This window comes from Virgibacillus halodenitrificans, from assembly GCF_001878675.1.
Lineage (GTDB): Bacteria > Bacillota > Bacilli > Bacillales > Amphibacillaceae > Virgibacillus_Q > Virgibacillus_Q halodenitrificans.
The window spans coordinates 402,596-517,938 of the sequence record NZ_CP017962.1 but is presented as its reverse complement, the minus strand read 5'-3'; the positions used below and the strand labels follow the sequence as shown (position 1 = coordinate 517,938).

Here is a 115,343-nt window from a genome sequence, read left to right as displayed (position 1 = left end):
TGTATATAAGACAGACCATGAAATCTTCTGTGTAGTGAGTATACCTGGACTAGAGGATCTCCATAAGGTAGATATTTTCGTTGATTATTCTACTTTGGAGCTGAAAGGAACAATAGATATTGAACCCATCTCGGGCATCACAGTCGTTAAAGAGGAGATCCTTCAAGGAGTTTTTGAGAGAAAAGTCACTCTACCCTTTCCAGTGAGGGCAGACAAAATGAGAGCAACATATAGAAATGGACTGATTTACATTCAATTACATCGCTTAATCTCAGATTCCAGTCGCAAAAATAAAGTTAATATCGAACTCTTGGATGAAGACTGAGAACAAAAGCACAACCCACTTTTTCTGAGTAATAGAAAAAGACACCGAACGGACTCCTGTCCGAGATGGTGTCTTTCTTCCTTTACGCTTCTTTATTTGGTCCAAATACCCGTTTAGCAACATTTGCACTTTGTCCTCTTAATCTCTTTTTTAATGTTTTTCTCCAATTTATTGCTAGAAGATCACATGAGGCAAGTTCCTCCGCGGTTCGCAAATCATCTTTATAAATATGCATAACTTCATTACATGCAGCAATGGACCATTGTGGATATGGACGTTCTATCAATTTCAGATCCGTACCGGGAGTAACATAGCCTTCTTTTACTACTCGGAAATACCAACCCGTTCGCCCACTATTCTGAATACGTAAAGCAAGATCAACGATCCCAAACCGTCTTGCTGGCTTCCAGCATGGCTGTCTAGGCTGTGAAACTTGAATAACAGCATCCCCAAGCTCATAAGTGTCTCCAATACAAACGCTAAACTCATCCATTTCTAAAACTGCCATATTTTCACCCATAGCGCTCATGTCAATCGACTCCAAGTCCAACTCTTCTTTCCAGCTCGTATAGTGCTTAATCGGATATGCGAACACAGCTTTTTCCGGGCCACCGTGATTCTTTGTATCTGCAACTTCATCACCGGTAAATCCTGTTTTTGTTAACCACACCTTGTCGTCTACTGCTTGCTTGAACATCCCGCTTTCCCAAGGCCTTTCCATTGGATTACTGGCATTTTCTGTGCCAATCCTCTTCACTTTACCTGTAAAAATTTTATGTACATGCGGTTCCTCCACTGTGTCACCAACTTTCAAATTATGATATAGTTACCTTAATTCTTAATTCTACTATAAAATGAGGGAAAAGAAATGACTATATATAAAAAAGCAACTTTTGCCGGTGGATGTTTCTGGTGTATGGTTAAGCCTTTTGATCAATGGGACGGGGTGGAGCAAGTTGTGTCCGGGTATACGGGCGGGCATATAGAAAACCCAACATATGAGCAAGTAAAAACTGGAGATTCGGGACATTTTGAGGCCGTAGAAATTACATATAATCCTGAAATCATTTCTTATGATAAGATTCTTGAAGTCTATTGGCAACAAATCGATCCAACCGATGATGGCGGACAGTTCCATGATCGCGGCGATTCCTATCGTACAGCCATTTTTTATCATACGGAAGACCAATTAACTGCTGCTGAAAGATCCAAACAGCAGTTACAGAATAGTGGCAAATTCTCCAAGCCGATTGTTACACAAATACTTCCAGCAGAGAGATTTTATCCTGCTGAAGAATATCATCAGGATTATTATAAAAAGAATGAAGATGAATATAAAGAAGATCGAGAAAAATCAGGTAGAGATGAATTCATCAAGCTCACCTGGGCAGATTGATTTGTAAAAAACTCCCTACCATTGTTGGGAGTTTTTTATCATGAAGAGTTGTTTTCAACTGAAAGAGTAGTATAATAACGATTTAGACATATAAAGATAGGGGAGACGACTTTGACAAATAGCAATTCATTAACACCTTTGAAAATGCTTCTTTTTTGCTTTCATGCTACCAATACAATAATACTTAGCTATCTGCCATTATATCTGAAATACAAAGGGCTTAATGGTACGGAAATTGGCTGGGTACTAGCAATTGGTCCATTGGCATCCATATTTGCGCAGCCTTTTTGGGGATATTTAAGTGATAAATATAAAACAGTAAAACGAATCATCCAACTATGTATTTGTGGCCTTTTAGTTTTTAGTGTTATATTTTTCCAAATGGAAACATTAGTTGGAATATTACTGATGGGTGCTGTTTTCTACTTTTTTGTTACACCAATCGGTGCATTGGGTGACAGCCTTGCACAACGTCGTGCAGATGATATGAAGATATCATTCGGCACTATTCGCATGTGGGGATCTGTTGGTTTTGCCGTATCCTCTTTAGTAATTGGCGAAGTGCTGACAAGAGTTGGTATTCAATATATGATCATTCCGTTTCTGTGTTTCGGATTTCTCGCCTTTCTTGTTACCTTCCGTCTTACGGACGTCAAGGTGGAATCAGATCCCATTCGCATTCAAGATGTAATGGTTTTGGTAAAAAATAAACCTTTTATCATCTTTTTATTTTGTATGATCTTCATTACTATTTCACACAGAGCGAATGATAGCTTTATTGGACTTTACATTGCTCAGCTGGGTGGTAGCGAAGGATTGGTTGGTGTTGCCTGGTTTGTTGGTGTACTAACTGAGGCACTGGTATTCGCTACAGCTGGTTTCTGGTTTAGAAAATATCATTCTCTGATATTTGTTATTATCGCGGGTATTCTCTACACCATCCGTTGGTTCTTCTATGCTGCGGCTACTGATCCTGCATATATTATCGCGTTACAATTTCTGCATGGTTTGACATTTGGGATTTTCTACACAGCAGCCTTTGATTATGTGACAAGGCTAATTCCACGTTTGCTTCAGTCAACAGGACATCTTGTTTTCTTTGCTACCTTTTTCGGCGTATCAGGAATCGTCGGTTCGTTAGTTGGCGGTGTTGTAATGGACTCATTTGGCGGAAACACGCTCTATTATGGACTCGGATTTATGGCATTAGCAGGCACGATCTCCTTATCCATCTATCATATTTTTTCTTACAACAAAGTTAACGCCCAACGAGCACAGTAAGGAAAAAGTTCTATTGCAAATGTTTGGCTTACAGAAGTTATCTCGTACATTCACAGGAGGAGGAAAAGAGTGGAGTAAAGGCTGGAACTTCCTAAGAATAATCACTAAAATTTACTTAAATATGCTAAGAAGGTTCTCTATCGCCATTGATTTCCATTACAGATGAACGCTTTCACACCTCCGGGTACAAGTGCGACATCTTCCATTCCAATCAATTGGTATAGGCTTTTATCTAAGTTTAGTGTTTAATTAATTACTTTTTCCTACCAAATATATCAACATCACGATATTACTAACGCATACTAGCGAAGGGAAAATATGGAGACTCCTCGAAAATGAAAATACACATTTTCTTCGTGCGATGTCTTGCTGACGAAGCTTTCCTTGTCCTGCGGGAAAAGCGAGACTAGCGAGACCCCACAGAACGGAACGTTAGTGAAGTTCGAGGAGGCTCGCAGGCCGCCCGCGGAAAGCGTAATATTTTCCAGTAGCGAGATTTGGAGCCGTTAACAGTCCCACCAAGTTAGTTGAGAGTTTATCTATCTATATTACGAATCATTGGGTAACCCAACATAGATATTAGAACTGAAAAAGGGAACTTCTCCATTCAGAGAAAGTTCCCTTTTTTATAAGGTATAGCATCATAAGCACATTTAGCTTAAGAAGATAAAATACAATACGAAGATAACAAACAATACATACATAACTGGATTAATTTCCTTTGCCCTGCCTTTTAATAGCATGGTGATTGGATAGAAAATAAAGCCAATGGCAATACCTGTAGCTATACTATAGGTTAGCGGCATTGTAATGATAGTGAAAAATGCTGGTACCGCAATTTCAAATTCATCCCACTCAATGGATTTTAAAGCAGAAGACATTAACACACCAACAATAATTAATGCCGGAGCAGTAACCTCTGCTGTTACCACACTTAATAATGGTGAGAAAAACAGTGATAAGAGGAAGAATCCTGCAATAACTACTGCCGTAAATCCTGAACGTCCTCCTGCTCCAACTCCAGCTGTAGATTCAACATAAGAAGTGGTAGTAGAAGTTCCCACCGTAGCACCAACGACAGTTGCTGCTGAATCAGCGAATAATGCCTTTCCTGCACGTGGCAGCTTATTATCTTTCATTAATCCAGCTTGGGTAGCAACAGCAACAAGTGTACCAGCCGTATCAAAGAAATCTACAAATAGAAATGTTAAAATAACCACAAGCATTTCAATAGTAAAAATATCTCCAAAATGAAGGAATGCTTGACCAAAAGTAGGTGCAAGGCTTGGTACCTCTCCTACAATACCACCTATTCCTGTTGGCGGATCGATTAATCCAACAACCATCCCCGCAACGGCAGTAAGCACCATCCCATAAAAGATACCACCCTTAATGCCAAGCGTTAGTAATATAACAGAAATAATAATTCCAAAAATAGCTAGTAAAACAGTTGGTGAGGTTAAATCTCCGATCCCAACTAATGTGGCATCATTGCCGATAATAATTCCGGCATTCTGAAAACCAAGGAACGCAATAAATAGTCCAATTCCTGCTCCAACAGCTAACTTTAAGTTACCTGGAATAGCATTTATAATTTTTTCACGAAGCCCTGTTAAAGTTAAAATAATAAAAATAAGTCCAGAAGCTAATACACCTGATAAAGCCGTTTCCCATGGAATCCCGTAACCAAGAACTACGGTATAAGCAAAGAAAGCATTTAAGCCCATTCCCGGTGCTAAACCGATTGGATATTTCGCAATAACTCCCATGAATAATGAACCGACAGCACCTGCAATTGCTGTTGCAGCAAACACGGCACCCTGGTCAATTCGGGTAACTCCTTCAGGTAATTCCTCCACCCCAACTAGTGCTAACGTAGCCGGGTTTACAAATAGAATATATGCCATAGCCAGGAAAGTAGTCATCCCTGCCATAAATTCTGTTCGGTAATTTGTACCTAACTCTTCAAAACGAAAATACTTCTTCACTGTTTTCCCCTCTTTCTGTATCAATTCTGCGTATATGGAAAACAAAAAAGCACTCTTGCCCGTTCTGGACCAAGAGTGCCGTCTAACTACGTGAGGATAGAGTGAAATGAGTTTCCAGAAAAAACTACAATTCCCCAAATCAGCTTACATCCTCAGCGTAGTCAGACTATTTACGGCAGTCCGGTAGAAACTTTGGGCCATATCCCCTAAATTATACGCATATTTAATTGAATGTAAGTTAATATTACTATCCATCTATTAAATTGTCAATAAAACACGAACAAAGCCTCATTTTTTTTAGTAGTTGTTCGTATTTTAATTGTTATTCCCACTCAATCGTTGCTGGTGGCTTAGACGTAATGTCATACACTACGCGGTTGATGTGCTGAACATCATTTACGATTTTTGTTGAGATTGTTTCCAAAACGTCCCATGGGATTCTCGCCCAGTCTGATGTCATCCCATCAATAGAAGTAACAGCACGAATACCGATTGTATAATCGTACGTACGTGCATCACCCATAACACCTACACTTTTGATATTAGGAAGTACAGTGAAATACTGCCAGATGTCACGATCAAGTCCTGCTTTAGCAATTTCTTCACGTAGGATGGCATCTGATTCACGAACGATTGTTAGCTTTTCTTCTGTTACTTCACCCAATACGCGGATAGCAAGGCCTGGTCCTGGGAATGGCTGGCGCCAGACAATGTGATCTGGAATACCAAGCTGTGATCCAAGCTCACGTACTTCATCCTTGAAAAGTGTGTTAAGTGGCTCGATTAATTCAAATTGCATATTTTCCGGAAGTCCACCAACATTGTGATGTGATTTAATTGTTTGCGCAGTTTCCGTACCACTTTCGATAATATCTGTATAAAGGGTTCCCTGTGCAAGGAAGTCAATATCCTTCAGCTTTTCAGCCTCATCATCGAAAACATAGATAAATTCATTTCCAATAATTTTACGTTTCTTCTCTGGATCATCGACACCTTGTAATTTAGATAAAAAGCGATCCTTTGCATCTACTTTAATAATATTCATATGGAAATCATCTGCAAAAACCTTCATAACATCGTCTGCTTCGTTTTTACGTAACAAACCATGATCAACAAAAATACAAGTTAACTGATCTCCAATTGCTTTATGAATCAATGCAGCTACAACGGAAGAATCAACTCCACCGCTAAGCGCACAGAGTACTTTACGCTCTCCGACTTTCTGTTGAATCTTTTCAACTTCCATATCAATAAAGTTCTCAATCGTCCAATCTCCATCACATTTACATACATCATAAACAAAATGCTTCAAAAGATCATTACCATATTCAGAATGACGTACTTCCGGATGGTATTGCACACCATATAGTTGCTTATCCGGATTACTCATTGCTGCAATTGGTGTAGATGGACTTGTAGCATCGATTTGGAAATCATCCGGCTCAGCCATTACTTTATCACCATGACTCATCCATACTGTCTGTTTTTTCGGTGTATCTTTAAATAGAGTCGGTTCACCGTTTAGGTCAATAAGCGCTTTACCATATTCACGGTTTTTGGCTTTTTCAACTTGTCCGCCAAAATGCAATGCCATTAACTGCATACCATAGCAAATCCCCAAAATAGGAATATCTAAATCAAAGATTTCCTTATCGCAACGGAAACTGTTTTCATCATACACACTATGAGGGCCACCTGAAAGGATAATCCCCTTCGGATTCATCCGTTTGATTGCCTCAGCAGTTAACTTATGTGAGTGAAGCTCACTGTATACTCCTTGCTCTCTAATACGTCTTGTGATCAATTGGTTATATTGGCTACCAAAATCCAATACAAGAATCATTTCATTGTTTTCCATCTATTACGCTCCTATCTGTAGCTCGATTATATATCAGCATATACTGTTGTTCCCTCGTTTAAAGACCGTACCTGCCACAGCATCAAAATGAGTATGCAGCATATAATTTGCTGGTAATTAGTATACTTTTATTATGCCCATTTATTAGCAACAGGTCAGATCAATCCGTAAATAAAAAATGGATCTCCAACTTTTTGCAGTAAAAAACTACAAAAAGGCAGAGATCCAGGTCTATGAAACAAATAACAACCTTTATAGAAATCTGCCTTCATAGTCAGAACATTTACGGTGTCCCGGTAGAAACTTTCGATCCATATTATCGAGGATATACGACGGCATATATAACTTCAATATTAGCATGAACATGCTTGCTCAAGTATGTTCTTATTCTACTAACCTTCATCAAACAGGTCAAGCCATTATCCGTTTGATTAAATTTTTCCATAATTGTGTTACTTCTAATGGAACAGATTTATTTTGCTGCTGATGATATAGGATATTTTCAAATTGAGAGGTTAGCCTCCACATTTCATCAGTAGTATATCTTACATCAATCTTTCGCGCATACTCTCTCAACGTTTCGTCTGTCTTCTTTCCTAACCCTTTATGCTCTAAAACCCTCATTAAGTGGTGATATGCCTCTTGATAATTTTTACTGTCCGGATGCTTTCTAAACTTCATGAGAATGAAATGTGTCTTCCAACGAAAACGAGTCTTATAAATAAGATAGCCAAGAAGACTGATGATAAGCAGGAGAATAGTAATACTTTGCCAAGAAAAATCCCATGATGACTGGTCAGAAGCACTTGCTAAGTCTTCATCCACATCCTTCGGCAATTCGTCTGGTTTAGGTGCCTCATCTTCTTCCTTATCCGGTGTTTCCATCATCTCTTCTTCCTGTTGCGCAACATCATTATTTATCTCTGTACGGAAGTCTGCCAAATTCGAAAATCCCTGTGTTGGTTCAAAAGGCACCCATCCGTTTTCCGGAAAATAAACTTCCACCCAGGAATGTGCATTTGCATTTGTTACTTCATATATATCAAATGTCTCTTCATTGGCTCCTCCTACTTCACCTTGGATCATCTCTCCGCTCGTAAAACCTTTCGTCCAGCGTGCTGGTATTCCCAACGAACGCAGCATAACAACCATTGATGTAGAGTAGTTATCACAATAACCCATCTTGGAATCAAATAAAAATTGATCTACATAATCCTGGTTTGCTTTCGGAACAGGTACATCTGTTGTTTGGTATTCAAAACCATTCGTGCTGAAATATCGCTCTATTGCCTTTGCTTTATCATAGCGGTTATCATAAGAAGCTGTAATTTCCTCTGCCAAGTCGTAAACACGCTCAGGTAATGTGTCAGGTAATTGGGTGTATTGCGGATTTTCTATGTCCTCATTAGTTGTTTGATCCGCTTTTCTCAATTCATTGATAGCAAAAGAAGGATTATCATAGGATATAGTATAATTATCCAAAACCACAGCTTCGTTTTCAATTCTTGGTTCAATAGAAGAAGTAAATGGATCTAGAAAATAATCCACACCTGCGGCAAAAACCTGTGATGTTCCATACGGATAAATCAATTTCTTTATAGACGTATTTCCTTGGAACTCAATCATTGCTTCCATTTTCTCCGTCTCTACGTTTTCAAACTCGAACATAGAACGAAAGGACGTCCCTTGGTTAGCAATCTGTTGGTAATCAGGACCATCTGATGCTTCCCACCCTTTTCCTGTATAGGTATCCTTTGTTTCAATCCGCCAATAATGCTCATCTGTAACAGCAGCTTGAAATACAGGGGTGTAATCCTGGACAAAAGACCCTCCCAGCCGGGAGTCATCCTCCCCATACCCTACTTTTTGAATACTACTGCCTCTATCTGACATGCCAGCATTTTCTGCTTTGCTTTTAATAAAAGGAACCGGATCTGCCCACTGAGACTCAAATTTCGGTGCGGCATAACCGATAATAGTCGAAAGAAATACGATAACAATTAACGGAACAAGCCAAACTGTAGTTTTTTTCAGCCATGAGAAATGAATAGCTTCTTTTCTCAATTCTTTCATAAAATTAGCAATTCCCAATGCCAAAAAACCTAAGATAAATGTACGTATAATTGGAAGTGTAGCATCATAAACAGTAAATGTATCTAATACAGCTATATAAATAAATGTCAGTAAAATAAATAAAAATATCCGTTTCATGATTACAAACCAATAATAGAGAAGATAGCTCATTAACCAAATTAACAGCAAAAAGAGAACACTTCTAAATAAAGGAGTAAACTGAAAAAATTGCTGGCTAAATAATGCTTCGACATTAGTAAATAAGTCACCAAACAATACGGAAAACCACTTCACACCTAAAAATTTCGCCTCTATAAATAAGGCATTTACAACAATAAATAAGCCCATGCCTTTTAGTAAAAAAGAAATCCACCACTTTATTTGTATCATGGATATAGCAAAACAAAATAAAGCGTATAAGATAAAAATAGTTAAACTGCCCGTATCCGTAATATCTTCCACGGGATACAACCATTCCAAAAACAAAAGAAAACCCAGGGTATATAGGAGAGAAGAATATATAATTGATCTGTCTCCATTTGCTGTGCTCATTACAAGCTCACCTCCACAGGGTTATTAACTAGTTCTTTTTCCGTGAGAACTTCTACATTTATTCCGAATAACTCCAATTGTTGAATTTGCTTCTTAAGCATTGTTGTTATTTCTACAGTAGATTTAATTAGGATAATGCTAATATTTGGTGTTTGTTGTCTCCACTTTTTAACCTTATCACTAATTAAATGATCTAAATTGACCGTGATAATGATTAAGCTGGATTTATTTTTCAAGTGGAGCAGCATTTCGGAAAAACTGGAAGTGAATTCAGCATCTCCACTTGGCTGAATCTTTGTTAAATGTTGTCTAACTGATTCATTGGCGGTAATTTCACTCTGTAATGAAAAAGATTTACTTTTTCTACCTATCGTTATCAGTTCTGCAGGCGTTGCACGCTGTTGGAAAACCTTAACTAATGAATAGGAAAGCTCTACCGCTGCCTCAAATGCCAGATAATTCATATTTCCATGTTCACATGCATCAAGAACAAGCAGCAATTCTGAACTTTTTTCTTGCTCGAATTCCTTAGTCATTAATGTGTTCGTCCTTGCTGATTGTTTCCAATCAATCCATGAAAATTTATCACCTGGCATATATTCACGTATACCTGCAGCTATATTTGTTTGTTGCAAATGAAGAAACGAGCTAGATGTCGAGCCTTGTTCATAACTCGATACTTGTTCCTTTAATTCAATTGGCCGTTCATTTGGATACACCAATAGCTGGTCTCTTACCGAATACATGTGGTCTTTTTTAACAAAACCAAATACATCCCCTGTACGTATTCGAATTCCATAAAAAACATGTTCTCCTCTTGGTACATCCTTAAGATTATAACTAAATGAGAATGTCCGCTTAAAAGAAGGAAAGATAACTTTTTTCCTCTCCCTGTTCACTTTTAACTTTTCACTGTCATTAAAATGTTGATATTTATTTTGCCGATTGTCTATTAATCCCAAGGTATCAGAGAAGACGTCTTCACAGATACAATAATATAAAGGAAACGGAAATGCCCGTTTTATATTTACTGTAATTGTTACGTCACTTCCCGCTTGAGCCATATATCGAGATACTGTGCGAGTAACCTTCCAACCTTTTATCGGATAAAGAAGTAAACCAACATGATATAAAAAGATTGGTTGAAAACTAAAAAATAAGAACCAGCTTACAAATCCCCCCTGAAACATTGCATACGAAAATAGGACGAGGAAGAGTGCAATAATAAAAACAAAGTTACCGATTGATCGAAGCTTCTTTTTCATCAACCAAATTCCTTTCGGATTGGTATATGCGTGTTTTTAATAATAGAGTGGATAACCTCTTCGTTCGTTACACCGTCATACCTTGCTTCTGAGTGCAGAATAATTCGGTGGGACAGTACATATGGAGCAAGAAATTTAATATCATCAGGCAGCACATAATCTCTATTATTTATATAAGCAAAAGCTTTAGCGGCTTTCATTAACGAAATGGACCCTCTTGGACTAACCCCAAGATAGATTAATGGATTATTTCTTGAAGCAGTTGCCAGATTAATAATATATTGTTGGATTGATTTATCTATATATATTTCTTTTACTTCCTGTTGAAGTTCAATCAGTTCATCTCTGGACATTACTGCATGTATCGTTTCCAGCGGGTGTTGCTTTGACGTACGTTGAAGCATTTCCAATTCTTCCGCCATACTTGGGTATCCCATTTTTAGCTTTAAAATAAAGCGGTCAAGCTGAGCCTCAGGAAGTGGATATGTACCTTCATATTCAATTGGGTTTTGGGTTGCCATGACAAAGAAAGGTTGCTTTAACGGAATAGTTTTGCCATCAACTGTAACACTTTTTTCTTCCATGCCTTCAAGTAAGGATGACTGGGTCTTTGGTGAGGTACGATTAATTTCATCTGCTAGAATGATATTTCCTAGAATAGGCCCTCCACGAAATTCAAATTCTAGTTCTTTGGGATTATAAATAGAAATGCCGGTAACATCTGAAGGTAGGAGATCTGGGGTGAATTGAATTCTTCTGAAGTCACAATCCAAAGATTTAGCAATCGTTTTGACTAACATGGTTTTCCCTACACCAGGAACATCTTCTAAGAGGACATGTCCTTCAGCCAAAAGAGCTACAAGGCTTAGAGTTGCCACCTCTTCTTTTCCACTCATTACTTTGTTTATATTGTCAATTATTTTTCCGACTTTTTCATTATATACGGTTAATTCCTGCATCATATAAAGACCCCTCTCTGGATGAAGACAATTGTTCCTTTTATACTATAACTATACTAAAAATGGTTATGAAACGAAAGAGAACTTTCAAGTTACTTTTCTATGAAATTTCTTCTTTGACCAAACACCTCTTAACGCTTCGTTTATTCTTAAGTATGTTCCTCTAAGTATATATTTATACGTACTTTAAAACTATTAGTTATACGAGAGGAAGGGGGTTGAAAGTAATGGATAAAACTCTCTGCCGTAGTGGGTTTTAATTAATAGAGAACAAAAAAGAGAAGGAGCTATGCATGCTCCTTCTCTTTTTTCATTTATTTAATTAGGAATTTCCATTATTTTTTCTTTGGCGGCTTCTAGCTTCTCCGCCTTTTTGGCCGATGTCTTCATAGAATTCCTGGTCGTGATTCTTTGCTGTTGTCTTTCCGCCTTTTTGGCCAATATCTTCATAAAATTCCTGATCATGATTCTTTGCTGTTGTTTCTCCGCCTTTTTGGCCGATATCTTCATAGAATTCCTGATCGTGATTCTTTGCTGTTGTTTCTCCGCCTTTTTGACCGATGTCTTCATAGAATTCCTGATCATGATTTCTTGCTGTTGTTTTTCCGCCTTTTTTACCTGCTTCTTCTAGAGACATTTTGTTGTTCTTTTTATTATTATTAGCCATGCTTAACATCTCCTTCCAAGTATTTTTAACGGTTTTACTGTAAACATTTTCAGCTACGACATATTTATTTTAAATTAAATTATTTTTAATCATTTTTTCTTTGCTGGGCTCGTTTTTCGCCACCCTTTTGTCCAATATCTTCATAGAATTCTTGGTCATGATTTTTGGCGGTAGTTTCTCCACCCTTTTTACCAATATCCTGGAAAAATTCTTTATCATGTTCTTTAGCTGTAGTTTGTCCGCCTTTTTGACCGATCTCTTCATAGAATTCTTGGTCATGTTTCTTTGCTGTAGTTTTTCCGCCTTTTTTACCTGCTTCTTCTAGAGACATTTTGTTGTTCTTTTCATTATTTTTAGCCATACTTAACATCTCCTTTTGAATAGTTTAATAAGCTTCTACAGTATTTTGGGTTCCACATATAAATACTTTTAAACTACATTTTGACTTGAAATTTCGTAGCAACTATTAACCCGGGTTGTAATTTAATGCGCTACACTACATGGAATTCCACGATATCCCATTTGTTAAACGTTATTTTTTTTAACTTTTTTATTCTTTTCGTCTAACTTTTTATATACCTTATCAATGACTTCAGCTTTTTCATTTTGTGATTGATCCTCTAAATCCAGTTCCAATCGATCCTGCTCGGATAAATTAAACAATGCTTGATTATATGGTTTTTCCTTTTTAACCATATTCAACCGCCTCTCCATATACTTTTATTAAAAAGCATTAATTTCGGAATTCACGTAGTTTTTCCGTTTCATCCAAATAAATCCATCTCCTTTGGTTATCACCGCAACATCAATAGGTGGTCCTACTGATTCTGTAGCTCTTGTTACCCTTCTTTTAAAGGAAGTCAAGTTAACAAGAGCTTCAGCCATCTCAGCCAATTCTTCTTTTGGTAGCGAGCGCACCACACCAAGCAATGGTTCAATATAGTTGGACTGTTGATATTCATTGACAGAAGACTGGATAGACTCATACATTTCATTACCCAATCTCATAGTTTCCTTAACCTGTTCGTCTGTTAAGTCGATATTCAAATGCTTTTTAATTTGTTCATGGTAATTTGTTAGAACCTCTTCTACAATACCGAAAATGGTATCCTCCATCGTTGGTTCAATACCGTACATAAATGAATCTACCATTTCCCTCTGCGCAAATGGCAGGATCGCTGCTGTCCCTGCCTTTTTATCTGAAGTATAACTTATTTCCTTGTCTTTTAATTTTTTATATTTTAATTGTCCATTCACAAATCCTTCTAACCGGTAGTTCAGTAGATGAGGAAAAATTTCTTTCTCTCCATAACCACAAAATACGATACCCGTACTACCGAGACTAAAATAGTCAGATTTGGTTACTTCAAATGCCAACTCACTCAAAAGCGCATTTAATTCTCCCGGCGTTTCATATACAATTAACTCCTCCCTAACTTCTGTAACTACCGTGTTAAACGATTTTTGAAAAGTTGTATAATCCAGCTCTAACCAATCTTCTTTTTGCTTATACTCATTTAGTTGTTTTTTCACTGTTTCCGTTAGAATAGTGGTGATTTCACTGGTATCATCTAATGAAGAGACTTCCTCTTCCACTCCCCTTACTAGCCGTTTAAGAATATCAGAAAAAGTCCGGTATACAATAATATGTTCAATATCTTCCCTGCCAAAACGGTTGTCTTGTCGTAAAAAATCGAGAAAATCTTCAAAGTAATAGGAGAGATTATCAAATTTCTTATCTCCCAGGTATTCTCTGTATGATTTAATAATGATATCCCAAGGCACCTCCATAAAGGAGGCTGCTCCATATACCATTATTCCTACTGGATGTTGTTTGGATAAAGAAAAAAGTTTGTTTGCTGAATTGTATACTTTTTGGACACCATCTCTGCCACTTGTAATTGCACTATCTGCTGCAAGTGCCATACCCAACTTATTCATTATCGCTACTTCTGCTGTCATTTTGATACCGCCCTCCTTACCAAATATGTATCCCTTCCCTATTACTTTGAAACAAAGATGGAAAATTTAGAAGTCGCAGTAGGAGGAAATTGCGACGTAGTGAATACTTATTTCCCAATTAATATAAAATAGCTAAATAACACCGCTACGGAAAAATACTGCGCTACTATTTACTATTATACCTAGGAAGAAAAATTGCGTCTGCACACCCCAGAATATGCTGTGTACGAATTGATTGGAGCGGAAGGGGGCGACTCCTGCCGGAATAGCATGAGCAGAAGACCCTGCACGAAGCGTAGCGGAGGAAGCGGCTGAAGCCATGCCGGTGGAAAGCGTCCCCCTGCAGCGGAAATCAATGGGGTCCATTCATCTCCTTAAAATGAGATAAACTACTACCAAGTTACGTCGTAGTTTATCTAAATTAAGATATACATCTTTACTCACCAGTTAAGTAGAAAAAATGAACGAAAAAAGCACCACTCTGTGATAGAGTGATGCTTTTGATTTAGCTATTATATAGAATAGGTGAACCTGGTCCAAGATCGATGCCGAAAAGCATCCAGACAATCAATACGATGGTCCATCCAATCAAGAAATATAGAGAGTATGGTAGCATAACAGAAATTAATGTTCCAATTCCCATTTTCTTATCATACTTCTGTGCAAATGCAATAATAATCGCAAAGTACGTCATTAATGGTGTGATAATATTTGTTGTTGAATCAGCAACCCGGTAAGCCATTTGGGTTAGTTCTGGTGAGTAACCCAGCTGCATCATGATTGGTACAAAAATCGGAGCCATCATCGCCCATTTTGCTGAAGCACTACCAATGAACAGATTAATAAAGGCAGTAATTACAACGAAGGCGAGAATAAGTGGAATTCCAGACAAATTAATACTATCAAGGAATTCGGCACCGTATACACCAAGCACCAAGCCCATATGTGATTCATTAAAGAAAGCAACAAATTGACCTGCAGTAAACGCTAGTACAATAAACATTCCCATGGAAGCCATTGTATCTGATAATTGAGTTGCTACATCCTTATCATTCCGAATAACTTTTGTTATTTTTCCATATACCAGACCTGGTACGAAAAATAGAATTGCAATGATAGGTACAAGTGAGCTCATAAATGGAGATTGAATAATTTCTCCGTTATCTCCACGCATTGGAGCGTTCTCAGGTACAATTAAGAAAGACATGATAATCAGTGCAACAATAAGCGATAATGTTGCCCAAACTAAACCTTTTTTCTCGATTGGTTGGAGACCTTCTAATTCTTCTTTTTGATCTCCTTTATACTTTCCTAATCTAGGTTCTACTACTCGCTCTGTTACCCATGCACCAATAAAAGTAAGAATGAATACAGACACAATAATAAAGTAATAGTTCATTGCTATATTCATACCCTCAGCATAGGCAGGGTCAATAATAGAGGCAGCAGCTATCGTTAGTTCCCCTAGTAAAGCATCCGTAGCTGATAGAAATAAGTTGGCACTAAATCCGGCAGAAACCCCAGCGAATGCTGCTGCCAAACCTGCTAATGGGTGACGGCCAAGTGCTACGAAGATTAAAGCTCCTAGTGGAGGTAATACAACATATCCCGCATCGGAAGCGACACTGGACATAATACCTGCGAATACCAAGCCAGCCGTAATAAAGCGTTTTGGAACTGATAATACGAATCCTCGTAATAACGCGCTTATAAGCCCAGTTCTTTCAGCTACACCAATTCCAAGCATTGTTACTAGAACTACACCAAGCGGCGCAAATCCAATAAAGTTATCTGTCATACTCGTAAATATGTATTGAATACCTTCCGAACTTAAGAGGTTGTTTATTTCAACCATTTCTCCCTCTTTACCTGGATGTTCTACACTAATTCCAAGTGGAGAAAGCAATGCTGATAATAGAACAACAAGTAATGCCAAAATGGCAAACAACGTAATTGGATGTGGTAGCTTATTACCTAAAGTTTCAATCATATCCAGGAAACGTTGAAAAAGACCCTTCTTTTGTTTCACCATAAAGAAACCCCTTCCTATATTATGGATAATATTCTGATAATTATCTCGATGTATATCCACACTTCATTATATAGGGGTTTCTTATTTATTTAAATGGTTAAACGAGAAGTGTTACTAGTGAAAGTATTCATAAGATTGCCCATAGGAAAAATAGTTAATAGTCTATAAGTTTAATATTCTTTATACAAAATAAGGGTTACCCTTCATTCCTTTCCATAATTTATCCTGCTCCAGCATGTATGCCAATTTTAAGAGCATGTCTTCTTTTCCTTTTGAAGCCATTACTTGAACCCCTATAGGAAGTCCATCAAAGGTTTGATGTAATGGAACCGACATAGCCGGCTGCCCGGTCAAATTAGCTAATTGTGTAAATGGTGTGTAGGTAAGACTTGGGAGGAACATGTCATAAATCAGCTCCTGCTCCCCATTTTTATCCCTCCGTTGGATATCTTCTCTTAATTGTGCCTGGCTTTCTTGTGTATGAGTTAATTCTCCAACCTTTGGTGCAGCATAGGCTGTTGCAGGGGTGATATAAAAATCATATGTGCGATGGAAATCTGCCATCAGAGCAGCAGCTTCATCCCAGGCTGCCAGACTTGCAGCGTATTCTGCTGCCGTAACTGATTTTCCCGCTTCATTTAATAACCATGTTTCAATTTCTACATCTTCTGGCTTCAACGTTCTGCCTGTAGCCTTCTCAAGCTGTGTAGCAAGAGAAGCAATTTCTCCACTATTCATTAAATAATAGTTTCTCATTAATTCAATTCCATCTACATCATTGGCTTTTTCTTCTACAAAGTGCCCTTGCTCCTCCAACCATTTCACCGTCTTCCTAACCGCTTCTTTAGCCTCGTCAGATACAGGCGTACCTACAGGTGATTCTGTAGTAAATGCAATACGCAATGGAGAAGAAAACGATTCTGTGATCGCTTGCTGATATCTTCCTTCAAAAAGTGGTGTATGGAAGGCTGCCTCTGGCTGAACGATCTGAAGCAAATCAAGCATAGCTGCACTGTCTCTAACTGTTTTACTTAAAACAAAATCAATGGAAGCCCCTTGCCACTGTCTGCCAGTTCCTGGCCCAACTGGAGTACGTCCACGAGTTGGCTTTAAACCAAACAAACCAGTAAAAGAGGCTGGAATGCGGATGGACCCACCGCCATCACTAGCACCTGCTAATGGGACAACTCCTGCAGCGATAGCAGCTGCTGAACCGCCACTGGAACCGCCTGGAGAATGTTCTGTATTCCACGGGTTTCTACTTGGTCCATAAAGTTCCGGTTCTGAAATATTCTTTAAGCCAAACTCTGGTGTATTGGTGTGACCTATAAATAGAAATCCGGCTTCTCTCATTTTTCCAACTAAATTGGAATCATGCTTGGAAATGGACTGTTGCAATAATTTTGACCCTGAAGTTAATGGTTCACCCTTTACGTGCTGGGAAATGTTTTTTAACAATAACGGAACACCGGCGAACGGCCCCTGATTCAATTGAATTTTCTCTGCCTCTTTCAGTGCCTTCGCTTTTCGCTCATGTACAACGGCATTCAAGACAGGATTTACTTTTTCTAGCTGTTGAAAGCTTGCATTCACTATTTCTGCTGGTTTTATTTCTTTGCTTTGTATTAATTCAGCTAAGTCTGTTGCATCTAACTGCTTATATGTCTCAACCTTCATTTCTGCACTCCTTTGGCTTGTACTTTATCCATATAGTATCATGGCACACGTACCAAGCCAAAAAAAAGACAGAGTAAGTTAACTACAACTAAGGCCTTTTTTTCTTCCATGGAGGGTCTCCGTACTTATGTAGACGAAGATTCACTTTTTGAATAAGATATGGAACAATGAAAGCCATTACCGTACAAAACCATACAATTGGGGGTGGAAGTCTATTCAATAAGATATCCAGCATGAGCTATTTTTCCCCCTCCTTTTCTGTTCGGTTTGTAACCCCTGCATTTTTAATTTCTGTTTGAACCTTTACTTCAATCTCACTTTTCGAGAAAATATTCTCTCCTCGATCCCAATCCTCTTCTATTTCCTCCCAAAATGGGTAATGCTTCTGATAAAGCTCACTGGAAAGTCGGAATGCATCAACTTTTAAATCGTCCTTAACCTTAACTATAGCTTGATTTACAATTTTGTGGACTTTTTCTTTTAAAGCTTTCTCTATGATTTTAAGTGTTCGTTTTTTAGTAAAGTCCTCTGAGCCAAATGTTTCTGCTATGGAGGCAGCTATTTTTATATCAACTGAAAATACCACCTTTTCTTTACTCTTACTTTTTACTTTTATTTTTCGTGATGCATCCAATATTTCTAACGTCATTAACTTACCTTCTACCTCTGCTTCAATACTTCCTTCTTTAACTTTACCCGTTACAAGATTTAAGCCAACAAGATCATCTCCTACTAAACTCCCAACCATTCTATCCTCTTCCCCTTGAAATACAGCAACCCCCTTGTAAGCAATTTTATTCCCTTCCATCGTTATTAGAGGAATGATATAACTTTTTGTGTCTAATAAATATAGGTGTATATCATTAACGTGAATCTCTTCTATTATCTCAGCATTTTTATAACTATTTTTTAGCATGGATTCAATATAAAGCATTGGAAGTTTTTCTTTCATAGGTTCTATATCCAGGATCTTTCTCGCCTCTCCCTCTGCAATGACAACGTGCACACCCCGACGCATTTCCTGATCGCGAATAAATAGATCCATTACATCCTCAAGTAAATAGGGTTTCATCACCAATTCCTCTGCTAAAACGATTATCTTTAAGTGTTGATAGAATGGCGTTCTGTTGGTGAGTTTTGCCATTTTACGATTAATATCAAAAACACTATTTCCACTTGCAGATAGATTCGTAAATGCTTTTTGCTCTGCTCCTCCACCTTCCGAGGGGGTACCTAACCCAGCAGGTATTACAAATTGGTTCGTTAATGTTACCTGCGTATGGTCCCCTCCCTGCTCTTCTGCCAAATCAATTCCTGATCCAATCACAAAACCTCGTTCCTCTATTTCGACTCTGTCCCAGCAACCTGACAAAAAAATAAGTATAAAAAGTACTATTATTCGTGTGCAAACGTACTTACGTTGAACCACTATTTTTCACACCTCTCACTTTCATCATGATTAACAACAACACCAGCACACTTAATGAGAGCGCAACACTATAGGTACCCATTATTTCTCCCATTACCTCCAGCTCGGTAATATTATTAGGTAGCTCACTGATAAAATAAGTTGCTGGGCAAAGAAATAATAGTAATTTAAATTTATTTATAGAGGGAAAGATGGAAGTAATTGCAAGTACAGCGATATCCAGAGCGATAACAGCCGTATTAAATATGGCCATAATCCAAATCATAAAAAAGATAGATTCAAACCTTTCCAAAATCCCTCCAGGTATTTCAATGGTCTTGGCAAGTTCAACCGTAGGGCTCATTAAGTTGGCAGTAGTCACATTACCAAACACAGCGATACACGTTAGAAAGATAAGAATATATAATACGACAGCTATGGTCATTCCAGCAGCAGCCATTTTAGGTGCCTGCTTAGAATTCCTCACAAAGGCTATATAAAAAAATAATATGCCATATCCTGTATATGCCATCGTACTCTCTCTTAACCCCCAAAAATAACCTTTAAGATCAGTTTGAAACACAGGTAAAATATTCTCAGAACGTATGAAAACAAGCGAAAATAATATTAAAATAATCGTAACGAATATAATGATAGGTAAAAACATGACATTCAGGCGAAATACTCCAGCTCTTGTTCCAGCAACTGCATACACAACGAGCAAGAGAAACGATAAACTAATAATTTCCATTGGGGTTCGATCAAAGAGATACTGCTGTGATGTATAAGAAACCTGTTTTATTTCATAAGCTGTTAAGATAATTCCTTGAATCGCAAATAGAAATGTAAGAATAACGGCTATCGGTCTTTTTACTAAGGTAGTTGCATATGTTATAAAGTTCTGTGAGGGAAATGCGGCAGCGACTTTTGCTGTAACCCAAGTAACAAATATTGCCAAAATCCCTCCTATAAGTAATGCGACCCACCCATCAGAGGAAACTGTCACACTAGCCAAGCTTCGAGGTAAGATCAAGATACCAACCGCAATAACTATAGAAGGGACAGCAATTAGAATTTCAAATGGACTAATTTGTTCATCGGCATATTTAAAATTCTTCATTTCAGCTGTTCTCCTTTTTAATCCTAACTTTATCTCTTGTTTGTGTTGTTACTGGTCTGTTCTTTAATAAGGTAATAGGGGCTCTTATCACTAGGTCTTTCCAGTCATCAATAAATGTTGGAGAGAATGGAGCAGAATATGGGACCCCAATACTCTTTAAATTGGCAATATGAATCATAATTGCTATATACAAGAGAATAATCCCGTACAGTCCTAATAGTGCTGCAGCAATCATAAAAGCAAAACGAAGCATGCGGAAGGCGATTGCTATACTATAAGCCGGGTATGTGAAAGAAGAAATAGCCGTTAAGGCCACCACAATTACCATAATGGGACTTACAATTCCTGCCCTAACAGCAGCATCTCCAATTACCAAGCCTCCTACAATACCAATTGTTTGACCGATTGACTGCGGAAGCCTGGCCCCCGCCTCTCTTAATAATTCCATAGTAATTCCCATTAATACAGCTTCTACGAAAGAGGGAAATGGAACCCCTTCTCTCGTAGCTGCAATAGAAAATGCTAGCTTAGTTGGAATCATTCCTTGGTGATAGGAGACCAAGGCAATATAGAAAGCTGGTAGAAACATAGAAATAAAAACACCTAAATATCGGAGAATACGAATTAATGAACTAACTGACCAACGTTCATAATAATCCTCTGGCGATTGCAACGTATCTCCTAAAGTAGTAGGTGCAGTCAACACAAAGGGAGTTCCATTTAATAAAATAGCTATTTTTCCCTGCATAAGTGCTGCGGATACTTTGTCAGGTCTTTCCGTATTCATAAATTGAGGAAATGGGGATAAAAAACTATCTTCAATCCACTGTTCCACAAAACCACTTTCAGGCGCAAAATCAATATCGATGGTCTCCAACCTACGATTAACTTCCTTCACAAGGTCTTGATCCGTAATACCATCCATAAAAGCAACAACAAGCTTTTGCTTCGACCTTCTCCCTATTTCATGTGATTTAAATCGAAGGTTCGGATCACGAATGTACCTTCGCAGCAAGGAAATATTCGTTTGAATATCTTCCACAAAGCCATCACGAGGCCCACGAATTAACGATTCGGAGACGGGCTCCTGAATTTCTCGGGTTTTACCGCCACTCGTGCCCAAAATTAAAACTTGATCTATGCCATTTAAATAAAGAACAGTATTCCCTGATAGTAGCCCATAAGAAATATCATCAAGGCTCTGGGCATACTTAATAGAAGTTAGGGAGATCATTTTCTGAAAAAAAACATCCAAGGTTTGGGCAGGATCAGATAAATCATCATTCGTTTCCTGTAAGTTTCGAATAACGTGCGTCTGGACGAACTCTTTATCAACCAAACCTTCTAAGCACACAATAGCAAGCTTGTGCGATCCACTAGTGAAATGGCGAATGATGAGATCTTCTGCATCATCCAGCATATTTTTTACATTTGAAAGATTCTTTTCCAAATCATTTCCTATTTTAATAGTAAAATTTTCTTTTTGATTTGAAGAAGGATTTTTTTTATTTCTTCTAAAAAAAGAACGGCGTACCATTTTATCTCCTCGTTCCTTCATTAATTCCCTTCTTCCTTTCTTTTCCATAATGAAGGTATTTTATACGTTGCATGCTGCAGAGTATGCAAATATAAAAGTAATTGGATAAAAAGCTTTATCCCATAACTCTTTTGTCTTTAATGAAAAGTAATAAGATAATTAAATTTTAAAGAAGACCATTCTAAAGTATTGGTGCCCCGATCTAGAAAAGGTTTAATTAATTTTTCACAAAAAACAAATCCGAACCATGATTCATTATTACCTTGAATCAGTTCGGATTTTGTTTTCTGGGTCAACCTCTATTCCCATTCAATCAGTATAATATTTATCTTGATAAAAATAATTTGGTTTCTTTACTGTGTTATTAAACGGACGATGAAATACATGTGTAGTCGCAGGTGACATTGGAGGAATTAACCAGGACCACTTCCCGGTTACCTGCCGTTGACATTTTTCTTCCTTCTGTTCAAATAAACGAAATTGATTTGCGGCAGTATGATGATCCACAATCGTGACACCACGTTTTTTAAACGAGTCCAGAACGGCTGAATTAAGCTCAACTAAGGCACGATCCTTCCATAACGTGCCTAGCCGCTTCATATCTAATTCCATTTGCTTTGCAATGGTTGGTAATAGATTGTATCGTTCGGTGTCCGCCAGATTTCTCGCTCCAATCTCCGTTCCCATATACCATCCGTTAAAAGGAGCCGCTGTGTAATGAACGCCTCCTATCTCTAATCGCATATCGGAGATGATAGGTACCGCATACCATTTTATCTCCTCCCCGCCAAATAAGTCATACTCCGCATGCTGAATAGGAACCTCCATAATAAGCTCTTTAGGTATTTCCATATATTCAGGTTTACCGTTATCTATTTGAATAACAAGCGGAAGAACATCAAACATCGTTCCTTCTCCCTGCCATCCAAGCTCCATGCACTTCTCGGTAAACTGAAGGGAGTCTGGATCACCAATGATTCCATCTTCTGTTTTATATCCTGCATAACGCACTAGTTGGTGGTTCCATATTTTTATAGGAGAATGTCCATTTTTTTGAGGTTGAAAAATAGTAATCAATGGCTGGATTTTTCCTTCGTTGGTTGCTTTATCAATATGATTAAGGAGACACCCAAAGACTTCCTTACTTGTATGCATTCCTCTTGCATCCACTACATTCAAATTCTCCCAAAAAAACCGCCCGATGCAGCGATTAGAATTTCTCCAAGCTACTTTCGCACCATAAGATAATTCTTCCAATGTATGCTCATAAAAATTAGTTAATTCAATAGAATGGCGGACCGACTTCAAACGACTTTCGATCTCTTCCGTAGATTTACCAAGTTCTGTATAGGCTTGTTGTATAAACAATTCAGCTTCTTGAATAAGCGTTTGGTTGTTCATCCTGTTGCTCCTAACTTTGCATATTATATTAATCCAGTTTAACAGATACAACGAAGGCGTATTTGATTCTTTTCAACAAAATACTGACATCTATTTTTTAGCGCCTTCACATACTCCATACAACATAAAAAGAGCTGATTGCCCCTATTAAGGGATAATCAGCTACTTTCCGTTTAGTTATCTTTTTGTATAAGAACATGATGTGGAAATGGAATATCAATATTCGCTTCATCAAAGGCTTCTTTGATTCGTTTACGCATATCTCTTTCACATGCCCACTGTAAACCATTTTCTGTCTGCCCAACAACTCGAAGGACAATATCAGAGGAACCGATACTCTGAACACCTATTGCGTTTGGACCATCCTTAAAACGTTCATCCAGCTGGAATTCAGCACAGACCTTTTCTAATACTGTAATTGCTCCATCAATATTATCATCATAGCTTATTCCAATATCAACCAAGGCACGCATATTTCCCCTCGAATGATTTGCTACACCTTCTATATAACGGTTTGGTACATAATTTAAGGTTCCATCAAAGCTACGAATTTTTGTTGTACGCAATCCAATCTCTTCAACAATTCCATCATAGCCTGCAGTTGTTACATAATCATCAATTTCAAGCTGTTGTTCTAATAGAATGAAAAATCCTGTCACGATATCACTAACAAGTCCTTGTGCACCAAAAGCGACTGCCAGTCCAATTACTCCAGCTCCGGCAATTAGTGGACCAATCTCCACGCCTAAAGTGGCAAAAAACATAACTATAAAGATAAAAATCATTATATAGGAAAACACATTAGCTAGTAATTTTTCCAGTGTTTTCATTCGGCCCGGCGAAGCCTTTCTGCTTTGGGCCGCTCTTTGTAATGTTTTTTCGATAATTTTCTTGCCGATTGGTACTACAATTAAAAATGCAATGATCAGTATGCCAATTTGTATAAGTATGCCTACTATTTTTGCTACATCTATTTCCATCCCTAAAATTTCCATGTTTGTACTCCCTCCTTGTGCTTATTTTTATATAGTATCGTATCCCCTACCTGCATACAAATAAAACAAATATAAGTTCGGGTAAAGTGCTAGAATGGGCTGACTTATAGAAAAACAGTCAATATCCCGCGAAAAACGCATTCAGGATATTAACTGTTTTAACATCAAAGATGGCTACTACATACTAATCAAGTGAAGTTTCTAGGTATTTCTTCTTTCCATGTCTTCTGAAAAATTTCTTCCTCATTTTCCAAAGCAGTCATTGTATTTGTTAAATAAAAGGTTGTTTCATCACTAGTCATTTTGCTATGAGTAAGTAACTTGGTTTGCCACTCCTCTCGTCCCACAGTAAGTTCCCATTCACATTCCACACTTGCAGAAAGCGGATCATTAGATTTAATTGTAAAGGTGTTTCTGTTAATACTTCCATGCCTAATATCATTGTGGAGAAGTAATCTCTCACCTTCATCCGAAAAATCTTCCAGCTTCCACACATTTTGAATCGTATCATGTGATACTGTTCTGGTACGATTTTCTTCTCGAAGAATTTCTTTGTCAATAACCTGTGCGGTTTCGGGATTTTCAAAATGAATGCTATTATCTATTTCTGGCTGTGGCGTCCGCACTGGTAGAGTCATTTTAGTGTTTTCCCTAGATAAAATTTTCAATGTAACCGGTTTTGGGGAAGGCCATGCTTGCGGCCAATACGTTGGAGCAATAGCGACTTCCAAACGATGACCTTCTGGAATTTGCTGTCCCAATACATCCAATTTAATGGAAGCATGGTAGACTTTCCCTGGTATCAGCGCCTCTGGATGTTCATGTGAATGTAGATGGTTCAAATTCAACATGCCCCAGCTGATTAACGTAGATTCCCCACTTGGTGCTTTGTCACAGAGTCTGACAGCTACCAATGCATCTTTTTGGTCAGAAGAAAATTCCATATGAAATACTGGATGACCTAACAAGTCCACTGAGTCTGTCAATGGATCTGAAGTAAAGACAACTGCCTTGCCGTTTTCCAATCGTTGATCAGAAGGCAAATCACCTGGCTGGCCAAACGGGCAAAATACTCCCGCATAATATCCATGCTCCTGTACGCTTGGGATAGTAAATTCCTTTCCGGATGTAACTTGCTCCTCAAGCTTTCCTTCACTAAGCCAAAAATGTTTTTCATTAATATTCTCCGATGGCCATGAGTTATCTGCTACCCATTTACCAGGCCGGACATCATAATTTACTTCTGGTAATTCGCTATTCTGAATCCATGATACTAGTTTTGGGTCATCTTTCACACCAGTATCAATGCCTTTCAACCACTGATCCCACCATCTTAGACATTCCTGTAAAAAACCGATAGCCGGGTCAGGAGTAGCAACCTCTGGAAACTCATGCGCCCATGGTCCGATCAAGCCTTTGGAATGTGGTAAATTCTCTACCATACGGAACACGGCATCTGTATAACCATCTTGCCAACCACTTACGGTAAATACAGGAATCTGGATATCAGAGTAATCCTCGCAAATAGACCCATGTTTCCAATAATCATCCCTTACCTGATGACGTACCCACTCCTGTACATATGGAGGTGTATTTTCCAAGCGATCCAGCCAATTTTCCTTCCAGCTTGCACCAACAACTTCTGGATCCTGTGGTCGTGCACTATATGCAAACATAGTAGATGCCCACCAAAGCATGTCCGAAGCCAGAAGATTACCGCCTCGATAATGTACATCGTCTGCATAGCGATCATCGGTTGAACATAATGTAATAATAGTTTTTAACGCTGGGTGCTTCCTTGCTGCTATTTGTAAACCATTGAAGCCGCCCCATGATTTACCTATCATACCGACAGACCCAGTCGCCCATGGCTGCTCGGCAATCCAGTCAAACACTTCTAAAGCATCATCTTGTTCCTGCTTTAAGTATTCATCAAGCAGGATCCCATCGGAATTACCAGTACCACGAATATCTATTCGAATACTTGCATATCCATGACCTGCAAAATACGGGTGACGCACCGAGTCACGAATGGAAGTGAAATCATCCTTCCGATACGGCAAATACTCTAAAATAGCTGGCACAGGATTTTCTTCAGCGTCCTTTGGTAACCAAATTGTTGCGGCGAGTTTTGCGCCATCAGACATTGGTATCCAGACATGTTCCATTTTTTTTATTTCCTTAGGGTAATCCGTTTTAACTGTTCTGTTACTTGAGTCTTTAATATTAAAAACCAATTCATTCAACCTTTCTTTGAGTTGATAATATTTTTCTATTTACAGTTCTGGATGAAACGTAATTTTTTCTCTTTTATCTATTGGGATCATTTTCAAAGCACTTTCGTAAACAAAATGAAGCGTTATTCTGGCTGCTTCTTCCTTCGTATAATTTCTGCGCCGATTGAGGAACGTGTTCATCATGCCTTTCCATATCATTAATGTCGTATCTGCAATTAAATCAATATCTTCTTCCTTAATGAGTTGCTCCTCAACAGCACTTTTAATATACAATGCACTTCGTTTGGCAAAGTCGTGCTCCATAATGATGGATTTTATCTCATCAGATAAACCGATTAATTCATGGCGATAGATTTGGTAATAACCGGAAAGAAATTCCTCTGGCACAGACCCTAGGTTTTCCATGAAAATAACCGCATATATTTCCGGTTGATTAAATGTGTGTTTACAAAAACATTCCCATGAATAAAGCCATTTTTCGATTCTATTCTCGCCTTTTTCCAAATAAGCTGGAAGTTCCTCAATATATTCTGTTGTAAAACGCATTGCTGCAAAGAATTTCAAATGGGAAAGATCCGTAAAATAATTATAAGCTGTAGAGCTTGTATAACCTGCACGAGCTGCTATCTTTCGTATAGTAACCTTCTCAATACCTTCTTCTTTAATTACTTCCGTTGCTGCATCTAAAAAGTATTGCCACATACGCGCTTTTTGAATTTCTTTCCGATTCATATCCACTACTTTATTCCTCCACTATTTCTTTTTCTTCACATATACATGTAAGTGTTCATTGTGATGTAACCATTTTATCAATGACATGGCCATTAAGATATACATAAGCAATACTGGTACAGCTACTAGCACAGAAGAAGTCTGTACCACGTTTAACCCTCCAGCGATTGTTAAGCTGATTGCCAACGCAGATAATAGAATCCCCCACATGAGGCGGTGCCAACGAGCTGGCTCAGAATTAACTCCCAGTTCTTTCGTCGCAACACTTGCAATAACATAACTTGCTGAGTCTAACGAAGTAGCAAGAAAGATAAATCCAAGAATAACAAAAAAAGCAGATACGATAACAGGAAGCGGTAATGAATTAAGTACTGCAACAATAACCGCCGGTCCTCCTTGTTCGGATAATATTTCCGTCAACGGAACTTGCCCGGTTAATTCTAAATTCATTCCATAGCCGCCAAAAACGCCGAAATAAATCCAGCTTCCCAATGATCCCCATAGCAAAATATTAGAAACCATTTCGCGGATACTTCTACCTTTCGAAATACGCGCTACAAAAATTCCGATAAAAGGTGCAGTTGCAGCGAACCATGCCCAGTAAAACACTGTCCATGCCTGTGGAAATCCACCTTTAGTAATCGGGTCAGTATAAAGACTCATCTTCATAAAGTTATCCAACATGAGTCCTAAACTATTGGTAAAATACGAAAGAATAAATAATGTTGGACCCACAATGATTACGAACAATGCAAGTCCCAGCGCCATATACACATTCCAGTCACTTAGCTTACGAATTCCCTTATATAAACCCAAATAAGCACTGGAGCTAAAAATAAAGGTCCAAATTATGATGATGACAATGTTCAACCATAACGAAGGTTGAATACCAAATAAATCGCCTAACACGGCCGCAACCATCGGTACGCCAAGACCTAAAGAGGTTCCAAGCCCTCCTATCATACTCCAGATTACCAGGATATCAATTGCTTTCCCTAAGAAACCGTCCGCATGCTTACCAAGAACGCCTCTACATGCTGCACTTATTTTAAGAGAGTGATCACGTCTGACGAAAAAACTATAAGCCATCACTACAGCAGGCAATGCATATAACGCCCAGGCTGAAATCCCCCAATGGAATAGCCCATAACTAACAGCGAATTCTGCTGCTTCTGTTGTTTTCCCATCGATTCCAAAAGGCGGACCAGTATAGTAATATAGTGGCTCTACAATGGACCAAAACATAATACTTGTCCCCATGCTGGCACAGAAAAGCATACCTCCCCAACTAAAACGGGAGAATTCCGGCTTATCGTCAGCCCCTCCTAATTTAACTCTTCCATAGCGACCGAACATTAACCATATGAGGATGATAAACAATCCAATCGTCAAAAACTCAAACGCCCAGTCAAGACGAAAGGTGATTGCGGTCATCCAAGATTCTACTACTGGCCCCACTGATTCACGGAAAACAACTAATAATACGGTGGCTGCCACAACTAAAATTAATGATGGCCAAAAAATTGATTTTTCTATTTTTGCATTCTTCATATCTGATTGCATACCCCATCTCTAACATTAAATTTTATCCTGAAATTTTTTTGAAATCATTGAAGTAAATCTTTTTAACTATCCATTTAATAGAACATGCTCATTCTTAAAAGCACATTAATCTTCGTTTATATTTAATATAACCACTTTGTTTACTCTTGAAATATTTCTGTTTGTTAATTTAACTATCCCCCTTTTAAATGAACTTGTTATTTTAATGAACATGTTCATATTAACATAAAAATCTCTCTTGTCAAAAAAGCACCTAAGTAATAAAAGTCTATAATACCTGCTACTTTGGATTCTATAATTGATTTATTGTTTTTATTTATAGTGTTTTTACGTAAAAAAAAGCACTAAATCAAAATGTGATTTAGTGCTTTTAATTTAAAGCGCAGATTTAATTTGCTTTATATAAAGAAAGCGTACAAGGATAAAATACACTATTTGGATGAGCAGAAAACCGCCCAATACCATGCTGGATTCTTTCACCAAATTGTAGTCAAAGAGATGGGAAAGTGCAGTAAGTGCTACAGCTCCGTGAAGCAAGGCAACAATGATCGGTGCAAAGAAAAGCAAACCTGTCTGTCTATTGATAACTTTCCCAAGCTCCTTTTCTGTCAGACCAAGCTTTGCAATGGATTTAAATTTGACCTTATCTTCATCAAGATCAGAGTATAAGCGGAAGTACAGGAAGCTTCCTGCTGACACGAAGAAGACAATTCCAATAAATAATCCAATAAATAATATCGGTCCATAGCTTTTATTAATAGTGTAAATACTTGCATCGATTGCCTGAAACTTATACGGAGGAATCTGCTCACTTAGCGTCAAACCAGCCTGAATTACAGCATCTTCCTGGCCAGGAGCAGCCTTCCAAAAAATTTGTTCTGTTTCATAGAGAGGCTTTGGCAACTGCTTATAATCCTCATTAGAGACAACATAATATGCCTGCATTTCTGGTAATACAATAGAATTCATCTCTCTTGTTGGCTGTACTTCTTCTCCATTCTTTAACTTAAGTGGCTTATCTATTAGGTCCACTTGCATGGAAGGATCAGATATCATAGCAAAGTTTTCTTTGACTACCATGGCTTTTCCTTCTTCTATTTGCACTTGCTTTTTGTCCAGAAGATCAGCAAACGTATTATACATGGACTCACTTGCGATTAGAACCTCTCTATCTCTCCCTATATCATAGTATTTCAGGTGAGCAGTTGCTCGACTCGCATCAATCTTGTTCTCTTCTAAAACACGCTCGATTGCCTCAACATCTTCAGGCTTCTTACTCTTCCCATCATCATCGTTTGGCGTATAAGAAAAAGTATAAGGATTAGCTTCCTTCACGCCGCCTGTTAAATATGTTTGAAAACCAAACAATGTACCAATAGCACTAAAAGCGACGGTCGATATAATTGCCACCATAAAAAAAGTACGAGCATTATCCTTCATACGAAACGACAAATCTGAAAGTAGCAGCATATTTGTTTTTCTCCAAAAAATTTGCTTCCGCTTTTTTAACCGGCCAATGATAAATACACTTAATTGGGTAAAGAGCAAATACGTACCTATCGTTACTACCACAATTACCGGTAACATAGCATAAACGACAAATACACCTTTTACATATAAGGCAGTTACATAGCCAACGAGCAAAAATAATCCTGCAATGAAAGTAAGTAACAAAGACGCTTTTGGCTCTGTCTTAGGCTTTGTGCTTCCTTTAATAAGCTCCGTTAATTTCTTGGAACGGAGGAAAAAGGTTACGAAAAAAGATATAAACAAGAACAATAGTAAAAAGGAGACGAATGTAATTAAAATAGCCAATAGTGGAAAATAAAAATGTAAGGCTTGCTCTATAATCAATATATTCTCAGCAATTAACAGGATAGCTTTGGCAAATAACAGCCCTAAAAGTATTCCGACAACTGTTGCGAGAACTCCTATCAGCATATTTTCCAAAAATACCATCATTCGAATTTGCCGCATCGACATCCCTTGCAGCATAAGAAGTCCAAATTCCTTCTTCCTTGATTGGAGAAAGGAACTCATGGAATAGAGTACAAAAAATAGAGAAAACAGATAGATAATACCACCTGCCACGCCCATACCATAAATAGCTTTTGGATTGATCCCATCTCCATTCAGTGCTGGATGGAAAGCAAACACAGCAAAGGTGAAAAAGATCAATACAGTAAACATACTGCTAAGAAAATAAGCGGCATACAATCGTTTATTCCGGAGGACATTATTAACTACGAATTGACGAAAAGTCATTGTCATTCCCTCCTAACAAGGAAAGCGTGTCAATAATTTTTTGGAAGAAAGTCTGCCTGCTATCTCCCTGATGAATCTCCGAATAAAATTGCCCATCACGTATAAACACCACACGGTCACAATAACTGGCAGCCTGTGGATCATGTGTTACCAGCATCATGGTGGTCTTTTCCTGCTCATTTAATGATACAAGCATTTCCATTACATCCTTCGAAGACTTTGAATCAAGGTTCCCAGTTGGTTCATCCGCCAACAGTAGTTTTGGTGTATGGATCATCGCCCTGGCAATGGCTGCCCGCTGAGCCTGGCCTCCTGAGATTTCATATGTCCGTTTATTCATAATAGATTGGATGCCAAGCTTTTCCGCAATTACTTCTGCTTTTTCTTCCATTTCTTTGACACGTTTCCCATCAAGGGTAAGAGGAAGCACAATATTTTCTTTAATGGTAAGGGTCTGCAGCAAATTAAAATCCTGAAATACAAAACCAAGCTCTCTTCTGCGAAATTGTGCTAATTGATTTCGATTGAGTTTAAGAGGATTATTTCCTTCGATTAATATATTACCAGTTGTCGGTTCATCAATAGTAGCAATCAAATTTAGAAGGGTCGTTTTCCCACTTCCTGATGGTCCCATAATACCAACAAATTCCCCTGTATCTATCTCAAGATTAATATCTCGTAAAGCACGATAGGCGACTTTTCCTTCATAGATCTTGCTCACTTGTTTTACTTCAAGCATTCAATTCATTCTCCTTTGATTAAAGGAAGAATACAGCTCCTTCTTCCTTTTTATTAGAAATGTAGATTGTTTACTCACTTGAACAACCTTATCTATTTACATTGTAAGGAATTTCCCCTCCCGCAACGATCGAACACTCTTTCATTTAGCTTACATTCTTGTAAGGAATAAATGCTAAGTTATCGTTTGTGTAGGGGTGAAAAGAATGCGAAAAGTAGTCCCAGAACCTTCCGTAGATTCCATTTCAATCTGATGTTCCAAATAATCTGCAACCTCTTTTGTTAAGTAAAGTCCCATCCCCGTAGATTCCCGAAATGTCCGTCCGTTATCACCAGTAAAAAACGCTTGAAAAACTCGCTTCTTATCCTGACTCGGGATACCGACCCCATAATCAGTAATTTCCATCACGGCTCGCTTTCCTAGCTTCTTCAGAGAAATATCGATACGATTACTTTTCTTCGCTGAATATTTAACCGCATTTTGTATAATTTGATTAACTATAAAGAAAAGCCATTTTTCATCTGTTTCTACGGTAAGTTTGGGTGTTTCTATATGCAGATGTGGATAAACCTGATTACGTATATAGAAGCGCTTATTCTCATGATTGACCTCATGTAAGAGATCTGCTAGTACCACGGGCTTTATGTGAAAGTCCTCCTGTATAGTACGTAATCTTGCCATATTTAACACGGTGTGCAATCCATTTTTCATTCTTTCTGTTTCTTCGCGAATACTGGATGATTCAGGCTCATCAAGATTTTGGGCAGTTAGCTCGATAACAGATAAAGGGGTCTTCATCTGATGCACCCACCGGTTCATAAAAGTAAGATGTTGCTTTTGTGCGTCTTCTGCTTGCTTTAGCTGTTCCATAAATAATTGATATTGGGTTCTTGTAAGCTGATCTAATGCAACACCTATTGGAGCTTGGTCTGTCGTTTCCAATAACTCCTTAAGATTGGTTGCTTTACTGGATAATCTTTTATAAACATGCCTGCGTGTATAATACTGAAATACCAGATAGGCAGCTAGTAACACTATATTTACAAGGAGCCCGTAAAGAAGGAGTAAATAATTACGAAAATCACTTAAATACAGAAGTAGAAATAAAAAGGAAAACTGCATACATTGGAGAATGATTAACAGAATATGTTCTTTTATAAAAAGCTTCATTCCGCTTCGTCCCTCCAAGTAATTAGCAGTCGATAACCAGCACCTCTTACTGTTTCTACAACCCCTTGCAAATCTAATTCCTGAAATTTCTTCCTTACTCTTGCAATGTTAACATTTAATGTGTTTTCATCCACATATGTCTGATCATCCCAAAGCTTCTCCAGTAAATCCTCTCTCCCGGCAACCCGAGGATAACGATCCATTAATGTTGCAACAATATCACTCTCATTTTTCGTCAAAAGAACTGTCTTGTTCCCAAAATGGAGTTCAAAACGCTCTGGATAGAGTTTCAGATTTTCTATTTCCAATATCCTCTCTTTTTGACTGCCTGCATATTCACCGTACGCCCTGCGCAGCTGGCTACGAATTTTCGCCATTACGATATCTGGATGAAAAGGCTTGGTAATGTAATCATCTCCCCCATTCTCCAAGGCCATTACCTGATCCATTTCTCCTGTTCGTGCTGAGATAAATATAACTGGGCAAATGGATTCCTTTCTTATTTGTCTGCACCAATAATAACCATCGAAATATGGCAGGTTAATATCTAAAAGAACGAGCTGTGGTTGAAATTCGTGAAAGGATTGCATAATATTTTCAAAGTTAACGACGGATTTTACAATAAAACCATATTTATTTATGTAAGATTCCAAATAGGAAGCAATTTTAGGATCATCCTCGATAATCAAGATTTTTTCCATTCATTTCCGCTCCTTTAACTCTATTTTTATGACCTCATTATAACACGCAAGCGTTTTGGTAAGATATTCTCTCCTTACTGCTTATTCTTTCCTGCGACTAATCGCAGCATCCACTGCCGTTACTTCAGCAGTTACAGTTCACAATCGAATAATCTATGACTCTGCTGGTTACAATAAGTTATGGAGGTGTTGAGCGTGAAAGATAAATATAGGCTTAAGCCAAAAAACATCAATATCGAATTCGGTGGTATGGGTATGTATGGTACCGCAGATGATGAAGATTTTGCTAGATTCAATATGAGCGCTGATTATAATGAGGCGGAGAAGCTGGCTAGGCGAAAAGATGACGATAAGGGTTCCCCCTGATTATCCACCTTCTCTAATTAAACTTTCTGTGTTTCATGTATGAATCACAGAAAGTTTTTTTTGCTAAAATTAGCCCATCCTCTCTTATTCACAGTCTGAATTTTAAGTTGAACAGGAAGATGCATGATACAATGACAGTAAAAATCCTGAGACATGTAAGGAAGTGAGCAGATGACCAAAGCAGCTATAGAATTCAAAGATGTAGATTATACAGCAAATGGAATACATATTTTAAAACGAATTACCGGCTTTTTTCCAAAGGGGAAAATCACGACATTAGTTGGACCCTCAGGAGCAGGGAAATCATCATTGTTCAAATTATGCAATGGCTTGCAAACGGCAAATTCCGGGCAAATATATATTAACAATAAATTAATTGAGCAGTATGCACCTACTGTATTACGAAGAACGGTAGGAATTGCCCTGCAAGAGGCGACCATGATTAATGGAAGTGTTGAAAAAAACTTAGCGCTCCCCCTTACCCTGAAAGGTGAAAAGTTACATAAAGAATTGGCAATCGAATTACTAAAAGTGGTGGGCTTGAAGGAGAGCTACATGAGTAGAAATACACAAGAGCTATCTGGAGGACAGCGTCAAAAATTATCCATTGCGAGAACACTCGTGAATAAACCCCAAGTACTACTGCTTGATGAAATCACATCTTCACTTGACCGTGTATCCCAGCAGGACATCGAAAAACTAATCCTAAGAATTAACAAAAAATACAATACGACCATCATTTGGATTACTCATAACCTCCAGCAAGCCTTATCCCTTGGCGATTATACCTGGGTCATGATAGAAGGGGAAGTAGTGGAAACAGGCGAAAGCGATCTACTAACTAATCCAAAAAATGAAAGAGTAAAACAATTTATAAAGGGTGGAATGGAATGAGTTATTTAACCTTAAGCATCACCCTCATATTTGTTATCATCCCTCTTATCTTATCGAAAACGTTTAAGCTCGGCTTGGAAAGAGATACCATTATTGCAGCAGTTCGTTCCATTATTCAATTACTCGCTGTAGGTTATGTTCTTCAATTCGTTTTTAATGCTGAAAATGTTGTATATATAGTTCTGATGCTGTTATTAATGGTTGGGGCAGCTACACAAAATGCCAGAAAAAAGGGGGCTTCCATTAAAGGGATTACTTGGAAGCTGATCGTAACCTTTTTGTTTATCGAAATATTAACCCAAAGTATATTATTAGGTCTGGATATAACTCCACCTACCGCCCAATACGTCATACCAATTAGCGGGATGGTTATCGGAAATTCAATGGTACTAGGAATTCTTTTCCTTAACCGATTTACCTCGGAAATGGAAACGAGACAAAATCAAACGGAGCTAATTTTATCACTTGGTGGTACACCCAAGCAAGCCGTCCATACACAGTTAATTACCTCGATTAAAGCAAGTACCATTCCAACTATTGAGAGTCAGAAAACAATCGGATTGGTACAATTACCAGGAATGATGAGTGGGCAAATCATTGCAGGGGCTGATCCAGTACAAGCAGTATTATTTCAATTGCTCATTCTATTCTTGTTGCTGACTACTGCAGTGACTACAAGTATCATGCTCGGTTATCTTTCTTATCCAACACTGTTTAACCAGCGAATGCAGTTTTTAAGGGAAAGCCTAATAAGAGAGTAAGCTTCCTAACTGTTGAAAGAGGTGTAGGAGAGATGGTACATAAATAGGATGTTATCTTTAGTACGCAACAAAGAGGTTGGGCCAAATGAAATTTTATACAGTGAAAATCCGAACCGATTCATACTAATAATGAATTATGGTTCGGATTTCTTTTTGTAACAAATTAGCGGAGGAAAAACGCGCAGACTCCTGTGGGAGGAAAAGCCTAGCTAAGACCCCGGAGTGCTTAGCACGAGGAGGCTTAGCAGCGCCCACGGAAAGCGAAGCGTTATTCCGGAGCGGTGCTCCCAAACTTTATTTCGTTCGTCTTTAGAATACGTTATTTAGTTATGTCCCAGCCTCTTTGTTTATTTTACATTATTCTTATTTGTCTTTTCATCTGGTTTTTGGAATGTACGTCTGGCGTCTTCCTTTAATGCTTTCAGTAAGGAATAAATCATTACCAGCAAAATAATCGCAAACGGAAATGCTGATAAGATAGATGCTGTTTGCAATGCTTCTAGTCCACCTGAAGCAAGTAAAACGGAAGCAGTTGCCGCCTGAATAATTCCCCAGCTAAGTTTCACAGTGTTAGGTGGGTTTAAACTTCCATTTGTTGTCTGCATACCAAGTACAAATGTTGCGGAGTCAGCTGAGGTAATGAAGAATGTACTAATTAAAACTACAGCTACTACTGTCATAATAACTCCAAACGGCATTGACTCAAACATTCCAAACAATGCTTGCTCTGTTGCTAGATCAGTAAGACCTGTATTTACGCCATCAAGCTCCTGCTTTAAACTTGTTCCTCCAAATACAGCAAACCAGAACATACTAAATAAACTAGGAATAATTAGAACACCAAGAACAAACTCTCTTACTGTTCTTCCTTTAGAAACACGAGCGATAAAGGTCCCTACAAATGGAGACCATGCAATGAACCATGCCCAATAAAAGACTGTCCATCCTTCGATCCACTCATTATGCTTAGCATCAAAAGGAGCCATCTCAAAGCTTTGAGAAGGGATATTTTGTAAATATTCACCTAAAGTAGAAGAGAATAAATTCATAATATAGACACCAGGTCCGATAATAATAGTTAGCAAAATTAATATAACGGCGAGAACGATGTTTGTATTACTTAGATATTTAATCCCTTTACTAATGCCTGTCCATGCAGAGAACATAAATAGTACGGTAACAATTAGAATAATAATAAATTGCGTTAAGAAATCATTATCTATATCGGTTAGGAAAGCGAGTCCTCCACCAATCTGGGAAGCGCCTAAGCCAAGAGATGTAGCCACACCAAATATGGTTGCAAATACGGCAATAACATCAATTGTCTTACCAATTAGCCCATTCACTCTGTTTCCTAGAATCGGCTCGAAGGTTGCACTGATCAAACCAGGTGCTTCTCTGCGGAATTTAAAGTAGGCAATGGCCAATCCAATAACCGTGTAAATCGCCCATGTATGGAAACCCCAATGAAAGAATGTATAGCGCAAAGAATTTCTGGCTGCCTCAATTGTTTCAGGTTCTGCGTTTGGTGGAGCCGCAAAATGGGCAAGCGGTTCAGCTGAGCCCCAGAAAATTAACCCAATTCCCATACCAGCACTAAATAACATAGCAAACCATGTAATTTTGTTATACTCTGGTCGGTCACTTTGCTTACCAAGACGAATTTTTCCATAAGGACTGAAAATCAAATAAATAGAAAATAAAAGAAATATAGTAACAGATAATAAATAAAACCATCCAAAGTTCTTAGTTAGAAATCCTTGTATATCTCCTGTTACGGTGCCTAAATTTTCAGGAGCCAGGGAACCCCATAAAACAAAGGCTATACAAATAACAATAGATACCCAAAATACACTTGTAACTTGCTTCATATAAACTCTACTCCTTAATTAGTTAATATTGCTCGTTAATTTGCGGGCGATAGCTAAAGAATGTTCTGTTGCTTTAGCTGCACCCACTACAGCAGTCAATGACGTCGCTCCCTCTATCAAAAGAGTGAACTGGTATGCCATTTCATCCGCATCTCCATCCACGCTCTGTCTTGCCAATTCTTGAAAGTATTGTAATAACCTTTCTTTATGTGTTCTTACAATAGTTACAATTTCGCTGTTAAAGCCCGCATAATCAACCATAGCACGAAGAAACATATCCCCTTTGTAGGATTGATGCTTCAACCACTCTCCATGTGCTTCCAATGCAAGTAAAATTGGCAAATCTGAATTCTTCTCAATGTGTGAATCTAAGTAACTCCAATATCGCTGCTCTCTTTGTTTAAGAACCTCTTGCACAAGGCTTTCTTTCGAGGAAAAGTGGTTATAAAGCGTCATTGTAGCTACATCAGCTTCACGAATAATCTGTTTTAAACCTACTCCGCGAAAGCCGTGCTCATAAAATAGACGTTCAGCTACTTCAAGTATTTTTTCTTTTTTCATTGATCTCCCCACTGCTTTACCTCCTTCATAAAATTAAACCAGGGGAAGATGCAACCTGGTTGTTATTTTTTCAGCGATTAGAGTTTTTGTGTCCTCTTGGACTGTTTTCCTAAGTAAAATAGATAGAACGCTCTTTCTACCTTGGCCATAGTATCAGTGGATGCGTTTCCACGTCAACCCACTCATTAAAATTTTATCCAGAGGATCTTTTTATATGCTTATTTTTAATCATATAAAAAGACTGCGATTATCTCATCGCAGTCTCTAGCTTCATTATTTTTTCTCCGTTTATATCTCTTTCATCAATAAATTTGAAACCAAATTTTTCATACAAATAAATGGCTTGCAGATTATTTTCATATACACTCAAATAAATGGCTTGGGCTGGATATTCTTTTTTCAAGGTATCCAGCATTGCTTGAAGGAAAATGGTTCCCATTCCCTTTCCTTGGAAGTGTTCATCTATTAAGAACCGATCCAGCCAAAGCCGCTGCTCTCTCGGAAAATATCCATACATACTAAATCCAACAGGCTCTCCATCTGCATAAAGCCCTACTGGTTTGTACTGTGTGCATTCTCTCGCTTCCTCCAAGCACTGTCTGGTTGATTCAACAAAATTTTCCTGCGAAGCAGCAACATGAAGTTGAAGTATTTCCTGTAAATTGTTCTTACTCACGTCATGAATTTCTATTTCCACGACTAATCCTTCCTCTCTCTAATTCCATGCCTTAAGATAATTACTTATGCTATAGTTATAGCTAAATACTAAGGTATCCGGTTACCATATAGTCAAGGAGAGAAATTCATTATGAGCACATCTTCAAAAAAATTATTTACTTCAGGAGAATTCGCTGCATTATGTAATGTAAAGAAGCAAACTCTATTTCATTATGATGAGATTGGTCTTCTTAGCCCAGAAGTAAAGAAGGAGAATGGCTACAGATATTATTCTTACTACCAGTATGGCTTATTTTCAGTAATTGAGATGTTAAAGCAGCTAAAAATGCCTTTACAGGAAATTAAAGATTATTTGCAAACTAAATCGCCACAGCAGTTAATGGAGCTATTAACGGTTAAATCCCTGGAAATTAATCAACAAATTGAAGAATTGCAACGCCTCCAAACGATGATACAAACAAAGCATAAACAAACGAGAGATGCGCTCCAAACAGATTATTCGCAAATTACTATCGAGTATATGCAGCAAGAGCGCTTACTAATAAGTAAAAATATTTTCCATTGCAGAGATCCTGCATTCTTAGAAGCTATTTCAGAATTCCAGTCTTGTTTGAAAGAAATGAAAGTAGATAGCGGTCACCCTATTGGTGGAATGATTAGAAGAAAAGAAGTGCTAGAGGGCGATTTTGATAATTATTATTATTTGTATAATCGATTAGAAACGATTCCGACTCAGACAATTACCTATGTAAAGGCAGCAGGCCTATATGTTATTGGGTATCATATCGGAAGAGAAACTACTATTGATCAAACCTATGCCAAGCTTCTTAACTATATCCAAAAAGAAGATCTGAAATTGGGAAATTGGACATATGAAGAATATATATTAGATGAAATATCTGTTAACGGGATAGACCATTACGTAACAAAAATTATGATAGAAGTGAGAGAGAAATAGCATTATATAGCAAAGCTTATTCCTCTTCTCCTTCTATCACTAAATTGTTAAAACAATATGTGACTGTTTCTTCATCTGACTTGCTATCAAGATAGAAATTTTGCTGGTATTCCTCATTCCCTTTTCCTGTAATGACAATCCAGTCACCCGGGGCAGCATGTTCTATCGCATTCATTATCGCTATAGTTCGATCCGGGATAATAGTTCCATTACTCATGCCATATTCGCTCTGTAATTTATTTAAATCAGAGATCATTTTCTCTTGGGCAACCCCATTCAAATCATCCAAGGTTAACGTATAGTTGTCAGAAATCTCTGCAGAAATGGAGAGCATTTCGCTCCGTTTTGTCTCATCCCTGCCTCCGCGCCAACCAAAGATATGATTAAGCCGCCCAGCACCTGCTTGTCTTACTGCTTGCAAACAATGAAAGACAGCATCTGGCGTATGTGCATAATCAATAACACATGTTACGCCCCCGCTTTTTATCTGCTGAAAACGACCTGGAAGACCAGTAAAACTAGCTAGTGCTGCAGCAATTGTCTCCGGAGGAACTCCCACTATTTTTGCTGTAATATACGCCATCGCCATATTATAAAAGTTGTGCGTTCCTGGCATTTTTGTATCTACCTCAAAGAAATTTCCTCCATCATATAGCTTCATCCTTTGTTGCGACTCATTCAGGGACGTAAATCTAATATCACTACGCTTTGTTTTCCCAACAGTAAAAGAAGCCACTCCTTTTTCAAACAGGATCTCCAGCAACTGTTCTCCATAGCTATCATCGCTGTTCACCACAGCTTTTCCGTCTGTTTTTAGTTTATCAAATAAAAGCTTCTTCACATTAAAATATTCTTCCATGGAAGCATGATAATCCAAATGATCATGACTTAAATTAGTGAATAAGGCGACATCAAAAAGGATACCATCTACCCTACATTGTTTTAATGCGTGAGAACTGACCTCCATAATTACTACTTCATCCCTGCTTTCGTACAGTAGCTGATTCAGTTCCAAAGGGCCGGGAGTAGTATTCATTGAAGGATAGACTTTTCCATTTACACTGTTTTGAATGGAACCTATCATTGTACAAGAGACATCTGCCTGCTCGAGCACATGTTTTAATAAATAGCTTGTCGTTGTTTTACCATTTGTCCCCGTAATCCCAATGATAAATTTATTCATAGATGGGGAATGATAAAAACGATCACTTAAAATAGCAAGAGCTCTTCTTGCATTTTCTACTTTTATATATGGAATATCAGCAAGGGAGATGTCATTTTCACCAATAATTACTGTAGCTCCCTGTCTAATAGCTTCATCTATAAAACGATGTCCATCAGCTTGCACACCTTTAATCGCAATAAACAGATAGCCTTCTCTTACTTTCCGTGAGTCATAGGCAATCCCTTTAATTTGTATATCTCTATATTTTGTTTCTGTGAATGTTTTCATCTCTTTTGCAAGTTCTTTAACGATGGTGTTGAAATCCATTCTTTTCTCCTCTCACTTAGCAGGTTCTTATGTGTTGTTGAAATTTTAAGTGAAATCATCATAACATTTATTTAATATGTGATGAAACATATAATTCAATACTTAGACATGGGGATATGCAGAATTAAATGCTAAAATTGCATGAGGAACCAAACAGATTACTTGCACTGCCAACGTAGATTTGATAAAAATATACTGATCACTCAACAATCAACCAGAACAAAATCGGAGGAATCAACGTGAAAATAGTTGCAATGGTAGGAAGTAACCGTAAAGATTCATATAACATGAAACTCACATCTTTTATGCAGGAAAGATATAAGGATAAGCTGGACATTGAGATCTTACCAATTGGGCAGCTTCCATTTTATAACCAGGATGATGAACTAGATCCATCTGATATCGTAGAGGATATTAGAGAAAAAATCAGAAACAGTGATGGCATCCTATTTGCGACACCTGAATATAATGCGTCCATCTCAGGTGTATTAAAAAATGCTATTGACTGGTTTTCTCGTGTAGATAAAGTAATGGTAAACAAACCCGCAATGATCGTTGGCGCATCAATGGGACGCTTAGGAACAGTAAAAGCGCAAATGCATCTTCGCCAAATTTTAAATGCACCTGGCGTTGGAACTATTACACTACCCGGAAATGAAGTTTATGTAGGTGCCGTCCATGAGAAAATAGATGAAAACGGCAATCTAACCGATGAGCAAACAGCACAGTTTATTGATTCTGTGATGGATAACTTTGTTCACTGGATAGAAAAAATGAGTGTAAAGCAATAGAATGAATCACCTGCGTTCACAAACGAACGCAGGTGATTTTTTTATTACAACTTTAAATAATTTCATAATTTTTATGAGCCACAACCGTTTTATTTCCTTCAAAAACATGTTCTGTATTATTTTTGGTAACTTGCACTATTACAGAATTATCGTTAATTTTCTCAACAATTCCTTGTATACCAGACATAAAGGATATTTTGTCGCCTACTTCTACATTCTTATTTGAACTCATATATTCTCCACCCCATCGTTTATTGTTAACTATTATTTCTTTCTATTATATGTAATACCCGTTTAACAGTAAAATTAAAATGGTTATTTTGTGAAATTTTTATTACAGAATATTACAGTGAGGGTGTTTTGTTGTCTCCACATAAAAAACGAGACCTACCCTTAGGTAGACCTCGTTATATCAATGGGTTAAAAAGGGGGCTTACATCATGCCGCCCATTCCACCCATGCCGCCCATGTCAGGCATTCCGCCGCCAGCTGCGCCATCTTCTTCTGGAAGGTCAGCGACTACTGCTTCGGTAGTTAGGAACATAGCTGCTACAGATGCTGCGTTTTGTAATGCAGAACGAGTTACTTTCGTTGGGTCAACAATACCTGCTTCAATCATGTTTACCCATTCGCCAGTAGCTGCATTGTAACCAACGCCTACTTTTTCACCTTTTAGACGTTCAACAATGATAGATCCTTCTTGACCAGCATTGTGAGCGATTTGACGAACTGGTTCTTCCATTGCACGACGTACAATACTTGCTCCAGTTCCTTCGTCACCTTCAAGGTTTAGCTCGCTTACTTTATTGTAGATATTAACAAATGCAGTACCACCACCAGCAACAATACCTTCTTCTACTGCTGCACGAGTTGAGTTCAATGCATCCTCAATACGTAGTTTACGTTCTTTAAGTTCTGTTTCAGTTGCAGCACCAACTTTAATTACTGCTACACCGCCAGCTAATTTAGCAAGACGCTCTTGTAATTTTTCTTTATCAAAATCAGAAGTAGTTTCTTCTGCTTGTGCGCGGATTTGTGCTACACGTGCAGAGATTGCTTCAGGGTTACCTGAACCTTCTACTACTGTTGTGTTTTCTTTTGTAACAACTACTTTAGAAGCGCGACCTAATTGGTCAATTGTAGCGCTCTTCAGATCTAAACCAAGATCTTCAGTAATTACTTCTGCACCAGTTAATGTAGCGATATCTTCAAGCATTGCTTTACGACGGTCACCAAATCCTGGAGCTTTTACAGCTACAGCATTGAATGTTCCGCGAAGCTTGTTAACAACAAGTGTTGCTAGTGCTTCACCTTCTACATCTTCTGCAATTAATAGAAGTGGTTTACCTTGTTGAACAACTTGCTCAAGTACTGGTAATACTTCTTGGATGTTACCAATTTTCTTATCTGTGATTAGGATATACGGATCTTCAAGAACTGCTTCCATTTTATCCTGGTCAGTAACCATGTATGGAGAAGCATATCCACGATCGAATTGCATACCTTCAACTACTTCAAGCTCTGTATTGAAGCCTTTAGATTCTTCAATTGTAATAACACCGTCATTACCAACGCGCTCCATAGCTTCAGCAATCAGGTTACCTACTTCTTCATCACCAGAAGAGATTGCTGCAACCTGTGCAATAGATTCTTTACTTTCAATTGGGTTTGTAATTGATTTTAGTTCGTTAACAGCTACTTCAACTGCTTTTTCAATTCCACGACGTACGCCAACAGGGTTTGCACCTGATGCTACGTTTTTAAGACCTTCACGGATCATTGCTTGTGCAAGTACAGTTGCAGTTGTTGTACCGTCACCAGCTACATCATTTGTTTTGGAAGCAACTTCAGATACAAGCTGTGCACCCATGTTCTCGAAATGATCTTCAAGTTCAATTTCTTTTGCAATGGTAACACCATCATTTGTAATGAGTGGGGAACCAAATTTTTTATCTAAAACAACGTTACGACCTTTTGGCCCTAAAGTTACTTTAACTGCATTTGCTAATGTATCTACACCACGTAGCATCGCGCGACGAGCGTCTTCACTGAATTTAATTTCTTTAGCCATGTAAATGCCCTCCTTGAAATCTTTGATAAGTATATTTATTCTTTATTCATTGATTTTTAGCTAACTACTGCTAAGATATCATTTTCACGAAGAATTAAGTATTCAGTGCCTTCGTATTTAACTTCTGTGCCAGCAAATTTAGAGAAAATGATGCGGTCACCTTCTGAAACTTCAAGTGCAATTTTCTCACCATTTTCAGTAACACGTCCTGAACCTACTGCAATTACTTTACCTTCTTGTGGTTTTTCCTTTGCAGAGTCTGGAAGTACAATTCCGCTTGCAGTTTTTTCTTCTTGCTCAACAAGCTCAATTACTACACGATCTCCTAGTGGTTTAATCATGTGGAAAGCCTCCTTAATTCTATTCTCATTTTTGATTTGTTAGCACTCTAATATGCCGAGTGCTAATCCCAATTATTATGATAAATAATTCCATAACAAAATGCAAGTAGGAGATATATTAATTTTTTAGTTTTTTTACTCTTTTCTCCTCCGAAACCATTCTATTATAAGCAAAATCTATTTTATGCTAAAATATTTAGATACAGGTTGTTTATTTCTACAACTTGTTTTCTAACATACACTAAACAAAACCTTTTTTACCAACAAAAGGCATTCCAACACATGAAGGGATCGTTGCGATTTGACGAAAAGATATTGGTGGGTAATTATTTCTTATATAATCATGCAGTTTTCAGGGCTCTTATTTGCCCCACTGCTTTACATTTTATTACCACTAACAGAACATCAAGCTGTTGTTTACTGGTCGATCATAAGCTTTATCCTCGGCTTGGTTGTTGTTTTATTTTTAATGAAGCCTGAAATGAAAAAAGGAAGTCAGCGAGATGCTTCTACTGGGGGAGAAATAGTTGCATGGTCCATTATCGGTCTCATCATGGCCTTTTTGGCTCAGGGTATTTCAGCAACAATCGAAATGAAAGTATTCGGTATTACGCAGAGTTCTGAAAACACTAAGTTAATCATGGATGTAACAAGGGCAACTCCCTTATTTATGGTCATCCCTGCACTTATTGCACCAATATTGGAAGAGATTATTTTCCGAAAGATCATTTTTGGTCAGCTGTATCTAAGGACAAATTTTATTATTGCTGCATTACTTTCAGCCCTTATATTCGGGATCATTCATGGAGAGCCACAACATCTTCTTGTGTATGCTTCCATGGGATTTGTATTTGCTTTCCTATATGTAAAAACAAAGCGGATCATTGTTCCGATTATTGTTCACATGGCGATGAATACAACAGTAGTGCTTGCCCAGTTTAATATAGATCCAAAAGAACTGGAGCAGCAATTGGAGCAATTGCAAGCAATTATTTTTGGAGGCTAAATTCATGAAAATTTCACCAAGGACAATGGCAGTTATCTACTTCGCTATGGGAATATTTTTCACCTATATTGCCATTATCAGCGCGGGAGATACGATATGGAATGTTACAACAATGGTGCTTGCTCTATTTGCGACATTAGAAATTGGGGTAGGTATTCGACTAATCAGATTGCATTATCGAATGAAAAATAAAAAGAAGAAGTAGCTTCTCACACGCTACTTCTTCTTTTTATTTTATTTCTGAAGACCTACTTATCCGCCTGGTCGACTTGTAATGGATAATGCTTTAAGAAGTAAACAAGTGCCTGTAGCTCCACGGCCAGGTCAATATGATGGACCCGAATATGATTAGGTACGGTAATACGTGCAGGTGTGAAGTTAAGTATTCCATCAATACCTTGCTCCACCAGTCTGTCGGTAACCCGATCCGTTTCATGTGCTGGTATGGTCAAGATCGCCACTTTGATTCCGTTTAACTTCTCCTCTAACTCATCAATATGGTAAATAGGTACATCACCTATATCTGTACCTACTTTTTCCGGGTCTGCATCAAAGGCCATTTGAATTTGGATGTTATTATTCTTCATAAAATTATAATGCAAAAATGCTGTACCCAAATTCCCTACACCAATCAATGCAACTTCTGTCGTCTCATCCTGATCAAGTGTTTTCCGGAAAAAACCAAGTAAATATTCCACATTGTACCCATATCCTTTTTTTCCTAGAGCTCCGAAATAAGAGAAATCCCTTCTGATCGTCGCAGAGTCCACCTTTACTGCTTCACTTAATTCCTTGGAAGATACTCTTTTCTTCCCTTGTTGATTAAGATTATTCAAAAAACGATAATATAATGGTAAACGCTTTGCTGTTGCCTGAGGTATTTTATTTTGATCCATTGTTATTCCTTCTTTCATCCAAACGATAATCACCAGATTTACCGCCCTTTTTCTCCAGTAAATATGTTTGGCCAATAATCATTCCTTTATCCACGGCTTTACACATATCATATATGGTAAGTGCACTGGCAGATGCTGCAGTTAGTGCCTCCATCTCTACTCCAGTGCTGCCTTTTGTTTTAACAAACACTTCAATCTGCAACTCATAGTAATTTTCTCCAACCTGCCAATTAAAGGAAATATCCACTCCTTTAAGCTGTAATGGATGACACATTGGAATCCAATCCGAGGTTTTCTTAGCTGCCATAATCCCGGCAACCTGGGCCACAGCTAGTACATCACCTTTTTTTATCTCGTTCTGAGTGATTTTTTTATAAACTTCTTCGGACATTTGCACACTTGATCTTGCGACAGCTGTGCGTTCTGTCTCTTTCTTTTCACTAATGTCCACCATTCTTGCTCTGCCTTGTTCATTAAAATGCGTGAATTCAGACATAAGCTCATCTCCAATACATTGAACTTCTTCTCTATTCTAGCAGAAATAAGGCTGGAAGTCGTGACTAAATTCACAATAATATTGCCTCGCCAATTCATTTTGAGATACACTAAAAGGGATGAGGTGAAAATAATGATATTAATGCAGTTAAATGGGATCTCTAAGTCATTTGGCGCAGAAGAGATTTTGTCGAATATAAAAATGGAAGTAAAAGATAATGATAGAATAGCTATTGTTGGAAGAAACGGGGCTGGCAAATCTACCCTGTTAAAAATTATGGCAGGAGAGTTCTCTCATGATGGTGGGGAGCTTTTAAAACCAAAGGATCTAACGATGGGATATCTATCTCAACATATGACACTTGAATCTGGCAAAACGATATGGGCTGAAATGTTAGATGTATTTGAACACCTTCTCAGCCTTGAGAAGCAGATTCGTTCGGTGGAACAGCAGATGGAACAGGCTGCGAAGTTAAGCCATGGAGAATATGAAAGAGTACTACAGCAGTATGATGAGCTACAGCAAGCATTTCAGCGTGATGGCGGCTATACATATGAAGCAGACATTAAAGCTGTTCTAAATGGCTTGCATTTTCACGATAAAGATTATGAAACACCCATAAGTGACTTAAGTGGTGGTCAGAAAACAAGATTGGCATTAGGTAAATTATTATTAAAAAAACCACAGTTGCTAATTCTGGATGAACCGACAAACCATTTGGATATTGATACACTCAGCTGGCTGGAAGGCTATCTCGTTAGTTATCCGGGAGCCATTGTTATTGTTTCCCATGACAGGTACTTTTTAGATAAGACTGTATCGATTGTTTATGAAATATCTCGCCATAAAACTAAGAAATATCATGGTTCATATAGCAAGTTTCTCGAACAAAAAGCAATCGATTACGATAAGGAACTTAAAGAGTTTGAAAAGCAACAAACAGAAATTAAAAAGATGGAAGATTTTATCCAACGCAACATTGTACGTGCTTCTACAACCAAACGAGCACAAAGTAGAAGAAAACAATTGGAGAAAATGGAAAAAATGGATAGACCACTTGGTGATGAGGCTTCCGCTTCTTTTTCATTTCAGGTTACGACAAGAAGTGGGAATGATGTGTTAAAAGCAGATGGGTTATCTTTTCGTTATCCGGAAGAAGAAAAGTATTTATTTACCAATGTAAAGCTCCACGTTAACCGTGGGGAACGCGTAGCATTGGTGGGTCCTAATGGTATAGGAAAGACTACTTTATTAAAAATTATTTTAGGAAAATATAAACAAGAGAATGGCACGATCCAGCTTGGGACGAATGTTCAGATTGGCTATTATGATCAGGAACAAGCGAACTTATCCTCTTCCAAAACCGTACTCATGGAACTATGGGACGACTATCCGACTGTAAACGAGAAAGACATTCGTACCGTTCTTGGTAACTTCCTCTTCTCAGGTGATGATGTATTAAAGCTGGTCTCTTCATTAAGTGGTGGTGAGAAAGCAAGACTTGCTCTAGCAAAATTAATGATGCAAAAGGCAAACCTTCTTATTTTTGATGAGCCTACCAACCATTTGGACATTGATAGTAAAGAGGTACTGGAAGCAGCGTTAAACGACTTCCCTGGTACGATTATTTTTGTATCCCATGATAGATACTTTATAAACAAGATTACAGATCAAGTTGCGGAAATGCATCGTGATGGAATTACTACTTATCTTGGCGACTATGACTATTATATTGAGAAAAAAGAAGAACAAGCAGAATTGGAAAGACTTCAGCAAACAGAGGAAACGGTGAACACAACCGATCAAAGAAAAAGAACGTTTAAAGAAGATAAGCAGCTGCAAAGCGAAAGAAGAAAGATGCAGCGGCGAATTAATGAACTGGAAGAGTTAATTGAAAACCAGGAGCTTGAGATTGAGAAATTAGAAGAAAAAATGACACAACCGGAAGTATATCAAGATCACGAAAAAGCACTTGAATTAACACAGCAAACGAGTGAACTAAAACAACAAGTAGACAATTGGATGGAAGAATGGACAGCATTACAAGAGGAAATTTAATTAACAAAGGTTCTATTGCAAATGTTGGGGTGCAAACGTTAACTCGTATATTCATAGTAGGAGGAAACTCCGAAGTAGAGTGGGAATAATCAGCAGCAGAGCGGAGAGTATCCGCCGGAAAGCAATTTAATCGGCAGCAGAGCTAAACTATCGGCCGGAGAACAAATTAATCGGCAGCAGAGCTAAACTATCAGCCGGAGAGCAAACTAATCGGCAGCAGAGCTAAACTATCAGCCGAAGAACAATTTAATCGGCAGCAGAGCGAAATAATCGGCCGGAGAATGAATTAATCAGCAGCAGAGCAAGATTATCCGCCGCAGAATGAATTAATCAGCTGCAGAGCAAGATAATCTGCCGCAGAATGAATTAATCAGCTGCAGAGCAAAACTATCAGCCGGAGAATGAATTATTGGCTGGAGAGCAAAGAAGTTTGCCTTAAATATTTAGAATTAGCTATATTGGATTTTTTTAAAACGGGAGTTTGTAGCCCTACCAAGTTACTTCGCAATATATCTATTTTGTGAATCATTTGGATAATCCCTATTAAAGTCAATAGAAAATGGCCCCTGCCTTTATAGAAGGCGGGGCCATTTTTATTTAAATAAATAATCATTATGAATGGTGTGCTCTACTGCTACCCTGTATATAATCCCAAAACCGATCATTGTGGATAACACAGAACTACCTCCATAACTTATCAACAAGAGCGGTATTCCTGTAATCGGCATAATACCCAAAGACATACCGATATTCTGAAAAATGTGGATAAGTAGAATGCTTAAAAATCCAAAACATAAATAGGAACCGAATGGGCTATGCTTATAAACACTTAATCCCAATGTCACCAGCTTGTATAATAGTAGAAAATACAAAAAGATGACCAGTGCACTGCCAATAAAACCAAAGCTTTCTCCGACAACCGCAAAAATGAAATCAGTGTGTGCTTCAGGAAAAGACACCTGCAGGTTATCCATTCCCTTCCCAAATAACTGACCGGAACCTAAAGCCATATACGCTCTATCGAAGTGGAAAGTCGCATCACTGGATTGCTGAGATGGATCAAACCATGTCATAATTCGATCAATTTGGTATGCTTCTACACCCATTTGTTGGGCCAGATCCGGAAATTTAATTATAAATCCAAGAGCAGCGGTAACAAATAGAGCACCTGCTAAAATCAAGGTCATAATAATTTTCCAATCAATCCCTGACAGAATAATAATCATCCCTGCAATAAATAGATAAACCATTGCGGTACCAAAGTCAGGTTGCCCCATGATCAACAGTACTGGTAAGGCAATGATGATCAAAAGTTTAACCAATAGGAGCGTGTCAGTTTTTAAAGATTGCATTCCATACTTCGTTTTATGTTTATCAATCGTAGCAGCTAGAAATAAAATAGTAGCCATTTTTGTAAACTCAGCTGGCTGTAGTGACAAGCCAGGAAATGTAAACCAGCTTTTAGCTCCATTTATTTCTCGTGCAATACTCTCCGGACTTACGAGTAAAATAGCTAGTATTAATAGACCGAACCCATAAATATAAATACTAGCTTTGTATAATTGATCTAAATCAAGAAATTGAATTGCAGCAACGATGCATACTCCGATTGTAAACCAGATAATTTGCTTTAATACAAAGTTCTCTCCACCATATTGTTCAAGTTGTTGCGCGTTATAGATAGATAATAAGCTCACGCACACAAACAGGAAAAAGATAAAGATTAAGTCGTTCTGTATATAATAAGATTGTTTTTTTGACACCAAATCACCAAATTTCTTTTGCTTAATCAAACGATTGTTTAATACAAGTTATCCACAGATAAAAGGAGCTACAAAATAAACAAAGATAGGTTGTTAACAAAGTTATACACACTATCCACAGATAATTGTATACTTATCCACTTTTATTGTCCACAACTCTTTTCCTAATTTAATAACTAATAAGTAATATTATCCCCATACCTGTGCATAACTTTTCTTATTTCATTAACAGGGATGCATTTGCGTTCAGATCCATTCCTGACCGTCTACCCTGTTCATAAGCAATCGTTCCTGCTGCGGCAATCATAGCAGCATTATCTGTGCATAGGTGGAGAGGAGGGATTAATAATGGTATATTCAACTGATTAAATTGTTCTTCTAAAGCTGAGCGCAGACCCTGATTTGCAGCAACGCCTCCGGCTACAATTACCTGCTTTACTTGAAATTCTTTGGCTGCATTTACTGTTTTCGTTGTTAAAACATCAATAACGCTCTCCTGAAAGCTTGCAGCAATATCCTCGTTGCTGAGCAGCTCACCTCGTTGCTTGGCATTATGAATGGTATTAATTACAGATGATTTCAGACCACTGAAGCTGAAATCATAACTTCCCTGCTCCAGCCAAGCTCGTGGAAAGTCAATAGTCACCTCGCCTGATTTGGCTAAACGATCAATTTGCGGACCACCAGGATATGGTAGTTCTAACATACGTGCAACCTTATCATACGCTTCTCCCGCAGCATCATCTCTTGTCTCACCTAACAACTCATACTTCCCATGTTCATTCATGAGTACAAGTTCTGTATGACCACCGGAAACAATTAAAGCCAGTAAAGGAAATTCAAATTCATTCTGAAGTCGATTGGCGTATATATGTCCTGCAATATGATGGACACCAATAAGTGGTTTTTGTTTTGCAAAGGCTAAGGCTTTTGCAGCATTAACACCAACTAATAATGCTCCGACAAGTCCTGGTCCTTCTGTAACCGCTATGGCGTCAATGGAATCCCAAGTTAGCTCAGCATCTGTAAATGCTTCTTCCAGAACGACAGTAATTTGCTCCACATGATGCCGGGAAGCAATCTCAGGCACAACTCCCCCAAATCGCTTATGACTCTCTATCTGTGAAGCAACTACGTTAGAAATAATCTCTTTTCCATTCTTGACGATAGCTACAGCAGTTTCATCACAGCTTGTTTCAATACCTAATATAAACGTGTCTTTTTTCATAATAAATTCACCCACATGACAATAGCATCTTCTTGGTTATCTGTATAATAATTTTTTCGAATGCCTCCAGGAACAAGACCAAATTTACGATACATCCTTTGTGCTATTGTATTTGATTTTCGTACTTCCAGGGAGAGACGTGTCCCACCGAGCAAGAGTATCTGTTGAATAGTAAACCCAAATAGTTTCTCTCCAAGTTTATTACCACGATAACCTGGCATAATGGCGATATTTGTAATTTGCGCATCATCTATCACAAGCCACAGACCAACATAACCAATAATTTTCTTATCTGCTTCCATCACAAAATAATGAGCATAATCATTATCGACGAGCTCCTGATAAAATATGTCTGTGGTCCAGGGAGTGGAAAAGGTGGCGTTCTCTACTTCCATAACAGCATCTACATCAATAATATGCATCTTACGAATAACGATTTCAGCCATTTTCTTCTTTTTCCTTCTGCTGATTTAACCATTTTGCCTCCGCTTCTGCCAAACGCAGATAATTTGGAGTCAAAGCATGTGTAGACTGCGGGGTTTCATTTAACCCTGCAAGTGCTATGTGGGAGGCACGTGAAATATGATAAGCCATCTCTGGGATAACTGCACGACCTCCTACTAAAGAAATAATATTTTCCCGATGGATTTCGATATCTGGACTTAAAAACAGAATTTCTTTATTCTCATCAGCAAGCTTAGATAACAAATCAGTTATAGGTATATTTACTTCATCCCACACTTGTTGGATCTCGCCATTTTTCCATTGATATAATCCTGCATAGACCAATCCACGTCGAGCATCGAAAAAAGGACAAATATACCCTTGAAAAAAGCGTCCTTGATGGGCTAGTACTTTAAGACTTGATACCCCTACAACTGGTATATCCAATGCCCAAGCCATTGTTTTTGCTGTAGCTAAACCTATCCGTACACCTGTATAAGAACCCGGCCCTTTAGCCACAATTATCTTTTCCAACGACTGAGGCTCCACATTAACCTCTTTCATCAACTGTTCAATTGCTGGCATTAATCTTAATGAATGGTTTTTAGCAATATTTGTAGTAAACTCACCTATAATTTTTTCTTCATTTAAAATAGCAACACCCAATGCTTGATTGGATGTATCTATAGCCAATATACTCATACATGTAACTCCTCATTGAAGTTCAGTTCATCCTCTAACTTCAAACAATTTCTTTTTACCTTTTTAACTCATTCAACACCCATTCAAAATGCGTACCGACTGCTTGGAATTTTAATTCTCTACTTTGCTCGTCAATATAAGAAATATTAATATTCAAACGTTCATCAGGAAGATAGTCCTCAATAAAAGTCGCCCATTCAACAACGGAAATACCATTACCATTAAAATACTCATCAAACCCTATATCTTCATCAGAATACTCCAATCGGTAGACATCCATGTGATAAAGTGGAAGCTCTCCTTCATATTCTTTAATTATAGTAAAAGTAGGACTGCTGACACTTCTTTTTACTCCAAGACCTTCAGCCAGCCCTTTCGTAAAGGTTGTTTTCCCTGCACCAAGATCACCTTCCAAAGTAATAACGTCTCCTGGCTTAAGTAAAACTGCCAACTTTTCAGCAAGATGCTTTGTTTCTTCCTCTGTACTTGCCTTAATGATATGTGTACTCAATAGCTTCACCTACCTAAAGTGGGTGTATCCACATTTATTTAAACCCTGCTTTATATTATCTTTCATTATAAAGACGTTACTATTTTTATTCTTTTCAGTAACAATTCCTATTTCAGATAAATTTGTATTTGTCTTTTCTGCAGCCAGCTTAACAGAAGGCCAATCCTGTCTCGATACAGTACCCATTAATTCAAAATCTTCTCCACCGAAGTACTTCCACTCATGTTGTTGCTTCATAGAAAATTGGGTGAAAAATGAGCTTGTTGGAATACTTTCATCATACAGCAGCATTCCAACATTAGAGGCTTCTGCAATTTCCGCTGCTTCATTAGCAATTCCGTCGCTGATATCATTTAATGCGATGCGAGATATATTGATTAAGCTTTTAGCAAATTCTACTCTTGGAGTAGGAGTGCGATGGCGCTGAATAAAAAACTCAGTATGTTCATATAAATCATTTTCTGTTAACAGATGAAGACCAGCACGCGAATCGCCTAATGTACCAGTTACAAAAACAATATCATCTTTTTGAGCAACACTACGATAACGAGCCCTTCCACCTGGTACATATCCTATTACAGTAATAGATATAGTCAATTCTTTACCTGATACGGTGTCACCACCTATTAAATCCATTCCGTATGAATTCGCTAGCTCCTTCATACCAATAAATACCTCTTCCACTTCTTGTACATGCCAACTCTCCGGTTTAACGATAGATGTTAAAAAGAAAGCTGGAGTAGCACCCATTGCTGCTAAATCACTAATATTGGCAGCAAGCGCACGATATCCAATGTGAAATGGTTGCATTGTATCTCTGGAAAAGTGGACTCCTTCTACAAATGTATCCACTGCAGTGACAATATCTTCAGAAGTTTGACGAAACACTGCAGCATCATCCCCAATCCCCTTCAAAAGAGAGGATTGTTTATAAGAGCGTTGTTTAATTGAATCGATAAACGCAAATTCATCCATATAACTATCACCATTTTCTCAGTAACTATACTTATGATAGCAAAAAAAACACTAAAATGAAAAAGGTATCATTATTTCTTTATAACTAAGTAGATAGTTTACCCCCTAAAATGTACAAGATGTAACTTGATAGGGATTCCTATACATTAAAAAACACATGATATTCTTTAAAAGAATTCATGTGTGGTTAGTTATATTCTATGTATTTTTTTAAAAAGTGGCGGTCCGGACGGGACTCGAACCCGCGACCTCCTGCGTGACAGGCAGGCATTCTAACCAACTGAACTACCGGACCATTATTAATAATTTACCAACTAGCCTAGTAATCAGTTAACGTAGTTAGTTGAAATAATTTGGTTGCGGGGGCAGGATTTGAACCTGCGACCTTTGGGTTATGAGCCCAACGAGCTACCGAACTGCTCCACCCCGCGATGTAAGGGATATAATAAATTTGTCTTACGGCCTGGCGGCGTCCTACTCTTGCAGGGACAAAGTCCCAACTACCATCGGCGCTGGAGAGCTTAACTTCTGTGTTCGGCATGAGAACAGGTGTGACCTCTCCGCTATTGCTACCAGACCATCCTTAAAAACAAGGACAAGACATATTATATGCATTTTCGTGAAAAAATGCAAGGGTTTTTTTAAATTTATACCCTAAAAACTAAATAAGAGAAAAACAACGACGATCAAAGAAGAAAATTAGTTAAGTCCTCGATCTATTAGTATCCGTCAGCTCCACGTGTCACCACGCTTCCACCTCGGACCTATCAACCTCATCGTCTCTGAGGGATCTTACTCACTCGAAGTGATGGGAAGTCTCATCTTGAGGGGGGCTTCATGCTTAGATGCTTTCAGCACTTATCCTTGCCACACGTAGCTACCCAGCTATGCTCCTGGCGGAACAACTGGTACACCAGCGGTGTGTCCATCCCGGTCCTCTCGTACTAAGGACAGCTCCTCTCAAACTTCCAACGCCCACGACGGATAGGGACCGAACTGTCTCACGACGTTCTGAACCCAGCTCGCGTACCGCTTTAATGGGCGAACAGCCCAACCCTTGGGACCGACTACAGCCCCAGGATGCGATGAGCCGACATCGAGGTGCCAAACCTCCCCGTCGATGTGAACTCTTGGGGGAGATAAGCCTGTTATCCCCGGGGTAGCTTTTATCCGTTGAGCGATGGCCCTTCCATGCGGAACCACCGGATCACTAAGCCCGACTTTCGTCCCTGCTCGACTTGTAGGTCTCGCAGTCAAGCTCCCTTCTGCCTTTACACTCTACGAATGATTTCCAACCATTCTGAGGGAACCTTTGGGCGCCTCCGTTACCTTTTGGGAGGCGACCGCCCCAGTCAAACTGCCCGCCTGACACTGTCTCCGGACCGGATCACGGCCCTGGGTTAGAATGGTCGTACAGCCAGGGTGGTATCCCACGGATGCCTCCACCGAAGCTGGCGCTCCGGTTTCCAAGGCTCCCACCTATCCTGTACAAGCTGTACAAACATTCAATATCAGGCTACAGTAAAGCTCCACGGGGTCTTTCCGTCCTGTCGCGGGTAATGCGCATCTTCACGCATAGTATAATTTCACCGGGTCTCTCGTTGAGACAGTGCCCAAGTCGTTGCACCTTTCGTGCGGGTCGGAACTTACCCGACAAGGAATTTCGCTACCTTAGGACCGTTATAGTTACGGCCGCCGTTTACTGGGGCTTCGGTTCTGCGCTTCGCGTAAGCTAACGCTTCCCCTTAACCTTCCAGCACCGGGCAGGTGTCAGCCCCTATACTTCGCCTTTCGGCTTCGCAGAGACCTGTGTTTTTGCTAAACAGTCGCTTGGGCCTATTCACTGCGGCTCCTCCTTAAAGGAGCACCCCTTCTCCCGAAGTTACGGGGTCATTTTGCCGAGTTCCTTAACGAGAGTTCTCCCGCTCACCTTAGGATTCTCTCCTCGCCTACCTGTGTCGGTTTGCGGTACGGGCACCTATGAACTCACTAGAGGATTTTCTTGGCAGTGTGAAATCAGGAACTTCGGTACTCTATTTCCCTCCCCGTCACAGCTTGAAATTGTTGGACGGATTTGCCTATCCAACTTTCTCACTGCTTGGGCGCACACATCCATCGGTGCGCATTCCTTATCCTACTGCGTCCCCCCATCGTTCAAACGCTCATGAGGTGGTACAGGAATATCTACCTGTTGTCCATCGCCTACGCCTTTCGGCCTCGGCTTAGGTCCCGACTAACCCTGAGAGGACGAGCCTTCCTCAGGAAACCTTAGGCTTTCGGTGAAAGAGATTCTCACTCTTTTTTCGCTACTCATACCGGCATTCTCACTTCCAAGCGCTCCACCAGTCCTCACGGTCTGACTTCACAGCACTTGGAACGCTCTCCTACCATTGTTCGTAAGAACAATCCGCAGCTTCGGTGATACGTTTAGCCCCGGTACATTTTCGGCGCAGAGTCACTCGACCAGTGAGCTATTACGCACTCTTTAAATGGTGGCTGCTTCTAAGCCAACATCCTGGTTGTCTGGGCAACTCCACATCCTTTTCCACTTAACGTATACTTTGGGACCTTAGCTGGCGGTCTGGGCTGTTTCCCTTTCGACTATGAACCTTATCACCCATAGTCTGACTCCCAAGTCTAAGTAGCTGGCATTCGGAGTTTGACTGAATTCGGTAACCCGATGAGGGCCCCTAGTCCAATCAGTGCTCTACCTCCAGTACTCATTCCTTGAGGCTAGCCCTAAAGCTATTTCGGAGAGAACCAGCTATCTCCGTGTTCGATTGGCATTTCACCCCTACCCACACCTCATCCCCGCATTTTTCAACATACGTGGGTTCGGGCCTCCAGTCAGTGTTACCTGACCTTCACCCTGGACATGGGTAGATCACACGGTTTCGGGTCTACGACCACATACTCAAATCGCCCTATTCAGACTCGCTTTCGCTGCGGCTCCGTGTCTTCCACTTAACCTTGCATGGGATCGTAACTCGCCGGTCCATTCTACAAAAGGTACGCCGTCACCCATTAACGGGCTTCGACTACTTGTAGGCACACGGTTTCAGGTTCTCTTTCACTCCCCTCCCGGGGTGCTTTTCACCTTTCCCTCACGGTACTGGTTCACTATCGGTCACTAGGGAGTATTTAGCCTTGGGAGATGGTCCTCCCGGATTCCGACGGAATTTCTCGTGTTCCGCCGTACTCAGGATACACTCCGGAGAGAATTCCTTTTCGATTACAGGGCTCTTACCTGCTGTGGCTGATCGTTCCAGATCGATTCATCTAAAGAATTCCTTTGTAACTCCAAAGGAGTGTCCTACAACCCCAGAAAGCAAGCTTTCTGGTTTGGGCTAATTCCGTTTCGCTCGCCGCTACTTGGGAAATCGCATTTGCTTTCTCTTCCTCCGGGTACTGAGATGTTTCAGTTCCCCGGGTCTGCCTCACATAGCCTATGTATTCAGCTATGCGTACTGTTCCATTACGAACAGTGGGTTCCCCCATTCGGAAATTCTCGGATCGATGTCTACTTACGACTCCCCGAGACATATCGGTGTTAGTCCCGTCCTTCTTCGGCTCCTAGTACCAAGGCATCCACCGTGCGCCCTTATTCACTTAACTATTTTTACAATGAATAAGCGTGCTAATTTCTTAGCCTTGCTTTTATATCTAAAATTGATGTCGTTGTTACTCTTATTTAGTTTTCAAGGTACAAAAAGAGAGATTCGCTCTCTCAAAACTGAACCAAACAACCATGTATGTCCTTACCGGAAGACCCGAAGGTCCTCGGCGTTCCGTTCTAAATCCTTAGAAAGGAGGTGATCCAGCCGCACCTTCCGATACGGCTACCTTGTTACGACTTCACCCCAATCATTGGTCCCACCTTCGGCGGCTGGCTCCAAAAGGTTACCTCACCGACTTCGGGTGTTACCAACTCTCGTGGTGTGACGGGCGGTGTGTACAAGGCCCGGGAACGTATTCACCGCGGCATGCTGATCCGCGATTACTAGCGATTCCGGCTTCATGCAGGCGAGTTGCAGCCTGCAATCCGAACTGAGAATGGTTTTATGGGATTTGCTTGACCTCGCGGTTTTGCTTCCCTTTGTTCCATCCATTGTAGCACGTGTGTAGCCCAGGTCATAAGGGGCATGATGATTTGACGTCATCCCCACCTTCCTCCGGTTTGTCACCGGCAGTCACCTTAGAGTGCCCAACTAAATGCTGGCAACTAAGATCAAGGGTTGCGCTCGTTGCGGGACTTAACCCAACATCTCACGACACGAGCTGACGACAACCATGCACCACCTGTCACTCTGTCCCCGAAGGGAACTCGGTATCTCTACCGATTGCAGAGGATGTCAAGACCTGGTAAGGTTCTTCGCGTTGCGTCGAATTAAACCACATGCTCCACCGCTTGTGCGGGCCCCCGTCAATTCTTTTGAGTTTCAGCCTTGCGGCCGTACTCCCCAGGCGGAGTGCTTAATGCGTTAACTTCAGCACTAAGGGGCGGAAACCCCCTAACACCTAGCACTCATCGTTTACGGCGTGGACTACCAGGGTATCTAATCCTGTTCGCTCCCCACGCTTTCGCGCCTCAGCGTCAGTTACAGACCAGAGAGTCGCCTTCGCCACTGGTGTTCCTCCACATCTCTACGCATTTCACCGCTACACGTGGAATTCCACTCTCCTCTTCTGTACTCAAGTCCTCCAGTTTCCAATGACCCTCCACGGTTGAGCCGTGGGCTTTCACATCAGACTTAAAGGACCGCCTGCGCGCGCTTTACGCCCAATAATTCCGGACAACGCTTGCCCCCTACGTATTACCGCGGCTGCTGGCACGTAGTTAGCCGGGGCTTTCTGGTTAGGTACCGTCAAGGTGCCGCCCTATTCGAACGGCACTTGTTCTTCCCTAACAACAGAGCTTTACGATCCGAAAACCTTCATCACTCACGCGGCGTTGCTCCGTCAGACTTTCGTCCATTGCGGAAGATTCCCTACTGCTGCCTCCCGTAGGAGTCTGGGCCGTGTCTCAGTCCCAGTGTGGCCGATCACCCTCTCAGGTCGGCTACGCATCGTTGCCTTGGTGAGCCGTTACCTCACCAACTAGCTAATGCGCCGCGGGCCCATCTGTAAGTGGTAGCTAAAAGCCACCTTTCAACTTCTCATCAGGTGATGAAAAGTATTATCCGGTATTAGCCCCGGTTTCCCGGGGTTATCCCAGTCTTACAGGCAGGTTGCCCACGTGTTACTCACCCGTCCGCCGCTCGTTCCACAAGCGTCACCTCCGAAGAGGATCAGCTTGCTTCCCGCGCTCGACTTGCATGTATTAGGCACGCCGCCAGCGTTCGTCCTGAGCCAAGATCAAACTCTCCATAAAAGTTTGAATAAGATCGACACCAATCAATCTTATCTCATGTCTTAGCTGCAGAAGCAATAACTTCTGGCTTTTTAAAAATTAACGAAAAACGTCATGTTTTTCTTGACATACTGGTTGTTTTGTTCAGTTTTCAAAGAACGAATGTTTTGTTAACTTCTTTCCGAAGCAACTTTTAAATCATATCATACCCTAAATGGGATGTCAACACTTTTTTAAAAGTGTGATGGGCCTGAGTGGACTCGAACCACCGACCTCACGCTTATCAGGCGTGCGCTCTAACCAGCTGAGCTACAGGCCCATGCTTGGAGCGGGTGAAGGGAATCGAACCCTCATCATCAGCTTGGAAGGCTGAGGTTTTACCACTAAACTACACCCGCATACTAATAAGAAGAACTTTAATAAATCTCGATGGTCGGGAAGACAGGATTTGAACCTGCGACCCCATGGTCCCAAACCATGTGCTCTACCAAGCTGAGCTACTTCCCGTATAATGGCGCGCCCGAGAGGAGTCGAACCCCTAACCTCTTGATCCGTAGTCAAACGCTCTATCCAATTGAGCTACGGGCGCAAAATAACAACAGTTACTATAATATATTACTTTTTCTGCAATCAACATTATCATCAAGTGCGGCCGAGAGGACTTGAACCTCCACGGGGTCGCCCCCACTAGGCCCTCAACCTAGCGCGTCTGCCATTCCGCCACGACCGCATAGATTTAATAGACAATTAAGGTTGATTGTAGATGCGGGTGGAGGGAGTTGAACCCCCACGTCCGAAGACACTAGATCCTAAGTCTAGCGCGTCTGCCAATTCCGCCACACCCGCATACTTTAAAAATAAAATGGTGAGCCATGAAGGATTCGAACCTTCGACCCTCTGATTAAAAGTCAGATGCTCTACCAACTGAGCTAATGGCTCTTGCTTATCAAATAAAAAAATACTATCTACTAATAGTATATATAACTTCAATTCATTATATAAACTCATCGCATTAATAAAAGGAAGCTTTCACTTCTTCTATGACCTTTTCATGAAAATAAAATGGCTGGGCTACTAGGATTCGAACCTAGGATACACGGGATCAAAACCCGATGCCTTACCGCTTGGCTATAGCCCAACATCTGGCGGTCCGGACGGGACTCGAACCCGCGACCTCCTGCGTGACAGGCAGGCATTCTAACCAACTGAACTACCGGACCCAACCTATTTATTTTTAAGAAAGATGACCCGTACGGGATTCGAACCCGTGTTACCGCCGTGAAAGGGCGGTGTCTTAACCGCTTGACCAACGGGCCATATAAATGGCGGAGAAGGAGGGATTTGAACCCTCGCGCCGCTTACACGACCTACACCCTTAGCAGGGGCGCCTCTTCAGCCACTTGAGTACTTCTCCACTTGGCTCCACAGGTAGGATTCGAACCTACGACCGATCGGTTAACAGCCGATAGCTCTACCACTGAGCTACTGTGGAATATTATTAAATGTTGTATTGGACAACGAAATATATAATACAATATCTATCAGTAATTGTCAATAACTTTTTCACTTAAAAATTTATGACTGTGTTGCTGTATTTAACAGCTTATTTAATTTAACACGGATGACACATTTCGTCAATAAATAATGGTGATTTTTTTATATTTTTTATTCCTTTACTTCCTTAAGTTTCCCCCTGCATCTACCACAACTATACTTTTGGGTGTTAACTCTTCTTCTTCTATTATAGATGAAACTACATTTTTTACATATGTATTTATGCTTGTATTCTATTTTATGTGAAGGAAGAGGTTGGCAATGTCTTGGAGACCGAGTCGCCGCCAATAGCTCTTTGAATTCTTTATCGCCATGCTTATACCCCTTACCTTCTATATGAAGATGATAATGGCACAGTTCGTGTTTTATTATCCCAACAAACTCTTCCTTATCACCCTCAATAAAATACTTAGGATTTAACTCAACAACTCTTTTATTTGGTATGTATCTTCCTCCTGTGGTACGGAGTCTATGGTTGAATTCCACTTTATCTATGAAAGGTTTATGAAAATACGCTAAAGAAAGCTCATTAACAAGAGAGAAAAGTTCTTTTTCATTTAATAACTGCATAATTATCCCCCTTCCTCCTTGTGTTCTCTCCTTCATATTATCACGAGACTACCTGACCAGCAAAATATATTATTTATAATTAATATAAATAAATATTGATTTTTATCCTGTTTGTATTATAATTAATTTACAACTTATTTTGTGTGCTTATTTTCAACTACACATATTAATTGATAAAATAAGCAACTATTTTCAACCTATTATGTATATTATAACTCACGTGTTCGCTTGTCATATTTTAGTTATAAATAGAATATATATACTTTATAATAGATTTTTTATAATTAATATGATATTGTAATTATTATAAATAACTATGGAGGTGCTTTTATAATGAGTGATAAAAATAACAATAATAATAAGGTAACTACTGCGGCAGGTGCTCCGGTACCGGACTATCAGAATTCCATGACAGCTGGTCCAAGAGGGCCTTTACTTTTACAAGATGTCTGGTTCCTAGAAAAGCTTGCTCACTTTGATAGAGAAGTTATACCAGAACGCAGAATGCACGCGAAAGGTTCTGGTGCTTATGGGACTTTTACCGTTACGAAAGATATTACAAAATATACAAAAGCAAAGATTTTCTCAGAGATAGGGAAAAAAACAGATATGTTCGTACGTTTTTCTACTGTAGCAGGTGAACGAGGTGGAGCTGACGCTGAACGTGATATTCGTGGTTTTTCTATGAGATTTTATACCGAGGAAGGCAACTGGGACATCGTTGGGAACAATACGCCTGTATTCTTCTTTAGAGATCCACTACTATTCCCGGATTTAAACCATGCTGTTAAGCGTGATCCCCGCACAAATATGAGAAGCGCGAACAACAACTGGGATTTCTGGACGAACCTTCCTGAAGCACTTCATCAGGTTACGATTGTAATGAGTGACAGAGGAATACCTAAATCTTACCGACAAATGCATGGCTTTGGCAGTCACACTTTCAGTATGATTAACGATAAAAATGAACGAGTATGGGTGAAATTCCACATGCGTTCCCAACAAGGGATTGAAAATCTAACTGATCAGGAAGCGCAAGACCTTGTTGGCGCCGACCGTGAAAGTCATCAACGTGACCTTTATGAAAACATAGAAAATGGAAACTTCCCTAAATGGAAGATGTACATTCAAGTAATGACAGAAGAACAGGCAAATAATATGCCATACAATCCATTTGATCTTACTAAAGTTTGGTATAAAAAGGACTTTCCTTTAATTGAGGTTGGAGAATGGGAGCTTAACCGTAATCCTGATAACTACTTTGCTGAAGTAGAGCAGGCTGCTTTCACGCCTGCTAACGTAGTACCTGGTATAGGATTTTCTCCGGACAAAATGCTACAAGGCAGATTATTCTCATACGGTGATGCTCAGCGCTATCGTCTTGGTGTGAACCACCACCAAATTCCGGTTAACCAACCTAAATGCCCATTCCACAGTTTCCACCGAGATGGAGCAATGAGGGTTGATGGTAATAAAGGCAGCCAATTACATTATGCTCCGAACAGTTATGGTCAGTGGAAAGACCAACCAGAATACAAAGAACCAAGCCTTGCAATACACGGAGATGCTGACAGATGGGACTTCCGAGAAGATGATGACAACTACTTTGAGCAACCAGGACGTCTATTCAATTTAATGGACGCTGAACAAAAACAACTATTGTTCGAAAACACCGCTCGTAACATGCGCGGAGTAGATAAACACATCAAACTACGTCATATTAATCATTGTTATAAAGCAGACCCTGCTTATGGCGAAGGCGTAGCTAATGCTTTAGGAATTTCACTAAGTGAAGTAGAAGCCGCAAGTGAAAAAGAATAGTTTGTAAAAAGAAAGAGGATGTTCTTAGCGTAGAACATCCTCTTTCTATTACTTTTCGTTTTTAATCATTGATAGAGCTATTCTACCTTTATTTGCATCAATTTGTTCTACCCATACAGTCACTACATCGCCAACTGACGCTATATCCATAGGGTGTTTCACAAAGGAGTTAGACATCTTGGAGATATGCACAAGCCCATCCTGTTTAACTCCAATATCAACAAACACACCAAAATCCACTACATTTCTTACTGTTCCTTGCATTTCCATACCTGGCTTTAAATCTTCCAAGCTCAGAACATTTTGCTTTAGAAGAGGCTGCGGAAAATCATCACGGGGGTCACGCTCTGGTCGGCCGAGAGCTCCGATAATATCCAATAAGGTTGGTTCTCCTATTTCCAATTCTTTTGCAAGTTCCTTTTTATCTACTGTTTTTACTTTTTCTCTTAACTTTTCAGAACCGATATCATTTAACTCACAATCAAGTAATTTTAACAGTTGTTCTGTTTGCTTATAACTTTCGGGGTGAATTGGCGTACGATCCAATGGGTGATCTCCATCAATAATACGCAAAAATCCAATTCCTTGCTCATAAGTTTTGGCACCTAAACGAGGGATCTTTTTTAACTGTTTTCGATTAGTAAACTTCCCTTCTTCGTTCCGCTGTTTTACAATATTATTAGCGACAGCCTTACTCAAGCCAGATACATATTGCAATAGAGAGGAAGAAGCTGTATTAACATTTACTCCAACCTGGTTAACCGCAGTTTCAACCACAAAGGTTAAAGACTCATTTAACGCTTTTTGCCCGACATCATGCTGATATTGTCCTACACCAATTGATTTTGGGTCAATTTTAACTAGTTCAGCTAGTGGATCTTGAACTCTTCGCGCAATGGAGGCAGCACTTCTTTCTTCTACCTGTAAATCCGGAAATTCCTCACGTGCTAGTTTAGAAGCTGAATAAACACTTGCTCCCGCTTCATTAACAATAATGTAGGGGATTTCTAGTTTATTATTACTTATAACATCTGAAATAAATTGTTCAGTTTCTCTTGAAGCAGTACCATTTCCAATTGCTATCAGTTCAACCTGATGCTTTCTTATCAATCCCATCGCTATCTTTTCGGCGCCAGCTATATCATGCTTTGGAGCTGTTGGGTACATAACACCAACATCAAGTACTTTCCCTGTCTCATCTACTATCGCCAGCTTACAACCGGTTCGAAATGCAGGATCGACCCCTAAGATGGTTTTTCCTTTCAATGGAGGTTGTAATAATAAATTATTAAGATTTTTGGAGAATACTTCTATTGCCTGTTGTTCTGCTTTTTCAGTTAACCCGCTCCGTATTTCTCTCTCTACCGATGGCTGAATTAATCTTTTGTAACTATCATTGATTGCTTCTTTTAACAATGCAACAATCTGCTCATTCGCATCCCGTTTAATTACTTTTTTAACAAGATAGTCATGGATTTTTTCAGCAGGTGGTTCTACTGTAACCTTCAGCACTTCTTCTTTTTCTCCACGATTCAATGCCAAGATGCGATGAGATACCATTGAACGAATTGCTTCATTAAATTCATAATACATTTCGTATACACTTTTTTCATCTTTTTCAGCAGCTTTTAATTCCGAATTGATACTGCCACGCTTAAAGGTTTCTTCTCTAATATACTCACGGTATTCCGGGTCATCAGAAATCCATTCGGCAATTATATCGTTTACGCCTGCTAACACATCTTCCATGGACTGAAGTTCATGCTCCTCTGATATGAACTTCTCGACTTCGGTAGTCAAATCGACCAGTTGCTGATCCCAAACTTGTTGTGCCAGGGATTCTAGGCCTTTTTCTTTGGCAATGGTAGCCTTTGTCCTCCGTTTTTGTTTATACGGACGATACAGATCCTCTACCCTTTGCAATTGAGTAGCCTCATTAATCTCTTTCTCAAGTTCTTCCGTAAGCTTACCTTGTTCATCAATAATTCTTATTACTTCTTGTTTTCTATCTGAGAGATTTACCGCATATGTCCATTTATCTTGTACAGATTTAATTTGAACTTCGTCAAGCCCACCTGTAATTTCTTTTCTGTAACGTGCAATAAATGGTACCGTATTTCCTTCATCCAATAAATCGATAACTTTATGTACAATTGAGGTATTAACCTTGGTCTCTTTAGAAACCCATTGCATCAACTGCATGTTTAACTCATTATCCACATGTCTTCCTCCTTTTTCTATACCATTATTTTATCACTTAAAAAGAGAAGACTCCATTAGAAACGAACCCCCCAAAGTCTTAGATATGGTACATAATCCAATTTAGTTGATAGCAAGTACTGACTTAACAAACACTAAGGTGTGAAAGCGTCCGCCTAAGAAAACAAAAAAAGACCGACACTGTCAGCCTTTTAAATTTTTTACTTATATCTAATTGCAATTAACGTTGTATCATCTTCCCTGATTCCCTCGCTTGTATACTCAAAAACATTTGTGATCATTTCCACATCTGTATTCAGTAAAAATTTCTGCGAAAGATCTTTATCTGAGATTCCATCAGAGAACATAATAAAATTCGTTTCAGGCTCCAGTTTTTCCTGAACCACTTTAAACGGACGGTGATACCCAGCTAAATAGCCAGCATTAGGTATATTGCGCACCTTTTTTTTACCCTTAGGGATGGTCATTACCCCTATGTTTCCAATTGAAGAAAAGGAATACGTTTTTGTCTTAAAGTCGAGCTTTAAGATACCAACGACCACACCTCGTTTTCCGGTTAGTTGCTGATTACATTTCTTTATAATGTGTTCAATGGAAGAGTGGATATTACTTTTTATTATATCAATAACGATTTGAGAGGATTCCTTAGCAAATTCACCGCTTCCCAAACCGTCTGCAATAGCGCAGACGAACTCATTTTCTGTTTCCGTATAAAAGTAACTGTCTCCACAGTAGTAATTACCTTTTTTTGCCTTCTGGAACACAGATACATCTACTCTATTATAACTCAATCAAATACCTCCGTGCTTTCAGCTTGTATGGCTTCCCTCAATTTATGTAGAGAACGGCGCTGTAGCCTGGAGACGTGCATTTGAGAGATCCCTAATAATTCACCAGTTTCTTTCTGGCTCATATTCTCAAAATACGTGCACTGTAAAATTTGCTGTTCCCTTTCTGATAAGATAGGTAAAATTTTCTCCAGCATCATTTTTTGGTCCACATTATTATATCCACTTTCATCATTTCCTACCAAATCCAGAATGGCAACAGTACTACCATCGGAATCTGCTTCAATCTTTCGATCCACAGATAAAGCCTTATAACTTTTACCCATTTCCATTGTTTCCAGAACATCTTCTTCAGTGACTTCCAAATAATCCGCAATTTCTTTAATTGATGGGGATACTTGATTAGCAGTTGTTAATTCATCTACCGCTTTTTTAATTTTTGGACCAAGTTCTTTGATTCTTCTGGGAACATGCACACTCCATGTTTTATCTCTTATGAATCGCTTTATCTCTCCTATTATTGTCGGAATAGCAAAAGATTCAAAGGATTTACCAAATGATGCATCATACCTTCTCACTGCTGCTAATAATCCAATCATACCTACCTGTACAAGATCCTCGTGAATGGCGCTATTTTTGGAGTATTTTCTAGCAATGGACTCTACAAGATCCTTGTATGTTAGCACAATCTTTTCTTGCACCACTTCATCGGTTGGCTCATCTTGCAAGTACTCAATCCATTGGTAAACCTCATCTCTTCCGCTATTGTGTGGTTGAGATTTGGTCGTCATCAAAGCCCACCTCTGCTTCACTAAGATACTTGGTCATTAAAACAATAACCCCATAATTGTTGCTGATTTCTACTTTATCCATTAGAGCATTGATAAGGAATAAGCCAAACCCACCTTCTCGCAAACTCTCTACAGATTCTGTGTTTTTATATGGTCCGATATCATCTTTTATTTTATTCAAATCGAAGCTTCCGCCATGATCAGCAACCATAATTTCCAAGCGGTCTTCATAAATTCCAAATCCGATTGTTACTTCTCCCTCATCCTTTTCGTTATAAGCATGAGTTACCGTATTCGTAATGGCCTCAGAAATAGCAACCTTCAAATCTTCAATATCCTCATAAGAAAAACCCATTCGATTGGCAATTCCTGAAATGCTTAGCCGTATAACCCCAACATATTCCGCTTTTGCAGGCACCTTCATTTCTACAAAATCAAATTTTTCCATTATTCACTTCCACCCCGAATCGCTGAATTTATGTCCATAATCTCATCTAAACCTGTAATTTTGAATAAACGCAAAACCCGATCCTGAATGTTAACTAGCTTCATTTTGCTACCATGCTCTTTCGTTGACTTTAAGGCACTTATAAATACACCAAGTCCCGTGCTATCCATATAATTCACATTTTCCAAATCAATTTCCACTGTATGCTCTGGTGTCTTCGTTAATGGTAAAACGGCATCTTTTAACTGGGGAGCTGTATATGCATCAATTTCACCTGAAAGGTTTACAATCGATTTCTCTGATTCATTGGTTATATCAACTGATAAATTCATATTTTATATCCTCCTAAATAGACACAATATATGTAGTAGTAACATTATATATATTGTATAAACTCTCTACTATCCTTTAACCTTGTACCCAATTTAGTATAATGCTAAACCTCTCTGCGCAAAATTAACAGGGTGAAGTCATCTCTTAATTCGAAATCCTGTAGTCTCTCAAAATGCTTATACACCTTGTTGACCATTTCTTGAGCGGGTAAATCTTCATACGATTTTATTACTTCAAGAATTTCTTCGCTTTCAATAAACCGATCTCCATCTCTACATTCTGTAACACCATCTGTTAAAAGGATAACCATATCTCCTTTATTCACCTTCAGCTCATACTGTTCATATTCAGCATCTGAGGAAACACCAAGCACGAGACCTTTTGTTTCAATTTCAGTAAATGTGCCTTTTTCTGCATCATAATAAAAACCTGGCTCATGCCCTGCTGATGCATAGTGGAGCTTATGTTCACATGGAAGATACTGAGCATAAAGCATGGTAATAAACATGCTTGCATCCACGTTTCTCTCTACTACCCGATTTAAATTTTTAAGAATAGATTTTGGCTCCATAGAATCTTCAGGATAACTATCCATTGCGTATTTAATCATGGACATACATAAAGCAGCCGGGATCCCTTTTCCGATAACATCTGCTATTGCTATTCCTAATGAACCGTCCTTTCCCTTCACAAAATGATGATAATCTCCATTCATCTGATGGGCAGGAACACTAACAATACCTATATCTAACCCTTCAATTTCAGGCTTCGTCGTCCCCAATAATGTATTTTGCATACTTGCAGCAACCGAGATCTCAGACTTAATTTCATATTGTTTTTCTCTTAGCATTTGGAATTCTTGATGTGCAAGCCCGTAGGATATCATGGCTTCCAGTAAAAAATCCATGGAGTGTTGGAATTTCTCTGACATCTCTGGATATAGTTCAGCAAGTGCTTGAATATGCAAGTTCACAATTTCCTCAGGAAGTATATGGTTTTTAATAAAGGACTTACTGACCTGTTCAACTCCGTACAGAGATTTCTCGTCTTGTGTGTCAATGTAATGTTTTAATAAATCTTTATAATTTGCAGCATCTAATTTTATTACGTCATCCATCCTAAATCTCCCACCCTTATCCTCATCAAATTCCTGTCCTATACAAAGATGTGCACAACCTTTTAAGAGGGTGTGCACACTTTTTTAAACGCAGGCCGAAAAGAAGTTATCTGGCCCACTTAATTGCTTTAATTTTCGTGCCTACTCCTACCTCAGATTGAACATCAAATTCATCCATTAGCCTTTTGACACCTGGAAGTCCTGCTCCTAAACCGCCTGAAGTGGAGTAGCCATCTTCCATTACCCGGCCAATATCGTCAATCCCTGGTCCGTTGTCTGTTGATAGTATTACTAAACCTTTTCGGTTCATATTTTCAACTACTTCAAAACAAATTTGGCCGTTTTCAGTGTATAAATAAATATTACGAGCTAATTCCGATATCGCTGTTGCTATTCGAGCCTGGTCAACCGTACCAAAACCCATTTTCTTGGCAATATCTCGCCCTAATTGCCTTGCTCCAACAATATCCCACTCTTTTTGAATTGTTACACAAGATTGTGGGGTCATAATCATTCCCCCAATTCCTGGTACAGTTTAATTAGACCTTGCTCTAAGTCAAGCGCAGTTGGGACATTCTTTAGATGAATACCCAAATCTATTAAGGTCATGGCCACTGCAGGTTGAATACCAGTCAATACTACTTTCGCCCCCATTAAATCTGACATTGTAACAACATCCCCTAGAACTTTTGCAATGAATGAGTCAATTATGTCTACGGATGTTAGGTCAATGACAACTCCTGATGAACCACTTTGATGAATTTTATTTAATAGATCCTCTTGAAATTGTATTGCTGTATTATCATCAATCTCGGTTTGTATGGAAATCAAGAGATAATTATGAAGCTTTAAAATTGGTATTCGCATTCAGATCACTCTCCTCGTAAAGACTCGATCATTTTTTCAATACTTTCTTCATTGTCTTCAAGGTCAATAACTTTTCGGTTTGTAATTTCCAAAGCTCTAGTAAATCCTTTTCTTAGAGAGCTTTTTGTTGGAAATTTACCTAAGTCAATACCTAGATTTACAATTGTTTGTGCTATTTCAGGGCGAATACCAACTAAGATACAGGTAGAACCGATGAGTCTTACCGCCTCAGCGGCCTGTATAATATGATGGGCAACCATCGTATCTACCACAGGTACACCTGTGATATCAATCAATACTACTTCAGAATTATGTTTAATTACACCTTCGAGCAGGTTTTCCATAATTAGTTTCGCACGTTCTGTATCTATAGTTCCTATCAAAGGCATAACAGTAATTCGATCCATGACAGGGATGAGCGGGGCTGATAACTCTTGCAAAGCAACTCGTTGGAGGGATACAATATGCTCCCAGCTACCTGAGTACTCATTTACAAGCTGTCTGATAAGTGGTTCCACCCAAACATCTACACTTTTCATTACGTCTGAGATATGTGCGGAATCTACTTTTACAGACTGACCTAGAATATAATCAACGGAAACTCTTCTAAAAACCTGGAGTCCATCGGTGATATAACTTAGCGGCCAGCCTAGATTTATAATTTTTTCAGAAAAATCCTCTACGACTTTTACTGATCCTTGGTTTTTAATACTTGTAAAGATGACATTAACAAACTCTCTATTTGTACTTTCGAATAATTCGTCTGAAATATTCGCTGTATAGTTGTCCTGTTTAAGTGAGTTAATTTCTGACATCCACATTTGTACAATTGAGTCACTGTTTTCAATGACTATCTTTTTAAAATCCTGGCTCATTCTCTTCCCCCCATAATCGAGTCTACTGTCGTTATTACGACTAAATTCGCCAACTGTTTTATTGTATAAAGCACAAGTGCACGAATCGGTAGTTTTATATGGTTTTAATTGTACCATAAAAGGATATTTTTTTAAAAAAATCCCACTCTATACCTTTTAAGAAGAATAGCTTTTAAAAAAATGGCGTTAGAAATAAAGGTATATAAATATTTTTTGTTCAGTTGCTATGTCTTAATTTGTTCATCTCAGAAAGCTGAAGCATACTTATGAGCAGAAACAATGCTAAACAAAATTTTGTAGTTTTTAAGAAACATTAAAAGTGCTATTGCTTACAGCAATAGCACTTTTAATGATCATACATATCTTTCAGCCCCAGACTAATTTCCAGAGCCTGATTTATTTTATTCATCATTTCAGCATCAAGTTTCGTTATTTTATCTGTTAATCTCTGTTTATCCAATGTACGGATTTGTTCCAGCAGAATAACAGAATTCCGGTCGAATCCGTAGCGTTTTGCATTAATTTCAACATGAGTAGGTAACTTAGCCTTTTGAATTTGCGCAGTAATAGCTGCCACAATAACGGTCGGGCTAAACCGATTACCTATATCATTTTGAAGGATCAATACCGGGCGCACGCCTCCCTGCTCCGATCCAACCACAGGGGATAAGTCGGCGAAATATACTTCACCTCTTTGAACGATCAAATTGTTACACCCCGATCACAGAGCGCTCTAAGGTGTTTTCAGCCTCCTCTTCAGCTTGAAAAGCTTCCGAAGCAATTGTTAGATTAATGCGACCCATTTCTTCATAGCCTTTTTGCATTGTCTCACGGAATTGTTGGATATGTTCGTCTTTTTTATGCTGCAAGTAGCTTCTTGTAGCCTGACAAATGAAATCACTTAAGTCACTATTTTCATATCTCATTAATCCATCCACCTCATTCAATAGGTTTTTTGGTATTTTCACTAAGATCTCCTGTAAGCTCTCTGACAAAACCATACACCTCCGCCAACTGTTGAACGAACTATTTAAAAGTCATTATTTATGATAGCATTGAATCCAGTCGTTTGCAAAGGGTTATTGAAAGTTTTTTCTAAAAAAAGCTGTTTTTGTCGTTTAATATTTGAAATTTGTGGAATAAAACATGGTTAGCACCTATTCATTTTTATACAAGCGTGGAACCCGTTGATTGATTATACAAGGAATCTCATAGTTAATAGTTTCTGCATGGGCGGCGATTTCGTCCATCTCAATTTCTGCGCTATTTTGCTTACCTATCAGTGTAACCTTCGTATCAATAGGATATTCCCCATCAAGTCGAATCATGGTTTGATCCATACATATTCTCCCTACAATAGGCATTCTTTTTCCATTAACCAGTACATCTACCCCTTGTAGCTTCCTTATCCATCCGTCTCCATAGCCAATTGGAATCGTTCCAATCCATTCGTCTTTTTCCGCTTTATAGGTTGCGCCATAGCTAACTGTTTCTCCAGCAGCTATCTTCTTGACGTGAGCCAGTCTGCTGTGCAAGGAAAATGCTTGCTTTAATTCGACGTCTCTTTCAGACTTTACCGTACCAGATGGATATAATCCATACATAGCGATTCCGAAACGGATATAATCATACATTTCTTCAGGTAAACGAATCGCACTAGCACTATTACCAATGTGAACATCAACCGGCTTCCCCCATACCTCCGTAAATGTTTTCAGCATCTCTTCAAAACGACTTTTCTGTTCATAGAAATAGGACATATCAGCTTCATCAGCAGTTGCAAAATGTGTGAACACTCCTGTTAAATATATGCTGGGATTTTCATTTAATGCATAAAGGAGTTCTTTCAGTTCAGATTTTGTCCTTACACCAATCCTCCCCATACCTGTATCCCATTTCATATGGACATGTAGCTTATCCTCTAATTGATAAGTACTTACTTCCTGTAGCCATTCTTTTTGAAAAAAAGTTAAAGTAATATTGTTAACTGCAGCTATCGGTGCTGCTTTTGCAGGGACCCAGCCCAGCACTAAAATAGGGACCGTAATTTCTGCCTCCCTAAGTGTTAATGCCTCTTCAAATAGAGCAACAGCCAACGCACTAGCACCTGCTTTAATTGCCTTCTTCGCAACCTGCACACTCCCATGTCCGTAACCATCGGCCTTCACTACTGCAATGATCTTCGTCTTATTGGAAATACGCTTTTTAATTTGTTGAAGATTGTATTCAATCGCTTCCAGATCTACCTCTACCCAGGTATTTCTGTATATGGTGTCCGACATAGGACATGCTCCCTTCTGTAAATAACTAAATTAATTTTAGCAGAAAACAGCACGTGTTCCTATCCCAAAATATTTCTATCCAAAACCAGTAATAAACATTATTCAAAGGTTCTCACTTTTGTAGTTTATTAGGCAAATAAAAAGCAGACCCCCTCTCCATGTAAGAGTCTGCTTGCTATTTTTACCCATATTACTTCACTTCTTTATTTTGCACCGATTGAGCTACCTGAATTAATTCCTCTCTCGTCAATTCCTCGCTTGCAAGAATAAAATCAACCCCATCATACGTCCACTCAATCGTATTTTCTGAGAGTGCTCCTACAGCATTTCCTAAATTGACAATATCACCTGAAACTTCCTTTGGTGCCGACATAGTAGTAATCGCTTCTGACTTTTCTTCCACTAAAGTAAAATTCTTTTCACCTGAAAATGACAGTATAACCCGCTTCCCCTTTTCAAGATCTACTTCTTTTTTCTCCGTTAACTCCGCGCCTGCCAGATAGGAAGGAAACAATACTGTAAGCGTGTCATCCTGTACTTCTGCTGATGCTGTAGTCTCAGATTCTCCTTTCGCCATATTTTTGTCCATAGAGAAGTCATCCTCTGCAAACTTGGCTTCCGTATCAAACGTTGTAAACTTCACTTCAACCAACGTGTTTTTATCTTTATCCTTTACCTTAACGAGTAATGGGGTGTACGTTTTTTTGTCAAAATGAATTTCCTGGTATGGCAAATTGTTATTGCTTTGGTAATTAGTCTTTGTTTTGAAAATATACGCTGATTCAGTAGATTCAAAATCTGCTTCCTTATCCTCTTTAATATCCTTTACTAACGATTGATATAGATATGGCTGACTGCTATTATCCGGCCACTCGGATTGAAATTTAAAGCTTTTATCAAGGGCTGGGGTAAGCACAAACACACCATCTTTATTCTTCAGAATAATTTGGTTGCCCTTTTCGTCCTGGTCATTTTTTAATGCAACTCGATACATGTCACTTTTTTTATGCCAAATACCAATGTTAAAGTTTTGCTCTTCCTGCCCCGTATTCATGTTCATTGTTGCTTCTGCTTTATAACCGTTCATCTTTTCCATTGTATCCTCTAATTTACTTAGTACATCTTCCTGGGATTTCTCTCCGCACGCTGTCAACAAAATGGTTACAACAAGCAAAATCAAAACACTTAAATGTCTTTTCATAGTCATGTCTCCCTTGTCTCAAGTAAAAACAAAGGGAACGTTTATCACGCGAGTAGAAAGTACGTAAGATGAATTTATTGTGAATTGTTAGTTGTTAAGTAAGCTTTTAAACGCTTTAGGAATTCCTGTAATTACATCTGTAGCTAGTAAATCATGAACAGTATGGTTTGTACTTACTGCTAAGTCAGCCGACTTACCATGGAGATAACAACCATTACAAAGACCTTCAAATATGGATTGACCCTGCATGATCATGGCTAAGACCATCCCAGTGAGAACATCTCCACTACCTCCCTTGGCTAGTCCAGGGTTACCTGTAGTATTTACGACTTGTCTGCCTTCAGGAGAGGATATAATGGTGTGAGTGCCTTTTAGGATGACATAAACTCCATGCTCCATAGCAAAATTTCTGGAATAATAAAATGGGTTATGCATTAACTCCTTTACAGACAATCCCATAAGCATCGCCATTTCCCCAGGATGCGGTGTTATAATAACAGGCTCTTGCTTACCTTGAAGAGCGGATAAGTCATCCTTGATATGAAAAAGACCATCTCCGTCAATTATTATTGGACACTCTGCTTGGTGCAGAATGGTTTTGACAAGTAGTTCCGTCTCAGGATCTCTCCCCATTCCTATGCCAATCGCTACAGCATCATACGCATCCAAGTCAATAGACTTTTTATTCGTTAAAGCTCCATTGACTTCCGGTAAAATTTGATATGTCGCTTCAAGGTTTTGACCAGCAATCGCACTTCTCACTTTTTCTGAAGTTGCACCTGTAATAAGCCCGGCCCCCGTACGCAATGCTGCTTGCAATGTCATTGCAAATGCTCCCGGCATTTCAGAACTTCCTCCAATGACTAGCCCTCTACCATGATCACCCTTGTGGTCATTTAACTGACGTGACGGCATTGTTTTCAGAAATTGGACTTCATCCCAGACCTCTCTGTCACTTGCATTAAAGGCCTTCAGTGGCAATCCAATGTCTAAGTTGGTCCATTCTCCATAATAAGCTGCTGTATGTTGCAAAAACGCACTCATTTTCGGTGCGCCCACGGTGAAAGTGTAATCTGCTTGTACAGCTGCAAAATCATGGATCCCTTCATCAGCAGGCAAACCGGATGGTATATCAACAGAAACAACACAGGATGCTTTTTCATTTAGAATAGATACGAGGTTTGCTATCGGCTCTCGAAGCATTCCTTTTACCCCTATTCCCAATATTGCATCAATAAATATTTCAGCATCATTTAAATATGTTGAAATGTTCTCTGTCTCTTTCATTAAGGTAACCTCACCACCACAATTAACGTAAAGATTCTTGTGATAGAGAGCATCCCCAATAATCTTGTCATTTGGCACAACTTGTACAACTTGAACAGAATATGACTTATTCAATAATGTACGGCCAATAACAAAGCCATCTCCCCCATTGCTGCCAGGACCTACAAGAATACAGATGGTTCCTTTAGAGCTGGTTAAGCCTTCCACTTCCTGAGCAATAGCTCGTCCGGCATTTTCCATTAAAAGCTTACCTTCCATGTTCATTTCTTTTATTGACAATTCATCTATATCGTACATTTCGTTCGCGGTGACAATATACACTTTGTTCCCTCCTGCCCGCACTAAAATATATGAGACAAACTAATTAAATATGCATGACCTTATTCTGCTTCAATGATAACTTGGGCTGTTGCATAGGCTTCACTATGTGAGATGGATATAAAAATTTTCTTCATATGATATCCTTTCACCTTCATTTTTGGACCCCCATTATCACTATGAGTGATTTCTATGTCCTTAAAACTTAACTTACCTATACCTGTCCCTGTTGCTTTCGCAAATGCTTCTTTTCCAGCAAATCTCCCTGCAAGATATTCCATTTTCCTTTTCTCCGTGGGAAGTTTGTAAAAATAAAGTTGTTCTTTCTCCGTCAAAATCCGTTGGGCGAACCTCTCATTTCTGCGGAAACTATCTCTAATGCGCTCTATTTCAACTAAATCAATACCTATACCTTCTATCAAAAAATCACCTCTTTGCACAAGTACCATAAAACAATTGCCATTTTACAATGTATTTTAGTACGCTATGATTGGTCATATGATACAATATTTCTTACTATAATACTAATACCCATTTTAATGGATGTAAAAATAACTTTTATTCGGGGGTAATCATGTTTCTACGTAATGAGAGAAGTATAAAAGAATTTATGAGCTATTATCCGGTCGTTTCGGTGTTGGTAATTCTTCATTTAGCTTTATGGTTTATTATAGACTTTCTCCAGCTTCCTATAGGGGAATCCCTCTATCAGTGGGGTGCTGGAAGCAATTATTTGATCAACCAAGGGGAATGGTGGCGTTTAATAACACCCATATTTCTCCATGCCGGTCTAATGCATGCTTTATTTAACTCCTTTTCCCTAGTACTATTTGGCCCAGCCTTGGAACAAATGCTAGGTAAGACAAAATTTGTTCTTGCATATGTTGGAGCTGGATTTATTGGCGATTTAGGAACATACCTTTTAGGTCCTGATTCCTTTTGGTATACACATGTAGGAGCTTCAGGAGCAATATTTGGACTGTTTGGTATTTATATTTTTATGGTAGTATTTCGCAAGCATTTAATCGATCAGGCGAATTCCCAAATTGTAGTTACCATCTTTGTGATTGGACTTGTTATGACATTCGTACGGTCAAATATAAATATTTATGCACATATTTTTGGGTTTATTGGTGGTTTTGCCATCGCTCCTCTGGTCCTCACAAAAGCAAGAGCATATTCACCTTGGCGGAACAGGCGCGATTATGACCCAAATGATACCTCCATCAAATTTGACCCAAACCGCTGGAAGAAACGCCGAATGCCTGCACAGCTTAAGAAAAATATCTTTTGGATTATCTTTGGAGTGCTCGTGGTGCTAGGCTTATTCAGCCGCTTCTTAAGATAAAATATCCCCCTAGTCTATGGAAGACTAGGGGGTTCACTTTATGATAGACATTCACGCTCGATTTCTTCCTCCCAATGTCCGTCATCAACCTCATGATAGACATTCACACTCGATTTCTCTCTCCCAATGTCCGTCATCAACCTCATGATAGACATTCACACTCGATTTCTCTCTCCCAATGTCCGTCAGCACTCTCATGATAGACATTCACGCTCGATTTCTTCCTCCCAATGTCCATCATCACTCTCATGATAGACATTCACGCTCGATTTCTCTCTCCCAATGTCCGTCATCACTCTTATGATAGACATTCACGCTCGATTTCTCCCTCCCAATGTCCGTCATCAACCTCATGATAGACATTCACGCTCGATTTCTCCCTCCCAATGTCCATCATCACTCTCATGATAGACATTCATGCTCCGTTTCTCCCTCTCAATGTCCGTCATTACCCTCATGATAGACATTCACGCTCGATTTCTCACTCCCAATGTCCGTCATCACCTGCTAATCGCAATTCCATACAATTTCCTGCGTGGTTAAAAATGAATTACTTAAAGAAACTCAGTTGCCTAAGTTTTTCTCTTCACGAAAAAAGCTCCCACACGGGGAGCTTTTTAATTAATCATTGTTTCTGCGCTTTTGAAAATTTCCTTTGCGGTTTCTTCCACCTTGGTGACGTCCGCCTTGGTTACGTCCACCTTGCCCACGTTTTCCTTGGAAACGTTTATTATTTGAGCGACGATTGTCTCTTGAGTTTTGTGCTTTTTTCACGCTAATTGGTGCTACAGAGGAAATTTTAACAGGTGTATCCCTGCGTTCCTTTGTAAGTAGTTTTAGCGCAGCAGCTATAACCGTAACAGAATCATTATCCTCCAATAGTTCAGTCGCAGTTTCATGATAGGCTTTTAAATCCTGTTTTTCAATAGTTGACAAAATCTTGTCTACAGTTACTTGCTGTTGACCTTGTTGAGCATCCTTATTGGTAGGAGGCATGAGACGCTTCATTTTGCTTTTAGTCGTCTTTTCAATTAAGTGAAGATGTGCCATTTCTCTAGGTGTAATAAATGAAATAGCTTCACCTGTCTTCCCAGCTCTACCTGTTCGACCAATACGGTGTACGTAGCTCTCAGGGTCTTGAGGGATATCAAAATTATAAACGTGAGTAACGCCTGAGATATCCAAACCACGTGCTGCCACATCAGTCGCTACAAGTACATCAACACGTCCGCCTTTAAATTTATTTAGTACAGACATACGCTTACCTTGTGTTAAATCACCATGAATTCCTTCTGCGCGATATCCTCTTGCCTGTAGTCCTTCTGTAATTTCATCTACGCGCTTCTTTGTTCTACTAAAAACAATCGCAAGTTCTGGTGAATTTATATCCAAATGATTGTTTAGTGTATCGAACTTAAATTTTTCAGGAATTTCAACGAAGAACTGATCAATATTTTCTACAGTCATTTCTTTTGCTTTAACTTTAATCTCTTTCGGATCCTTCATCAAGTTAGTAGCAATATCGCGAATCTCTTTTGGCATTGTTGCTGAAAACAGCAATGTTTGTCTTTCTTCCGGAATTCCTTTTAAAATGTCACGGATATCATCAATGAATCCCATATTAAGCATTTCATCTGCTTCATCCAATATAGCTGTTTGTACCATATCAATTTTTATAGTTCTTCTGCGCATATGGTCAAGTAGTCGACCAGGAGTCGCTACAACTATTTGCGGGCCATCTTTTAATGCGCGAATTTGTCGGTCCATATGTTGACCGCCGTAAACTGCCAATGCTCTGATCCCTTTGAACTTAGCAAGGCGGTTTACTTCTTCTGCAACCTGAATTGCTAATTCGCGAGTCGGCGCTACAACCAAACCTTGAATCTTTCTTTGCTTTGGATCAATTTTTTCAATCATTGGGATACCGAATGCAGCTGTTTTTCCTGTTCCAGTCTGCGCTTGTCCAATCACATCATTCCCTTGCATTGCTAGTGGAATTGTCTCTGATTGGATCGGAGTTGCTTCCTCAAATCCCATTTTTTCCAGTGCTTTCATAATTGGGGCTGATACCCCTAGTTCTTTAAATGCTGTCACCTATTCCTCTACTCCTTTTTAAATATATTTGTTTATTTAGAGGCCTTGGAATTTTCTCATATGATAGGAAAATATAAATTTCGGCTCTTTCGATTCTGTGCAGAAAAGGCCAAATCGTTCAGCTAAAGTACCTGTCTAACAAACAAAGTACCTTTGGCTTCCCATACTTTAGTCTTTAAATATCGTTTCCCACTTTCCCTTTAAATAAAACAAAGGGAATGGACATATATAAAGTAATTTAGATCTCAATATACCTATATTCTCGTTTAAAGTATACTTATTTTTATACTTCCCTAAAGTACAAAAAAGGCTTCACCAATTAGTGGTAAGAGGCCTCCATCAAAAACTCATGCATGTTACATCATATCATACATTTTAGTAGGATACTAATTACAAAAATGATTTTTTACTTTTACCGTGATAGAATAGATAAGATTACAAGAATTTTTTATGAGGAGGTTTATTATGCGTCGCCCTCCATTTAACCCATACGCTGCGGTTGTCATTGGAGTAATTTCTGTCTCCACGTCTGCCGTTTTGGTAAAATTGGCTGACCAAGCACCTGCTGCTATTATAGCTAATTACCGATTATTGTTTGCCGTGTTACTAATGGCTCCAATTATATTAATTAAATACAAAAGTGAATTCAGGCTAATTTCTAAAAAAGATTGGATATCATCCATTTTTGCAGGGGTTTTTTTGGCGTTTCATTTTATTTTGTGGTTTGAATCATTAAACTATACCTCTGTTGCCAGTTCAGTGGTCCTTGTCACTCTACAGCCCATTTTTGCATTTTTAGGGACTTATTTCTTTTTTAAAGAACGTTTTTCTCCAGGGGCTGTTATTAGTATGGTTATCGCCTTACTTGGGAGCGTCATCATAAGCTGGGGAGATTTTAAAATTAGTGGCCTGGCTTTATTCGGTGACATTCTCGCATTATTGGGTGCTATTACAGTTACAGCATACTTTTTACTAGGGCAAAGAGTCAGAAGGAACGTCTCATTAATGACATATACTTTTGTTGTGTATGGAGTTAGTTCTCTGACCCTGATAATTTATAATATCCTATTGCAAAATTCATTTACTGGTTATCCTGTTGATCATTGGTGGATTTTTATTGTCTTAGCCATTTTCCCTACATTTCTTGGGCATACCTTATTTAATTGGGCATTAAAGTGGTTAAGCACTTCGACGATATCTATGGGGATTGTGTTTGAACCTGTAGGAGCTTCTATTTTAGCCTTTTTCATTCTTGGAGAGGTTATAACATGGGCTCAATTCCTTGGTGGATCCATTGTTATTTTCGGCTTGTTCTTATTTATACTTAGCACTTCCCGAAAACCAAAAGTTACAATATCCCAGAAGGAGCAAAATCAATAGAAACAATGGGCAATTCTTAGAATTGTTGGTATACTAAAAATAAATCATAAAAAGAAATGGTGATGGCATGGACGTGCAATTAATGACAGACAGCGGTGCAGATATACCTGAAAAACTGAGTAATGATTTTGATATAAAAGTAGTCCCACTTTATTTGCATTTCAGTGATGGACAATACAAAAGCGGAGTAGATATGGATACTCCAGCATTTTATCAAAAAGTAGCGGAACTAAACGAACTTCCACGCTCAGCTGCACCAAGCCCACATGATTTTTATCATGCATATAAGAATGTGGACCCTACAGTTCCAATTCTGATGTTGAGCCTCACAAAGGGATTAAGTAGCACTTTCGAAAATGCAGTTACGGGTAAAGACATGTTACTTGAAGAAGAACCCGAACGGAAGATTGAAGTAATTAATACAAAAACAGCTTCTTGTGGAATTGCTCTTTTACTTGGTGAAGCTCATGCTAAAATTAATGAAAATTATTCATTTGAACAGCTTGTAGAGCACATGAAAATTCGCTCAGAACAAACTACCACTTTATTCGTATTGAAAACACTTGAGAACCTTGTTATGGGTGGTAGATTGGATAAGGTTAAAGGAACAATAGCCAAGACCTTAAACATTAAGTTACTTATGAAGGCTAATGAAGAAGTTGGAGATATAGAGGTCACGGAAAAAGTGCGTGGTGACAAAAAGTCCATTAGAAGATTTATTGATCAAATTGGTGAATATACTAAAAATGTTGAAGACAAGATTATTTCTATGACGCATTGTAATGCAGAGGATCGGGCAAAAATTGTGCTCGAAGAAATCCGAAAGAAATATCCCTTTAAAGATGCTTATTTAACCGAATGCGGACCATTAATATCTACTTACGGTGGTGAAGGAGCATTAGTAATTTCCTTTTTTAAAGATTAAACAAGGTCTGCCTTACTGTGGCAGACCTTGTTTTGTATTTACACTCTTTATTAAAAATTGATGCACCATCTGATTTAATGTATCTTTATCTTCCCCAAGACAAATTAAATGGCGGGATCGCTCAAAAAACACTACCTCTTTTCGTGATGAAGTAATTTCCTTATCCAAATAATATGCAGTCTTATATGGAACCATTCCATCCTGCTGGCCCTGGGCAATCAAAACAGGTGTCTCTACTTTCTTTAAAAAGCGTCTGGTAAATCTGACGAGCTTTAAGAATTCAATGTTTGCTTTTAAGGGGACAGCCCCAATTTTTTTCTTATAATGCTGATACAGCTTGTTGTTATTTAATTCTCCTTTAAATCCATCTGCAATTACATCCGTTAAATCCAATGTGATTTGTTTGAACGACAAATATTTTCCTGATGTAGCAAGTAGAACCAGTTTTTCCACTTTATACTTAGCCGCGAGATAAGCAGCTATCATTCCCCCCATGGAAAAACCAATAATATAAATTTCATTGTACTTTGCTTGTAATTGGACAAATGAAGCCTCTGCCGCTTTAATCCATTTCTTATGGGAGGCATCTGTTAAATTCAGTTTCTTCCCATGTCCTGGCAGTGTCGGAACTTCTACATGCCAATTTGTATTTTTTTTTAGATAACTTGCTAAAGGTTCAACTTCATATGGTCCACCTGTAAATCCATGAATAATGAGACATCCAATCATACGAATTCTCCTCATAACCTTTATACCTTATCTTATTCCCTTGAACTAACATTCCTATGAGCTATATTACTATTTCCATCACTTTCCTAAAGCTAAATAGGTCACATGTAAATTTTACCTGAAATTCTTAATAAAACTGCCGAATTGTTTCACTATAGGGGAAACCTGATGATAAGTATTTGCCAATTGTCCTACGGTCGAGAGCATTTTATCAAGGTCCATTTGCCCCTCATTATCCTGAAAATAATTCAGTAAACCATTTCCCTGCTGCATACCTGGTGAATTGTTCATATTGGGTGGCGCTCCTGGCATAACTGATGCACTATTCATATTGGGCGTAGATCCCGACATACCTGATGCATTGTTTATATTAGGTGGAGCAGTTGTCATAGGTGATGGCCAATTTGGTGGTTGCTGAGGCTTTGCATACATGTCAAAGGGTGACTGCGGAAATTCCTGACCATAATATGGCGACTGGGGATAAAATTGAGAGTTTTGCGTGTCAGTGTATGGCGGGAACGGGTAGTCATATGGTGATTCAACCCGATGATATGGATTAAAGTTCATCTGATAATTCATACAAACACACCCCTTTACTAATCCTTCTAGTACCAAGATATGCGCAGTAAACAGCTACTGTGATTCTGTTTTTTGCAATTTCAATTATTGACTTGAATATGTTTTACTATGGTTCAAGTCAGTATCCGCAAGGCCTAATGAACTTCTGATTTTCTCCTTTTGAAAGCCTAATATTGCATATGGCTCCTTACCGATATACGTAGCAGGTGTCCCATATACCCCTTTTTCCTGAAGTTCCTTCTTATAATTAGCATTATCTGTAACATTTCTTACTTCGTATGGTACATTCCATTCATCAAGTTGCTTCATTAATTTCTTACAATCTTCATTTTCTTCACTAATGTAAATAAGCACACTTTTCTCTGTCATTGTCGCCACCTCCCACTAGTTACTGATTGTCTAATTTTTAACTACCCCCTTTTTATTCTTTCTAAACTTTTTGTGTTAAATATATTACAATTATATTACAAGCAAAAACTCCAGTTCTCATTAGAGATATACTGGAGTTTTCATTTTTTTAATATGCAAGTACATCAGATAGAGGAGTAGATCCTTCAATTAAATTAAAAATTTTATTTTCTGCTCGTGGAGCTGATAAAAGATAAACAAGAACGGATGCAACATCAGCTCTCGGCACGCTCCCTCTTTCAGGAGAGCCTTCATGAACATTTACCTTCCCTGATGCAGGTTCATCCGTAAGTCGACCTGGGCGCAGGATAGTATAATTTAATCCTGAGGTTTTTAAATGTTCATCTGCACGATGCTTTGCATAAAGATAGTGCTTAATTTGCTCAGCCTGCTTAGGTTGATCTGCTCCCATAGAACTTAGCATAACAAATCTGTTTACTCCATGCTTTTTAGCAAGATCTGCTGCTTCAATAGCGCCTTCTTGATCAATAATAATTGTTTTATCTGCTCCTGTTTTAGGGCCGGAACCAGCAGCAAAAATTACAGCTTCTGTATTATAAAAGGCTTTCTCAAAATCCTTTTCCAAATCCGCCAAAACTGTTTCTACATTTTTCTCTTCAAAATACGGAATCTGATCGGTATCTCTAACCATTGCCACAGGCTGATGGTCTGACTCCTTCAATCTGTCAACGACGTGTTTCCCTACAGCTCCATTTGCTCCAATTACTAATACTCTCACTTTTAATACCTCCTTAAAAGTAACCACTCCTTCATTCTATTTCCTAAAAAAATAGAAGCAAAACATTTATCCTTAAGATAAACATCCTGCTTCCCATGGTCCGCAAGCATACCGACTAGCTTGCGATATATTATAATAGAGCTGAGACATCCCATATCCCACTATTATTTTAACCTACATTATGACCCTCCGCTGTGATATACATCACATCAAGATTATAATTTGCGTATGGATGTACCAAGCCTTTTCAAAAGATCAATTGCAGTTGCTTTTTCTTCTTCATTTAAAACACTCATCAATTCATCAATTCTACCCCAATGCTCAGGAAAAATCCGATCAAGTAAGTTTTTCCCCTTCTCCGCAATAACCGCATAAGTTACACGCCGATCGTTTGGACAAGGCTGTCTATATAAATATTCCTTTCTCTCTAATTTATTTATCACGTAGGTAATGCTTCCACTTGTTAACAGGATTTTCTGTCCTATTTTTTGCAATGGTTGTTCTCCCCGATGGTATAGTAATTCCAATACAGCAAAATCAGTAAGATTTAGTCCTTTGGATTGGATGTCCTGCTCTACTTGTTCCATAATTGCCTGATAGGCTTTAGATAGAACTACAAATAACCTTAAGGAAAGATCCTCCTTTTTTTCTTCCAACGTGCTCTCTGGCTTCAACGTTATAACCTTCTTTCCGTTCATAAAATCCTTAGAATTGTTATCACCTTTTACTTAACTATAGCACCCACAAAGGAAGATTGGAATAGAGGCTTGGAAGAAATTACTGTTCACTTCTTTCTCTAGGAGGCTTTTCCCTTCCACAACAAAAGCAACCACTTATTCCAAAGTTATATGGAGCAGTTCCACATTGAAGATTGGATGCTTTTATGTAGTGTGCTATATTAGCTGCACATAAGGCGCTCATTTTAGTTTCACTTTCATAACAATACTAGCTAGTTTTCAAAGAATATTTCTCCCCTTCATGGTAACATATGTTCGATTAATTAGCACATGTAAGTACATGTGCTCCATGTAGTAAGTTTATTTTGTTGTTCCTTCTGTGTATCTTACACACCTGTAAAATACCTTTCACAGCCATGGAGGAGAGTAGCTTTATCTTATAAGGTTATAAATTGCCAATTATTCTAATATGTCCTGCAAGTGTAGTAATATCCGCAGGTGTAGATGTATATAATTCTCCGTCCATGTCTATTTTTTTCGGTTTATTTGTTTTTATCTTCAACTCATTTACAGCAAAGTGGCTAAGCTCTTGAAAGTCTTCTGCATCCATACGTGGATTATTCATCGCTAACAATTCACGAAAAGATGCAAAATTAGAGTTTTCAATAATTAAGACATTCATCTTTCCATCCATTGGAGATAAAGTACCTACAGGGATTTCTTGTGTTCCAATATAGTTACCGTTTAACACAAAAATTAATACAGCCTCTCCATTAAACTCTCCCTCGTTCGTAGTTATTGTATAGGAAAATGACTCAGCTTGACTGAATGTTTTTACAGTGCTTAAAAAATAGCTAAGTACCCCAAGATTCTTCTTTTGCGTTTCGTCAATATTTTGGGAGGTCTCTGCAACAAGGCCGATTCCCCAAAAATTAAGGAAATAATTATCATTTGATTTTCCAATATCAATATCTATAACGCTTCCATTAACTATAGCATTAGCAGCAGCCTTTAAGTTTTGAGGTATTCCTAATGTTCTGCAAAAATCATTTGAGGTCCCGCCTGGAAGTATCGCGATAATTGGTCTTTTATCTAACGGAGCAATACTATTAATACAGGTGTGGATGGTGCCATCTCCACCTAAAATAATTAACAGATCAATTTTCTCAGCGTATTCTACACACACCCTCCGTGCTTCTTCCAAGGTTTCGGTCTGTAGTATAGTTAACTCTTTAATCGCCTGGCTTAATACAGGTACAGTTAAGGACAGTTTTCGCTCTATATCCTTTTTTCCGGCATTACCATTGTACAAAAATAGAGCTTTGTTATATGTAATCATTTTCTTGTCACCTCAATTTAATTCCTCCTATCCTACTATTCCCCAGCGCTCCCAATTGAAAACACCTAAACAGCCTATTTCATACCTCGAATACTAAATAGTTATGTAATATGACGACCTATATTTTGGGTCCTATTGGAGAGGAAGAGATAGAAATTTTACCCTGTAAAGCAGTAGAGCGAAAGTATCAGCCGATGTATACTAAAGGTTGTATTTTGAAGGCAAAAAATCCGAACTAAATTCATTATTAACTGAATCAGTTCGGATTTATATTAAAAAAAGGGTATTTTAACTCAACAACTTTTTACTTTTTTAGTTATCACGATCTATTGATAGGCCAAGAACTTCACCAGTGTAAGCATCAATATCCACATCGGCTTCATCTTCACCGTTTTCTATTTCAATCTCATAAATCATTCGATCATCATCTTCATCTAGCTCCATGCTAACAATAGTTCCTGCAAATGCATCCAACGCTATTTTTTCAGCTTTTTTCATTCCGATCAGACCATTGGACTGCTTATTTTTTTCTTTTTCTACAGGCTGCTTATCATCATTTTTCTGCTCTTTACTATCATGAGCCTGCTTATTTTCTTGAGCATGCTGTTGCTCCTTCGTGCTTTCTTGTTTTTCCTTATCCCCATCAGAAGCTTCTGTTTTCTTTTCACTTACACTTTCTTTATCCGATGTGTCTTTCTCTCTTATTTTCAACACTTCACCTGTGTTAGCGTCCAGCTTCAGGTCATATTCCCGGTTTTCATTCTCAACTTCCACCTCATAAAAAATCTTATCGAAGTTTTTTTCTAGCTCTATATCTGTAATGGTGCCTGGATATTGATCTGCTACCATTGTTTTAATATCATCAGTTGAAATTTTCGGTTCCGTTTGTGAGGCATCCGAATGATAAATACCTAAACCAAGAAAAGCTGCACCAGTAAGTGCTCCTGCAACAACAGCTATTTTACTTTTCATTTCAATCTCCTCCTTATTGTTACCATCATTATATCCAACTGAAATGAAAGTCTTATGTGAAATAAATTAGAAATTGATGAGAGTGTTCATTTTAACTAATTGGTAGCTGTATTGTAAAAACAGTTCCCCTGCCTAGAATACTTTCTACAGTTAAATTCCCTCTATGTGCTGTAATTATCGCTTTTGCTATTGGCAAACCGAGTCCTGTTCCTCCTGTTTCTCTGCTTCTGGCTTTATCAATTCTATAAAAACGATCAAACACCCGTTTTTGATCGTTTTCTGATATACCCTGGCCAAAGTCTTCCACTTGAAGAAGAATGTTTTCATCTTTTTCACAAACCTTAACATGAATCGTGCTATCACTATATTTTATAGCATTATCAATTAAAATATAAATGACCTGCTTCAGTTGATCAACATTTCCATACACTGTTAATGCCTCGCCATCCTGTGAAAACTGGATATCACGGTCGTATGCTCCTTGGAAGGTTTGAATAACTGAAGAGGTTAAAGCAGCCAGTTCTACTTGTTCATAGTTAACCTCACTCTTGTTTTTAGCTAAAAATAACATTTGCTCCACAAGACGCTGCATACGATCAACCTCTGAATCAATTGCTTCAATCGATTCTTTCCATAGGTCAGGATTATCCTTGCCCCGCCGCTCCAACAACTGTGCGTAACTTTTCACAATAGAAATTGGTGTTTTTAATTCATGTGAGGCATCAGAAACAAAGACTTCCTGTTTATCAAAGTTTTCTTTTAAGTGGTCGATCATATCATTAAACGTTTGCTCCATCTCATATAGCTCATCTTTACTTCTATTTTCAGTGTCAATTTTTTTCCACTCTTCTTCCCGCATATTTTCCTTCATTGTCTCAATAAGATCTTTAATCGGATTTAATAAAAATCTGCCAAGAACATTTCCAGCAAAAATCGTTGGGATAAGAATGATTAAAGAAGCAATGGCTAATACAAAAAATAAAACCTGCATGGTCTCATGAAGAGAAACCAACCGATTAGAAACTTGAAGGGTAACAATATCTCCATTTTTCCAAATAATAGGTTTGGAAACAATCGCAGTTTTTACACCATTTTTTTGTGAAACAATTTGATGTTTTTCTTTAATCGTATAGATTGGTTCAAAATTTGCATACTTCTCATCTTTTGTATGCTCGCCGATTACTTTGTCATCCTTCTTAACTAAACGAATCATTCCATGAGCAGGTAAAAAAGCTCTATAAAACTCATCGGTAACTTCTCCATTACTATTATTTAGCGCTTCTGCAATGGTATTTGTATGTTCAACCAATTGATTTAATTCTTTCTCTGCTGAAATTGTATTGAATAAAAAGTATATCGATGTATTAACGAGAAGAATCAGAAGAAGCATAAAAATACTCGAAAACAACTGGATCTTTATTCGAAGCTTCATGCTACCGTATCCTTAATACTATATCCAACACCACGTATCGTTTGAATGTAGGTAGTCTCATGTCCTTTATCTATTTTTTGTCTTAAATACCGAATATAAACATCAACTACGTTTGTATCACCAAAATAATCGAATCCCCATACATGCTCAATCAGCTGCTCTCTAGTAAGAACGATATTTTTATTTTTCACTAAGCATACAAGCAGATCAAACTCTCTTGGTGTTAGATCAATATTTCTACCCCCTCTAGTTACTTCATGTGCCTCAATATCTATTTTTAAGTCTCCTATATCTAAACTTTGGTTTTTTACTTTTTCATTCGATGGCTTACGAAGGTTTGCACGTATTCGGGCAAGTAATTCTTCAATCTGAAAAGGCTTGGTAATATAATCGTTTGCTCCAAGGTCCAATCCACTTACTTTGTCATGCACTTCATCACGTGCGGTTAGTAAAATAATTGGGGTACAGTCGTCTGTTCTTCTAACCCTTCTTAAAACCTCAAGTCCGCTTAATTCCGGAAGCATAATATCCAGTAATACCAAATCCCATTCTTGTTCTTCCATTCTTTGAAGTGCATCTTTCCCACTATCGGCAATTTCTGTATTATAATTCTCGTAGGATAACTCCACCTCAAGAACTCTGCTTAATTTGCGTTCATCTTCCACAATTAAAATCTTTGGCTTCCCCATTTTATCCACCTGCTTTTTATGTCTTCTTATCTGTACTATATCAAACTTTATATAAAAGGTATTAGCGTTTCTTTTTTCTTATTACTATAATAGAGGAAAATGAAAGGGAGTTGGAAGGATATGCTTGGAATTGATCATATCGTCATTGCTGCAAAGGATCCTGCTCAATCGGCTCAATTATTTGGGGAAACTTATAATTGCAAGATCGTTAAGGGTGGAAGACACGAAAACTGGGGAACCTTTAACTACCTAGCGTATTTCCGAAATGATTGCTATATAGAATGGCTGGGTATCTTTAATGAGGAGATTGCGGATCAATCAGACAATCCCTTAATTAAACAACTCGTTGTGGCTTTTGAGGAAAACAGAGAAGGGCCAATTCAATATGCTCTCCGTACAGAACAGATGGATCCACTTATTGAGAGGTTAACTAAGTTGGACTATTCCTTCGCTGGTCCTATTGCTGGCGAACGCGAGAAGCCGGACGGTACCAATTTGCAGTGGCGCATGTTGTTTCCGGAATCAGAGAGCGTCTTTCCCTTTATAATTGAATGGGGAAAGCAGAAAAATATACCGAACGACCGTGAATATATTAACAATACTACTATACAAGAAATACAAGATGGCTTAATTGATTTGGAGGAGTTTGAGAAAATCACTGACATATCTGTAGAAGGGAACAATATCCCCTTACGTAATGGCAAACTAACGATTACCTCCAATAATAAACTTGACTTCACTTTACAAGACTAGAATAATACCTTGGAACAATCATTATTCCATATAACTTATTGGCTGCACAGTTGGAGAGAACTGCGTACTAGTATTGGGACAATCAGCAGCGGAGCGGAGGTTATCCGCCGGAGAGCAATTTAATCGGCAGCAGAGCGAAATTATCAGCCGGAGAGCAATTTAATCGGCAGCAGAGCGAAACTATCAGCCGGAGAACAATTTAATCGGCAGCAGAGCGAGATAACCCGCCGGAGAACAAACTAATCGGCAGCAGAGCGAGATAATCCGCCGGAAAATGAATTATGGCTGGAAAGCAAAGAAGTTTGCCCTAAATATTCAGGGATTAGCTATATTGGATTTTTTTAAAACGGGAATTTGTATCCCTACCAAATTACTTCGCAGCTTATCCATTTTGAGAACTAGTGTGTCCACCCTTAGGTTATCTTTTTGCATAAAAATAGCGGCTCCTCCTTCTAGGGGGAGGGCCGCTATTTTGTTTATTAACCTAATTGCTGATGCAAGAATTCTGTTACAGATTCAGGTGTTTTAGTATAGGCACTATGTTGATGTGCCTTCTTTTCACCATTTTGGAAGATTAAAATACTTGGAATCCCCATTACCTCATACTTTTGAGCAATTCCCTCAACTTCATCACTGTTAATCTGATACCATTTATAATTTTGAAACTCTTCCATTACTTCCCCAATAAACATGTCCATTCGTTTGCAGTCAGGACACCAATCTGCAAAAAACTTAATAATTACAGGTTCTTCACTCTTTATAATTTCATTAAAATTTTCTGCTGTTTTTATATGCTCCATTCTTTACACTCCTTACTCATCTATTACTTTTATTTTAAACATTTTCACACGGTTTGTCTTTTTCTATGCTTCATCCTTATATTCGACCTTACCGAGAATGTAGGCTGCAAAAAGGCCTGCACCGAAAGCAACAATACTTAATAAAAGCAAATTAGTCGTTGATGGCCATCCAGGAAATACAACAACAATGGAACCAATAACTAAACCGATAATTAAAGCAAACGTTCCTGTTCTGTAATTAGTCAGGAAATAGTTTATAATTTTACTCATTACAACAATACCAAGTAAAATCCCTGCACCTGTTACAGCAATAATATCTAAATGCATATTGCTTATAGCACCGATCACTGTTGGATACACCCCAAGAATTAAAAGCATGAACGATCCACTAATCCCGGGAAGAATCATTGCACTACTTGCAACAAATCCGGAAAAGAAAAGTAAAATATAATCAGAAGGCTGTAGTTTTGTCATGACTCCAACCTCACCAGCATTTAAAAACACCATGGAGCCCACTATAACAGCGCCAATTACAAGTAAAATCACATGATTCATCTTAAAGGAGTGCTTTGCATCTGCCTTATGAAACAAATAAGGTAATACCCCAATAATCAACCCCAAAAAGAAGAATTGTGTAGGGCCCGGAAAGTGTTCAAATAACCATTCGATTAATTTACTTAAAAGTAAGATTGCTGTCCCAACACCAATTGCTAAAGGAACCAAAAAGCCTAACTGTTTTTTCCAGTTTTTACTTAACACCCCATTAACTGAAGCAATCAACCTGTCGTAAATTCCAAGCAATACTGCTATCGTTCCTCCACTAACTCCTGGAATTACATCACTTGCTCCCATTAACATGCCACGATAAATATTTTTCCATTCCATTCTATTTCCTCCTGATTTGACTAGTATGCTCACTGTTCCGGAAATTGAAGCTCTTCCATCCACCGTGTCATATGATCCTTAATCTCGTTATAATGCTTTTTCGCATCAGGTAAATCCGTTTCCTTAAGCTGATACATTGGGACTACCTTGTAGTCTGATTCATTCGTAAACGTTACAAATGTCGGTAGAAATTGTGGGTTACTAATTTTCACTTTAGCCTCTTCACCCTTCTTCTCTTCCTTTGTAAGAGTTAACGTTAGTACTCCACCAATTCTTCGGTAAAATTCGTCCTGACCAGATAAAAAGTTTCCTAAGGAATAAATAACAAAACTCCTTTTCCCACCTTTCCCCTCCACCCACTCAACAGGTTGTAAAACATGGGGATGATGGCCTAGAATGATGTCTGCCCCTTGATCGGCAGCAAATTGAACTAAATCTTTTTGTCTCTCATTAGGTAACCTTTCATACTCATCTCCAAAATGAAGGCTCAGCACAACGACATCTGCTTGCTTTTCTGCTTCAGCTATTTCTGTTGCTATTTGTTGCTCGTCTATTTGATTGACTAAATAATCCTTGTTTTTCGGTTCTGTCATCCCGTTTGTACCATAGGTATATGCCAAAAAAGCTAAGGATATATCCTCATTTGTCTCATAGATTCGTAGTTTTTCTTGGTCTGCTTTGCTTTCATATGCCCCTGTATACATCATATCTATTTCTTTCCAATAGTTAATGGCATTGTGGATTGCTTCTTCACCATGGTCAAGAGTATGGTTATTTGCAAGCGAAACGACATCCACGCCTGCTTTCTTCAATGCCTCACCGATTTGGTATGGACTATTAAATCTTGGATAACCCGATAAGCCAATTTCTTCCCCACCAACCATTGTTTCTTGATTAGCAAATGTAACAGACGAAGCTTTTAAATAACTGTCCACACGATCTAACATAGGCATAAAATTAAATGTATCTTTTACTCTCGCATCATCATATACCCGGTCATGAATCAAGATATCTCCAACAGCAGACAACGTAATTTGTTTATTCATCTTATCTTTTTCTGAAAGATAGGTATCTTTCTTTTTGTGATTTTCAACCTGAGTATCTGGATTACTTCCTTGGCATCCTGCTAAAAACAACATCAGCAGTAATACCACTGGAAAATATATTGATTTTTTAATAGCCATCTCTTATGTCCCCACAATTTTTACGTAGTTTTTTCCATGTTACAACATGCTTTAAATTTATCATAGATATGACTTAAGTGATTACGATCCATTTCATGCAAACAATCCCAGTTAATCCCCTCAATAATGTAAAAATGAAAATCCCAAATCTTTCGTTTTATGTTTAAATCACTTACTAATGCCAAATTATATAATACTTCAATCAGACTATAAAGTATAGACACATCGTCTTTACCATAATTCATGATTTGGTAAAAACTTTTATATAGATAGTCTTCAAATTTTTTTGGGGTACGCATAATACGTAATTGACCTTCTTGGTCAGAAAAATAATTGATTTCTTTATAATGTCGTCCTATATCCGCTAGTGCTGTTCCGATACGATTAATACAATTAATTGCCGTGTGGGGATCATTCATTGCTGGTGAAATAGCTTTCAGCGAAATTTCCACGAGTTTTTGTAACGTAAATTCCGCATCCTGGATATCTGTCCTCTCTTGGCCAACGACAAGCAAATGATTGATTTCTTTTTTATTAATCTTCTTATCCACTTGATACACATGCATGATAGGATATCCTTCTGGAAGAAAATCACCCGTATTTACCTGAACCTCAATGACACAATCTTTCTTTATTGCCCATTTTATGAGTTCTGTCCATTCTACATGTTGAACATATCCTGGGTTCATTGCGTATATCGTTTCCATATTGGTTTGCTTTATTTTTTTAATTTCCTCGGAATCCCACTTTTCATTTTCCGGGAAGTGACTTTCCTTAAACGTATCACGAATTACTCTTGTAGCATCTTTTCTTAATTTTCCCACAAGGTTATTCACCTGTAGCCACCTTGCAGAATGGTGAATGAAATAAATAAAGAATGCCAACGAGGTAATCGCAATAAATACCATAAAAATTGGTCCTAAAAAAGTATTTTCTTTTCCAGCCAATACTAAATTTAATAATGCATATATAAAACCAAAACAATAAACGCCAAGCACGTGATGTGTCATTTTGCTCCGCATAAAATCCTGAAGCGTTCTAGGTGAAAACTGTGTGGAGTATGTAGTTAAAACAACCATTATTACAGAAAAACTTATTGTAGTCATTGTTAAAATGGCAGTAACTAACGAACCATACAATTCCTTTGCTATGCCAGAGTTTGTTAACAGTATGGAGGGCAGGCTATCTTTGAAGCTGCCTATAATCCACTTATCAGCAAACATACTTCCTATCACAAGGAGAATAGAGGTAATACCATATAATAATGGAACAAACCAATAACTTCCTCTCACTTTCATCCAAAACTTTTTCTGGTACATGTTTATTTCTCCCTTTATATTTATTTAATTTTATCTATATGTACCCTAAAAGGATTAAAACAACGCAAAAAAAAGCCGTGGAAGGCTTTTTAAAACAGGAAATTTATTATTTGTTTATATAGGTAATGTCCTTATGAGACAACTTGTACGGTCATATATTTATTAAGCTATATCATATTCTACAAAATTTTTTTCGCTTACTTTATTCTTTCAATAATAGTTGCATTTGCCATCCCCATTCCTTCACATATAGCAAGAAGTCCATACCTTCCTTTTATCCTTTCCAATTCATGTAGTAGAGAAACGAGTAATTTGGTGCCAGTTGCGCCAAGTGGATGACCAAGTGCAATTGCGCCACCGTTAACGTTAAGTTTAGAGATATCTGCCTGCATATCCTTAAGCCAAGCAAGTGGGACTGGTGCAAATGCCTCGTTTACTTCATATCGATCGATGTCCTGTATATCAAGCCCTGCTTTATCCAGTGCTTTTTTTGTTGCCGCAATGGGTCCTATTAGCATTAATGTTGGGTCAGATCCTACAACCGTACGTGTAATAATTCTAGCTTTTGGCTTTACGCCTAATTTGTCTGCTTTTTCCTTAGACATTAGTAATACGGCACTGGCACCATCACTCATCTGACTTGCATTTCCAGCAGTAATTTTCCCATCCTCTTTAAACACAGGATTTAAATCAGCCAAGGCTTCTAATGTGGTTCCCTTTCTTGGCCCCTCATCCTGCTCTAAAATCGACTCACCCTCTTCTGTTTGTATCCCAACCGGAACAATTTCTCTACTATAGTATCCACTCTCTATAGCCTGTAAAGCATTTTTATGACTTCGCAAAGCGAATTCATCCAGATCCCTTCTCGATAAATTCCATTGCTCAGCTATTTTTTCCGCTGAAATCCCCTGGTTAACAATTTCATATTTATCCGTAAGCTTTTTACTTGGTTTAATGTTGCCCATATTAGAAAACATGGGGGACCTTGACATACTTTCAATGCCACCAGCGATTACAACATCCATATCTCCTGATGCAATGGCTTGGGCTCCAAAGTGAACCGCCTGCTGACTCGAGCCACATTGACGATCAATGGTTACGCCTGGCACTTGAACAGGGAACCCAGCAATTAAGGATGCGGTACGAGCGACATTGCCTCCCTGTTCGTTAATTTGAGTAACACACCCCAGAATAACATCTTCCACCAATTCCTTACTGACGCCACTACGATGTACCAGTTCTTCCAGAACGATAGCAGCAAGCTCGTCTGAACGGTAGTTAGCAAATAAACCTTTTCTTTTCCCTACACCCGTACGACAGCCCTCTATAATAACAACTTCTCTCATTTCCTCACCTCATAAGTAGTTGACATTTTATTCCCAATTATCTAAATTATACCCTTAATAGCATGTAAGCGAAAGACTTTAATAACAGATGTTTTAATTTAATTTAGACGGGAAAAGACATGTATAGAACAATAATATCCACAAAGAAAGGGTAGTTTATAATGAAGAATACTCAATATCAGCCAACAAAAAATAAACAACTCTCCGATGCACAGGAGGTACACTACGCAAAAGATTTTAAGCAAGCTGATATGGCAGGTGGTTACAGAAAACCTCGTGTAAAACAGGCGAAGAAAGAAAATCCTGATTTAATTAAATAACAATTTAAAGATTGCTTATGGAACATAAATTAATGTTTCATAAGCTTTTTTTAATTCGATTCTAAAATGTATGTTGTGGTTATTGAGTCGAAAAATGGATATACTGCGACGTAATTTGTGGAGAATGAAGTAATTCATTTTACAGAGGAAGCACCCATTGATTTGCGTTTCAGGCGGACGCTTTCACACCTCCGGGTACAAGCGCGACATCTGTTCGTAACCTCACAGTGTCTTCTTTGCCGCCCGGCATGGCCTCAGCCGCTTCCTCCGCTCCAATCAATTGGTATGTGCTATTGATTAATTTGAGGTATTGAATAAGTAGCTCTTATCTTTAATAGCTTTGAGATATACACCTTAGCGAAGGGGAAATATGGAGACTCCTGCGGGAGGAGAGGCCTCGATGAGACCCCGGAATGCGATAGCTGCACTGGACCCATAAAATTGGACAGTCTTTTTTATACAGTTAACTCAAAGGCTTTTCGATATGCCACGGGGCTTTTTCGATTTAACCTTGATTTAATTCGCAAATGATTATAGTAATAAATGTACGCTTCTAATTCCTTTTTAAAGTGCTCAATGCTTTCAAATTCCTCTAAAAACAGGAATTCATATTTCAGTATCCCAAAAAAGTTCTCTATAACGGCATTATCAAAACAATTGCCTTTTCGGGACATACTCTGTGTGATCTTGTTTTGTTCAAGTATTTCTCGATACTGGGGCATACGATAATGCCACCCTTGGTCAGAATGAATCAAGAGGTTGTCATTTTCCTTTTTATGTTCCAGCGCTTGGTTCAGCATCTTTTCTACTAAATCAAATGTTGGTCTCGATTGAAGCGTGAACGTAAGGATTTCCCCATTAAACAGGTCCAATACGGGAGAAAAATAAAACTTTTCCCCAAATAACCTGAACTCTGTTACATCTGTAACCCATTTTTGGTTGGGGGTTTCGGCCCTAAATTTACGGTCAAGAACGTTAGGTGCTGCTTTACCATACGCTCCTTTATAGGATTTATATTTTTTCATTCTGACCACACATTTAATTCCTAACTCCTGCATAATTCGAAGTACTTTTTTAGCGTTAATAATATGTCCCTTCTCTTGCAGGACATCGGTAATACGGCGATATCCAAGACGCCCCTTGTGCTTGTGAAAGATAAAGTTAATTCTGCGCTTCCACTTGCGGTCGGGATCGGGCTCTTGCATTCGTTTTACCTGGTAATAATATGTGTTTCTTTTTATACCTGCTACTTTAACCAGTTTGGCTACGGGGAATTCATGCCTTAGTTCAAACACTACTTGAGCTTTGAGTTTATTGGTGAGTTCTTTTCCTGAACTAAGGCTCTTAGCTTTTTTAAATAAGCATTCTCCATTCGAAGGTACTCCAGCTCATTTTCTAAAGCTTCCTTTGATTGATTTTCAGCTTCTTTGGAAGAACTTTTCTTTTGATTCGATCCCATAATAGAAGGCCCCTTTCGCGATTCAAGGGCATCTTCTCCAGCTTCTTCCCACTTTTTCCTCCACCTGCGCACCATAGAAGGATCAGGTATATGGAAAATGGCGGATGCCTCTCGAATGGAGTAATTTTTTTCGTTAATGAATTCAATTACTTCTAGTTTAAAGGCTGCTGGATAGTTTGTATAGGTGAAATTAAACGCATTCTCTCCATGATGCCGGTATAACAACTCCCAATAGCGGATAACAGATTCATCCACCTCATAATATTTTGCCAGCTCACGGTAACTGAACTTTCCACTCGCATATTCTTTAACTACTTGTAGTTTAATAGCTTCGGTAAACTTGGACATTTCCAGGCTCCTCCTCGTGTTGGATATGGTGTCCAACTTTTGGGGTGCAGCCCATAGCATGAGGAGGCTCATCAGCCGCCCGCGGAAAGCGGAATATTTCCCCGTAGCGGTGATTTAGGCAGCCTCTATATTCTTAGTTAGTTCGCAGTTTCCTCCAACTATGAATGAACAAAATACGTTTGTACCCAAACATTTGCAGCAGAAGCTTTAATAGTAAGTTCCACTCCATTCATTTGAAACTTTTTAAATGACGATATCGTACAAGGTAATAATCAGAAAATGGGAGGGTTACTATATGTCAGAAGCAGCAATGGAATTAATTAATCTGGAAAAAAAGATCGGCAAGAATCATATTATTAAAGACCTGTCTTTTACCATTCATAAAGGAGAAGTATTTGGATTAATTGGACCTAATGGAGCTGGTAAAACGACAACGATACGTATGATGGTCGGATTAATGAAACCAACCGATGGCGACATACATATACTTGGAAATAGTATCAAAAGTAATTTTAAAGAGGCGATCAGAGAAGTAGGCGCCATTGTTGAAAATCCAGAGATGTACCCCTTTATGACTGGATGGCAAAATCTAATGCACTATGCTCGGATGACCCCGGGCATAACAAAAGAACGAATTAAGGAAGTTATTAAACTCGTTGGGCTGGAGAAACCGATAAACGAAAAAGTAAAAAAATACTCTTTAGGTATGCGGCAACGATTAGGTATTGCTCAGGCACTTTTGCATAGTCCATCTATACTCATCTTGGACGAGCCTACAAACGGACTGGATCCGGCTGGAATTAGAGAAATTCGTCAATACATTAGAAATCTTGCAGAGAAAGAAAATGTAGCTGTGATTATTTCAAGTCATTTGCTTTCAGAAATTGAACTGATGTGTGACAAGATAGGCGTTATAAAAAATGGACAGCTCGTAGCAATTCAGGAAGTAAATGAACCTGTTGAAACAGAGCAGGTAAAATTAATAGAAGTAAACCTGGAAGCAGAACCAATTGAAAAAGCAGCAAGCATCCTTAGAAATAAGTACGAATTCAAACCAGAACATAAGGGTAATATCCTCTCCTTTGAAACAGACAGAAAAGATGTACCTTCTATTATAAAAAAATTGGTAGAACAAGATATTTTAATTTATCAGGTAAATGTAACTAAAACAAAGCTGGAAGATAAATTCTTTGATTTGATTGGAGAGAATATCATTGAGTAATTTTTTCAAGTTGGTAAGCAATGAATTAATTAAAACATATATACAAAAATCAACCTGGGTCATGTATATTATTCTGGTGGGCATCATTATCGGCCTGGCTGCACTAACGATGAGTTTTGAAGAGACTGGAGACAAATACGACCAAGATAATTGGCGAGAAATGTTACAACAAGAAAATAAAGACTTACAAAGCGAGATGAAAGAAGAAGAGTTTATGGAAGGTATGAACACATCACTCATTGCCAAAAACAACTATTATCTTGAAAATGACATTCAGCCTGAGGGGTATGGAGCGCTGCAATTTGTAATGGAGAATCAGTTGTTACTTTCATTAGTCAGCTTGCTTACAATTATAGTTGCGGCAGGCATTGTGGCAAATGAGTACCGTTGGGGAACAATAAAACTTCTTTTAATTCGCCCTATATCCCGAACGAAGATTTTACTTTCAAAATATATCTCAGTTTTACTTTTTGCTTTCATTACACTATTATTCGTTTTACTATTCTCATGGGTTGTTGGAGCCATCTTCTTTGGTGTTAACGGATTAAACCCACACATCGTACTAGAAAAGAGTAATGGTTTTGCCTATGTTCCTGTTTTAGGAGAAATAGCTTCAGGCTATGGTTATAAACTAATTAACTTGTTTATGATGGCTACATTTGCCTTCATGATATCAACTATTTTTAAAAATAGTGCATTAGCAATAGGTACAGCTATCTTCCTGATGATGGCAGGAAATCAAATTGTATTGTTTTTCGCAGAACGCGAGTGGGCAAAGTACATCCTTTTTGCCAATACAGATTTAAGTCAATATACCAACCAGAATTCGCCTTGGATTGAAGGTATGACGCTCGGTTTTTCGATTACTATGTTACTTATTTATTATGTTATTTTTCTCCTTCTGTCATGGGTCTTTTTTACGAAAAGAGATGTAGCAGGAAGTTAGCCTTTACGCTTTGGGAAAGAAGGTAAAAATTTACGATAAACTTAAAGAGAGACTGCAATATTCGAGTCTCTCTTTCTATTATCATCATATTTTTATTTACTTCAACCGTTGACAGCAGTAAGTTATTTAGGCTGAAATGGGCATTTTCCTTTAATAGGTTCAATGTCATCACCTATAAAATATTGCTTCCACTCCCTGTGCTCCGGATCCCCATAATGACTAATGTTCGGGTGCTTTGGCAAGCCATCCCATTTTTCAACCCTTTCTCTCACCTTCTCCCTGGACATTGCTCCCCCTTTTGAAGTACCCTCCAGCTTTTCAAAGATTCTTCTTGGTTGGAATCCAATAACTAAGCTATTTCCAAGGTCACGCGTCTTCCGCTGCTTATAGGCAGGAGCATTACCAAATGCAAAGTAAGGCTCTCCTGCAAAACTAAATGCCCAAAGTGGGTGATCTGGATCTTTTGGATAGTCTGCCGGCCAATCGTGCTCATCATGGTTATGCAAATACTGCAATACCTTCCAAAAATAGTCCCTATAATATTCAACACTCTTTTCTTCCTTCTCAGGCTCAACGAATAGAAAAAAGCCATGGCGAATTAATCTTTTCTGATTATCAAACAAGCGATTAAACGCTTGGAGTGCTTTTGGTAATGCGGACCAATCATTATGTGTGATATAGCCATATCTAAGCTCACCGCGCTTTTGTCCAGACATACCAAAATAGCAGGGAAAAGTAGGATCTGTAACGACTTCCTCAAAATTCCTATATTCCTCCAGTAGCCAACCGGGTAGGCTATTCTCTGTATTGAAATCCTCTTTTGTTAATAAATGATTGGTATTTGTATTTTCCATTGTGCACGTTCCTCCTTGTTATTCTCTCTCCGTTTCCCTTTAGAGTTTGTAAATAAACAAAGGGAGGGGTTTGTAATTTATATTTAAGGGAAAAGCTAAATAGAATATATGATGGAGGATAGAATATGAAGAACTTAATTGATAAAAAGAATACACCACAGAAGTTAAATTGTGATACAGAGTATGAACGGTTATATAGTGTCATCGTTGCACCTCCAGCGTATATGGAAATTAAGCATGCTATAAATAAAACTCAAGAGCATTATTTACAAGATAATATAGATAAGAAAAAAGCCATGGAACAGCATGACAGGTTTGTAGAAATTCTCAGTGACAATGGTTGTGAAGTCATCCAACTTGAACCCCAAAAAGGTTTAAATGAGCAGGTTTTCACTCGAGATATCGGCTTTGTTATTGGAGAAACCTTTGTTGTTTCTAATATGAAGGAAAAGATAAGAAAACGTGAGACCAATGTACTTACAGATCGGTTAGAAAAATTAGGTATCACCTATACGAGTATAGATCAAGGCTGCATAGAAGGCGGAGATATACTCGTGGATAAAAATACAATCTGGGTTGGTAAAAGTGGAAGAACAAACGAAAAAGCTATAGATCAATTAAGTCAAAAGTTACCTAATTACGTTGTAAACACTGTCTCTCTACGTGATGATATTTTGCATTTGGATTGTGTATTTACCATACTGAATGATGATTATGCCCTTGTATATTCAGAAGCTATTGACGAGAATTCATATAAAATCTTGAAAAATAAGTTCACTCTTATTGAGACTACTACTAAAGAACAATTTAATATGGGCCCGAATGTGCTTCCGATTGGACAAAATAAAATCATTAGTCTTCCTGAAAATAAACGCTTAAACAGAAAAATGAAACAAGCAGGATTCCAGGTTATTGAGGTTGAGTTTTCTGAGATAATCAAATCTGGAGGATCATTTCGCTGTTGTACCCTCCCAGTTAAGAGAGGTTAATAACTCTGGCCCTAATTAAATTCAATATCATTTTGTCTTCATAAAAAAGGATTAGCCTAAAATAACGGCTAATCCTTACTTGATTTTTGACTATAGGTATCAATTTTCCCCTTTTATTCTTCTTGCAAAATCAACAAAGCGAAATTTATCGGGTCGATGGCGAGATTCGGTATATTGAAAAAGAGTAGCATCCTCGAGATAGACAGAGCTGCGAATTACTACAACATTGGAGAAACCCTCCAAATCCAGTAATTCTTGATCTTCTTTTGTAGGTTCCTCCACCACAATTTCTTTATGAGCAAAACTAATAGAGAGGTTACAATCATTTTCCAAATAACTATAGATCGAATCCTCACAGATATCTTTTGTTAATGTCGGGACCCATGCATCATTAAAATAATCCTTATCTAAAATAACTTTTTCATCTGCTATTTCTCTTGTTCGTACTACTTCCCAAACTTTTTGTTTAGAAGGTATGGAAAGTTTTTCTCGAACCATAAGATCTGGATAACTATGATTTAAGGCAATTACATAGGTTTTAGCATGAAGCTCCAGTTGGTTAGCCAGTTCCCTGAAACTAACAATGCCTGAAACAGGAAAGTCCAGTTTATTGATACCAATTACAACGGACCCTTTTCCACGCACTTTTTGAATATAACCGTTCTGGGCCAATAAGTTTAATGATTTTCTTATTGTTTCTCGAGAAGTATTATACATACTTCGTAATTCATTCTCCGAAGGGAGCATCGTAGAAGTTGGCCAAACGTTCGTTTGAATCTTCTTAACTAAGTCATGGTAAATTATTAGATATTTCTTCTGCATTTCTGTACCTCTTTATTTTATATAATAGACAATGGATTCATAAGGCCTTAACCTTATTCTATCAGGTTTTTGCAAGGAGTCTTCATAATTGGATAGTAAAATCTCTACGTTTTTTCCTGTAGATATCTCCAATTCCCATTCTACTTCTTTTTTATAGAAATTGTTTATTACTAACAATGTCTCCCCGTTCCACTTTCTAGTATAAGCAAATACATCAGGATCACTCGGTTTAAGTATTTGAAAGTCTCCATACGTAATAATATCATATTTTTTTCGCAGTTCAATTAAACGCTGATAATGATAAAATACAGAGTCTTTATCTTCCAATGCCTCTTCCTGATTAACTTTCTTGTGATTATCAGCAATGGGTATCCAAGGTTCACCTGAAGTGAAACCAGCGTTTGGAGCAGAAGACCATTGCATAGGTGTCCGTGCGTTATCACGTGATTTTCGTTGCAATATAGCCATTATTTCCTGCTCTGATTTACCTTCCTCCTTCATTAGGTTATAGGCGTTATGAGATTCTACATCTCTATACTGTCTGATTGATGAAAAACCCGGATTGGTCATCCCTATTTCTTCACCCTGATAAATATACGGCGTACCCTGCATCATATGCAAAGTAGTTGCCAGCATTTTTGCAGAGGTGACCCGGTACTCATGGTCATCACCAAACCGAGAAACTGCTCTAGGCTGGTCATGATTACACCAGAATAAGGCATTCCATCCTCCGCCTTCATACATACCCACCTGCCACTTTGACAATATCTCTTTTAATTGCAGAAAATCAAATGGGGCAATTGTCCATTTTTCACCATTAGGATAATCTACCTTTAAATGATGGAATTGGAAAGTCATATCCAATTCTTGACGTTCGGGTTTGGTATATAAAATACAATTATCAAGTGTGGTGGAAGACATTTCTCCAACTGTCATCATATTATAAGGCCCGAGGACTTCCTGATGCATCTCATGCAAATATTCATGAATACGAGGTCCATCTGTGTAAAACTTTCTTCCATCGCCCACCGAATCGTTTGGGAAATCCTGATTTTTGGAAACAAGATTTATGACATCAAGACGGAAACCATCAATTCCCTTCTCTGCCCAGAATTGAATCATTTTATATATTTTTTCTCGCAGCTCTTTATTCTCCCAGTTCAAATCTGCTTGTGTTACATCAAATAAATGGAGATAGTATTGATTTGTCGTTTCATCATATTGCCATGCTGGCCCTCCAAATTTGGATTGCCAATTATTTGGCGGACCACCATTAACAGGATCTTGCCAGATATAAAAGTCACGATATGAATTTTCTTTTGACTTTGCAGCTTGTTTAAACCAATTATGTTCTGTTGAAGTATGATTAATTACCAAGTCCATAATCAGCTTTATATTTCGCTTGTGTGCTTCATTTAACAGCTCTTCAAAATCCTCCATTGTTCCATACGTGGGGTCAATGGAAAAATAGTCACTAATATCATATCCATTATCTTTTTGGGGAGATTGGTAAACTGGTGTTAACCAAATCACATCAATGCCCAGTGTTTGTAAGTAATCAAGGCGCTTGATAATTCCTTGAAGATCGCCAATTCCATTTCCTGTTGTATCCTGGAAGCTCTTTGGATAGATTTGATAAACAACTGCTCTCTTCCACCAAGCTTCGTTCATAATAACACCTCATTCTTATCATTTAACACTTTGTTATACAAGCAAAATCTAATTTTAATGTGTGTTTAGTTTGCGCTTTGCAATTATATACGTAATTGTAAACGGTACGATAAACACTATCGCCATTCCTATGGCAAAGCTGAGCCATCCACTTGGTACGATGGAAAATATACCAGGAACTCCTCCAACGCCTATGGAGGTCGCTAAGACATGATTCATCGTAATATATGCACCAGCAATAGATGAACCAATTACTGCTGCTATAAATGGATACTTGAATCGAAGGTTTACCCCAAACATAGCAGGCTCTGTAATACCAAGCCATGCAGAGATACCAGAAGTGCCAGCCAGGCCTCTTAGTTTTTCATCTTTCGCCACTAACATTACAGCAAAAGCAGCTGCACCTTGGGCAATATTAGATAAAGCTAGGATTGGCCATAGAAAGGTTGTATCCGTACTGCCAATAAGCTGCAGATCGACTGCAAGAAATGTGTGATGCATCCCAGTAATTACAAGTGGTGCATAAAGCGCTCCATATACTAGTCCACCAAGTATTGCGTAGTTGTCAAAGATAGCGACAAGACCATCTGTGATCCAATTACCTATCGTAAACGTAATAGGGCCAATAATTAAAAACGTTAAAAATCCTGTTATCAACAATGCTACCGGAGCTACAATAAGTAACTGCAGAGAATCCATTACCCTTTTTCTTAAGAATATCTCTATCTTAGCAAGAAGCCATGAGGCAAATAACACTGGCAGCACTTGCCCTTGATAACCAATTTTATCAATCTCAAGTCCAAATAAATTCCAGGTTGGTACACCGCCTTCTTTTAGTGCATCACCGTATGCCCAAGCATTTAATAAATCAGGATGTACTAATATTAATCCAAGTACAATACCTAATAGTTCATTACCCCCAAAACGTTTAACTGCTGACCAACCAATTAATCCGGGCAAAAACACAAAGGCCGTATTGGCAATAATGTTAATCATGTTAGCTAAGTCAGCCCACTGTGGGTACATCTCAATTAAAGGAGGAGCTTCTTGACCAAATATACCTGGGTTAACAAGTATATTATTTATCCCCATCAGCAAACCAGCGGTAACAATTGCTGGCAATATAGGTATGAATATATCTGCTAATACTTTAATTCCGCGTTGAAGCGGATTTTGCTTCTGTCCTCCAGCTGCTTTTACTTCTTCTTTGGAGGCTTCACTAATACCAGTAGCCTCTACCATTGCTGCATAAACTTTATCTACCGTTCCTTGACCAATTACTACTTGGAATTGACCATTAGTAGAGAATTTCCCTTTGACAATGTCCATATTATCCAGGGACTTATGATCAATCTTGCTTTCATCCTTCAAAGCGAAGCGTAAACGGGTAACACAATGTGTGGCTGCATGGATATTTTCTAAACCACCTACTGCTGCTACGATCTCTTCCGCTTCTTTCCCGTAAGGCATCGATTTTGTTGGCCCTTCTGGTTCTACATGCTTCTCTTTATTTGTGTTTTTCATACTAATTTTAAATAACACTGTTTCGCCTGCTTTTGCCATTTGTTCGTTGTTTACTTCGAATTGATCAAGTTCAGAAGAATTAGTAATGATCACAGGTGTAATAGCACTCGCAGCTTTTTCTTTAATAAAGCTTAAATCAAAGGTAAGAAGCTTGTCCCCTACTTTTACCTTGTCCCCCTGTTGAACATGTGCTTCAAAACCCTCGCCATTCAAAGCCACTGTTTCTAAACCAATATGAATTAAAATCTCTACCCCTGTATGGCTTAAAATACCTATTGCATGCTTGGTAGGAAATACTTGAATGATTTCACCTTCAACAGGAGAAACTACTTCCCCGGCCTCGGGTAATATCGCCAATCCTTCTCCCATCATTTTTTCTGAAAAGGTAGGATCTGGAACTTCTTCTAATGCTACAACTCTACCACTCAGTGGTGCAATAATATAATTACCCTCTTGACTCATTTAAACGACCTCCTTTGTATAAAAAGTGATTCAACTTGTATATACAAGTAACTCGAATTCATTATAACTTGTATATACAAGTTATGCAAGTGCTTACATTTAAATTTATTTTTCAGGTTCTATGCACAGAGGGGATACAAACGTTATCTCGTACATTCAAAGCAAGAGATAAATGCGAACTAGTGGAGGAAACAATCTTCTCCAGAAAAAGCTAATCAGCAGCAGCAAAAGTATTGTACGCCAAAACAGAAAAAAGCCGGTAGCACACCTCATGTGCTACCGGCTAAAAATAAAAGCTCAGTTTTAGCTTGTTTTTGATTTTTTAGAAGCTTTTTCTCTTTCACTTTTATTAAGGATTTTTTTCCTCAAACGAACAGACTCAGGTGTAACTTCACAGTATTCATCATCATTCAGGTATTCAATCGCTTCTTCCAATGACATAGAACGCGTCTTCTTAATCGTAGCTGTTTGATCCTTTGTTGATGAACGAACGTTGGTTAAATGTTTTTCTTTCGTAATATTAACCGTCAAATCATTCTCGCGGTTATGTTCCCCAACAATCATACCAGCGTATATTTCAGTACCTGGTTCAATAAAGATTACTCCCCGGTCCTCCAGCTGCATGATACCATATGTTGATGCCTTTCCATTTTCCAACCCTACTAGAACACCTTGGCGACGACCGCCAACCTGACCTTTAATTAAAGGCTCGTAGGCTTCAAATGAATGGTTGATAATTCCATACCCACGTGTCTGAGACATAAACTCGGTAGAATAACCGATCAAACCACGTGAAGGTACTTTAAATTCAAGACGAACTTGGCCATTTCCTTGGTTAACCATATCGAGCATTTCGCCTTTACGCGCTCCAAGGGACTCCATAATTGGGCCAGTATACTCTTCAGGTACGTCAACCTGTACACGTTCAACGGGTTCGCATTTTATTCCATCAATTTCTTTAATGATTACTTGAGGCTTTGATAATTGAAGCTCGTAACCTTCTCGTCTCATGTTTTCAATCAAAATAGACAGGTGGAGTTCTCCGCGCCCTGAGACAATCCATGCATCTGGTGATTCTGTCGGTTCTACACGCAGACTGACATCTGTCTCTAATTGCTTTAATAATCTTTCTTCTATTTTACGCGAAGTAATGTATTTACCTTCACGTCCAGCAAACGGACTGTTATTCACAACAAAGGTCATCTGTAATGTAGGCTCATCAATCCGCAACCATGGTAAAGCTTCCGGATGATTTTGCGGACAAATAGTTTCTCCGATATTAATATCATCCATACCAGCAATTGCCACAATATCTCCAGCTTTTGCTTCTTGAATTTCAATTCGTTTTAAGCCTATAAAGCCAAACAACTTACTTATACGGAAAGACTTTTGGGTGCCATCCTCTTTCATTACAACTACTTGTTGACCAACACTGATTTTCCCTCGGAATACCCTTCCTACCCCAATTCGACCTAAATAATCATTATAGTCCAATAATGTAATTTGGAATTGCAGTGGTTCATCCTGATTATCTACAGGAGCAGGAATGTGTTCCATAATTGTAGTAAATACAGGATCCATCGTCTCTTCCTGTTCATCTGGTTCAAATCCAGAAGTTCCATTTAAAGCAGAAGCATAAACAACAGGGAATTCCAACTGTTCATCATCTGCACCAAGCTCAATAAATAAATCCAAAACCTCATCTATTACTTCATTCGGCCGAGCATTTGGTCTGTCAATTTTATTCAAGACTACCATCGGAGTTAATTTCTGTTCCAGGGCCTTCTTTAATACAAAACGGGTTTGGGGCATAGTGCCTTCATAAGCATCAACAACTAATGCTACACCGTCCACCATTTTCATAATCCGTTCCACTTCACCACCAAAGTCAGCATGGCCTGGTGTATCTAGTATATTAATAGCTGTATCTTTATATTTTATAGCTGTATTTTTAGCTAAAATGGTAATTCCACGTTCTCTTTCAATATCACCCGAGTCCATCGCTCGTTCATTTACTTGTTCATTCTCACGAAATGTCCCAGAGTATTTTAACAATTGATCCACAAGTGTTGTTTTACCATGGTCTACGTGTGCGATAATAGCGATATTACGAATATCTTCTCTTAATTGCATAAAAAGTACGCTCCTCTTGTATAACGGGATGTGTAACTATAAAATTATACCACAATTTTTATAAATTAAAAGCAATTTGTCGTTACTTATCTAATTCCCGGGAAAAGTAATAATAAACTTCGCTCCTCCAAGGGTAGATTTATCAACTGTGATCTTACCACCTGATCGTTCTATAATTGCCCTTGAAATCGCAAGACCCAGCCCGGTTTCTCCATTCTTACCTTTTACAAAACGATGAAATATATGTGGCATCATTTCATCTGAAATCCCTTCCCCGTCATCTTCTACAGTTATATAAGTAGTTCCATTCCGTTTAAATATCTGAAGGGAAATCTTAGTTTTGGCATGACGAATACCATTAACAATTAAATTTAATATGGCGCGAAGTAATTTTTCTTCGTCAGCAATGAAATGGCAGTTATCTTCCGCTTGATGAGTAAAATGAATACCTCTTTCATTGACCAAAGGTAAAGCACGATCTACAATTTGCTTCAAGAATGTCTCTCCAGTTATTTTTTCTGGTTGATAAACATCCGGTTCGCTATCCAACTTTGCCAATAGTATCATCTCATTTATAATCAGCTTCAGTCTTTTCACCTCTGTAACCATTACTTCAAGGCCATTTTCTTTGTCTTCCTCATCAAATATCCCATCCTTAATCCCTTCCGCATAACCTTGAATTGTCATAAGGGGTGTTTTCAACTCATGACTCGCATTCTGAAAAAAGGTTTGTTGTGACTTCATATAATTTTTCAGTTCTTCAGCCATTTCAAAGACACTTTCTTCCACTTCTTTAATTTCACCGCTCGCCTCTACTCTTTCAAGATCATCAAATTTTCTTTTTTCTACTTTCTTCAGTTGTACTTTCAACATTGTCAGAGGAGTAACCAGCTTTTTGGTTAAAAAGTAACTAAGAAGCACGGCAGCAATTCCACCGATCATAAATACAATGAACAGCCGGAAAACAAAGTTTTGCTGCACAGCCTGTAAATCATTCATCGGAGTCAATAGAATAAGCTCCAAGCCACTATTTGCCGGGTAAACTACTATTCTGGAGGTTACATATTTATTATTTTCAAACTCCCATAATGCTTCCTTGTTATCCGCGAAATTATTATTATTAAAAAAGCCCTGGGCTACGCTATTTGGCATGGTGGAGTAAAAAACAGCATTATTTTTCCGATCATATAGAAATAGTTGGAGATCTTGATCGTCCAAGAACCGACTAAATTTCTCAAGACTCTCTCTATCCCCGTAATTTTCTTCATTCAGAACCTCTATCAAAATTTCCCCTTTTTGTTTTAACTGCCTTTGTTCGTCCTGAATTAAAATATCGAGAATAAGTGAATAAATGAAATAACCTGTAACAGCCATAATTACGAGAAGTAACGCTGTAAATGCAGCATTAAGTTGATATTGAAGTTTCATTTATGTTTCCTCTCCATACCTTAGTCGGTAGCCAAATCCCCACACTGTTTCCAGAGGTAGATCAGGTAATTTTTTTCTAAGCCTTTTCACTAAATCATCCACTGCCCGATCACTTCCAAAATAATCATCACCCCAAATTTTTATTAATAACTCCTCACGGGAAAAAGCACGGTTAACATTTTCCACTAGTAATAGAAGCATATCAAATTCTTTTGTAGTCACTTCATATTCCTCGCCCTTATAAAAAATCCTTCGTTCTTCCTTATTTATTAATAATTGGTCAATCTTTACCTTTTCCTGTGTGGGCTCTTCATTATTGTTTTTCAAAAATGCTCGTTTAAATAATCTTTTCACTCTTGCCACCAATTCTCTTGGACTGAATGGCTTAGTTAAATAATCATCTCCACCTAATTCCAAGCCTAAAATTTTGTCGATCTCTTCATCTTTGGCAGAAATAATAATAATAGGAACTTCACTTTCATTCCTTATTTTCTTACAAAATTCATACCCATCCATTCCAGGCAGCATAATATCTAGTATCCACATATCTGGTGGATACGTCTCCCATATTTCCCAAGCAGCTTCTGCAGTATCGGAAATAATTACATCATAACCTTCTTTTTTTAAATAGGCGGATACGATATTTTGAATGTTTACATCATCTTCCACAACACCAATACGATTTCCCATAGTTTTGTCACCTTTTCCCACGTGTTTAGTTAATTTCATTTTACATAAGATAAAAAGAGGATGCCACTGAACACCAATTATAATTTACATATTTATTCCACATTTCAGCCAAATAATTTCCAAACGGAACAGGTAAGATAAAAATACAAATTATTTAACAAAGGGTGATTTAGATGGATTACAATAATAATCATTTTTCGGATGAAAATAAAGAAACACCTGCAGAACCAACTCCCGAAGTGCATGAATCTGAACAGCAGGAAGAAGAGTTTTCAACGGACAAGCCTAAAAAAGAAAAGAAGTCAGGATCCAAAACAGGCTTGCATTTCTTTCTTGGCGGTTTAGCCGGAGGATTAATTGCTGTAGTTTTAATTGCAGTACTGCTGTTCTCAAATATTCTCCCCCTAGCTAGTACAGCAGACGAAAATACTTCTTCTGACAGTAGTACAGCCAACGTTGTCAAAACAATGGCATCTGATGATGCTGAGGTGTCTTCTAACATTGATGAAACGTCTAAAGCAGTGGTTGGTGTTGCTAACCTGCAACAGCAAAGTGTTTGGGCAGGAAGCCAAGAAGCTGGAACTGGGTCAGGCATTGTTTATAAGAAGGAAGATGGGAAGGCTTATGTTGTAACAAATCATCATGTTGTAGAGGGTGCAGAGCAAGTAGATATTATTTTAAATGATGATGAAAGGTTAAATGCTAAAGTTTTAGGATCGGATGCTTTAACTGATTTAGCCATTTTACAAGTTGATGGGGATAAAGTCACCACGGTAGCGGATCTTGGTACCTCCAAAAATTTAAAAGTTGGTGAGACCGTATTAGCAATTGGTAATCCTCTTGGTATGGAATTCGCAAATACACTTACAAAAGGAATTATTAGTGGGTTAGATCGATCTGTCAGTATGGACACAAATGGTGATCAGCAACCAGATTGGGTAACAGAAGTTATTCAGACAGATGCCGCGATTAATCCAGGCAATAGTGGAGGCGCACTTGTGAATGCAAAGGGACAAGTAATTGGAATTAATTCTATGAAGATTGCTCAAAATGCAGTGGAAGGAATAGGGTTTGCTATCCCTATCGATGCCGCACTACCAGTCATGGAACAACTGGAGGAAAACGGTGAAATAGAACGTCCTTTAATAGGGATAAGCACTGCTTCCCTAAATCAAGTACCTCCACAATACAGAAGTGAAATTAAGCTTCCAGAAGATGTGGAAGGTGGCATGGTTGTAGCAAATGTTCAGGAAGGTTCTCCAGCAGCTAAAGCAGGTTTACAACAATTTGATGTTATAACCGAAATTAATGGTAATAAAATTACTACTCTTCTTGAGTTACGAAAGTTTCTCTATTCAGATGCTTCCATAGGTGAAGAAGTACAGGTGAAATTCTACCGAGATGGGAAGTTGGAAAAGACCGAAGTTACGTTAACTGCGAAAGAATAAATACCTGGATGAGTAAAATAAATTAAAAGCTGAGCCTGCAAAGAAATTTGCAGGCTCAGCTTTTTTAACTTTACAATAATCATCAATATAGAAAACTGTATAGCCATTTAAACCTTCTTTAACCAAAGAATAAATCCAAAATATTGCTTCCTGTTGAGCTGTTTTTGTTATAGAACTCCGAATATCCACAGTTCTTGCAAAACACTACCGTAAACTGATTATGCTGCACATCAAACATTTTTGATAAACCTGTTCCGGACATGGAGACGTCTTTTGTATCAGCTTCTGTGCTTCCACATTTAATACATCCTTTATTCTCACTCATATCGCTCACCTCATTAAGTAATACGGGCAGAATGGAGACAGGTTTCAATTAATATTCACTTTCATACTCATCTTCATACTTATTATGGTTAGGTGTTACTCCTGTAAATTTGCCATCAATGTCTGAAGAGAGAAAGTTCTCCAAGTCTTCTACAGCACCTTTATTTTCTTCGTTATTCGGATACATATCATCATAATCATCTTGATTGCCATAAAAATCTGAAGGTGTTTCTGATGTACCATATTGACTTACTTCCTGCCAGCTATCCTCAGCGTCATAGCCTACCTGTTCTTCATTAGAAACCTCATTTGGGTTAATATTTGGGCTGAATACTTCTTCTTCAACCGTCCTGTGTGATTCAAAAATATTATTGCTCGCATGTTCTATACATTTATCCGCTGTAGGAACTGCCTGTAAACGTTCATACGGAATATCTGCACCACATGTTGCACAAATTCCGTATGTTCCATCTTCAATAGCATGTAAAGCAGCGTTAATTTCCTCTAATTCCGTTTCGGCATGCTCATTAAGCGCTGTATCTTTCTCTCTCTCATACAACTCGGTACCCATATCTGCGGGATGGTTATCATAATTTGAAAGCTCACCAACCGACTCCTTAGATAACTCCAACGTTTTCCCAAAATGATCCTGTACATGTTTTATAAGTTCATTTTGTCTAATCAATAAAGCCTTTTTGCATTGAACTAATTGCTCATTGGTGATCATCATGATCATCCTCCAATTTTAAATTAATTATGTACACATACTATGTGCAAAAACGCTTGGAGCAATTCGATTTTACCCCTCCCAAATCATGTCAATGTGTGGAATGTTGTCATCCAAATATACTTCGGATATTTTCTTAAAACCAAGTTGATTATAAAAATTTTCCAAATGAGCTTGAGCCTGAATTTTTATCTTTCTCTCCTGCCATTCATTATTAATATAGTCTATTGCTTTTTGCATTATTTGTGTTGCATAACCTTTACCTCTAAATTCTTTCACTACGAGCACTCTCCCTATGGAAACTTCCTTGTACTTTGTATTTGCAGGGAGGATTCTTACATAAGCTGCAATTTGCTCATTTATTTTCAGAAAGCAATGCATGGACTGCTGATCATAATCATCCAATTCTGGATACGCACACTCCTGCTCTACTACAAATATATCTACTCTCGCTTTCATCAATTCATATAATTCTTCATTAGTTAAGTCACTATACCCTTTCAAACACCATTCCATCGTAACCCTCCATTACTTTTATTATGTGATAAAAGGATTAAGAACCCTTTTGTAGAAATAATAGTATAAGTTGGCTGAAAAGGGGAGGATAATATGACTTTAACAGAAAATAAGATCGGTTTTATCGGCACGGGAGTTATGGGGAAAAGTATGGCATTAAATTTGCAACGAGCGGGTTATTTGATAAATATCTATACACGCACAAAAGAGAAGGCAAATGACCTAATTGATCACGGAGCAGTTTGGAAAGAATCCATAAAAGATCTAACAGTTGCCAGTGATATTATTATAACAATGGTTGGATATCCTTCTGATGTGGAGGAGGTCTACTTTGGTGAAAACGGGATTCTCGAACACGCAAAAGCTGGATCCTGTTTAATTGATATGACAACCTCTAAACCTTCGCTGGCAATAAATATTTTTCAACAAGCAAAGGCTAAAAGTATACACGCACTAGATGCACCTGTGTCTGGAGGAGATATAGGCGCTCAGAAAGGGACGCTTGCCATCATGGTAGGTGGTGAGGAAGATGCATATGAAGCGCTATTACCTCTTTTCAAAACCCTAGGGGAAAATATTATTCTTCAAGGTCCCGCTGGGGCTGGGCAACACACAAAACTAGCTAACCAAATCACCATCGCCTCTAATATGATCGGCGTATGTGAAGCAATTATCTTTGCTAAAAAAGCAGGGCTTGACCCTTCACGTGTCCTTGAGAGCATTACAACTGGGGCAGCAGGAAGCTGGTCTTTGTCTAATTTAGGCCCAAGAATGATACGTGGTGACTTTGATCCCGGCTTTTACGTCAAACATTTTATTAAGGATATGACAATAGCATTGGAGTCAGCAAAGGAAATGGATTTGGATACTCCTGGCCTCTCCCTATCCCTACAACTGTACAAGGAACTCGCAGAAAATGGTGATGGTGACAGCGGGACTCAAGCCCTCATTAAAATTTTTGAAAAGCAAAACTTGTGATCTTAACGCAAGAGCCGCATCTTTATCTATTACGCGGCTCTTGTTTTTCAATCTTTTCTATTTCCCTTTGGACAATAAAAGCCAGGTCATTGTTTCCAAACAATTGAAGTACATTCATTAACATATCTGAGGAAATCTCATCTGATTCCGCTTTGGTAACAGTTAATTCAATAGCTTCCGCTAATGCATTATTATTTTCTTGGTATGGATATGCTTCCATATATAAAGATATAGGATCCAGTTCATGGTTTATACACCATTGTGCATAAATAAGAATCATCATTTTTTCGTCATTC

103 protein-coding genes, 14 tRNA genes, 3 rRNA genes, 1 pseudogene and 2 riboswitches (2 of these 123 running past the window's edge) are annotated in these 115,343 nt (G+C 38.5%); of the genes and pseudogenes, 22 read left to right on the top strand and 99 right to left on the bottom strand.

Annotated elements, in window-relative coordinates:
* Positions 1 to 325, top strand: partial view of an Hsp20/alpha crystallin family protein gene (locus BME96_RS02755; protein ID WP_019378781.1) — the 3' portion only. The gene continues 113 nt to the left of window position 1, outside the view; the window shows 325 of its 438 coding nt (coding positions 114-438); the start codon falls outside the window, past its left edge; it ends in the stop codon at positions 323 to 325.
* 82 nt (positions 326 to 407) lie between these two features.
* Here the strand turns inward: BME96_RS02755 and BME96_RS02750 are convergent, their stop codons facing one another.
* The gene (locus BME96_RS02750) at positions 408 to 1,121 is read right to left on the bottom strand and encodes an MOSC domain-containing protein (protein WP_060679695.1); all 714 of its coding nucleotides are present in this window, start codon (positions 1,119 to 1,121) and stop codon (positions 408 to 410) included.
* Between the two features lie 72 nt (positions 1,122 to 1,193).
* On the opposite strand from BME96_RS02750, the gene msrA reads away from it, so the two are divergent.
* Together msrA and BME96_RS02740 are read left to right on the top strand one after the other, a co-directional pair.
* Entirely contained in the window at positions 1,194 to 1,721 is a 528-nt protein-coding gene (msrA, locus tag BME96_RS02745) for a peptide-methionine (S)-S-oxide reductase MsrA (RefSeq protein ID WP_060679657.1), read from the top strand.
* A gap of 111 nt (positions 1,722 to 1,832) precedes the next feature.
* Positions 1,833 to 3,002, top strand: coding sequence for an MFS transporter (locus tag BME96_RS02740; RefSeq protein ID WP_060679655.1), 1,170 nt, complete (start codon positions 1,833 to 1,835; stop codon positions 3,000 to 3,002).
* Between the two features lie 653 nt (positions 3,003 to 3,655).
* Here the strand turns inward: BME96_RS02740 and BME96_RS02735 are convergent.
* The 23 genes and pseudogenes from BME96_RS02735 to BME96_RS02625 form a co-directional block, all read right to left on the bottom strand.
* Positions 3,656 to 4,990 (bottom strand): NCS2 family permease, encoded by a 1,335-nt coding sequence (locus BME96_RS02735; protein ID WP_071649937.1) that lies wholly within the window; start codon positions 4,988 to 4,990, stop codon positions 3,656 to 3,658.
* Between the two features lie 138 nt (positions 4,991 to 5,128).
* A riboswitch (purine riboswitch) is annotated at positions 5,129 to 5,229 on the bottom strand.
* Positions 5,230 to 5,312: 83 nt separating this feature from the next.
* Positions 5,313 to 6,848 carry a glutamine-hydrolyzing GMP synthase gene (gene guaA / locus BME96_RS02730; protein ID WP_071648210.1) on the bottom strand — a complete coding sequence of 512 codons (1,536 nt, stop codon included), beginning with the start codon at positions 6,846 to 6,848 and terminating at the stop codon, positions 5,313 to 5,315.
* Positions 6,849 to 7,099: 251 nt separating this feature from the next.
* Positions 7,100 to 7,201, bottom strand: a riboswitch (purine riboswitch).
* Between the two features lie 58 nt (positions 7,202 to 7,259).
* Positions 7,260 to 9,473, bottom strand: a complete 2,214-nt coding sequence (locus BME96_RS02725; protein WP_060679652.1) for a transglutaminase TgpA family protein — start codon at positions 9,471 to 9,473, stop codon at positions 7,260 to 7,262.
* On the bottom strand, positions 9,473 to 10,738 hold the full coding sequence (locus BME96_RS02720; RefSeq protein ID WP_060679649.1) for a DUF58 domain-containing protein: 1,266 nt from the start codon (positions 10,736 to 10,738) through the stop codon (positions 9,473 to 9,475). The genes BME96_RS02725 and BME96_RS02720 overlap by 1 nt, the downstream gene beginning before the upstream one ends.
* Positions 10,738 to 11,700 (bottom strand): AAA family ATPase, encoded by a 963-nt coding sequence (locus tag BME96_RS02715; protein WP_019379010.1) that lies wholly within the window; start codon positions 11,698 to 11,700, stop codon positions 10,738 to 10,740. The genes BME96_RS02720 and BME96_RS02715 overlap by 1 nt, the downstream gene beginning before the upstream one ends.
* Before the next feature lie 319 nt (positions 11,701 to 12,019).
* Positions 12,020 to 12,364 carry a KGG domain-containing protein gene (locus BME96_RS02710; RefSeq protein WP_082388012.1) on the bottom strand — a complete coding sequence of 115 codons (345 nt, stop codon included), beginning with the start codon at positions 12,362 to 12,364 and terminating at the stop codon, positions 12,020 to 12,022.
* Positions 12,365 to 12,452: 88 nt separating this feature from the next.
* A pseudogene (locus BME96_RS02705) lies at positions 12,453 to 12,725 on the bottom strand (KGG domain-containing protein); the annotation flags it as partial.
* Positions 12,726 to 12,889: 164 nt separating this feature from the next.
* Positions 12,890 to 13,060 carry a hypothetical protein gene (locus BME96_RS19490; protein ID WP_156035934.1) on the bottom strand — a complete coding sequence of 57 codons (171 nt, stop codon included), beginning with the start codon at positions 13,058 to 13,060 and terminating at the stop codon, positions 12,890 to 12,892.
* Positions 13,061 to 13,087: 27 nt separating this feature from the next.
* Complete coding sequence (locus BME96_RS02700) at positions 13,088 to 14,326, bottom strand: hypothetical protein (RefSeq protein WP_071648209.1); 1,239 nt, start codon at positions 14,324 to 14,326, stop codon at positions 13,088 to 13,090.
* Between the two features lie 505 nt (positions 14,327 to 14,831).
* A complete protein-coding gene (locus tag BME96_RS02690; protein ID WP_071648207.1) occupies positions 14,832 to 16,358 on the bottom strand; it encodes an AbgT family transporter in 1,527 nt (508 codons plus the stop codon).
* Positions 16,359 to 16,538: 180 nt separating this feature from the next.
* Positions 16,539 to 18,035 carry an amidase gene (locus tag BME96_RS02685; protein ID WP_071648206.1) on the bottom strand — a complete coding sequence of 499 codons (1,497 nt, stop codon included), beginning with the start codon at positions 18,033 to 18,035 and terminating at the stop codon, positions 16,539 to 16,541.
* A gap of 238 nt (positions 18,036 to 18,273) precedes the next feature.
* Complete coding sequence (locus BME96_RS02680) at positions 18,274 to 19,464, bottom strand: Ger(x)C family spore germination protein (RefSeq protein WP_071648205.1); 1,191 nt, start codon at positions 19,462 to 19,464, stop codon at positions 18,274 to 18,276.
* A complete protein-coding gene (locus BME96_RS02675) occupies positions 19,451 to 20,563 on the bottom strand; it encodes a GerAB/ArcD/ProY family transporter (protein ID WP_071648204.1) in 1,113 nt (370 codons plus the stop codon). The genes BME96_RS02680 and BME96_RS02675 overlap by 14 nt, the downstream gene beginning before the upstream one ends.
* A gap of 1 nt (position 20,564) precedes the next feature.
* Positions 20,565 to 22,121 (bottom strand): spore germination protein, encoded by a 1,557-nt coding sequence (locus BME96_RS02670; RefSeq protein ID WP_019375594.1) that lies wholly within the window; start codon positions 22,119 to 22,121, stop codon positions 20,565 to 20,567.
* A gap of 288 nt (positions 22,122 to 22,409) precedes the next feature.
* The gene (locus BME96_RS02665) at positions 22,410 to 23,501 is read right to left on the bottom strand and encodes a nitric oxide synthase oxygenase (protein ID WP_019375593.1); all 1,092 of its coding nucleotides are present in this window, start codon (positions 23,499 to 23,501) and stop codon (positions 22,410 to 22,412) included.
* A 173-nt stretch (positions 23,502 to 23,674) separates the two neighbouring features.
* Positions 23,675 to 24,496 (bottom strand): mechanosensitive ion channel family protein, encoded by an 822-nt coding sequence (locus BME96_RS02660; protein WP_071648203.1) that lies wholly within the window; start codon positions 24,494 to 24,496, stop codon positions 23,675 to 23,677.
* 188 nt (positions 24,497 to 24,684) lie between these two features.
* Entirely contained in the window at positions 24,685 to 26,733 is a 2,049-nt protein-coding gene (locus BME96_RS02655; RefSeq protein WP_060679631.1) for a CocE/NonD family hydrolase, read from the bottom strand.
* Positions 26,734 to 26,772: 39 nt separating this feature from the next.
* Positions 26,773 to 27,465, bottom strand: coding sequence for a TetR/AcrR family transcriptional regulator (locus BME96_RS02650; RefSeq protein WP_071649936.1), 693 nt, complete (start codon positions 27,463 to 27,465; stop codon positions 26,773 to 26,775).
* A 21-nt stretch (positions 27,466 to 27,486) separates the two neighbouring features.
* Positions 27,487 to 29,028, bottom strand: a complete 1,542-nt coding sequence (locus BME96_RS02645; protein WP_231478666.1) for a BCCT family transporter — start codon at positions 29,026 to 29,028, stop codon at positions 27,487 to 27,489.
* A 375-nt stretch (positions 29,029 to 29,403) separates the two neighbouring features.
* On the bottom strand, positions 29,404 to 31,293 hold the full coding sequence (locus BME96_RS02640; protein ID WP_071648202.1) for an ABC transporter permease: 1,890 nt from the start codon (positions 31,291 to 31,293) through the stop codon (positions 29,404 to 29,406).
* Positions 31,268 to 32,032 (bottom strand): ABC transporter ATP-binding protein, encoded by a 765-nt coding sequence (locus BME96_RS02635; RefSeq protein WP_071648201.1) that lies wholly within the window; start codon positions 32,030 to 32,032, stop codon positions 31,268 to 31,270. The genes BME96_RS02640 and BME96_RS02635 overlap by 26 nt, the downstream gene beginning before the upstream one ends.
* Before the next feature lie 174 nt (positions 32,033 to 32,206).
* Complete coding sequence (locus tag BME96_RS02630; RefSeq protein WP_071648200.1) at positions 32,207 to 33,202, bottom strand: sensor histidine kinase; 996 nt, start codon at positions 33,200 to 33,202, stop codon at positions 32,207 to 32,209.
* Positions 33,199 to 33,903: a response regulator transcription factor gene (locus BME96_RS02625; RefSeq protein WP_071648199.1), complete on the bottom strand. Its 705-nt coding sequence runs from the start codon at positions 33,901 to 33,903 to the stop codon at positions 33,199 to 33,201. Before BME96_RS02625 ends, BME96_RS02630 begins: the two co-directional genes overlap by 4 nt.
* A 195-nt stretch (positions 33,904 to 34,098) precedes the next feature.
* Between BME96_RS02625 and BME96_RS19485 the strand changes: the two genes are divergently transcribed.
* From BME96_RS19485 to BME96_RS02615, 3 genes are all read left to right on the top strand, one after another.
* The gene (locus BME96_RS19485) at positions 34,099 to 34,269 is read left to right on the top strand and encodes a hypothetical protein (RefSeq protein WP_156035932.1); all 171 of its coding nucleotides are present in this window, start codon (positions 34,099 to 34,101) and stop codon (positions 34,267 to 34,269) included.
* A 171-nt stretch (positions 34,270 to 34,440) separates the two neighbouring features.
* Entirely contained in the window at positions 34,441 to 35,163 is a 723-nt protein-coding gene (locus BME96_RS02620; RefSeq protein ID WP_071648198.1) for an ABC transporter ATP-binding protein, read from the top strand.
* Entirely contained in the window at positions 35,160 to 35,924 is a 765-nt protein-coding gene (locus tag BME96_RS02615; protein WP_071648197.1) for an ABC transporter permease, read from the top strand. The genes BME96_RS02620 and BME96_RS02615 overlap by 4 nt, the downstream gene beginning before the upstream one ends.
* Positions 35,925 to 36,271: 347 nt before the next feature.
* Here BME96_RS02615 and BME96_RS02610 read toward each other — a convergent pair whose 3' ends face one another.
* From BME96_RS02610 to BME96_RS02600, 3 genes are all read right to left on the bottom strand, one after another.
* Positions 36,272 to 37,795, bottom strand: a complete 1,524-nt coding sequence (locus BME96_RS02610) for a glycine betaine uptake BCCT transporter (protein WP_071648196.1) — start codon at positions 37,793 to 37,795, stop codon at positions 36,272 to 36,274.
* Positions 37,796 to 37,813: 18 nt separating this feature from the next.
* Positions 37,814 to 38,368: a TetR/AcrR family transcriptional regulator gene (locus BME96_RS02605; protein WP_060679619.1), complete on the bottom strand. Its 555-nt coding sequence runs from the start codon at positions 38,366 to 38,368 to the stop codon at positions 37,814 to 37,816.
* Positions 38,369 to 38,603: 235 nt separating this feature from the next.
* On the bottom strand, positions 38,604 to 39,053 hold the full coding sequence (locus BME96_RS02600; RefSeq protein WP_071648195.1) for a GNAT family N-acetyltransferase: 450 nt from the start codon (positions 39,051 to 39,053) through the stop codon (positions 38,604 to 38,606).
* Positions 39,054 to 39,164: 111 nt separating this feature from the next.
* Between BME96_RS02600 and BME96_RS02595 the strand changes: the two genes are divergently transcribed.
* Complete coding sequence (locus BME96_RS02595) at positions 39,165 to 39,992, top strand: MerR family transcriptional regulator (RefSeq protein WP_071648194.1); 828 nt, start codon at positions 39,165 to 39,167, stop codon at positions 39,990 to 39,992.
* Between the two features lie 16 nt (positions 39,993 to 40,008).
* On the opposite strand, the gene BME96_RS02590 is transcribed toward BME96_RS02595, so the two are convergent.
* Entirely contained in the window at positions 40,009 to 41,484 is a 1,476-nt protein-coding gene (locus BME96_RS02590; RefSeq protein WP_071648193.1) for a UDP-N-acetylmuramoyl-L-alanyl-D-glutamate--2,6-diaminopimelate ligase, read from the bottom strand.
* Between the two features lie 239 nt (positions 41,485 to 41,723).
* On the opposite strand from BME96_RS02590, the gene BME96_RS02585 reads away from it, so the two are divergent.
* The gene (locus BME96_RS02585; RefSeq protein ID WP_019375576.1) at positions 41,724 to 42,275 is read left to right on the top strand and encodes an NADPH-dependent FMN reductase; all 552 of its coding nucleotides are present in this window, start codon (positions 41,724 to 41,726) and stop codon (positions 42,273 to 42,275) included.
* 52 nt (positions 42,276 to 42,327) lie between these two features.
* Here BME96_RS02585 and BME96_RS02580 read toward each other — a convergent pair whose 3' ends face one another.
* From BME96_RS02580 to groES, 3 genes are all read right to left on the bottom strand, one after another.
* Positions 42,328 to 42,507 (bottom strand): DUF2187 family protein, encoded by a 180-nt coding sequence (locus BME96_RS02580; protein ID WP_071648192.1) that lies wholly within the window; start codon positions 42,505 to 42,507, stop codon positions 42,328 to 42,330.
* Between the two features lie 201 nt (positions 42,508 to 42,708).
* Complete coding sequence (gene groL / locus BME96_RS02575; RefSeq protein WP_019375573.1) at positions 42,709 to 44,346, bottom strand: chaperonin GroEL; 1,638 nt, start codon at positions 44,344 to 44,346, stop codon at positions 42,709 to 42,711.
* A 56-nt stretch (positions 44,347 to 44,402) separates the two neighbouring features.
* Positions 44,403 to 44,687, bottom strand: coding sequence for a co-chaperone GroES (groES, locus tag BME96_RS02570; protein WP_019375572.1), 285 nt, complete (start codon positions 44,685 to 44,687; stop codon positions 44,403 to 44,405).
* A 301-nt stretch (positions 44,688 to 44,988) separates the two neighbouring features.
* On the opposite strand from groES, the gene BME96_RS02565 reads away from it, so the two are divergent.
* Positions 44,989 to 45,693, top strand: coding sequence for a CPBP family intramembrane glutamic endopeptidase (locus BME96_RS02565; RefSeq protein WP_060679589.1), 705 nt, complete (start codon positions 44,989 to 44,991; stop codon positions 45,691 to 45,693).
* Between the two features lie 4 nt (positions 45,694 to 45,697).
* On the top strand, positions 45,698 to 45,898 hold the full coding sequence (locus BME96_RS02560; RefSeq protein WP_071648191.1) for a YdiK family protein: 201 nt from the start codon (positions 45,698 to 45,700) through the stop codon (positions 45,896 to 45,898).
* Positions 45,899 to 45,941: 43 nt separating this feature from the next.
* Here the strand turns inward: BME96_RS02560 and BME96_RS02555 are convergent, their stop codons facing one another.
* Together BME96_RS02555 and moaC are read right to left on the bottom strand one after the other, a co-directional pair.
* Entirely contained in the window at positions 45,942 to 46,589 is a 648-nt protein-coding gene (locus BME96_RS02555; RefSeq protein ID WP_019375569.1) for a redox-sensing transcriptional repressor Rex, read from the bottom strand.
* On the bottom strand, positions 46,576 to 47,085 hold the full coding sequence (gene moaC, locus BME96_RS02550; protein WP_019375568.1) for a cyclic pyranopterin monophosphate synthase MoaC: 510 nt from the start codon (positions 47,083 to 47,085) through the stop codon (positions 46,576 to 46,578). Before moaC ends, BME96_RS02555 begins: the two co-directional genes overlap by 14 nt.
* Positions 47,086 to 47,217: 132 nt before the next feature.
* On the opposite strand from moaC, the gene BME96_RS02545 reads away from it, so the two are divergent.
* Entirely contained in the window at positions 47,218 to 49,143 is a 1,926-nt protein-coding gene (locus BME96_RS02545; RefSeq protein ID WP_071648190.1) for an ABC transporter ATP-binding protein, read from the top strand.
* A 593-nt stretch (positions 49,144 to 49,736) separates the two neighbouring features.
* Here the strand turns inward: BME96_RS02545 and BME96_RS02540 are convergent.
* The 24 genes from BME96_RS02540 to BME96_RS02425 form a co-directional block, all read right to left on the bottom strand.
* Positions 49,737 to 50,906, bottom strand: a complete 1,170-nt coding sequence (locus BME96_RS02540; protein ID WP_019375565.1) for an FtsW/RodA/SpoVE family cell cycle protein — start codon at positions 50,904 to 50,906, stop codon at positions 49,737 to 49,739.
* Positions 50,907 to 51,123: 217 nt separating this feature from the next.
* On the bottom strand, positions 51,124 to 52,134 hold the full coding sequence (gene tsaD, locus BME96_RS02535) for a tRNA (adenosine(37)-N6)-threonylcarbamoyltransferase complex transferase subunit TsaD (RefSeq protein WP_071648189.1): 1,011 nt from the start codon (positions 52,132 to 52,134) through the stop codon (positions 51,124 to 51,126).
* Complete coding sequence (rimI, locus tag BME96_RS02530) at positions 52,131 to 52,580, bottom strand: ribosomal protein S18-alanine N-acetyltransferase (protein ID WP_019375563.1); 450 nt, start codon at positions 52,578 to 52,580, stop codon at positions 52,131 to 52,133. The genes tsaD and rimI overlap by 4 nt, the downstream gene beginning before the upstream one ends.
* Positions 52,573 to 53,280 carry a tRNA (adenosine(37)-N6)-threonylcarbamoyltransferase complex dimerization subunit type 1 TsaB gene (gene tsaB / locus BME96_RS02525; protein WP_019375562.1) on the bottom strand — a complete coding sequence of 236 codons (708 nt, stop codon included), beginning with the start codon at positions 53,278 to 53,280 and terminating at the stop codon, positions 52,573 to 52,575. The genes rimI and tsaB overlap by 8 nt, the downstream gene beginning before the upstream one ends.
* A 55-nt stretch (positions 53,281 to 53,335) precedes the next feature.
* A complete protein-coding gene (gene tsaE, locus BME96_RS02520) occupies positions 53,336 to 53,791 on the bottom strand; it encodes a tRNA (adenosine(37)-N6)-threonylcarbamoyltransferase complex ATPase subunit type 1 TsaE (protein ID WP_019375561.1) in 456 nt (151 codons plus the stop codon).
* 9 nt (positions 53,792 to 53,800) lie between these two features.
* Entirely contained in the window at positions 53,801 to 54,766 is a 966-nt protein-coding gene (gene thiL, locus BME96_RS02515; RefSeq protein WP_019375560.1) for a thiamine-phosphate kinase, read from the bottom strand.
* A 218-nt stretch (positions 54,767 to 54,984) separates the two neighbouring features.
* A tRNA-Asp gene (locus BME96_RS02510) sits at positions 54,985 to 55,061 on the bottom strand.
* A 59-nt stretch (positions 55,062 to 55,120) separates the two neighbouring features.
* Positions 55,121 to 55,197 (bottom strand) — tRNA-Met (locus tag BME96_RS02505).
* Positions 55,198 to 55,227: 30 nt separating this feature from the next.
* Positions 55,228 to 55,343 (bottom strand): 5S ribosomal RNA (rrf, locus tag BME96_RS02500).
* A gap of 122 nt (positions 55,344 to 55,465) precedes the next feature.
* Positions 55,466 to 58,381 (bottom strand): 23S ribosomal RNA (locus tag BME96_RS02495).
* A gap of 190 nt (positions 58,382 to 58,571) precedes the next feature.
* Positions 58,572 to 60,137 (bottom strand): 16S ribosomal RNA (locus BME96_RS02490).
* Together the 16S, 23S and 5S rRNA genes with 14 tRNA genes alongside form the textbook arrangement of a ribosomal RNA operon.
* 224 nt (positions 60,138 to 60,361) lie before the next feature.
* Positions 60,362 to 60,435, bottom strand: a tRNA-Ile gene (locus BME96_RS02485).
* A 5-nt stretch (positions 60,436 to 60,440) separates the two neighbouring features.
* Positions 60,441 to 60,514, bottom strand: a tRNA-Gly gene (locus BME96_RS02480).
* A 32-nt stretch (positions 60,515 to 60,546) separates the two neighbouring features.
* Positions 60,547 to 60,623 (bottom strand) — tRNA-Pro (locus BME96_RS02475).
* Between the two features lie 5 nt (positions 60,624 to 60,628).
* A tRNA-Arg gene (locus tag BME96_RS02470) sits at positions 60,629 to 60,705 on the bottom strand.
* Between the two features lie 58 nt (positions 60,706 to 60,763).
* Positions 60,764 to 60,846, bottom strand: a tRNA-Leu gene (locus BME96_RS02465).
* Positions 60,847 to 60,880: 34 nt separating this feature from the next.
* Positions 60,881 to 60,962, bottom strand: a tRNA-Leu gene (locus tag BME96_RS02460).
* 17 nt (positions 60,963 to 60,979) lie between these two features.
* Positions 60,980 to 61,055, bottom strand: a tRNA-Lys gene (locus BME96_RS02455).
* Between the two features lie 124 nt (positions 61,056 to 61,179).
* Positions 61,180 to 61,254: transfer RNA gene (locus tag BME96_RS02450), tRNA-Gln, on the bottom strand.
* 5 nt (positions 61,255 to 61,259) lie between these two features.
* Positions 61,260 to 61,336 (bottom strand) — tRNA-Asp (locus BME96_RS02445).
* Positions 61,337 to 61,360: 24 nt separating this feature from the next.
* Positions 61,361 to 61,432: transfer RNA gene (locus BME96_RS02440), tRNA-Glu, on the bottom strand.
* Between the two features lie 7 nt (positions 61,433 to 61,439).
* Positions 61,440 to 61,530: transfer RNA gene (locus BME96_RS02435), tRNA-Ser, on the bottom strand.
* 3 nt (positions 61,531 to 61,533) lie between these two features.
* Positions 61,534 to 61,608 (bottom strand) — tRNA-Asn (locus tag BME96_RS02430).
* A 173-nt stretch (positions 61,609 to 61,781) separates the two neighbouring features.
* Positions 61,782 to 62,240 (bottom strand): SprT family protein, encoded by a 459-nt coding sequence (locus BME96_RS02425; RefSeq protein WP_019379206.1) that lies wholly within the window; start codon positions 62,238 to 62,240, stop codon positions 61,782 to 61,784.
* A 333-nt stretch (positions 62,241 to 62,573) separates the two neighbouring features.
* On the opposite strand from BME96_RS02425, the gene BME96_RS02420 reads away from it, so the two are divergent.
* On the top strand, positions 62,574 to 64,061 hold the full coding sequence (locus BME96_RS02420) for a catalase (RefSeq protein WP_060681902.1): 1,488 nt from the start codon (positions 62,574 to 62,576) through the stop codon (positions 64,059 to 64,061).
* Positions 64,062 to 64,109: 48 nt separating this feature from the next.
* On the opposite strand, the gene BME96_RS02415 is transcribed toward BME96_RS02420, so the two are convergent.
* The 15 genes from BME96_RS02415 to acpS all read right to left on the bottom strand — a co-directional run bounded on the left by BME96_RS02415 (position 64,110) and on the right by acpS (position 77,010).
* Complete coding sequence (locus tag BME96_RS02415; protein WP_071649934.1) at positions 64,110 to 66,263, bottom strand: Tex family protein; 2,154 nt, start codon at positions 66,261 to 66,263, stop codon at positions 64,110 to 64,112.
* Between the two features lie 218 nt (positions 66,264 to 66,481).
* Entirely contained in the window at positions 66,482 to 67,072 is a 591-nt protein-coding gene (locus tag BME96_RS02410; protein ID WP_071648188.1) for a SpoIIE family protein phosphatase, read from the bottom strand.
* Entirely contained in the window at positions 67,069 to 67,860 is a 792-nt protein-coding gene (gene sigB, locus BME96_RS02405; RefSeq protein ID WP_071648187.1) for an RNA polymerase sigma factor SigB, read from the bottom strand. Before sigB ends, BME96_RS02410 begins: the two co-directional genes overlap by 4 nt.
* Positions 67,832 to 68,308 carry an anti-sigma B factor RsbW gene (gene rsbW, locus BME96_RS02400; RefSeq protein WP_019379211.1) on the bottom strand — a complete coding sequence of 159 codons (477 nt, stop codon included), beginning with the start codon at positions 68,306 to 68,308 and terminating at the stop codon, positions 67,832 to 67,834. Before rsbW ends, sigB begins: the two co-directional genes overlap by 29 nt.
* Entirely contained in the window at positions 68,308 to 68,640 is a 333-nt protein-coding gene (locus BME96_RS02395; RefSeq protein WP_060681899.1) for an STAS domain-containing protein, read from the bottom strand. Before BME96_RS02395 ends, rsbW begins: the two co-directional genes overlap by 1 nt.
* A gap of 104 nt (positions 68,641 to 68,744) precedes the next feature.
* Positions 68,745 to 69,758, bottom strand: coding sequence for a PP2C family protein-serine/threonine phosphatase (locus tag BME96_RS02390; RefSeq protein WP_060681898.1), 1,014 nt, complete (start codon positions 69,756 to 69,758; stop codon positions 68,745 to 68,747).
* A 106-nt stretch (positions 69,759 to 69,864) separates the two neighbouring features.
* On the bottom strand, positions 69,865 to 70,266 hold the full coding sequence (locus BME96_RS02385; RefSeq protein WP_060681897.1) for an anti-sigma regulatory factor: 402 nt from the start codon (positions 70,264 to 70,266) through the stop codon (positions 69,865 to 69,867).
* A 2-nt stretch (positions 70,267 to 70,268) separates the two neighbouring features.
* The gene (locus BME96_RS02380) at positions 70,269 to 70,625 is read right to left on the bottom strand and encodes an STAS domain-containing protein (protein WP_040954281.1); all 357 of its coding nucleotides are present in this window, start codon (positions 70,623 to 70,625) and stop codon (positions 70,269 to 70,271) included.
* 5 nt (positions 70,626 to 70,630) lie between these two features.
* The gene (locus BME96_RS02375) at positions 70,631 to 71,500 is read right to left on the bottom strand and encodes an RsbT co-antagonist protein RsbRA (RefSeq protein WP_060681896.1); all 870 of its coding nucleotides are present in this window, start codon (positions 71,498 to 71,500) and stop codon (positions 70,631 to 70,633) included.
* Between the two features lie 346 nt (positions 71,501 to 71,846).
* Positions 71,847 to 72,206, bottom strand: coding sequence for a type II toxin-antitoxin system PemK/MazF family toxin (locus tag BME96_RS02370; RefSeq protein WP_019379217.1), 360 nt, complete (start codon positions 72,204 to 72,206; stop codon positions 71,847 to 71,849).
* Between the two features lie 4 nt (positions 72,207 to 72,210).
* Positions 72,211 to 72,495, bottom strand: a complete 285-nt coding sequence (locus BME96_RS02365) for a CopG family ribbon-helix-helix protein (RefSeq protein WP_019379218.1) — start codon at positions 72,493 to 72,495, stop codon at positions 72,211 to 72,213.
* Between the two features lie 162 nt (positions 72,496 to 72,657).
* The gene (gene alr, locus BME96_RS02360) at positions 72,658 to 73,782 is read right to left on the bottom strand and encodes an alanine racemase (RefSeq protein ID WP_071648186.1); all 1,125 of its coding nucleotides are present in this window, start codon (positions 73,780 to 73,782) and stop codon (positions 72,658 to 72,660) included.
* A 190-nt stretch (positions 73,783 to 73,972) separates the two neighbouring features.
* Positions 73,973 to 74,983, bottom strand: coding sequence for a LolA family protein (locus tag BME96_RS02355; RefSeq protein WP_071648185.1), 1,011 nt, complete (start codon positions 74,981 to 74,983; stop codon positions 73,973 to 73,975).
* Between the two features lie 87 nt (positions 74,984 to 75,070).
* Positions 75,071 to 76,591: an NAD(P)H-hydrate dehydratase gene (locus tag BME96_RS02350; protein WP_071648184.1), complete on the bottom strand. Its 1,521-nt coding sequence runs from the start codon at positions 76,589 to 76,591 to the stop codon at positions 75,071 to 75,073.
* Positions 76,592 to 76,650: 59 nt separating this feature from the next.
* On the bottom strand, positions 76,651 to 77,010 hold the full coding sequence (gene acpS, locus BME96_RS02345; protein ID WP_071648183.1) for a holo-ACP synthase: 360 nt from the start codon (positions 77,008 to 77,010) through the stop codon (positions 76,651 to 76,653).
* Between the two features lie 152 nt (positions 77,011 to 77,162).
* On the opposite strand from acpS, the gene BME96_RS02340 reads away from it, so the two are divergent.
* A complete protein-coding gene (locus tag BME96_RS02340) occupies positions 77,163 to 77,936 on the top strand; it encodes a rhomboid family intramembrane serine protease (protein ID WP_071648182.1) in 774 nt (257 codons plus the stop codon).
* A gap of 621 nt (positions 77,937 to 78,557) precedes the next feature.
* On the opposite strand, the gene BME96_RS02335 is transcribed toward BME96_RS02340, so the two are convergent.
* Positions 78,558 to 80,030 carry a degradosome RNA helicase CshA gene (locus tag BME96_RS02335; protein WP_019379225.1) on the bottom strand — a complete coding sequence of 491 codons (1,473 nt, stop codon included), beginning with the start codon at positions 80,028 to 80,030 and terminating at the stop codon, positions 78,558 to 78,560.
* 465 nt (positions 80,031 to 80,495) lie between these two features.
* On the opposite strand from BME96_RS02335, the gene BME96_RS02330 reads away from it, so the two are divergent.
* Together BME96_RS02330 and BME96_RS02325 are read left to right on the top strand one after the other, a co-directional pair.
* Positions 80,496 to 81,410, top strand: coding sequence for a DMT family transporter (locus tag BME96_RS02330; RefSeq protein WP_019379226.1), 915 nt, complete (start codon positions 80,496 to 80,498; stop codon positions 81,408 to 81,410).
* Between the two features lie 67 nt (positions 81,411 to 81,477).
* Positions 81,478 to 82,335 carry a DegV family protein gene (locus BME96_RS02325; RefSeq protein ID WP_071648181.1) on the top strand — a complete coding sequence of 286 codons (858 nt, stop codon included), beginning with the start codon at positions 81,478 to 81,480 and terminating at the stop codon, positions 82,333 to 82,335.
* 12 nt (positions 82,336 to 82,347) lie between these two features.
* Here BME96_RS02325 and BME96_RS02320 read toward each other — a convergent pair whose 3' ends face one another.
* The 9 genes from BME96_RS02320 to BME96_RS02280 form a co-directional block, all read right to left on the bottom strand.
* Positions 82,348 to 83,064: an alpha/beta hydrolase gene (locus BME96_RS02320; RefSeq protein ID WP_019379228.1), complete on the bottom strand. Its 717-nt coding sequence runs from the start codon at positions 83,062 to 83,064 to the stop codon at positions 82,348 to 82,350.
* A gap of 114 nt (positions 83,065 to 83,178) precedes the next feature.
* On the bottom strand, positions 83,179 to 83,643 hold the full coding sequence (locus BME96_RS02315; RefSeq protein WP_019379229.1) for a YppG family protein: 465 nt from the start codon (positions 83,641 to 83,643) through the stop codon (positions 83,179 to 83,181).
* A gap of 84 nt (positions 83,644 to 83,727) precedes the next feature.
* The gene (locus BME96_RS02310) at positions 83,728 to 84,012 is read right to left on the bottom strand and encodes a glutaredoxin family protein (protein ID WP_071648180.1); all 285 of its coding nucleotides are present in this window, start codon (positions 84,010 to 84,012) and stop codon (positions 83,728 to 83,730) included.
* 148 nt (positions 84,013 to 84,160) lie between these two features.
* Positions 84,161 to 84,790 (bottom strand): SDR family oxidoreductase, encoded by a 630-nt coding sequence (locus BME96_RS02305; RefSeq protein ID WP_019379231.1) that lies wholly within the window; start codon positions 84,788 to 84,790, stop codon positions 84,161 to 84,163.
* 215 nt (positions 84,791 to 85,005) lie between these two features.
* A complete protein-coding gene (locus tag BME96_RS02300) occupies positions 85,006 to 85,464 on the bottom strand; it encodes a MarR family winged helix-turn-helix transcriptional regulator (RefSeq protein WP_077356444.1) in 459 nt (152 codons plus the stop codon).
* A gap of 448 nt (positions 85,465 to 85,912) precedes the next feature.
* Positions 85,913 to 86,806: a YegS/Rv2252/BmrU family lipid kinase gene (locus BME96_RS02295; RefSeq protein ID WP_060681170.1), complete on the bottom strand. Its 894-nt coding sequence runs from the start codon at positions 86,804 to 86,806 to the stop codon at positions 85,913 to 85,915.
* Between the two features lie 312 nt (positions 86,807 to 87,118).
* On the bottom strand, positions 87,119 to 87,778 hold the full coding sequence (locus BME96_RS02290) for a PepSY domain-containing protein (RefSeq protein ID WP_019379235.1): 660 nt from the start codon (positions 87,776 to 87,778) through the stop codon (positions 87,119 to 87,121).
* A gap of 91 nt (positions 87,779 to 87,869) precedes the next feature.
* On the bottom strand, positions 87,870 to 89,210 hold the full coding sequence (locus BME96_RS02285) for a HAMP domain-containing sensor histidine kinase (protein WP_071648179.1): 1,341 nt from the start codon (positions 89,208 to 89,210) through the stop codon (positions 87,870 to 87,872).
* Positions 89,207 to 89,899 carry a response regulator transcription factor gene (locus tag BME96_RS02280; protein ID WP_060681162.1) on the bottom strand — a complete coding sequence of 231 codons (693 nt, stop codon included), beginning with the start codon at positions 89,897 to 89,899 and terminating at the stop codon, positions 89,207 to 89,209. Before BME96_RS02280 ends, BME96_RS02285 begins: the two co-directional genes overlap by 4 nt.
* A gap of 120 nt (positions 89,900 to 90,019) precedes the next feature.
* Between BME96_RS02280 and BME96_RS02275 the strand changes: the two genes are divergently transcribed.
* Positions 90,020 to 90,652: a VOC family protein gene (locus BME96_RS02275; RefSeq protein ID WP_019379238.1), complete on the top strand. Its 633-nt coding sequence runs from the start codon at positions 90,020 to 90,022 to the stop codon at positions 90,650 to 90,652.
* A 479-nt stretch (positions 90,653 to 91,131) separates the two neighbouring features.
* Here BME96_RS02275 and BME96_RS02270 read toward each other — a convergent pair whose 3' ends face one another.
* The 5 genes from BME96_RS02270 to BME96_RS02250 form a co-directional block, all read right to left on the bottom strand.
* A complete protein-coding gene (locus BME96_RS02270) occupies positions 91,132 to 91,452 on the bottom strand; it encodes a thioredoxin family protein (RefSeq protein WP_019379240.1) in 321 nt (106 codons plus the stop codon).
* Between the two features lie 63 nt (positions 91,453 to 91,515).
* Positions 91,516 to 92,337 (bottom strand): DUF368 domain-containing protein, encoded by an 822-nt coding sequence (locus tag BME96_RS02265; RefSeq protein ID WP_071648178.1) that lies wholly within the window; start codon positions 92,335 to 92,337, stop codon positions 91,516 to 91,518.
* Positions 92,338 to 92,366: 29 nt separating this feature from the next.
* A complete protein-coding gene (locus BME96_RS02260; protein ID WP_071648177.1) occupies positions 92,367 to 93,521 on the bottom strand; it encodes a CapA family protein in 1,155 nt (384 codons plus the stop codon).
* 20 nt (positions 93,522 to 93,541) lie between these two features.
* On the bottom strand, positions 93,542 to 94,840 hold the full coding sequence (locus BME96_RS02255; RefSeq protein WP_071648176.1) for a DUF2254 domain-containing protein: 1,299 nt from the start codon (positions 94,838 to 94,840) through the stop codon (positions 93,542 to 93,544).
* Positions 94,841 to 95,037: 197 nt separating this feature from the next.
* Positions 95,038 to 96,186, bottom strand: coding sequence for a thiolase family protein (locus BME96_RS02250; protein WP_071648175.1), 1,149 nt, complete (start codon positions 96,184 to 96,186; stop codon positions 95,038 to 95,040).
* A 161-nt stretch (positions 96,187 to 96,347) separates the two neighbouring features.
* Here BME96_RS02250 and BME96_RS02245 point away from each other — a divergent pair, with 161 nt between their 5' ends.
* Positions 96,348 to 96,506, top strand: a complete 159-nt coding sequence (locus BME96_RS02245) for a YfhE family protein (RefSeq protein ID WP_019379245.1) — start codon at positions 96,348 to 96,350, stop codon at positions 96,504 to 96,506.
* 455 nt (positions 96,507 to 96,961) lie between these two features.
* On the opposite strand, the gene BME96_RS19315 is transcribed toward BME96_RS02245, so the two are convergent.
* A protein-coding gene (locus BME96_RS19315) for an IS3 family transposase (protein WP_156035930.1) occupies positions 96,962 to 98,313 on the bottom strand; the annotation gives its coding sequence in 2 pieces (ribosomal slippage) (positions 96,962 to 97,848 and positions 97,848 to 98,313; 1,353 coding nt in all).
* Between the two features lie 295 nt (positions 98,314 to 98,608).
* On the opposite strand from BME96_RS19315, the gene BME96_RS02230 reads away from it, so the two are divergent.
* Both BME96_RS02230 and BME96_RS02225 read left to right on the top strand, forming a co-directional pair.
* A complete protein-coding gene (locus tag BME96_RS02230; protein ID WP_060681154.1) occupies positions 98,609 to 99,535 on the top strand; it encodes an ABC transporter ATP-binding protein in 927 nt (308 codons plus the stop codon).
* Positions 99,528 to 100,481 carry an ABC transporter permease gene (locus BME96_RS02225; RefSeq protein ID WP_071648172.1) on the top strand — a complete coding sequence of 318 codons (954 nt, stop codon included), beginning with the start codon at positions 99,528 to 99,530 and terminating at the stop codon, positions 100,479 to 100,481. Before BME96_RS02230 ends, BME96_RS02225 begins: the two co-directional genes overlap by 8 nt.
* Before the next feature lie 122 nt (positions 100,482 to 100,603).
* Here BME96_RS02225 and BME96_RS02220 read toward each other — a convergent pair whose 3' ends face one another.
* Complete coding sequence (locus tag BME96_RS02220; protein WP_071648171.1) at positions 100,604 to 101,335, bottom strand: YqcI/YcgG family protein; 732 nt, start codon at positions 101,333 to 101,335, stop codon at positions 100,604 to 100,606.
* 125 nt (positions 101,336 to 101,460) lie between these two features.
* Between BME96_RS02220 and BME96_RS02215 the strand changes: the two genes are divergently transcribed.
* Positions 101,461 to 102,324 (top strand): dimethylarginine dimethylaminohydrolase family protein, encoded by an 864-nt coding sequence (locus BME96_RS02215; protein WP_071648170.1) that lies wholly within the window; start codon positions 101,461 to 101,463, stop codon positions 102,322 to 102,324.
* Positions 102,325 to 102,423: 99 nt separating this feature from the next.
* Here the strand turns inward: BME96_RS02215 and treR are convergent, their stop codons facing one another.
* From treR to BME96_RS02185, 6 genes are all read right to left on the bottom strand, one after another.
* Entirely contained in the window at positions 102,424 to 103,146 is a 723-nt protein-coding gene (gene treR, locus BME96_RS02210; protein WP_071648169.1) for a trehalose operon repressor, read from the bottom strand.
* Between the two features lie 12 nt (positions 103,147 to 103,158).
* Positions 103,159 to 104,817, bottom strand: coding sequence for an alpha,alpha-phosphotrehalase (treC, locus tag BME96_RS02205; RefSeq protein WP_071648168.1), 1,659 nt, complete (start codon positions 104,815 to 104,817; stop codon positions 103,159 to 103,161).
* 54 nt (positions 104,818 to 104,871) lie between these two features.
* On the bottom strand, positions 104,872 to 106,803 hold the full coding sequence (gene treP / locus BME96_RS02200) for a PTS system trehalose-specific EIIBC component (RefSeq protein WP_071648167.1): 1,932 nt from the start codon (positions 106,801 to 106,803) through the stop codon (positions 104,872 to 104,874).
* Positions 106,804 to 107,106: 303 nt separating this feature from the next.
* A complete protein-coding gene (gene typA / locus BME96_RS02195) occupies positions 107,107 to 108,936 on the bottom strand; it encodes a translational GTPase TypA (protein WP_071648166.1) in 1,830 nt (609 codons plus the stop codon).
* A gap of 90 nt (positions 108,937 to 109,026) precedes the next feature.
* Positions 109,027 to 110,364 (bottom strand): sensor histidine kinase, encoded by a 1,338-nt coding sequence (locus BME96_RS02190; protein WP_071648165.1) that lies wholly within the window; start codon positions 110,362 to 110,364, stop codon positions 109,027 to 109,029.
* Positions 110,365 to 111,054 (bottom strand): response regulator transcription factor, encoded by a 690-nt coding sequence (locus tag BME96_RS02185; protein WP_019377383.1) that lies wholly within the window; start codon positions 111,052 to 111,054, stop codon positions 110,365 to 110,367.
* Between the two features lie 173 nt (positions 111,055 to 111,227).
* Here BME96_RS02185 and BME96_RS02180 point away from each other — a divergent pair, with 173 nt between their 5' ends.
* Complete coding sequence (locus tag BME96_RS02180) at positions 111,228 to 112,502, top strand: S1C family serine protease (protein ID WP_071648164.1); 1,275 nt, start codon at positions 111,228 to 111,230, stop codon at positions 112,500 to 112,502.
* Positions 112,503 to 112,620: 118 nt separating this feature from the next.
* Here BME96_RS02180 and BME96_RS02175 read toward each other — a convergent pair whose 3' ends face one another.
* From BME96_RS02175 to BME96_RS02165, 3 genes are all read right to left on the bottom strand, one after another.
* The gene (locus BME96_RS02175; protein WP_071648163.1) at positions 112,621 to 112,827 is read right to left on the bottom strand and encodes a zinc ribbon domain-containing protein; all 207 of its coding nucleotides are present in this window, start codon (positions 112,825 to 112,827) and stop codon (positions 112,621 to 112,623) included.
* Positions 112,828 to 112,875: 48 nt separating this feature from the next.
* The gene (locus BME96_RS02170) at positions 112,876 to 113,553 is read right to left on the bottom strand and encodes a TraR/DksA C4-type zinc finger protein (protein WP_060681182.1); all 678 of its coding nucleotides are present in this window, start codon (positions 113,551 to 113,553) and stop codon (positions 112,876 to 112,878) included.
* A 72-nt stretch (positions 113,554 to 113,625) separates the two neighbouring features.
* Positions 113,626 to 114,069 carry a GNAT family N-acetyltransferase gene (locus tag BME96_RS02165; RefSeq protein WP_071648162.1) on the bottom strand — a complete coding sequence of 148 codons (444 nt, stop codon included), beginning with the start codon at positions 114,067 to 114,069 and terminating at the stop codon, positions 113,626 to 113,628.
* Positions 114,070 to 114,162: 93 nt separating this feature from the next.
* On the opposite strand from BME96_RS02165, the gene BME96_RS02160 reads away from it, so the two are divergent.
* Positions 114,163 to 115,047 carry an NAD(P)-dependent oxidoreductase gene (locus BME96_RS02160; protein WP_071648161.1) on the top strand — a complete coding sequence of 295 codons (885 nt, stop codon included), beginning with the start codon at positions 114,163 to 114,165 and terminating at the stop codon, positions 115,045 to 115,047.
* A gap of 22 nt (positions 115,048 to 115,069) precedes the next feature.
* Here BME96_RS02160 and BME96_RS02155 read toward each other — a convergent pair whose 3' ends face one another.
* A protein-coding gene (locus tag BME96_RS02155; RefSeq protein ID WP_019377390.1) for a hypothetical protein crosses the window boundary here: on the bottom strand, positions 115,070 to 115,343 show its 3' portion. It continues 44 nt past the right edge of the window; the window shows 274 of its 318 coding nt (coding positions 45-318); the start codon falls outside the window, past its right edge — the gene reads right to left on this strand; its stop codon occupies positions 115,070 to 115,072.

Coding starts and splice junctions, on each gene's coding strand:
- BME96_RS02380 (WP_040954281.1), bottom strand. CDS start 70,625: ATGCGAATACCAATTTTAAAGCTTCATAATTATCTCTTGATTTCCATA.
- BME96_RS02650 (WP_071649936.1), bottom strand. CDS start 27,465: ATGAATCGGAAAGAAATTCAAAAAGCGCGTATGTGGCAATACTTTTTA.
- BME96_RS02640 (WP_071648202.1), bottom strand. CDS start 31,293: ATGACTTTTCGTCAATTCGTAGTTAATAATGTCCTCCGGAATAAACGA.
- BME96_RS02320 (WP_019379228.1), bottom strand. CDS start 83,064: ATGATTGGATGTCTCATTATTCATGGATTTACAGGTGGACCATATGAA.
- BME96_RS02390 (WP_060681898.1), bottom strand. CDS start 69,758: ATGGATGACGTAATAAAATTAGATGCTGCAAATTATAAAGATTTATTA.
- BME96_RS02265 (WP_071648178.1), bottom strand. CDS start 92,337: ATGGAATGGAAAAATATTTATCGTGGCATGTTAATGGGAGCAAGTGAT.
- tsaD (WP_071648189.1), bottom strand. CDS start 52,134: ATGAAAAAAGACACGTTTATATTAGGTATTGAAACAAGCTGTGATGAA.
- moaC (WP_019375568.1), bottom strand. CDS start 47,085: ATGTCTGAATTCACGCATTTTAATGAACAAGGCAGAGCAAGAATGGTG.
- treC (WP_071648168.1), bottom strand. CDS start 104,817: ATGAACGAAGCTTGGTGGAAGAGAGCAGTTGTTTATCAAATCTATCCA.
- BME96_RS02295 (WP_060681170.1), bottom strand. CDS start 86,806: ATGATTACATATAACAAAGCTCTATTTTTGTACAATGGTAATGCCGGA.
- BME96_RS02270 (WP_019379240.1), bottom strand. CDS start 91,452: ATGGAGCATATAAAAACAGCAGAAAATTTTAATGAAATTATAAAGAGT.
- BME96_RS02425 (WP_019379206.1), bottom strand. CDS start 62,240: ATGCAGTTATTAAATGAAAAAGAACTTTTCTCTCTTGTTAATGAGCTT.
- BME96_RS02245 (WP_019379245.1), top strand. CDS start 96,348: ATGAAGAATACTCAATATCAGCCAACAAAAAATAAACAACTCTCCGAT.
- BME96_RS02325 (WP_071648181.1), top strand. CDS start 81,478: ATGGACGTGCAATTAATGACAGACAGCGGTGCAGATATACCTGAAAAA.
- BME96_RS19490 (WP_156035934.1), bottom strand. CDS start 13,060: ATGGTTAAAAAGGAAAAACCATATAATCAAGCATTGTTTAATTTATCC.
- BME96_RS02710 (WP_082388012.1), bottom strand. CDS start 12,364: ATGGCTAATAATAATAAAAAGAACAACAAAATGTCTCTAGAAGAAGCA.
- BME96_RS02420 (WP_060681902.1), top strand. CDS start 62,574: ATGAGTGATAAAAATAACAATAATAATAAGGTAACTACTGCGGCAGGT.
- BME96_RS02260 (WP_071648177.1), bottom strand. CDS start 93,521: ATGGCTATTAAAAAATCAATATATTTTCCAGTGGTATTACTGCTGATG.
- thiL (WP_019375560.1), bottom strand. CDS start 54,766: ATGGATGAATTTGCGTTTATCGATTCAATTAAACAACGCTCTTATAAA.
- treP (WP_071648167.1), bottom strand. CDS start 106,803: ATGAGTCAAGAGGGTAATTATATTATTGCACCACTGAGTGGTAGAGTT.
- BME96_RS02190 (WP_071648165.1), bottom strand. CDS start 110,364: ATGAAACTTCAATATCAACTTAATGCTGCATTTACAGCGTTACTTCTC.
- treR (WP_071648169.1), bottom strand. CDS start 103,146: ATGCAGAAGAAATATCTAATAATTTACCATGACTTAGTTAAGAAGATT.
- BME96_RS02165 (WP_071648162.1), bottom strand. CDS start 114,069: ATGGAATGGTGTTTGAAAGGGTATAGTGACTTAACTAATGAAGAATTA.
- BME96_RS02280 (WP_060681162.1), bottom strand. CDS start 89,899: ATGGGGAAGCCAAAGATTTTAATTGTGGAAGATGAACGCAAATTAAGC.
- guaA (WP_071648210.1), bottom strand. CDS start 6,848: ATGGAAAACAATGAAATGATTCTTGTATTGGATTTTGGTAGCCAATAT.
- BME96_RS02595 (WP_071648194.1), top strand. CDS start 39,165: ATGAGCACATCTTCAAAAAAATTATTTACTTCAGGAGAATTCGCTGCA.
- BME96_RS02625 (WP_071648199.1), bottom strand. CDS start 33,903: ATGGAAAAAATCTTGATTATCGAGGATGATCCTAAAATTGCTTCCTAT.
- BME96_RS02690 (WP_071648207.1), bottom strand. CDS start 16,358: ATGGTGAAACAAAAGAAGGGTCTTTTTCAACGTTTCCTGGATATGATT.
- BME96_RS02555 (WP_019375569.1), bottom strand. CDS start 46,589: ATGGATCAAAATAAAATACCTCAGGCAACAGCAAAGCGTTTACCATTA.
- rimI (WP_019375563.1), bottom strand. CDS start 52,580: ATGGCTGAAATCGTTATTCGTAAGATGCATATTATTGATGTAGATGCT.
- tsaB (WP_019375562.1), bottom strand. CDS start 53,280: ATGAGTATATTGGCTATAGATACATCCAATCAAGCATTGGGTGTTGCT.
- alr (WP_071648186.1), bottom strand. CDS start 73,782: ATGTCGGACACCATATACAGAAATACCTGGGTAGAGGTAGATCTGGAA.
- BME96_RS02255 (WP_071648176.1), bottom strand. CDS start 94,840: ATGTACCAGAAAAAGTTTTGGATGAAAGTGAGAGGAAGTTATTGGTTT.
- BME96_RS02285 (WP_071648179.1), bottom strand. CDS start 89,210: ATGAAGCTTCGAATAAAGATCCAGTTGTTTTCGAGTATTTTTATGCTT.
- BME96_RS02620 (WP_071648198.1), top strand. CDS start 34,441: ATGACCAAAGCAGCTATAGAATTCAAAGATGTAGATTATACAGCAAAT.
- BME96_RS02250 (WP_071648175.1), bottom strand. CDS start 96,186: ATGAGAGAAGTTGTTATTATAGAGGGCTGTCGTACGGGTGTAGGGAAA.
- BME96_RS02340 (WP_071648182.1), top strand. CDS start 77,163: ATGTTTCTACGTAATGAGAGAAGTATAAAAGAATTTATGAGCTATTAT.
- groL (WP_019375573.1), bottom strand. CDS start 44,346: ATGGCTAAAGAAATTAAATTCAGTGAAGACGCTCGTCGCGCGATGCTA.
- BME96_RS02330 (WP_019379226.1), top strand. CDS start 80,496: ATGCGTCGCCCTCCATTTAACCCATACGCTGCGGTTGTCATTGGAGTA.
- BME96_RS02355 (WP_071648185.1), bottom strand. CDS start 74,983: ATGAAAAGACATTTAAGTGTTTTGATTTTGCTTGTTGTAACCATTTTG.
- groES (WP_019375572.1), bottom strand. CDS start 44,687: ATGATTAAACCACTAGGAGATCGTGTAGTAATTGAGCTTGTTGAGCAA.
- BME96_RS02645 (WP_231478666.1), bottom strand. CDS start 29,028: ATGCAATCAGATATGAAGAATGCAAAAATAGAAAAATCAATTTTTTGG.
- BME96_RS02615 (WP_071648197.1), top strand. CDS start 35,160: ATGAGTTATTTAACCTTAAGCATCACCCTCATATTTGTTATCATCCCT.
- BME96_RS02675 (WP_071648204.1), bottom strand. CDS start 20,563: ATGAAGAATTTTAAATATGCCGATGAACAAATTAGTCCATTTGAAATT.
- BME96_RS02610 (WP_071648196.1), bottom strand. CDS start 37,795: ATGAAGCAAGTTACAAGTGTATTTTGGGTATCTATTGTTATTTGTATA.
- msrA (WP_060679657.1), top strand. CDS start 1,194: ATGACTATATATAAAAAAGCAACTTTTGCCGGTGGATGTTTCTGGTGT.
- BME96_RS02170 (WP_060681182.1), bottom strand. CDS start 113,553: ATGATCACCAATGAGCAATTAGTTCAATGCAAAAAGGCTTTATTGATT.
- BME96_RS02590 (WP_071648193.1), bottom strand. CDS start 41,484: ATGGATTTCAACACCATCGTTAAAGAACTTGCAAAAGAGATGAAAACA.
- BME96_RS02310 (WP_071648180.1), bottom strand. CDS start 84,012: ATGACAGAGAAAAGTGTGCTTATTTACATTAGTGAAGAAAATGAAGAT.
- BME96_RS02720 (WP_060679649.1), bottom strand. CDS start 10,738: ATGAAAAAGAAGCTTCGATCAATCGGTAACTTTGTTTTTATTATTGCA.
- BME96_RS02725 (WP_060679652.1), bottom strand. CDS start 9,473: ATGAGCACAGCAAATGGAGACAGATCAATTATATATTCTTCTCTCCTA.
- BME96_RS02665 (WP_019375593.1), bottom strand. CDS start 23,501: ATGAACAACCAAACGCTTATTCAAGAAGCTGAATTGTTTATACAACAA.
- BME96_RS02560 (WP_071648191.1), top strand. CDS start 45,698: ATGAAAATTTCACCAAGGACAATGGCAGTTATCTACTTCGCTATGGGA.
- BME96_RS02385 (WP_060681897.1), bottom strand. CDS start 70,266: ATGACCCCACAATCTTGTGTAACAATTCAAAAAGAGTGGGATATTGTT.
- BME96_RS02290 (WP_019379235.1), bottom strand. CDS start 87,778: ATGAAAAGTAAAATAGCTGTTGTTGCAGGAGCACTTACTGGTGCAGCT.
- BME96_RS02175 (WP_071648163.1), bottom strand. CDS start 112,827: ATGAGTGAGAATAAAGGATGTATTAAATGTGGAAGCACAGAAGCTGAT.
- BME96_RS02685 (WP_071648206.1), bottom strand. CDS start 18,035: ATGAAGGTTGAGACATATAAGCAGTTAGATGCAACAGACTTAGCTGAA.
- BME96_RS02580 (WP_071648192.1), bottom strand. CDS start 42,507: ATGAGTTCAAATAAGAATGTAGAAGTAGGCGACAAAATATCCTTTATG.
- BME96_RS02160 (WP_071648161.1), top strand. CDS start 114,163: ATGACTTTAACAGAAAATAAGATCGGTTTTATCGGCACGGGAGTTATG.
- BME96_RS02415 (WP_071649934.1), bottom strand. CDS start 66,263: ATGCAGTTGATGCAATGGGTTTCTAAAGAGACCAAGGTTAATACCTCA.
- BME96_RS02715 (WP_019379010.1), bottom strand. CDS start 11,700: ATGATGCAGGAATTAACCGTATATAATGAAAAAGTCGGAAAAATAATT.
- BME96_RS02215 (WP_071648170.1), top strand. CDS start 101,461: ATGAAGAACTTAATTGATAAAAAGAATACACCACAGAAGTTAAATTGT.
- BME96_RS02660 (WP_071648203.1), bottom strand. CDS start 24,496: ATGGAAATTTTAGGGATGGAAATAGATGTAGCAAAAATAGTAGGCATA.
- BME96_RS02275 (WP_019379238.1), top strand. CDS start 90,020: ATGCTTGGAATTGATCATATCGTCATTGCTGCAAAGGATCCTGCTCAA.
- BME96_RS02395 (WP_060681899.1), bottom strand. CDS start 68,640: ATGAATTTATCAGTTGATATAACCAATGAATCAGAGAAATCGATTGTA.
- BME96_RS02375 (WP_060681896.1), bottom strand. CDS start 71,500: ATGAGCCAGGATTTTAAAAAGATAGTCATTGAAAACAGTGACTCAATT.
- BME96_RS02635 (WP_071648201.1), bottom strand. CDS start 32,032: ATGCTTGAAGTAAAACAAGTGAGCAAGATCTATGAAGGAAAAGTCGCC.
- BME96_RS02630 (WP_071648200.1), bottom strand. CDS start 33,202: ATGAAGCTTTTTATAAAAGAACATATTCTGTTAATCATTCTCCAATGT.
- BME96_RS02670 (WP_019375594.1), bottom strand. CDS start 22,121: ATGAAGGAACGAGGAGATAAAATGGTACGCCGTTCTTTTTTTAGAAGA.
- BME96_RS02220 (WP_071648171.1), bottom strand. CDS start 101,335: ATGGAAAATACAAATACCAATCATTTATTAACAAAAGAGGATTTCAAT.
- BME96_RS02545 (WP_071648190.1), top strand. CDS start 47,218: ATGATATTAATGCAGTTAAATGGGATCTCTAAGTCATTTGGCGCAGAA.
- BME96_RS02230 (WP_060681154.1), top strand. CDS start 98,609: ATGTCAGAAGCAGCAATGGAATTAATTAATCTGGAAAAAAAGATCGGC.
- sigB (WP_071648187.1), bottom strand. CDS start 67,860: ATGACGACCAAATCTCAACCACACAATAGCGGAAGAGATGAGGTTTAC.
- BME96_RS02315 (WP_019379229.1), bottom strand. CDS start 83,643: ATGAATTATCAGATGAACTTTAATCCATATCATCGGGTTGAATCACCA.
- BME96_RS02185 (WP_019377383.1), bottom strand. CDS start 111,054: ATGGGAAATCGTATTGGTGTTGTGGAAGATGATGTAAACATTCAAAAT.
- rsbW (WP_019379211.1), bottom strand. CDS start 68,308: ATGGAAAAATTTGATTTTGTAGAAATGAAGGTGCCTGCAAAAGCGGAA.
- BME96_RS02180 (WP_071648164.1), top strand. CDS start 111,228: ATGGATTACAATAATAATCATTTTTCGGATGAAAATAAAGAAACACCT.
- typA (WP_071648166.1), bottom strand. CDS start 108,936: ATGCAATTAAGAGAAGATATTCGTAATATCGCTATTATCGCACACGTA.
- BME96_RS02700 (WP_071648209.1), bottom strand. CDS start 14,326: ATGACAGCAGAAGTAGCGATAATGAATAAGTTGGGTATGGCACTTGCA.